The following is a 115,343-nucleotide window of genomic DNA, read 5'->3' as shown; positions in this document are numbered from 1 at the left end:
CTTAAAACTTCTAAAGGTATCTCTAATTCTTTTTGGTTTGTTGTACATATATCGGTCAAGTCAAACTTTAATTCTTTTTTGTGCTTATCATTAATTTCTTCTTCTAGTTTGTTCTTTTCTAAAAGATAAGTAGTTGTATTACCTACTACAATTACTTTCCCTTGTGAAGCTTCTTTAACAGTAATATAAATTGGTACACCCTCTTCGTTTATTCTATTAACTCCCGTTATTGCATAACTATAGGTTTTATCTGGTAAAACACTTAAATCCAGGTAAGTTTGTTGAAAACCATTAGATTTCCTAACGAGTGCCAGAATATTTTTTGCATCATTGATATTGGGTACTTCCTCCCCTTCTACGCGATAGATCACATAATAAGTAGTATTCTCAGGTGTTACATCTTCCCATTTTAATTCAATCCCTGCCTCTTTAGTATTTATTTTTACTTTGATTGGTTGCGAAGGTAAATTAGTAGTCAACCACTCCATTTGTGGTACCAACGCAGGATATTTAAATAATTCTTTTAAATGATCCGTTACCCCTAAAGGATTTTTAAGCAGATTATTTGTTGCAAAAAAGACGCTGCCATATACATTTTCAAAATTTCTATTGTATAACACTTGATTAGGGAGTTGGTCGGGATCCAACCAATTAACATCGTCAGCTCCTACTCGATAAGCAGCATGACCAATATATAGATGTACATTTTTGCCTGCAGTTTGCTGCCTCCACCAATCTACTAGTTTTTCATAAGCTGCTGGAGAATAGTTAAAATACCAATAAATTTGGGGTACTATATAATCAATCCATTCATTTTGAACCCATTTCCTTGTATCAGCGTATAGAGAATCATAACTTTGAAATCCATTCGTCTCTGACCCATTTGGATCAGTGGATTTGTTGCGCCAAATTCCAAAAGGACTAATGCCAAATTTAATATAAGGTTTTGTTGCTTTTATTTTTTGTGATAATTCTGATATCAAGGTATCCACATTGTTTCTACGCCAAGCCTCTTTACTTTCAAATCCTACACCATATTTTTGATACAATTCTTCATCTGGAAAATCCACACCTGTTACAGGATATGGATAAAAGTAATCATCAAAATGAATAGCATCAATATCATAATTTTTAACTACCTCAATAATACTATTTATAATATACTCTTTTACTTCAGGGTTACCTGGATTAAACCATAGCTTCCCACCATATGATACAACCCACTCGGGATGCTGTTTTGCAGGATGATTGTCAACCAGAGCATTTAAATCGTCACCCATACTTACACGGTAAGGATTAATCCAAGCATGAAATTCCAAATTTCTTTTATGAGCTTCTTCAATCATAAAGGCCAAAGGATCATAGCCAGGATATTTACCCTGTATTCCTGTCAACCAATGAGACCACGGAAAATATTTAGAAGGATAGAATGAATCAGCTGTTGGTCTTATTTGAACTATGATTGCATTCATTCCTATATCCTTCAGCTTATCTAATATTTCAATAAAATCCTGCTTCTGTTGTTCCGGATCATAGACTCCCTTCTTAGGCCAATCTATATTATCTACTGTGGCAATCCAAGCAGCCCTAAATTCTCTTTTAGGTGTAATGGGTTCCTTATTGACAACAAGCACATAACTAGCTGTTTTATTTAAATAATTAGCTGTTATTACTGTAACCCCTACTGATTTAGCTTTAACAAGCCCCTGTTGGTTAATTTCTGCTACTTCTGCTCTGCTACTCTTAAAAGTAACACCTTCTTTAATTTCAATTCTTTCATATTCTTCCCCCAATACTGTATAAACACCTATTACTTTTGCTTGGAGCTCAGATTGCACAGTCATTGATTTCAAACCTGTTAATTCAATTTTTGACAATACAGGAGTGGGCTTTGTTACTTTTAATGAATATAAAGCTTCTTTATTTTTATATTTAGCAATAATTGTAGTTTCCCCCTCTGACAATGCTTGGATAATGCCTTCTTTGCTGACAGTAGCAATTTCTGGATTTTGGTTAATAAAATTTACTTCTTTAGTAACTTCAATTTTATTATCGTAACCATTAAATTTGGCAAACACTTGTAAATTTCCTGTCATTCCTGCTTCAATTTTTTCAGGACCATAAATTTCAAGTATATCAACTATCGGTTCACTCTCCGTAATTAAAAGTTCAAAGAAAGCAGGTTCTGCATTACCATATAATGCCACAATTGTGGTTTTACCTGGGCGCAAAGCAATAACATTACCTTCATTGTCAATCGAAGCAACATTTGGATTACTACTGAGGTATGTAATACCACTATTAACTATTTCTGGGGATGTGCTGTTTTTAAGTGTAATAGCTACCTTTGCTTGTTTAGTCTCTCCTACTTGCATAGGAGTAAGCCCAATAATATCAACACCAAAAACATCAGTATCAGTATAGAACACACTTAAGCGATCGTAGTAGACAAAACCGCTATCTTTGTTTGTATCTTTTGTCTCTACAATATACAAATCCATGAATTTAAAAGGTCCTTTTTGATCAGAAGGAATATTTGCTGTAACATATTTCCATCCTGTCCAATTAAAATTAGCCGTTGTCGTTAAATCCACAGGGAACATTTTTCCGTCGCTATTTCTTAACCTTGCACGTAACCAATGATTATTTTGATTACCATAAACCCAAACACCAATTTTTTTAGGAATACCAGGAATAGGTCTATCTAAACTACCAGTAGAAATATCTCTTAAACTAAGATAAGTTGCCGTTGTCCTGGTAGTTCCTCTCATATCGTACATAAATTTTGCAGAATGTTCCCCATAAAGTACAGGTTCCGGTCGTTTTGCCAACTGAACTGTTGCGGTCGCTGGCAAACTACCAGCCTGTGTAATTGTCCCTGTACTCAATATAACTTTTCCATTCAACTCTATATTTTCAAAGTCTTCAATGACTTCTGCAATTTTGCTACTAACTATAACCAAGGCCTTTGCTACCATTCCATTATATTCTGCTTCTACATAGCCATATTTTAACCCTTCAACTACTTGAGGCACCATTTTGGAAATTGTACCAATATCCCTCTCAGCACGCCAAATGACTTGTTCTAAAGGAACAGCAATTTCTTCTCCTTTTTCATTATAAGCTTTTATTGAAAATTGTTTTTCTTCTCCTGGTAAAAGCCTAACAGGGTTTGGTACTATTTCTATTAAAACACAATTGGCAATGACAAAGAAGAATCTTGTGAAAATACCTTTAAAGACACCACAGGACTCATAGTGAAGACAAACATAAAAACCAGAAATATAGCAAAACTCCTTCCTAACATGATTCCCCTTTCCCCCTTTAGAAGCTTTTCCTCTACTTTTAAAAGCTAAACCTCATCACATGAAACTTCCTCGTCACTTTAAAACCCGTCTTTTTATATAAATGCCCTGCTGTACTTTCTTCTCCAGTCCATAAAAACCATACATTATGGAGCCCTTTACATCGCATCTCAAATAAGCATTGATTTAAAAGTATTTTCCCTAAACCCAATCCCTGCATTGAAGGGTCAACACCAAATGGGCCAAACCTTTCGCGAATTCCTTCATATGCACCATATAAGCAAAATCCAACAATTTTATTATCTTTTTCAGCTACAAGTATTTGTTCCATTGGTAACCCTCGTAAAATTCCTTCACGTATTGCCCGTCCCCAATCTGGGTTAAAAACTGTGTTGGCAAGTTCAATTAACTCAAACAAATGCCTGTCTTCTGCCAGCAAAAACCTAAATCCCTCTTTTCCCCTCCTTTCTCTCAATTGTTTTACTTCTTCTGGAATTGTAAAATCTAATAATGACCTATCCATCGCAACAGGAGAATATAATTTGACAAACCCTTGTTTAAGTAAAAAATTGTATCCTTCCGGATAAGTCTTTTCATCAATTCCAGGTAAAAAGTAATTTGGAGCATATGAAGAGAAAAATATATATTTGCGGCCTTTCTTATATACAAACTCTTTTGCCTTTTCAAACATCTTACTTCCAATTCCTTGTTTTCTGTAATTGGGCTGTACAAAAAACACTGTAATCCAACCATTTTCTAATTCTAAATCATCTTTATACATTGGTAACCGTCGAACTAAAGCAAGTGTAAAACCGATTACTTGATTATTATCATTTACTGCCACAATTGCTCCCTCTGGATCAAAATTGGGATCTAATAACACTTTAGATCGAAATAGTTCTAAATTGATAGGGTCATAAGGTAGACTCTCTTGCCAAGCAGCTACTATACCCTTTTCATCTCCACCCTGATAAGTTCTTACAATATAGCTCATTTTTTCAACACCTTCTATTCTAAAGTAAATCCCGGTAAAGATCCTCCACGCCTTTTGTTAGCACCCTCTGGCATCATGAATGCTTGGGCATATTTAACTCCCATTAAACAACCTCTTACAACAGCTAAATGTGTATAATAATCTAAGTAACGGAAAGAAGATATACCTCCTGTAACAAACTGATACTGCTTTATTGCCTCCACCCATATATCATATGTGGAAGTAATATCCACATAAACATCAGGCTCATACCCATAGGGGTCTTCCCAATTTTCTCCGTAAAAAACTCCTCTAACTGAATGGGCAGGATTTTTTAGCTCAAAAGCTGGCAAGGCAGCAATCAATATGGCTCCATCCACAATTAAATGGGTATTGGCATGGTCTGGATGCATACTATTTTTCCAGTGGGTAATTATTACATCAGGCTTCTTTTCTCGTATAACTTCTGCTAAACGAAATTTAACTTCGTCGTTTACAGGTAGTTCAGCATCTCTATAAGGTAAGAAAATAGGCTCTGCTCCTAAAATTTCAGCTGCTCGTTTTGCTTCCTCAATCTTCTGCTTTGCATATTCTTCTGGACTTAAACGTGGATGGCCTTTTTCTCCAGGAGTAAGATGTACAATGCTAGCTTCATGCCCTGCTTTAGTATATTTTGCAATTACTCCTCCTGCAACTAACTCCATATCGCCACAATGTGCTCCTACTGCCATAATGTGCAATTTTTTAGCCATTTTCAATCTCCTCTCTTTTGCCATATCTAGGTTTTTAATTATTTAATTCTTTTTTATACTTGATATATTTTTTCCAAACTTTACAACCTAACTTTCCATAGAAATCTACCAAACCAGTCCAATCTATCACAAGGTTTTTGATCCCTCTTTTATATAAGAAGTACATTCCGGCTTGCACAATCGCTAAGCCATAACCATGACCTCTTTCATTGCCATACCCAGAGGCCCAATACCTCCCAATTCTTCATTTCCAAATAATGGAGCCCAATACACATTTTGTGCAATAAGAGGAGATCTACTATCATTGATCCTGCAAAAACCTATTATTTGACCCTTTTTCTCCGCAACTACAAACTCACGTCCTGTGCCACCCCGCTGGAAATAATGGATTGCTTCGTATTCCCATCGCCCTGGAAAACATCTATTTAAAAATGCAAGGAAATCCTCCTTTTCTTCTTTGTCTAGCATTCTAAATTTAACATCTGGAAAACTAGGTAATTCTAAAGGTTTTGTAGCTGCTAAGTTACAATACATGTCGTATTCTTCGCCATATTTAACATAACCACGCTTTTTAAACCATTTTTCCGTTAGTTCAAATTCAGAAGGGATACCAGGGAAATAATGCCAAGGATCCTGCCCTAACAATATCGTCTTAACTCTTGCTTCTCTAAGAGAATTTTCACTTCTTTTAAGTAATTCACTACCTATCCCTTTATTTCTGTACTCAGAAGCAACCAGCAGAACTTGAATATGCCCTATATCTTTTTTTGACTTTATGCATTCCATATCTTCTTTCCATACTTTTGATATCACAAATCCTGCCGCATTCTGATTTTTTTCATCTACAGCAATCCATGAACCTTCTAAAAGCACGTTTACGTTCTCAAAACTATTTTGGTAAAATAGTTCTTCTCGAAGAGGAAAACTACCACCTATTTCTTTATTCCATAAATTTGTTAATTCTAAAGCTTTATCCTTTGTTAAATTGATATAAACAATGCTCATAATTTACCTTCTCCTATAAACAAATCTTTCCCATTATTACCGGATGTCTAGCACCAGTTGCTCTCGGTACATTATTAAAATTGCCATTTATAGCTTCGTTCGCAAGGATAGCAAAGGCTATTGCTTCCTTAGCATCACTATTAAATCCTATCTCTTCTTGAGTAACCACTTCAATATTTGGTAAACCTTCTTTTATCATTCTGACAAGGGTTTTATTATAGCTTCCTCCTCCACCAATGATTACTTTATCAATTTGGTATTTAGGCATTATAAAGTCTTTATAACTTTTTACTATAGACTTCGCCGTTAAAGCAGTTACTGTAGCAATTAAATCATAATTATCTACTTTTAACTGAAAAGCTCTTTCCATCAACTTATCCACATAATTTTTCCCAAAGTATTCTCTACCTGTAGTTTTAGGAGGCTTTTTTTCAAAATACTCATCTTTCAAAAGTTCTTCTAACAATTTTTCATTAATATTGCCTTTACTAGCTAAGGCACCTTCTTCGTCATACTTTAACTGTCCCTGTGTCAACCTTTTTACTACTTCATCAATGACCATATTGCCTGGACCTGTATCAAAAGCAATTATGTCTTCAAGGTCACATGCCGCTGGCAATATAGTAACATTTGCGATACCGCCAATATTCTGTAATGTTATTGTCTTTAACGGATGACGATATAATATATACTCAGTATAAGGTACTAAAGGAGCTCCATCTCCTCCTGCAGCTACATCTCTTACTCTAAAGTCAGCCACTGTCACAATACCTGTTCTTTCTGCAATAACTGCTGGCTCACCAATTTGCAAAGTAGATTTTATTTGATAACCCAAGTCCTCAATTGATTTAGGAATATGATATATCGTCTGACCATGAGAACCTATTAAATCAATTTTTTCTGGTGTCAAGTGGGCTTTTTCAATAATTTTTAAAGCTGCCTCTGCAAACAACTCCCCTAACAGAAAATTCATATGGCAAATCTTTTCTACGGTACTCGTTTGAGGGTCAAAAAGTTCAAATATTTTATTTCTGACCTCTTTTCTGTAGGAGAAATTCTCAAATTCCAAAAGTTCAACTTTTGTCTGTATTCCCTTCCCATCAATTTTTACAAGAGCAGCATCAATTCCATCAGCAGAAGTACCTGACATCAAACCTATTACTAATCTTTCTTCTTTATGATAAATCTTAAAGAGTCTATCCATCTCTTTTACCCTTCCCTATATTGTATAATTTATCTAATAGACTTTAAAGCTATTGCTACAGCCCCTCTTGAAGCATCACCTTTTAACTTTTCGATAGTTGCCTTTGGATATTTCTTGGTAAGTAATTTAACAAATTCTTCATAGACAAATACGTTATTTATAAAAACACTGCCACTTGCAACAACTGTTATACTGTCTTTTTCAGCTCTTATGCCTTTTATCGCTGTTTTTGCGAGAACGAAAAGTTCTTCCGCTGCCTTTAAAAGAATTTCCTTAGCCTTTTTGTCTCCCTTTTTATATGCTTCATCAACTACTTTAGCCAATGAAGCAATTTCACTTTTTATGATATCTTTTCTATATACAAACTTTACAAACTCTTCCGGATTTTTTATATTAATTTCTTTCATTGTCATCGGCAGTAATTCCGTGTAAGATTCTCTCCCATCGTAACACCTCAAAGCAGCTTTGATTGCTTCAATACCGATGTAGTATGCACTTCCTTCATCCCCGACAATATGACCCCAGCCACCAATCCTCACTTTTTCTCCATTTTTACCTATTCCATATGCAATCGAGCCTGTGCCTGCAATTACAGCTATGCCTGCTTTCCCCTTTGTTACTTCAGCTATAACTATTTCTGCATCATTGGTTATTATAATATTTCTCTTTATTCCCATAGCTTGTATATATTGTTTTATGATCCTTTGTTCTTCTTCTCTTCCTGCTCCTGCTGTGCCAATACAAATAGCTTCGCATTTCTCTATCTTCAAATTAGCTTTTTTTACTGTACTTTCAATTAAATACCTCAAAGTATTGTATACTTGAGACTCTCCTTCAGACCTGATGTTTGTAGGGCCTCCCTGTTCAGTAACAATAATGTTACCTTGCAGGTCTGCTATAGAAATTACACTTTTTGTGCCGCCACCATCAATTCCAATGACATATTTCATATGACTTTCATCCTCTCACAGGGAAACAGGTAGCCTACCCTGTGGCACATAATTTCCACTTAAAATCTCCAAAACACTTTCTATAGCAAGTGGAGTGTATTCATAAGTGCAAAGATATGTAGGAACTTCTTTAAACTTTAGTAAATCATAAGGGTTTCTTAAGGCAACAACGATAATATTTTTATTAACCTCTAATAATAACCTTACAAGTCTTACTTGCCCCTCATTTAAACTAGCATTGTAAGTGCCTATTACAACAATTTCTTTGTCTTTTGCTTCTTCTATTAAGAGGGTTATAAGATTTTCATCAGGATTTACGAGAATAGTCTTTTCTACTCCTCCAAACCTTTTTACAAATTCTTTTGCAAAAGAGAGCTTTTCCATCAATGCATCGTCAACACCTGAAATTGGCACTGTTTCAGGAGAAATGGCTAATACTTTCTGGGTTTTTATTGGTAAAAGCTTATTTTCATCTTTAACAACAGTAATGCTGTTTAAACTTATACTTTTTGCAATCTCCTTATGTTCTGCGTTTCCTACTAGAGTCTTAATTTTATTTTCATCTGGATATGGGTTTTCGAAGAGCTTGTATTTTTCCTTTAACTTAATTATTCTTTCAACAGACTCATTTATTCTTTCAATTGGTATTTCTCCACGCAAAACTGCTTCTTTTATTTCATTAAAAGCTTCTATCTGCAATTTCTTTGTGTGTGAAACTAAAACTATATCAGCTCCAGCCTTCACTGCTATTGAAGCTGCTTTAGCGGTACCAAAATATTTCGCAATTGCATTCATTTCCATGCAGTCTGTTATGATTATCCCCTTAAATCTAAACTCCTTCCTTAAAATATTGGTGAGAATATTATATGATAAAGTAGCAGGTAATTTATTATCTTCAAAAGCCGTAAAAAGAATGTGGGCTGTCATTATTGCATCTACGCCATTTTCTACTGCTTTTTTAAATGGATATAACTCTACTTTATAAAGCCTTTCTTTCTCATGCTCCACTAAAGGTAAATCCAGATGAGAATCCACAGAGGTATCCCCATGACCCGGAAAATGCTTTGCTGTAGCTATAACTCCTTCTTTTTGCAATCCTTTTATATAGTTAACTCCAAACTCAGCTACTTTTTCGAGATTTTCTCCATAAGACCTAACCCCTATTACAGGATTAGAAGGATTATTATTAACATCAAGTACTGGTGCAAAATTAATGTTTATACCCAATGCCCTGAGCTCTTTCCCTGCTAATTCTCCTATTTTATACGCATTTTCAGGATTGTCTGTTGCTGCTATAGCCATATTGCCTGGTAAATAAGTGGCATCTTTATAAATTCTTGTTACCATTCCGCCTTCTTGGTCAATTGAAATAAGAGCAGGAATGCGTGTGTTTTTGATTACATCTTTCTGAATATCATTGCACAAATTTTTAAGTTGCTTTCCATCCTTGACATTTCGAGAAAATAGTATAATATTGCCAATTTTATATTCCCTAACTAATTCTTTAATATGGTCATCATAAGTAGGAGAAGGGAAACCAACCATTAGCATCTGACCTATCTTTTCTTCTAAAGTCATCTCATCAATTCTCATAACTTTCAATCCTTTCTTCATTGATAAAGATGGTATTTCTGCTTTATCGTTTCAAACTTTTTGCTATCCTTTCTCCATTTTTCAATAAGTTCATCTTCTTCATATTTCATAAGCCTTAGTTCATCTGTTCCGGCAAGATAATCTATAAAATAGTTTTTGCTATTTCCGAAAGGAGGCAACCATTCAAAATTTTCACCACTAATTTTGATTATTTCATATAAAAGTCTAATACCAACCTCTACAGCATCAACAGATTTTTTATCTTTTATGTGAATTTGAACACCTTTACATATCTCATTTTTATGTTTTGAAAAAGAAGGAATAAAGTAAACTGGTCTAAATATAACTCCCTTAAGCCCTTTTTCATTCATTGCATTTGAAAGCTCATAAGGATCAAGCCAAGGTGCTCCAATAATTTCAAAAGGCCTTGTAGTTCCTCTCCCTTCTGAAATGTTTGTACCTTCAAAAAGGCAAGTGCCGCTATATAAAACTGCAGCATCAAGTGAGGAAATATTTGGTGAAGGATTAAGCCATAAAAGCCCTGTTTCGTCATAATACATATCCCTTTGCCAACCTTCAAGCTTTATTACATGCAGCTCACAATTGATGCCAAATTCTGTGTTAAAAAGTTGTGCCAATTCACCTATTGTAAGTCCATAACGTTGAGTGATAGGATACCATCCCACAAAAGATCGAAAATTAGTATCTAATATATTTCCCTCTACTTTTACACCACCAACAGGATTAGGTCTATCTAATACCACAAATTCTTTCCCGTTTTCTTTGCAAGCCTCCATAGCATAAGCCATAGTGTACAAGTAAGTATAATATCTCGAACCAACATCCTGAACATCTATAACCATTATGTCTATGTTCTCAAACATCTCTGGGGTTGGTTTTTTATTTTTCCCATATAAACTGTAAACTTTTATACCTGTTCTTTCATCTATGTATTCTTTCACTTCTTCTCCTGCTTGAAATTCACCTCTTATTCCATGTTCAGGAGAATATAAAGCAGTGAGATTAAAATTTTTATAAAACACATCAATAGTCGATTTTAAATCTTTAGTTACTCCAGATGGAGCTGTAATAAGTCCAATCCTTTTATTTTCAAATAATTTTGCATATTTTTCTATCACATCAATACCACATTTAACCACTAATAATTCCTCCAATCCAAAGACGCCATTACGGCATTATGAAATAATCGGCGAAATCTAATTATCTTAACATTTTCTCTAGTTGGATGCACTCTGTTAGTTAATAATATTACATAAATTCCATATTCAGGGTCAACCCAAAGAGAGGTACCTGTAAATCCTGTATGCCCAAAGGCTCTTTCCGTAAACAAGTCCCCTCCTGCCGAAGTGTTATCTTTTATTGCCCAACCCCACCCTCTGCTTTCTCCCAAATTTTCTGTGTAATTTGTTATCATACGTTTAAACAGAGTATAAGACAAAAATATCTCATCTTTTACCTTTCCATAATTGACAAGCATATTAGCAAATTTTACAAGGTCATCTATAGTAGAAAACAGCCCTGCATGACCGGAAATGCCTCCGAAAAACCTAGCATTTTCATCATGGCATACACCGCATATTATCTCTCCTGTATTTTCGTCTCTTTCCGTTGGAACAACATCCTCTTTTTGGGGATTAAACAAAGTGTTCTTCATATCAAGGGGATCAAAAATTTCTTTTTTGCAAAGTTTGTCGAGTTTACCCCCTCCAACCGTTTCAAGTATTTTTCCTAACAAGATAAAATTAAGGTCACTATACTCTACCTCTTGCGTTTCTCTCAGTTCTACTTCCTTGCATATATAATCAATGGCATCATTGTAATCCCTGCATTTTTCATAAAAAGGTATATAAACCGGTAACCTCGAAGTATGTGTAAGAAGTTGAAAAATAGTTATTTTATCTTTCCCTTTTTCATTAAAAGAAGGTATATATTCACACACTTTATCATATACAGAGATAAGACCTTTTTCTATCATAAGCATTAGTAACGTAGTTGTAGCCACAACTTTTGTAAGAGATGCAAGGTCAAACAAAGAAGTTCTATTTAACTTATCTTTATACGGGACAACCCTTTTATTGCCACTAATTTCAATCTTCAAAAAGCCATTCTTGTCACCAACAGCTACAGCAGCACAAGGAAAAACTCCATTTTCTATGCCTTTATCTATCATTTTAAATGCTTCTTCTAACCGATTGCTATCAAAAATCATAAGTTTCATTCCCTCCATAAATTTTAAAACCTTCTGTTAGATGATGAACAAATGTATAATCATTAGGAATTTAAATTATTTATTTCCTCTTGATTCATATATTTAAGCAAAAGATTATCATAAAGATTTATTAAAAAAATTGATACCATTCCAGCCCATAATAATGGTACGCCAACTATTGTTACCAAAAGTAATATGCTAACCGAAATAATTTGAATTAAAGATCCAAACGTATACATTCCATTGTCAAGAAATAACTTAATAGACATATTTATTGCGCTAATAAGATTTTTATTCTCACTAACAAGGAGTGGTAAAAAATAAACCTGAGATAAAATGATAAATATAAACAAATAAGTTTGTATAACAGCAATAATAAATGTAAACATTGTCTTGGTCTGAAAATAGTACCACCACGAGGACACTGGAATCATCACAAAAATGGAAAAAAGCATACTGTATATAAAAGTTCTTATGTAAAATTTTTTCAATCCTGTGAAAAATAATTTATAGCTAAAAGATTTTCTGTCTATTCTTTGTCTTGTTAAATAAAGGATTGCAGTAAATGCAGGTATTGATGTAAAAATAAAGTATATAACTCCGGCATATGGAGTTAACACGAAAATACCAGGAAATATAAAGATAAACCAAATAATACTTATTATTACTACATAAACTATGTTTTCGTAAATATCATGACCACTTTTAATAAGTACTTTGCTCAAACTATTCATAGATTTCTAATTCCCCCTAATATATCGCCATCCCAGTTTCTTTCTCAAATAAATATATTTTGTCTATATTAAATGCTACTTTTGCATGATCGCCTGCAGCAATCCTACTTTGGGGATTAACTCTTGCTGTAATAGTCGTGCCATATTTATCAAAATACAGGAGGTTCTCAGAGCCTAATTTTTCAACAACTTTCACATATGCGTCAATATAAAGTTTATTTTCAATATTTTGGGAAAAATTAGAATCACAAATGTCTTCAGGTCTTATCCCCATCACCATTTCTTTACCATTTATATTTGCTATAACTTTTTTAAATTTTTGAGGTATATCAAACACCGTATTAGAATTACCATCGTTTAACACTACTTTATCCCCTTCAACTTTACAATTTATAAAGTTCATAGAAGGAGCACCGATAAAACCTGCTACAAACATATTAACAGGTCTATTATAAAGTTCGTCAGGAGTAGCAATTTGTTGGATTACTCCGTGATTCATCACAATAATTCTTTGTCCCAATGTCATTGCTTCTACTTGATCATGGGTAACATATACTATCGTAGTTTCTAGCTTTTTATGAAGTTCTGCAAGTTCTACTCTCATCTGAACTCTCAACTTTGCATCAAGATTTGATAAAGGCTCATCAAATAGAAAAACTTTAGGATTTCTAACAATTGCTCTACCCACAGCGACTCTCTGTCTCTGTCCTCCTGATAATTCCCTCGGCTTTCGATCTAATAATTCACTTATCCCAAGTATCTCCGCTGCTCTTTTCACTTTTTGTTCGATTTCTGTTCTAGGAACCTTAAGATTTCTTAAGCCGAAGGAAAGATTTTCATAAACGGTCATATGTGGATATAATGCATAATCTTGAAATACCATAGCAATATCTCTATCTTTAGGTGGGAGATAATTAACTAACTTCTCGCCAATATATATATTGCCTTTTGTTTGTCTTTCAAGACCAGCAATCATTCTTAAAGTTGTTGTTTTACCACATCCAGAAGGTCCAACCAACACTACAAATTCTTTATCTTCTATCGTAAAATTTGCATCATTTACCGCTATTACTCTCCCCCTTTTTTCATCGATAAATTCCTTGGTAACATGTTCGAAAACTATTTTTGCCATTTATGATTGTCCTCCTTATCCTTTTATTGCACCTATAGTAATACCCTGTAAAAAATATTTCTGCAAAGAAAAGAATAGTATAAACATAGGAATCGAAGCAATTACTGCACCTGCCATCATTGGACCATATAATGTACTGTCAGCAAATTTAAACGATGCTAAACCCACTTGAATTGTTCGCATCGCACTTGTTTTTGTTACTAAAAAAGGCCAAAAGAAATCATTCCATTGACTTACGAACGTAAATATTGCCATCACAGCTATCCCAGGTTTGGCAAGTGGAAATATTACCTTCCAGAATATTCCAAATTCACTACATGCATCTATTCTTGCTGCATCTATCAAAGTCGATGGAATAGATGTCATATATTGTTTCATTAAAAATATGTTGTAAACAGATACTAATTGCGGCAATATTATTGCAAAATAAGTATCAGCTAAATTAAATACATTAATCACTAAAACATATAGGGGGATCAAAGTTACTTGTCCAGGTATCATTATTGTACTAATTAATATCCAAAATATTGTATTTCCTCCTGGAAATTTAAGTTTAGCAAAAGCGTATCCTGCCATAGAAGCAAATAATACATTTGATAAAGTTATAACTGTCGCAATAAATAATGAATTGATTAACCATCTTAATACATATTTGTTAAATGTAAAGAAAAATCTATAAGAAGCAAAAGTAAACTCCCGAGGAATCAAATTAAAATGCATAGTAGCAGATAAATTTGGATCTGTGAAAGAAGTGGTTAACATCCAATATAATGGAAATATTGTGAATATAGACCACAAAAATAGTAATGAATATATTAATATCCTTTTAACATAAAATGTAACTCCTTTTTTTTCTCTGTAAACTGGTATTTCTTCTTCTCGGACTGCCTCAATAGTTGTATTCATATAAAATCCTCCTTAATACTCTACATCAGAACCTAAATACTTAAATTGTAATACAGATAATCCTACTATAATAAGGGCCAGCACAAAAGACTCTGCTGCAGCAACACCAAAATCAAAATATTCAAAAGCGTCTTGCCATATAAGATAAGCAATCGTAGTAGTTGCATGATTCGGTCCACCACTTGTCATAAGATATGCCGTCATAAACGCCTGTGATGAACCTATTATACCAGTAATCAACATATATAGTGTTATGGGTTTTAATAAAGGCCATGTAATATTTCTAAATTTAGACCATGTCCCAGCTGCATCTATTTCAGCGGCTTCGTAAATTGTCTTTGGAATACCCCCAAGTGATGCTAAATATAAAATTATTCCGCTTCCATGTCCGCCTATATATGTCATAAGCATAAGAGAAAATAAAGCTGTATCCATTCTGCCAAGCCAATTTATATTTGGAAAACCAAATAAACTCAAAAATTTATTCAGCAATCCGTCTGGCGTAGGGTCATACATTATAAACCAAACTAAAGATAACGTAACTCCAGACGCTACAGCAGGTAGATAAAAGGTAGTTTTGAAAAAAGTTTGTGACTTTTTATCAAGCTGAAATATCAAAAGTGCTAAACCTAATGATATCAATATATTAACAGGAACTGTTCCTAGAGTATATACTAGAGTAGTATAAAGCGCTTTCCAAAATAACTTTCGCCTAAATATGTAGGAATAATTTTCGATGCCAACCCATCGAGACCCCATGACTTGATATTCCTGAAAACTCATCATAAAAGCTTTTATTAAAGGATACAAAGTAAAAGACAAAAATATTATTACTGGAAGTGCAATAAAAATATAACTCCATCCATAGTCTCGTAAAAACTGTTTTATCTTTTCAGATTTTCGGTTATATATCATCATTTCCTGCATAGTATCTCTCCTTTATTTATTAAGCCTAAGGGCATACGCCCTTAAGCTTAATATACATTATCTCCAAATATTTCTTGTGCTGCCTTTTTCACATCTTCATACATTTTTTCAGGTGTAATGTCTCCACCAAGTAAAGCAGGATATTCAGCCTTAATAACTTCATCGTAAAGTTTTTGTGCTTTTTGAGATAGAGCGGGATCTACTTGGACTGGAGGCAATACATTTTTGAATAATCTATCTACTTCTTCTTTATTCTCTGGTTTCATAGTATATTTATCTTTCCATATTTGATCGCCGGATTTTGTAACCTGAGGTAAGCACAAAATTTTTGCTGAAATACCTGCGTATCCTGAAGTCAATGCTACAAGGACTTTCGCCACGTTTCTCAAATGCTCTTCCTGACTTACAGGACCATTATAATTCTTTTGCTTGAACATCGAATATCCATCAACACCACCTGGTGTAATCGCTTTTTGCCCCGCAGCATGCGGCTCAGGGAGTAAGACAAAATCAACAACTTTCTGATCCGGCGGAGCTGTTTTTTCTTGAACTTTTTTGTTATTATCACCAATAACAACCTCATAATATGGCATTGCTTTTCCAATAATCATTGCTTGTTCTGTATAAAAAAGTTCCATTCTTTTTTGTGGTGTTATCTGATTTGATTCTTTAGGCATTATTCCTTCATCTATCAATGACCTTATAAATTTCAATGTTTCTAAAAACTTAGGATCTGTATACGTAAATTTCCCCTTTTCATCAACCATGTATGGAAGGCCATTATTCATTAACATGTGATTAAGCAATTCTGTAATATCAACTCCCGCTCCATGAAAAACAAAGCCATATTGCTGTTTACCTTCCGCATTTATTTTGGTACCTTTTTTAGTAAGTTCCTTAAACTCGTCCCATGTCCACCCATTTTCTTGGATTTTTTTCCAATCTATACCTGCCTCTTCCATTAACTTTTTATTCCCTGCTATAGTATGTATCTTCATATATAACGGCAAGCCATATAATTTACCACCTACTTTCATATATTCGAGCGCAACAGGATAATAATCACTCAATGTTTCTTTATCAATATAATCTTCAATAGGTACTGCAAGTCCCGTTTGTACGTATTTTGCTGATGGAACAATAAACATTAAATCCGGTGGGTCACCAGCATTTATAGCTGTATCAAATTTTTTAACTCCTTCTGCCCATGACAACACTTCTACTTGAATTTCTATATTTGGATTTTTGCTTTCAAAGTCCTCTTTTATTTTTGCAAAGTTTTGTTCATAATCTTTTTCAACAGGAAATGTCCATACCTTTACAATATCTTTTTTTGCTGAAGAAGCTTCTCCATTTGGTTGATTAGTAGTCTTTGAACATCCTGACAACATTGAAGTAATAAAAATTATTGTCAAAAGAATACTAATTAATTTTTTGGCTTTCATTTTTTTACCCCCTATTTTTTTATTTTTTAACCGGATTCCCGGTTAATCACATATCTAATTTCTATCCTCCTTTAATTTTATCGCTTCTGCAATATAGCCGCCGGCCACATCAAGAAGTTGTTTGGCTCTATCTTTGTCTAAATTTGTTACAATCATTAAAATTGTTAGTTTCACATTGTAATTAGTTTCATTAAGTATGCTTTCAATTATCCTTTCCTCGGCACCTGTTGCTAATTTTACAATACGTTTTGCTCTTCCCATTAATTTTTCATTATTAGCTTGCAAATCAACCATCAGATTACTATATACTTTTCCCATCTTTATCATTACACTTGTTGATATCATATTTAATACCAATTTTTGTGCAGTTCCTGCCTTCATCCGCGTTGACCCCATTATAACTTCTGGTCCTACCACCGGTGTAATCAGTATATCTATTATATTTGAAAGGTTTTCATTGGGGTTACAAAACAAACCAATTGTAAGAGCTCCTACTTGTTTTGCATATTCCAATGCACCTATTACATATGGTGTTCGTCCACTTGCCGAAATACCTACAACACTATCATTAACTGTTAAATTTACATTGATTAGATCCTGTCTCCCAGCTTCCACATCGTCTTCTACGTTTTCCATTGCATTCCTTATTGCTTTATCTCCTCCCGCAATTATCCCAAGCACAAGCCTCGGATCAGTACCAAATGTAGGAGGACACTCAGATGCATCAAGAATACCTATTCTCCCACTGGTACCTGCCCCTATGTATATCAATCTCCCCCCTTTTTTCATTTTCTCTGCAATGCTATCAACAGCTTTAGCTATAGAAGGTATAACCTTTTCAACGGCTACAGCAACTTTCTTATCTTCATTGTTGATTTTTTTTAGCATTTCAATTGTGTCCAGTCTGTCTATATCCATTGTTTCAGGGTTTCTACCTTCAGTGATTAATTCATCTAATATCATAGTACCAAATCCTTTCTATAAACTGTTTTTTCGTTTATTTATATATTTTTCGTATTGATAACGCTTCTGTTGTATTTTCAAGAAACTTAACAACATCGTTGTATTTTCTTTTTGCTACAAGAATAAAAAGTATATCAATAACATTTAATTGTGCTATTCTGGAAGCTGTTGCACCAGATCTAAACAAAGGCTCTTCTGATGATACAAAAAGATTTATATCAGCTACTTTTACCAGCGGGAATTGTCCAAATTTAGTTAAACTTATCGTAGTAGCACCCGCTTCTTTAGCTACTTCTAAAGCCTCTACAATTTCTCTTGTACAACCTGAATATGATATCCCAAAGGCAACATCTCCTTTCTTTAAATTTGCTGCTGACGTCAATTGAAGATGGGTATCCTGATAGGCAGTACAAGGTATATTTATCCTTGAAAATTTCAACATCGCATCATATGCCACAGTTCCTGAAGCAGCAACTCCATAAAAATCGATTTTGTTCGCATTTGATAAAGCGTCAACAGCTTTTATTATGCTCTTTACGTCAAGTAAAGAAATTGTGTTATCTATTGCTTGCTTATTAAAATTTGCAATTTTTTGAATAACATCTGATACATCGTCATCATCAGTAATACCGCCATCAAGTTTTTTAGTTTGTTTTGATAAAGATACAGCAATTTTAATTTTTAATTCCTGAAATCCTTTTAACCCAATAGTTCTGCAAAATCTCACAATACTGGCTTCACTCGTATCACAAGCCTTTGCAAGCTCATTAATAGATAATTCTGTAACAACATCAGCATTATCTAGTATATATTTTGCGATTTTAGCTTCTGATGGTTTAAAAGTTATTTGCAATTCTTTTATTACTGCCAAAATATCCGTCATAAAAACCGTCCTTTACCTCTATAAATTTTTCTTTGTTATTATATATATTCGACGTAAGTTGTAAAATTCCTTCTTAAATTTTAAAAAAATATGTAATTTTACTTCTCGAAATTTTTATAAAAAAGGCGGATATAATTTCCGCCTATTCCATATCATCACTTCGTTATAAGTTTAAGCTCAGCTGGTATAAATTTTTCTACCTTTTCACCTTTTAGATATTTGTCAGCCATTTCTACTCCAAGAGAACCTATTAAAGCTGGTTGCTGAGCAATCGTTGCAGCCATTTTGCCATTTTTTATAGCTTTCAACGCATCATCTGTCCCATCGAATCCAACTACTAAAATTCCTTGCCTATTTGCACTCTCTATTGCTTTTATTGCACCTAATGCCATTTCATCATTTTGGGCAAATACTGCATCAATTTTAGGTTGGGCTTGAAGGATATTTTCCATTACTGATAAACCTTTTGAACGATCAAAATCAGCAGCTTGTTTTGCTACAATTTTTATATCTGGATACTTAGCAATAGCTTCGTCAAATCCTTTGCCTCTATCTCTGGCAGCAGAAGTACCTGGTATACCTTCAAGTTCCACCACATTTCCTTTACCATGAAGTGCCTTTGCAATAAACTCTGCTGCCATTTCTCCACCTTTTACGTTATCTGAAGCTATGTGACAAATAACATCTCCACCATTTGCAGACCTGTCCAAAGTAATAACCGGTATATTTTTGCTATTTGCTTCTTTTATCGCATTAACTACAGCATCGCTATCTACAGGATTTATAAGCAAAACGTCTACTTTTTGTTGAATTAAATCTTCTACATTAGAAAGTTCTTTTGAAGAGTCATTTTGTGAATCTTCTACTATCAATTTATAACCTAATTCTTTTGCTTTGGCTTCTGCACCATTTTTTAATGTTACAAAAAACGGGTTATTAAGCGTCGATATAACTAAACCTATTGTCTTTTCTCCTTTAGCATTTGAAGTATTGTTGGTATTACCTGTACTGCATCCAGCAATTAACACAACAGTTAAAATAAATGTTAATAAAAGGAACAAAATTTTTGATTTTCTCATAATTAAACTCTCCCCTCTTAATTAAATTTTTAATTTTTAAAATTTTTTGTTTTTAAATTAATTAAAGTCTTTCTAAAACACCCCCTTTATTTACTTTCTTTCTTGTCTAATGCTATAGCAAGTAATATTACTGCACCTTTAGCTATAAGCTGATAAAAAGGCGAAACGTTAAGTAAATTTAAGCCATTATTTAAAATGCCTATTATCAAAGCACCTATCAGAGTACCTATTACTCCCCCTTCGCCACCTGATAAACTTGTACCTCCAAGTACAACCGCAGCTATGGCATCAAGTTCAGCACCCTGCCCTGCTGTTGGAGCTGCAGAATTTAACCTTGAAGTAATTATTAAACCACTTATTGCTGCTAAAAAGCCACTTAAAGAATACACAAATAGAATTATATTGTTAGTATTAATACCAGCCAATTTAGCAGCCTGTATATTGCCCCCTGTAGCATAGACATATCTTCCAAGTCTATTATTCTTTAAAATGTAATAACCTACCACAAAGATAAGAACCGTAAGAATTATTGGTACAGGTATTGGCCCAATATAACCGTTGCCAATATAACCAAAAGCCCCACCTAAACCCGTTATTGGTTGTCCATTGGTATATACAAGTGTTAGACCTCTTGCTATTGTCATCATGGCAAATGTCGCAATAAAGGGTGGTATATTCCATCTAATTATGACAAAACCATTAAAAAATCCTAAACCGGTACCTATTATTAAACCTGCTAATACCGCTATAATTAATGGAGAACCGTCTTTTAACATGCCAGCTGTAATTGCACTTGAAAAGGCTAATATAGAACCTACAGATAAGTCTATTCCACCTGTTAATATTACAAACGTCATACCCACAGCCATTATTGCATTTAGGGAAGTCTGTCTTAAAACATTTGTAAGATTATAATAATCTAAAAATCTTGGTGATAATATTGAAAATACAACGATTAACCCTACTAAGCCTATCAAAGATTTTGCTTTGAGTAAAAATTCACTAATATTTATTTTTGTTACTTTTTCTTCCGGTAAATTCAACTCATTCCCCTCCTACAGCTTTTAACATTACCTTTTCTTCTGTCGCTTCTTCATGAAGTATTTCGCCTGTTATCCTTCCTTCATGCATTACAATAATTCTATCGCTAATATTCAAAACCTCTGGCAATTCTGAAGATATTAAAATTATACCAATACCTTGCTTTTTTAAATTATTAATCAATTTATATATTTCATTTTTTGCTCCAACATCAATGCCTCGAGTTGGTTCATCAAGAATAATTAATTTAGGATTTGTCAATAAACATTTGGCAATAGCAATTTTTTGTTGGTTCCCTCCACTCAGTTTAGATATTTTTTGATTTATTGAAGAGGTCTTAATGTTTAATTTTTCAATCATTTGGTTTACTAAATATTTTTCTTTAGAATGGTAAATAGTGCCCATATAATCAGAAATACTTTTTAATGCCGAAAGCGTCATATTTTCTTTTAAAGTATGCTTTAATATCAAACCGTCATTTTTTCTATCTTCAGATAAATATATTATTCCATTATCAATAGCATCTTTTGGATTATTTATCTTTAGCTCCTCATTTTCAAGATAAATTTTACCTGAGGTTTTCTTATAAAAACCAAATATTGTTTTGGCCACTTCAGTTCTTCCTGCACCTATCAAACCAGCAAACCCTACTACTTCACCTTTTCTGACTGTGAAATTAATATTTTCAAATAAACCCTTCACACTAAGATTTTCTACTCGCAATATTTCCTCTCCCAGCGGAACAGATTCACGAGGATATTGTTCTTTTAGTTCTCTTCCAACCATCATTGTAACTAACTCATCACGTGTAACTTCGTTAATTTTGCCTTGAGAAATAAAGCGTCCATCTCTTAAAACAATATAGTCATCACAAATTTCAAAAATTTCATTCATTCTGTGAGATATATAAATAATAGTTCGTCCTTCTGATTTAAGCGATCTTATGACTTCAAATAATTTTTTTGTCTCTGCCTCTGTTAAAGCAGCAGTTGGTTCATCCATTACTAATATCTCAGCATCCATCAATAAACTTCTAGCTATTTCAACCATTTGTTGTTCTCCAACACTCAAGTGCTTTACCAGTCTATTAACGTTTATATTCATACCCAATTCACTAAGCTTTTTAGCAGCTTCTTGCTTTATTTTTTTCCAATCTATAGCGTTAAATGATTTTAGATATTCCCTGCCTAAAAAAATATTTTCAGCAACACTAAGTGATGGTATAAGATTGAGCTCCTGATGAATCATAGCAATGCCATATTTTTCAGCATCTTTGACATTTCTTATATTTACTTCTTCCCCTTTTATATAAATACTTCCTTCATCTTTCTCATAAATGCCGCAGAGAATTTTCATCAGAGTTGACTTTCCTGCCCCATTTTCACCTAATAAAGCTAAAACATGACCTTTATAAAGGGTTAAGCTTACATTATCCAGAACTTTAACATTGCCAAACTTTTTCGTTATATTCCTCATCTCTAAAACGGGTTCCAAAAATTATTCCCCCTTTGAATTGTTAAAATTCCACACCTGACTCTAAAATAATATTTGCATATGGCTTATATTCACCAGTCCTAATAATAGCTCTAGCGTTTTTTGACATTGCCTTTAAATCTTCATGGCTAATAAGTATTAGCTTTTCTCCAAATAGCTCGAGAAGGTATAGGTATAAATCGTTATTTTTATCTATCATTTCTTTCGCAATATATGCTTTTTCTACTCCCAACTCAGTAAGTACCGTATTTAATGTATCTTTAAAACTCGGTATCCCTTTTGTTAAAGCAATATCAATTCTTTTAACACCATCTGGTATAGGTAATCCACTATCAGCAATCACCAACAAATCTGTATGCCCTAATCTTGCAACAACTTCTGAAATTTCACTATTCAGCAAATATGTCTTTTTCATTTGTTATAACCCCTTTCTTTAATAAATTTTTCTACCTCATCTCTATAAGGCAAGGATGACTGAGCGCCTTCTTTAGTAACCGTTAATGCTGCTACGTATGTAGCAAATTCTATTGCACTTTCAATGTTCTTCCCTTCACTTAATGCCACTGCTAATGCTCCTGTAAATGAATCACCTGCTGCTGTTGTATCAACAGCAGTAACTTTGATCGCATCAAATAGTTTTTCTGTATCCTTATTGATAAAAAAGCTTCCTTTTTCTCCAATAGTTGTTATAACGTTTTGAACTCCTTTGTCCAGCAAATATTTTGAGGCCTTTTTTATATCTGCAATTGTTTCTATTTTACTTTTGGATAAAAAAGCCAGTTCTGTTTCATTTGGAGTTAAAATGTAAACTTTTTCTAAGAGCGTATCAGGCAATTCACATGCTGGTGCAGGATTTAATATGACTTTTATACCTTTCCGGTAGCATAAATCCACTACAAATTCTACTGTCTCAACTGGTATTTCTAACTGAATTACACACATTTTCGCTTCATCAAAAATATCTTCGTGTTTTTCTATTTGCTCTATATTAAGCCTTTTATTTGCTCCCTGATAAACAACTATGTTGTTTTCTCCTCTTTCACTCACATTAATATAAGCTGTACCCGTCGGTATTTCGTAATCAAATTCTATCCCTTTAACATCTATGCTATCAATTTTTAAGCCCTCATATAATTTCTTACCATATTCATCATTTCCCACTCTACCGATCATAAAGACCGTTCCACCCAACCTTGCAATTGATACCGCTTGATTTGCGCCTTTACCACCGCCGTAATTTTTCAAATCATAAGCAATAACTGTCTCACCAACTACAGGAATATGCGGAACTCGTATCACAACGTCCATATTAATACTTCCAACAACAACTATCTTCTCCATCTTTTTACCACCTTTAGCCAATATTTTTTGTGCTTTGGCGTATTATCAACTGGGGTCTAAAATTAATAATTTTTTTCTTTAACTTTTTCCCTTCTACAAGTTTTATTAGCATTCGAGCAGCAGTCAGTCCCATATCATATGCAGGTTGCTTTATAGTAGTTAATTGTGGTTCTAGTATTTGAGAAAGCTGTATATCATCAAACCCTACTATTGAAATATCATCTGGTATCTTGTACCCATATGAACGTATTGTTTTGTACGCTCCATATGCCATTAAATCATTGCATGCAAAAATAGCTGTAACATTTTCATTATTACCTAACAACTTTTCAGTTCCAATTATTCCACTGTTTATCTTATAATCTCCTTCAAATATCAACCTTTCATCCACATCCATACCATTTTCTATTAATGCTTTTTTGTATCCTTCTAGTCTTTCTTTGGCACTTTTTGTATAAAGTGGTCCTGTTATACAACCAATTTTTTTATGCCCTAAATCTATGAGATGTTTTGTCGCAATGTAACCACCTTCATAGTTATCAAGAAAAACTCCGTAAATGTCTTCAGAATCAACACGTCTATCCATTATGACAATAGGAATACCACTCTTGACAAGTTCCATAATGTGTTCATGTTTAGGAATAGAACTGCTGGTAAATATTATACCATCGACATATTTTTCTTTTAGTGCATTTATATACTCGCTTTCTTTCTCCAAATTGTCATCTGTATTGCACAAGAAGACGTTGTAACCGTAAATGTGAGCACTATCCTCTACACCACGGGCAATATCAGGAAAGAATGGGTTGGAAATATCGGGAATTATAAGACCGATAGTCTTAGTTTTTTTAGTAACTAATCCTCGTGCTATTGCATTAGGTTGATAACCCAATTCTTTTACTAATTGAAGAATCCTATTTCTAGTTTCTTCACTAACTCCTTCACTTTTATTGTTTATAACTCTCGATACTGTTGTAATTGATACATTCGCTAGTTTTGCAATATCTTTTATTGTTACAGCCATAAATTCATCACCTATTAAATTTTAGTTTAACGTTTTAGTAAAACGCTTAACTATATAATAAAATAAAAATGACATTTTGTCAATAATAAAAATAAAAATTTTTTATAACTTTTCACGTGATTTAATTATTATAAAATCAGGGCTTTTTGTGCCCTGATTTTATACTGCCTTTTTTAATATTTCCTCTATAATCTCGTGAGATTTTAAAGTACATTTTAATTCGTCATTTGCATAATTCCCTTCTAATACGTCCTTTAAAAAGCTTTTTACAGCAGTCTCAAAACCTCTTCTATAAGATATAGTATCCCAGCTTTCAAAATTATGCACATATATTTTGCCATTTTCCATTATTCTTATACTTTCCATGTCTTCCACAACTGCACTTTTGCCATGCCCGTGTATCTCTAACCTTTCATAATCTTTTCCACCATTTCTATGCATGACTCCTATCGCTGTAAAACTATTAGATTTTAATACTACTTCTATGGATTTTAATGAATCTCTTTCTTTTGAAATATTTACATCTATATCATCAACATCTTTAACTATATAGCATAAAGTGTCTATTACATGAATGAAATCGTCATAAAGTGTAAACTTAACACTATTTTTGATGTCATTATTCCTGTTTTTCACCATAATGCACAATTCAGGTTTTAAGCCATCAAACAAAGCTAAGGCTTTTTGATACATAGGCGCATATCTTCTGTTAAAACCTACCTTCAAAATAAGAGATTTGTCCATAGCCAAATCTATAAGTTCTTTTGTCTTATCTATCTCTTCAGTTATAGGCTTATCAACATATACGTGAATACCGCTTTTTAGTAGTTCTTTTACTATTTCATAATGGCTATCTGTGGTTGCATGTACAAAAGCACAATCTGGCTTTTGTTTTATCGCAACGTCTATTTCTGTGTAAACATCACAACCATATCTTTCTTTATATTTTTGGAGCTTTTCTTTGTTTCTTCCAACAATACCTAATATATTTAGTTCATCTAAATTAAATATGAAAGGCAAATAGGCTTTATTAAAAATATTCCCTGGTCCTATAATAATTGCTTTTAATTTTTCCATGTCAACACCCCATATAATTAAAGTCCAGGATACGCAAACAGCTCTGAAATAACAAGAGATACTGCTCCAATTGCCCCCGCATGGAATTGAAGTTTGGAAGTTTTTATTTTTACTTTATAATATCTATAAACAAGACTTTTTTCCTCTACTTCTTTTAAAACTTCATTTAAAATTAAGTCATCAGCTAAAGACAAAGTATTTCCAATAATTATAAGTTCAGGATTAAAAGTATTTATAATATTGACTACACCTACTCCTAATTTTCTTCCTATTTCTTTTAAAGCTTCTACCGCTATTTTGCTCCCTTTTCGCGCATAATCGATAATATCAATAGCACTCAGTGTATAAAAGTTATTTTTGTTTATATACTCATCAGACTTTCCCATCAGCAATTGTGTATTTATGTATTCAAGCAATGCTTTTTCTGAAGCATAATTTTCCCAACATCCTGTATTGCCACACCTACACTGATGGTCATGAATATCAATTGTCATATGTCCCATTTCTCCAGCAAGACCTACTGTGCCTCTGTATAACTCTCCATTAATTATTATTCCTGTACCAATACCAATTCCAGCACTCACATAAACAAGATTGTTATATTTAATCCCTGCTCCAAACCACTTTTCTCCTATAGCTCCTACATTTGCTTCATTATCTATGTGTACCTTAATTTTGAATTTATCTTCTATAATTTGTTTAAGAGGTACATTTTCCCATTTTAAATTTGGCGCTAATAATATACTGCCTTTCTTGTAATCCACAATGCCAGGAACACCAATCCCAATTCCTAAAATTCCTCTTATTGTTTCAGGAGCATTTGAGATTGCTTCATCAATCAATTCTATCAAACGTTCAATAATCGTTTGCTGGTTCTCGCCAATTTTTATATCTATTTTCTTTTCCCAAATAACATTTGCCATCAAATCGGTCAAGACAATTAGTATATAATTTACATCTAAATCAATGCCTATTATGCATCCAGCTCTCTCATTTATGCTTAATATGATTGGCTTCCTGCCACCTTTTGATTCTCCTGGCCCCTCTTCTTTCACAAACCCTTCGTTTATAAGTTCATCAACAAGGAAAGATACAGTTGACTTGTTTAAACCTGTAATGTGTGCAATATCCGCTCTTGAAACATTCCCCTTTTTTCTTATGGTATTGAGCACTATTGATTTATTTATTTGCTTAACTAATAATTGATCCGCTGTTATCATTTGTTCACCCTTCTATTTATATTGTTGTTTCTAGTGTGAATTATAACATATTAAATCTTAAAAGAAAATTGAAATAATTTTTTATTTTGTAGTTACCTTTTAATTATACAGCTAAGTTAGATATAAAGAGAGAACATTTCAACATTACTATGAAAAATGCTTTATTCCAATGTGTCCCATATGGAAGGGGTCCTTCCGTCTTCATTTACCGCTCCTTCTATTTGGTATGATGATGTGGCTGTCCCCCAAACGAAATCTCTTGGAAATTTTGCCAATTTTATCACTCCTATCTCTATTATTTGGCTTTCTATTTATTCTCTACCCTTACTTCCGTAATAAATTTTTTAGCTACTTTCTCTTTTTCTCCTACAATTTCAAAATAATCCCTTAGCCTTATATCTTCAGAAGAGCTCCCTATCATTACATCTACACGTCCTGGTTCTACCACATACTCCATATTCTCATCATAAAAACCCAGTTGTTCAATAGAAAGTTTGAAAATAACTGTCTTTTCTTCACCAGCATCTAAAGTAATGCGTTTAAACCCTTTAAGCTCTTTAACAGGCCTTGTAACACTTAAAGCTTCTTGATGTATATAAAGTTGAACAACTTCATCTCCCTTTAATGTACCTGTATTTTTTATATCAACAGAGATTTCAACCATTCTGTCCCTTAAAGAAACCTTTCTATTAGAAATATTAAGATTAGTGTATGAAAACTCTGTATAGCTAAGACCATAACCAAAGGGATATAAAGGCTTTGTGCTTAATTCTACATAGTCCCCCTTCCAGTGACTGCGGCCTCCAGAAGGTTTATGGTAATAATATACTGGTAACTGCCCTACTGATTGAGGAATAGAAATTGGTAGTTTACCTCCAGGATTATAGTCACCAAAAATCACATCTGCAACAGCTCTTCCACCCTCTTCACCAGGTAACCAAGCTTCAATAATTGCTGGAATTTTTTCAGCTATCCAAGAAATAGACATTGGTCTTCCATTTATAAGTACCACTATTACTGGTGTACCAGTTTCATAAACCGCTTTTATCAGCTCTTCTTGTACACCTGGCAAATTAAGGTCTGCCCGATCTCTTGATTCACCAGAAGTACAGCCATCTGTTAACCCTGATTTATCTCCTACTACCACAACAGCAACATCAGCCTGTTTTGCAATCTCAACCGCTTCTTTAAAACCATCCTTACTATTGTTAAGAACATCGCAGCCTTTTGCATATAAAACTTCTGTATTAGAAGAAGCTTTTGCCTTAATTCCCTGTAGCACAGTTACAATAGGTACATAAATATCTTTTGCTTCTAAGCTTTCTGGCAAAGGTGTATTAAAAACATTGTCGGTCTCTCTCATTTCAAGTAATGATTCAATATGACAAGGATATGCATAATCACCAATCATATTGCGAATACTGTCAGCATTGGGGCCAATAACTGCAATAGATTTCAAATCTTTCTTTAAAGGCAGCAAATTATTTTCATTTTTCAACAATACTATAGACTCCTGCGCTATTTTATAAGCTAGTTCTCGTTGTTCATTTGTATCAAAAATCTCAACAGCCTTTTCTTCATTTATATAAGGATTCTCAAATAACCCTAATTCAAATTTTATTTTTAAAACTCTCTTTACAGCTTCATTTACAAAATCTATATCAATCTCACCACTTTCAATTAACTCTCTAAGCGGCAAGCCATAATAGTCGGTGCTTGGTAATTCCACATCAACACCAGCCTCTAAAGCCAATTTTGCAGCTCCCTTTTTATCTGATGTCACATGATGGTACTCGTAAAGCTGGCTTATAGCAAAGTAATCAGATACTACAATTCCCTCGAAACCCCAATCTTTACGTAAAATATCGTTTAACAATTTTTTTGATTTGTGACACGGTACCCCATCAAGTTCGTGGTATCCCGGCATAATCGAACTTAATTTCGCCTCTTTTACCGCCGCCTCAAAAGGATAAAGAAAAACTTCTCTAAGCTCCCTTTCAGGAATATGAGCAGGAGCCCAATTCATACCTCCTTCTGAATTTCCATATCCCACAAAATGTTTTCCTGTAGCTACAATGCCTTCCCTTAAACTTTCAGTTTGAAGCCCACGAATATATGAAACACCCATACGCATTACTAAATAAGGGTCTTCTCCAAAAGTTTCTTCTGTTCTTCCCCAACGTGGATCTCTTGTAATATCCAATAAAGGCGCAAGAGCTTGCCTTGCTCCAACAGCTTTCATCTGTTCCCTTATTACAGAAGCCATTTTTTCAACAATTTCATTATTCCACGTACTCGCAACTCCTATAGTTTGTGGAAAAATAGTTGCCCCTTTTGCCATATATCCACTACAAGACTCCTCATGAATCAAAGCAGGTATGCCAAGCCTTGTATTTTCAATCAAAAATTTTTGAATCTGATTTGCTATTCTCACTGTTTCCCGTGGTGATAAATTACTTGCTCCACCAAGGCGGGTAATCTGACTTATTCCATATGACATCAATCTTTTAGCTTTATCAAAAGAAAATTTCATATCATCTAATATTTCGTATACCCAAATACTGTTTAATTGTGCTACTTTTTCTTCTATAGTCATTTGCTGTAATAAATCTTCTACTCTTTTTTCCACTGATTGAGTGGAATCTAAATATAATGGCTTCATTTAAAAATCCCCCTTTTGCTTTTATTTTTTTACTCTTTTATAGCACCCATTGCAATTCCGCTTACAATATATTTTGAAAATATAGCATAAACTATTATAATAGGAATCATCGTGATTGCAAGACCAAGGTATATTGCTCCATATTCTGTTCTATACATATCCCCACGTAATAATTTAACAATCATTGGAAGCGTATATTTTTCTATTTTTGAAATTAACATAAATGGAGTAAAAAAGTTATTCCAAGAAGCAACAAAAGATAAAATTCCCATTGTAAATGCACCAGGTTTTGCTATAGGTAAAATAATTTTATGAAAAATTCCAAGTTCTCCACTTCCTTCGATACGGGCAGCTTCTATTAAATCCTTTACTATCGTAGATTCCAAATATTGTAGTGCAAAAAATACCATTGGAGGCGAAGCAATAGCTGGAACAATTAGCGGAATATAACTATTTAATAATTTTAGAGATGCCATATATTTATAAAATCCTATTATTGGTACTAATTGAGTTGGAACAATTGTCAAAAGTACCACAGTATTATATAGCATTTTTTTCCATTTAAAATCATATACATGAATTGCATAAGCCGTCATCATTGAAAAATAAACAGTTAAAAAAGTAACTGGAACAGATATAATAAGGCTGTTTAAAAAGCCTCGCCATATGTTTACTCCCATCCCTGTAAGATGATTCCAATTTACCCACAGATTACTGCTTGGCAACAAACTAACTCCTTGCTGTATTTCAGGTGTGGAACGTGTAGCATTAACAAGCAAAAGCCATATAGGTAAAATAGCAAGTAAGAAAAGTATAATTAAAAAGATATATACTCCTATCTTCATAAATTTTATACGAAGTTTATAATTCATAATCCCATCCTTTCTTAGCCTAATTTTTGTCTTTATTCCCTCTCTTTTAGCAGGTTTATTATAATAAATGCTGCAATAGCAGTTATAAGAAAAATCATAACACCAACAGAAGCAGCAGCACCAATATAACCATCGCCACTTGAAAATTTCATATACATTAAAACGCTCATTGTTCTTATAGCTCCGTCAGGAGATCCTGTCCCATCAGTTAATAAATAGGGTATATCAAACATCTGCATTCCGCCTGATAACGAAGTCACAAGTACATATATTAGAACCGGTTTTAAAAGAGGAAGAGTAATTTTAGTAAACATTTGCCATGAATTAGCACCATCCACTAAAGCTGATTCATAATATGAAGGTGAAATTGAAGATAGCCCTGCCATTAAAAAGATTATTGTTACTCCATACCACATCCACCATTGAATAAACGCCACAATAAGTTGTGTCCAAGTAGTACTCCTAAAAAAGTCAAAAGCTTCTTTTAAAATTCCTGTACGAACTGCTATCTGATTTACAGGACCATATAGGGAGAAAAAATTATAAAAAAGTGCAGCTACTGCAACTGGCATAAGTATATTTGGTAAATAATAAATCGTTCTCCATAACCCAATAAATTTAATTTTCAATCTGTTATTGACAAACCAAATAGCTAAAAGCATAGCAATAGTTAATTGGGGAATAAAATTAATAAGCCAAATTTTCCACGTATTTATTACTGATTTTAAAAAATAGTTATCAGAAAATAATTGTTTGAAATTCGCAAATCCAACAAAATGATAAGACGAATTCATCAGAGTCATATCTGTTAAACTTAAGTAAAATGTATAAATAAGTGGATATAGATTAAAAACTAAAAATATAACTATAAATGGCAAAGTAAAGATATAACCATAATAGTTCTTATTAATCTTGCTTTTCGATTTTAAATTAAAAGCTTCCATATTTGTATTCCCTCACTTTTATAAAATTACTAAGAAGCCTAGAGAAAATGCCAACAAAACGTTAGCATTTTCTCTAGCTAATATATTAATTAACTTGAACATTGGGAAGAGCATTTTTAACATTGTCTTTAAATTGCTTTACCGCTTCCTCTTTACTTACTTTACCAGAAGCGTAAGCATCCAATGGATCCCATAATGCACGTTGAATCACATCATCCGTGCCCTGAATATTTTTGAGAGTATTAGCAAGATCAATGCGTTTTGCTGCTTCTGCAAATACTTCATAAGGATTTTGTCCTCCAACAAATTTACTTGCAGGAGTATCTTTCATCTGTGGTATTAGTTCTTCTACTACTTTTTTGCTCGATACAAAGTCTCCAGCTGGTTGTTTTAAATCGTTCCCAACACTGGGATCTATCTTTTTTAGATATTCATTCGTATAAACACCTAGTGCCCAATTTTTTAATGTTTCCTCATTTAAAGTAGCAAATTTTATAAATTCTTTTGCTAATTCTATATTCTTACTATCTTTTGGCACTCCGAACCATGTACCACCCCATTGATATGGTAATGGACCTGGAATAAGAGCCCAATCGCCTGATGTATCATGACCTACCGTTTTACCTTCTTTGTTTTGTTTTGCTACAGCATTAGGTTGCAATACGTACGACAATCCCCATGTTGGCAGGAAATATGCAAAAACTTGTTTTGGATTACCTTTTGCATCCACTAACGAATCGTTCATGCCAGCAAACCAGCTTTCTGACCATTGTTGTGTTTGTGCTTCATATCCGTTTTGCCTAAATAATTTTGCAATATCAAATAATTTATCAATTTGTGGATCTATAACCAATTTATTGTTCACTATCCACGGTTGTGACCTATTTGCAAAAAACAAATTTCCAAAATCAGCTGTAGAAGCTACCATATAGGTATTGCCATTAGATTTTTCCTTTATTATTTTTGCTGCTTCTGCAAATTTGTCAATGTCGGACATTAACTCTTGGATTTTTGCCGGATCATCAGTTCCAAAATATAGTTTTGCAAGACTTCTACGATAATACATAACGCCAGGAGTAGCCTGATAAGAATAAGCTTTTATCACACCATTTTGATCTGTTCCCATATCTATAGTAAATTGATAAGTCTCTAATTCTTTTGCTGCAGGAAGTAAATCAGATATGTCAGCTAAATAATTACTTTCCACAAAACTTCTAACAAAACTTGCTTCTAAAGCAACAACATCCGGAACATCTCCTGACTGTAATGCTGATTTAAGTTTTAATTGATATTCTCCTTCTGTCATTGGAATCATAGTATACTCTATTTTTACATCTGGATGTTTCTCTTTAAAAGCTGTTGCGAAAACCTTTGCTTCATTTGTAAAAGACCAAATCTTTAATACTTTTTCTTTTGGCTGAGTTGACTCAGATTGCCCTGTTTGACTATTTTGTCCGCATCCTGATAACAACCCAACCACCATAATCACAATTGTAATCAAAGCAATAATTCTCCTCATTCTTTTCACCCTCCTAATTTGTGCTGTGAAAATTTTACTAGTAAAATTAAATTTTTAATTTAACAATTTTGTGATTTTATCTCACCCCCTTTAACATTCCCCTTTAATATTGTGTTTTTACTTTTACAAGTATATTTTTCGAAATTAATTTATACTGGCTATTTCCCCAAACCTATCTTTAAGGGCCTTATACAAACCTCTATAAATCTGATATATTTCATTATATTTACTTACAATTTCTCCTATTGGGTAAACACTATCAGTCACTTTGATGAGTGTACTACATGCCTCCTCAACATCTTTAAATATTCCATATCCCACTGCTGCCATTATTGCTGCGCCAAAAGCTGGCCCTTCAGTCGCATTTACCATGTCTACTCTGACACCAAAAATGTCTGCAAGTATTTGCCTCCACAATTTGCTCTTTGCACCGCCGCCGCTTACTCTAACTTCATTTACTGGTATCTCAAGTTCTTTTATTATCTCAAGCGAGTCTCTAAGTCCAAATGCTACCCCTTCAAGTATTGCTCTTGTCATATGTCCTCTATTGTGAGTCATATTAAGCCCTATAAAGCATCCTCTCGCGTAAGGGTCACTATGAGGAGTCCTTTCCCCCATGAGATAAGGGAGAAATATTAACCCACCGCTTCCTGGTGTTACTTTTTCTGCTTCTTCTAAAAGCTTTTCATATGTTATAGAAGAACCATTAAAGTTGATTATGTTATCTATCCACCATTTTAAACAAGCGGCTGCTGAGAGCATTACTCCCATTACATGCCATTTGCCATTAGCATGACAGAAAGAGTGTAATCTGTTTTCTTCATCTACTACATATTTGTCTTGACTTGCAAATACAACTCCTGAAGTGCCAAGTGCAACTGATACTATGCCACTCTTTACTGTACCAGTCCCTACTGCTCCACTTGCTTGATCTCCTCCTCCGCCTACAACTATTGTCCCTTCTTTTAATCCTGTCAAATCCGCTGCCTCTTTTGTGACATATCCAGTTACCTCCGTAGATTCATAACATTTTGGCATCCAATTATAGGGTATGTCCAATATATCTAACATCTCTTTTGACCATTTCCTGTTTTCTACATCAAACAACAATGTACCTGATGCATCTGACACATCTGTGGCATATTCCCCTGTAAGTTTGAATCTGATGTAATCTTTAGGTAAAAGTATATGATGAATCTTTTTATATATATCAGTGCGATGTTTTTTTACCCATAATATCTTTGGCGCTGTAAATCCTGTTAATGCTTTGTTCCCTGTATATTTTGTCAATCTTTCTTTGCCTAATGTTTGGGTAATATAACCACACTCCTCTTGCGTCCTTTGGTCATTCCAAAGTATAGCAGGCATTAGTACATTGTTGTTCTCATCTAAAAGTACAAGCCCATGCATTTGGCCACTTAAACCTATGCCTTTTATATCATCATTTTTTACACCAGTTTTAATTATTAACTCACGTATGCCATCTTTTGTGGCATTCCACCAGTCTTCAGGATTTTGTTCTGACCAGCCTGGCTGAGGGTAATATACTGGATATTCTTTTGATGTGCTTCCTATTACATTTCCCTTTTCCTCTATTAAAATTATCTTTACAGCTGATGTACCCAAATCTATCCCAAGAAAATACATATTTTAGCCCTCCGTCATTCACTAAATAAATACTGATTTAATATTGACTCTAACAACTCTTGCTTGCCTGATTTGTTCTCAATCTTTGGATTGTTTAATGCATATTCTTCAAGAGTTTTAAAGTTCGCTTTTCCACTTACTATCTCTGCTCCTATGCCTTCTCGATAACTTTTGTATCTTTCTTCTATAAATCTATCAAATACACCATCTTTAACAAGCTTATACGCTACTTTAAATCCTTTTGCAAAAGCATCCATTCCTGCAATATGCCCTAAAAATAGGTCTTCTGGTTCAAATGAAGCACGTCTTACTTTCGCATCAAAATTAAGCCCACCTTTGTCAAAACCACCCATCTTAATGACTTCATACATTGCAAGGGTTGTCATTCGTATGTCTGTCGGAAATTGGTCTGTATCCCATCCTAAAAGCATATCTCCCATATTTGCATCTATAGAGCCTAACATATTGTTAATTCTTGCATATCTTAATTCATGTTGAAAGTCATGTCCTGCAAGTGTGGCATGGTTTGCTTCTATGTTTAATTTGAAGTATTTATCAAGGTCATATTTCTTCAAAAATGCATATACGTTCGCTGCGTCAAAATCATATTGGTGTTTTGTCGGTTCCTTTGGTTTTGGCTCAATTAAAAGCTGCCCTTCAAATCCTATCTCTTTTGCATATTCTACTGCCATGTGCAAAAATCTTGCGAGATTATCAAGTTCCAATTCCATATCTGTATTGAGTAGTGTTTCATATCCTTCTCTTCCGCCCCAAAATACATAGTTCTGTCCTCCAAGTTCTTTTGTTATTTCAAGTGCTTTTTTTACTTGGGCTGCTGCATATGCAAATACATCTGCATTACAGGAAGTTGCTGCTCCATGTACAAATCTCGGATTTGAAAAAAGATTTGCTGTCCCCCATAATACTTTTGTTTTGCTCGTCTTTAAATAATCTTTAATCATTGCAACTATTGTATCTAAATTTTTGTTCGTCTCTCTTAAATTCTCCCCTTCTGGAGCTATATCTCTGTCATGAAAACAGAAAAACGGTACGTCAAGCTTTTCAAAAAATTCAAAAGCTGCCTCTACCCTCGCCTTAGCAATATCCATAGGATCACTTAGATGATTCCATGGTCTTTGCATTGTAGGTGCTCCAAATGGATCTGTCCCATTGGCTGTAAATGTATGCCAGTACGCTACTGAAAAACGCAAGTGTTCTTTTAAAGGTTTTCCATCTATTATTTCATCAGGATTGTAAAATTTAAATGCATATGGGTTGTTTGACTTTGGTCCTTCGTATTTTATTTGTGGTACATTTTTGAAGTATTCCATGTCATTTTCCTCCTTTTTGAAAATATAATTATTTAAAACTTTGCTCCAAGTGCTTTATATACTTCTTTATAAGCTTTCACAGCATCTTTACTTTTTTTAGCTTCATATAGGTGTTCAGTATCTATTTTGGAAGCTAAATCATATATAAATTCCCAATGAATCACACTCTCTTTAACAGCTTCTATTGCATCTTCTGTATAGGGTAAAAGGTCAAAGCCTATCCTTTCGCCATTTTTGCCATAACCAATAAGTTGTAATTCTTTTGCTAATTCCAGTGTTTCTATGAAACGCAGGGCTCCAACCATACTATCATCATCAAAAGTGCCCCAACCGCTGTTTGCATGCTGATGACCTAATTTATTTTCCATTGCTAATAGCCTTGCATATTCGGCTAAATTTTCGCCATTCATGATAAGATGTTGCCAATCCATGTTGACTTTTAAATTACTCGTATCTACTCCCCTTTCTTTAACTTTATTGATAACGTATAGTGTCATGCCTATGCTTCTCATAGCTACTTTCATGGCAGGTTCACTGTTTTTATGCTCAAGAAATATAGTAACTCCTTTTTTATTTGCATGTTCTGTAAGAGTAGCAATTGCGTCTATAAAATCATTCCACATTTTTTCATAATCTGTCTGAAAAGGATAATTATATCCCTCACCTCCTGGCCAAATTATAAAATTGGCACCAACTGAAGATGCTAAGTCTATACCATCTTTAGCAATGCTTATAGCTTCCTTGCGTATTTCAGGAAAAGGATTTACTAAAGAACCTAAGGAATATTTAGGATTTGTATGATGACCAAGCGCTATACAATATATGTCCTTTCCTTCACTAGCTAATATTTCTCTTATACTGCTTACATTATCTTCATTTATTTCATTGGGGTAATGGTATTCATATCCGTCAATAAAATCCCCTAATCCCTTGAGAACTCTTTCTGTCCTTGCTTCCATTGTCTCATTTGAAAGCTCCGTGTGGTATCCTGCAGGAACGAATCTTGTAGCAGCAGGGCCAAATGCCCATATTCCAACACTGTTTTTTAATTTTCTTTTCATTTATATAACCACTCCTATAGTTTATTGGCTCAACAAACTTATATTATATATATTCTACACTGATTCAAAAAATCCTTCTTTTTTGACCAAAAAATTTTAAAAAAATAATTGGTAATTTATTGAGCTATTGTAAAAAATAAAGCCATGGAGTGTTATATAAATCTCCAATGGCTTTATTCATCTCACTTTCTTAGAATCTACATTTTTATCTCGAATTTCTTAATGTCTGTATTTTTGCCGCAAACAGCCAATACATCACCTTCATCAACCACATAGTCCGGTCCTGGTGATAGTATAATCTCATCATTCAACTTTTTTGCCGCTATGACATTTAATCCATATTTTTCTCTCATGTTTATATCCCTTAATGTTTTATGAAACCACTCTTCAATTGGAAGAATTTCTGCTATGCTGTATTCCTTAGAAAACTCAATAAGATCTAATAAATTGCTTGAAAAAACATTTCTGGCGACCCTTATACCCATATCTTTTTCGGGCATAACAACCCTGTCTGCTCCAACCTTGTAAAGAACCCTCGCGTGTAATTCATTGTGAGCTTTTGCTATTACGTATTTTACCCCCAATTCTTTCACAAGCATTGTTACCATAATACTTGATTCCATATTCTTTCCTATAGCGACTATGGCCACATCAAAATTTTTCACACCTAGAGACTTAAGTACATTTTCATCAGTAGCATCAGCACGCACTGCATGTGTTACCAAGCCATTCATAGATTGCACCAATTCTTCATCTTCATCTATAACCAGTACGTCATTGCCCATTTCATATAAAGTCTTAGCCAAACTTATGCCAAAGCTTCCTAATCCGATAACAATAAACTGTTTCACATTCTCACCTCTGTTTTAGCCTACCATAATTTTTTCTTCAGCATATTTTATTATAGGTTTAGGCCTTCTCTGCCTTTTTGCCAATGCCAACGCCAATGTTAAAGGACCAACTCTGCCAGTATACGTTGTAAATATTATAATAATTCTGCCAACTGTAGTCAATTCAGGGGTAAGCCCGAGTGATAGTCCTACAGTTCCAAAAGCTGAGATTGTCTCGTACAATATAGTCAAAAAGTCGGATGTTTCAGTAATAGATAAAACCATAGTCACGGAGAAAATAATAAAAACGCTTATAAAAGATATAGCTACAGCTTTATAGACTATGTTTCTGCTAATAGTGCGCTTATAAAGTACTGTCTCTTCTTCACCTTTTATAACTGATAACACAGTATATAGTATAACCGCAAAAGTAGTTGTCTTGATACCTCCACCTGTTCCAGCTGGAGAAGCTCCAATAAACATAAGTATTATTGTCAAAAATTCAGACGCTATAGTCATGTCAGAAAGCGATAACGTATTAAAACCAGCTGTTCTGGGTGTCACAGCTTGAAATAATGCTGCAAGTATCTTTGTAGGAAAATCCAGTGGTTTTAATGTTTTTGGATTATTGTATTCAAATAAAAATATAAGCAGTGTGCCGATAGCAATTAAAAACAATGTAATAGTTATAACAATTTTTGAATGCAGTGTAAATTTGTTAAAATGTCTATGTTCGTATATATCAAGCAAAACGTAAAATCCTAACCCGCCAAATATTATCAAACCCATTATGACCAGGTTTACCACCCAGTCAGAAACATAACCCGTTAGACTCCTAAAATTACCCATAAGATCAAAGCCAGCATTATTAAATGCAGAAATAGAATGGAACAAGCCGTAATACACTGCTTTTTTTAATCCCATCTGCGGTAAAAATCTCAAAGTCAATATAATTGCGCCAATGCTTTCAAATAAAAAAGAAACCATTAGTATATACTTGGCAAATTTCACAATGCCTCCAAGACTATTTGTATTGAAAGCTTCTTGCATCACCAATCTCTCTTTAAAGGTAATTCTCCTACCAAGGATCAATGCGAAAAGCGTTGACATGGTCATAATACCTAGACCACCAACTTGTATCAGCAACATTATCACTATTTGCCCAAAAGTAGACCAATATGTTTTTGTGTCAACAACCACAAGGCCAGTAACACATGTAGCTGAGGTAGCCGTAAAAAGCGCAGTTAAAAAATCTGCCCCTTCTCCACTTTTAGTTGCCACAGGTAGCATCAGTAATAAAGTCCCAATTAATATAATAGCCGCAAATCCTAAAGCAAGTACTTGAGTAGGTGTCAGTTTTATTTTTATTATAAAAAATCACCTTCCTATGGAGAAAAGGCCTTTTAAGGCCTTTATCGGTTTTTACTGATAAAATGTTTAAAGCAAAAAGATTTAACGTTTAAATTATAACAAATTACTGTCATCGAGTCAATCATTCTACTTTCCTTGAGAGAGTATTCCTTTCAGTTATAAAGCCATGGAGAAGTTACTCCATGGCTCAGTTTGTTGACAAAGTTAAAAAATATTCAAAGGAGATATTTTGCATCGTCGCTCCGATGTTCCAAAGCGACAAAACTAAAGCTCGACCTTCAGGTTCCGGCAGGGTACCGGGCACAATCGGCATCCATGCCTTAAGGTGCCCGCCTTCGCCATCCATGGCTTCGGCCCTGCCTCCACCCTCGGTCTTGCTAAGTTTTGTTACCGCTTTGTAACAAGTCGCTCCTTATGCAAAATATCTCCTTTACGAAAGTTTGTCTACAGTCTGAGCCATGGAGAAGTTACTCCATGGCTTTAATAAAATTTTATATTAAACATATTCATAAATTATTACACCTTTAACAACTCTATTTACTCTTCCTTCAGGGTTTGGATTGTCAGGTGTTATTCCTAAATTCAAAGATTTATAAAAAGCTAGCATTTGTGCATAAATAATGTACAAAGGCGTTAAAAAAGCTTCTTCTACATTGGTAAAATCTTGTCTCAATTTGAATATATAATCTATTCCATCTATTTGTAAATCTTCCGGCAGAAAAGCCATTAATTTTCTTTGTCCTGCTTCGTTTGCTATCTCTTTTATGAGGTCTAAATCGTATTTTTGTGTATAAGGATTGTTTGATACAAAAAATCCTAAAAGTGTTTTATCATTTATCACAGATTTAGGGCCATGTCTAAATCCTAAAGGGGTGTTAAAATTAGTATTGACTTCTCCTCGTGATAATTCTAAAGATTTTAATGCAGCTTCTGCAGCACATCCTTTTAAGTTGCCACTGCCCAAGTATATCAATCTGTCATAGTCATTTTTTGATATTTCTTCTATTATCCTCGTCTCTTCTTCTATTATTCTCTCTGCTTCTTTTGCTAATTTTTCAAAGAGGTCTTTTTTGCTCTCAATTTGTTCTATGTGTGGCAGCATTAAATCTGTTAAAAGCATACATGTGAAACTACTTGTCATTGCAAAACCTTCATCATTTGCTTCTTCAGGCATAAATATGTTTAAACAATTTTTCTTGTCAATTGTGCTTTTTGCCATTTTGCCATCTTTATTGCAGGTGATGTTTAAAAAATAAACATCTTTTATAATTTTTTCTGCTAACTCTATTGTAGCTAAACTTTCTGGACTGTCACCAGACCTTCCATGGGAAATTAAAAGAGTAGGTTTGTCTTTAAAGAAAAAGTTCTCTGGTGATGCAACAATATCTGTAGTATCAATTGCTTCAACGTCTAAGCCAAGCATTCTCCTCAAATAGCCTTCACTGCTATAGCCTACAAAAGCAGATGTTCCTGCACCAGTTAGTATAATTTTTAAATCTTTTATTTGGAATATTGGATTTAAAAACTCAGTGATTTCTCTTTTTTGATGTAAAAGAATATTAAAAAGTTCTCTCCATAATCGCGGCTGCTGATTTATTTCTTTCGCTGTAGCATAGCCTTTCTTTTCTTTTAATTGTTCTTCACTGTAACCTAATATCATATTTTTATACCTCCTTGTTTTTTTAAAGTTTTTCGACCTTTACATTATTTTTTAAATGCTCAACATCCTCTAATGTAACATATCCTGTCTTGTAATACATGGCATTTGCCGTTCCACATGCAGTTGCTAATATCGCAGCATCAACAATATCAAATCCTCTTTTTATGCCTACTGCCATACCTGCAACATATGAGTCCCCTGAGCCCACAGGACTTGCTACTTTTATTTGAGGTGGTATAAGTCTAAATACTCCCTCCTCACATGCAACGATAGAACCTTCACTGCCTAAAGATATTGACACAATAGTTATTCCAAACTGTTTGAGCTCTAAAGCCGCTTTTTTGATTTCTTCAGTATTTTTCAGTTCTTTATTAAGCAGTTTTTCTACTTCTTCTCTGTTAGGTTTGATCATGAATGGTTTTGCCCTAACAGCTTTTGAGAGGTATTCACCGCTTGTATCTAAAATTAGTTTGGCACCGTTTTGCTTTGAGATATTTATTAGTTCTACATAGATATCTTCAGGAACACCAGAAGGTGCACTTCCAGAGGCTGTTATGATATGACAGCTCTTTGATAGTTCATTAAAACTGTCCAAAAACTTTTCTATATAGTCTTGAGACACATAAGGTCCCTTTTCCAAGATTTCCGTCTGAGTTTTTGATACAGGGTCTAAAATTGCTATACATGTACGAGTCTCTCCCTCTATTTTGATAAAGCTACATTTGACACCTATTTTGTTAAGCTCTTCTTCTATGAATTCTCCCGATTTACCGCCTAAAAATCCTGTTGCTGTTACATCTTCCCCTAAGGTTTTTATAACCTTTGTTACATTGATTCCCTTGCCACCTGCCACGCTGTTTTCTTCCTGGGCTCTGAAAATTTTGCCCACTTGAAAATTGTCTACTCTGTAACTTCTGTCAACTGAGGGATTTAAAGTGACTGTCAATATCATGCTCTTTCACCACAGCCAAAAAGTTTTATTTTTTCTTTTACGACTTCTTCTATTGCTCTTTCTCCAGGTGCAAGGAATTTTCTTGGATCGCTCTCATCTGGGTTATTTTTAAATACTTCTTTTATTGCATTTGCAAAAGGAATTTTTAATTCTGTAGCAATGTTTAATTTGCATATACCCAGTGCTATAGCTTTTTTTACCAACTCATCAGGAACTCCTGATGCACCATGAAGTACCAATGGAATGTCTACTAAGCTCGCTATTTCTTTTAGCCTTTCAAAGTCAAGTTTTACTTCTCCTTTGTACATCCCATGGGCCGTGCCAATTGCTATAGCTAATGAGTCAACTCCTGTCTTCTCTACAAAATCCGCTGCCATTTCAGGATCTGTAAATGCACTTTTATCTTCTTTTACGTACATATCGTCTTCAACGCCTACTATACTCCCAAGTTCTGCTTCTACAGTCACCCCTGCTGCATGAGCTACTTCTACAACTTTTTTTGTCAGTTCGACATTTTGTTCATAGGAAAGCATTGAGCCGTCAATCATTACTGAAGTGTAACCTGCTCTTATGCATTTTACAACGAGGTCAAAGGAATTTCCGTGGTCTAAATGTAGTGCTATTGGTATGTCATATTTTTCTGATGCGACTTTTGCCATTGCAGCTATATAGTCTTCTCCCGCATGTTTTATTGTACCCGGTGTTGTCTGTAAAATTAAAGGTGATTCCATCTCAGCTGCAGCTTTTACAACCGCTTTTAAAGTTTCAAGGTTGTGTACGTTGAAAGCTCCTACAGCATATTTGTTTTTTTTAGCATCTTCCAGAATCTTTTTTGTATTGACTAATGGCATTTTGTTCACCACCTATTCAAACTCAGTATAAAACCACTAAATATATTTTAAATATTGAACTATTAACTGTTTTAAAAACTATTCTGCACCAGGCATTTAAAGCACCCCAGTGCAGAATTATAATCTCTCTTAAATACCCTCCCTCATTTTTTCTGTTCCTTCATCATTTTTATAATGCTCATTATACTGTGTAAAATTTAATACACTATTTTTAGTAGTTTTAACAGCAAGCTTAGCCAACTCAGTAATTGACAATTTATCCTTTTGCAAAACTATTTCTAATAAAGCGCTTAAATTACACCCTGCTACCAATTCTATTTTTTTATCACCCGAAACAGCAAATTCAGCAGCTACTTTAAAAGGTGTTCCTCCAACAATATCACATATGATTAAAACTGGTGAATTAGGATATTTGTCCAATATTTCCTTGATCTTATATTTCAAACTTATATCCGAATCATTTTCCTTAAAATCTATTGCATACACACCATCAATAATCCCAGCTATAAGCTGAATTGAACTTTTTAGCCCAGTTGCATAATTCCCATGTCCTGTAATAATGATCACAGTATCATGCATATTACAAAACCCCTAAATACGAGAAGAATATCGCCATAAAGAATGTTATTAATATCAATATAACTGGGCTTACTTTTTTCTTCTTTAATAGGTAAAACATCAATAAAGTATACCCTAAAGGTAAAATATTAGGGAAAATTTTGTCAAAAAATTCTGTCTGCAATGAGATAACATGGTCTTTATTTATTGGAATCTTAGTTAATACTTCAATATGCACATATGTGGCTATTAATCCTCCAATAACAGTAACACCAAGTATAGAAGCTGCTTTAGAAAATATTTTTGATTGCTCTTTAATGAGGTCTATAGCGTTTACACCTAAAGTATAGCCAAGATGAGTTAAAGGAATACGTAATAACCAGATGCTTAGATACACTGCAAAAAACAAAATTGGTCCAATTAAGCTTCCTTGCATAGCAAAAGAAGCACTAATACCTACCATTATCGGAAGTAAAGTAAACCAAAAAATAGCATCGCCAATACCCGCTAAAGGACCAAACAAGGCTACTTTTAATCCTCTAATTACTCCTCTATCCTCATGATTTTCTTCCAAAGAAAGCAACAGTCCCATTAAAAATCCTACTAAATTAGGATGAGTGTTTATAAATTCTAAGTTGTCCTTCATAGCCTCTGAAAGGCCTTTTTTATCATCTTTATATATCTTTCTTAAAAATGGTAATTGTGCTAAAGTAAACCCTCCTGCCTGCATTCTTTCATAGTTAAAACTGGCTTGTAAAAGTGAAGAAAAAATTGCTAGTTTTGTTATATCTTTTTTTGTCAACACTTTTTTATTAGATTCCGTCACTATAATCATCTCCCTTCGTTGCTACTACATTATTTAAAACAGGCTGATCTTTTGTACGGAAATACTCGTAAAGTGCTAAAGCTGCGCCTATTACCGCAACAGGTAATAAATTTGAAAAAGGTAGGAAAGAAGCTACAAAAAACCCTATTATAAAATATGGCGTGTATTCTGCTTTCATCATAACTCTAAGCAACATACCAAATCCTACCGCTGGTAATATTCCGCCTGCTATTTGGAATCCATGAGCCAACCAAGCTGGCATTGATTGCACAACTGTTTTCATCAAATCCTGTGCAACATATACACTTAAAAAGACGATTATTCCATAGCTTAGAGCAACAATAGAAGTAGTTAAAATATTTATTTTGGCAAGTCCTTTTACGTTTGCTTCTTCTGCATACTTATCAGCTTTTGCCATGAAAAACGAAAAGCTAGAGTAATAGAATAAAATAATATACTGCATTAGAAAACTAAAAGGTAATGCTAATCCTATTGCTGTCTTAGGATCTGCACCTGTTGTAAAAGCAATAACTGTTGTCATTAATCCTGCTAAAATTGGATTGGGTGGTTGCGTTCCTCCAGCGGGTGTTAATCCTGCAAATGCCAATTCGGTTAACCCACCAGCAATTAAGCCTGTGTGTACGTCACCAAGTATCAATCCTGTTAAAGTTCCAACAATTATCGGTCTAAAAAGGAAAAATGCTTCAAGCCAAAAATCCACACCTACTATTATCGCCATTAAAGTTAAAAGCAAAGCTTGCGTCAATGTAATGCTATGCATTCAATCAAACCTCCTCATTGTAAATATTCTTTTTTATCGTCAGGAGTATCTTGTATATACACTTCCACCCCTTTCGAACTAATATAGTGCAAATCTTCTAAATCATTGTCATCTACATATACTTTTTTACTTAGCTGTTTTTTACCTGGTGAAAAATGCATGTTACCAACATTCACTTCTTTTATAGGTACTCCCCCATCTACTAATTTTCTAACAACTTGCGGAGTTTTGCACACTATAAAAATTTTCTGAGATGGAGAAGCTTTATGAATTATATTTATAGTGTGTTCTATGGTAAAAAAGCGAATCCCTACACCTGCCATTTCTGCTGTCATCTTCATCAGCTGCTGCTGTAAAGGATCATTAGCTACTTCATCATCTACAACAACGATCAAATTTGCTCCTAAAGATTTTACCCAAGTAACTCCTACTTGCCCATGAACTAAACGATTATCTATACGTGTTAATAAAATATTAGGAACTGACAATAACTCCCCTCCTTTCAGTTTGAATTTGTTTTCACTATATTTCTTTAGCAAAAAGCATGCCAAAGAGTGTAATTAATTTTAACAGCATTGATATACAAAAAAGCATTCCTATCGAAGGAATGCCTAGAAATCAAATATAATTTTGTTTATTTTAAAAGTTATTGCAAGGTTATTTTATACTGGTAAATCTTTTATTTTTGTAACTATCAAGTCATATATAAACCCTATTTCCGTCGTCGGTATATCCACTTTATAAGTTTCTTCTATGACACTAAAAGAAGCTTTAACAAAATCTATGAACTGTCTATGACACTGTTCAAATTCCTCCAAATTACTGTAAGATGTTATGGGTTCTTTCATAACTAATCTTTCAATCATTACACTGACGTGTATATACAAACTTATTTTTAAATCATTAGAAAATCTAACTCCGATAAACCTTTCTAGATCCGATATGGCTTTTTCAACCTGGGCAATTATTTTATCAGGGTTTAATATAGTCAAGTGCTGTAATACATTTTGCAAGGAGAAAAGCCGGACTATCGTTTGATTGATTTGCTGTATAGTTTCATCGTCGACAATACCTTTTAATATTTTACTTAACAACACATCCCCTTTGCCAGCGATCAAATCTTCCAAAGACAAATAGGGTATCTCTTTTATTCCAGGGTCTGCTGTCCCAATAATCAACTTAACGTTGTAATTTTTGAATATCTCATCTTTTATTCCATTCCCTTTTAACCTACTGTAATCATATGGAATAATCTCAATATTTTCATTTGTAAAACATTCTTTTAAAAGGTCTTTTATTTTCACTGCTGTGCCGATTCCTGTTACACAAGTTGTTAGAATAGCATTTTCTCTATTTTTTTGAGATTTAATAAATCTATAACTGCTGCTGTTTTTCTGTATTGCCTCTGTTACAATTTGCTCTAGTGGCTGATTTTGCAATATTCTATTCCCAACGTCTAAAGCCAATTGAGTAGTAATATTATTAATAATTGCTATGTCTCCTTCGACAATGTCAGTCAAAGACTTGTATATTTCCTCTAAAGAACCCATATCAACCAATATAATGATTCCTTTGGAGGTATCTATATTCTTTAAATAATCTTGAACTTTTAGCATAATTTCTTGTGTTGACATCTCAATTGGCATATCAAAAGCTTCAAAAACAAACTGTCCTAAAAGCCTATTGGCGACACTAGCTATGCTACTGGCAGTTGAATAACCATGGGCTATTATTATAGAATTTATGAGATTTGTATTGTCACTTTTATTTAAGCTTTTAATATAAAGTGTAAAATAAATTATAACTATTTGGTTAAATTTTACATCGAGATTTACTTCAATAAGTTCTACCATTTTATTAGCTATTATAAACTCTTTGGGAAAAACATTTTTCAAAACTCCTAATACCACTTTTATATTCTCAGAATACTTCTCGTAAGTTACATCGCTTAATAAATAATTAATAAAATGCGTCAATACTAAAACCGAATTACCATAATATTTAATTCCGTACATATTTTGTATTATATTTAACACATTTTCCACTACACTTTTGATAGCATTGAAAACTATCGAATCTATATAAGTATTGTCATTTTTAAAAATTATTTTATCTGTAAATTCATTCAAATAAATTAAAGCGTCTTTTTTAAAAGTATCCTCACTTATTTCTTTGCAGCTATATCTCTCAAATAGTTCAAATAGCTTGTTTACTATATCATAAACCTCTTTATCGTCTTCTTTATCCCATGTTAAATCTTCATCTTTTCTGCTGTGAGAAATTAACATGCCGTTAAAGTGAAAATTACTTTTTATTATATCTAAATCAGCCTGCATTTCTCTCGGCAAGTCATATAGATGGATTCGCAATATATTAGTCTTCTCTCTTATGACATGGTTATAGGCTTGAGCACAGCTGTATTTTATGACATTCATAAGCTGGCCAATGTTGCCGGATATTTTGGTCTTAAGGAGAACATTCAATACTTGCTTGCTTATTAAAATATCCATTCCCAGATTTTTGGCCTCATTTTTGTAAAAGTTATAGATAAGTTGTAACCTTTCATGTAAAGGTCTGTCATAAAGGGAAGGAATATTTACAACTAATGGGATTCTTCTTAAAAAAGTCTTTGTCAGAGTTTGCTCAGGGTCTTCTGTTGTAGCAAAAATAAACCTCACTTTCGCCGTTCTCCAGTTGCCCGTCTCACCAAGTCTTCTAAATATTCCCTTGTCCAAAAATAGAAACAGTTTTTCCTGCCCTTCTGGCGACAATCTGTGAACTTCATCCAAAAACAAATATCCTCCATCCGCTTCTTCTAAAAGGCCGGGTTTGTCTTTATCAGCACCTGTAAATGCTCCTCTTACATAGCCAAAAAGGTTTGCGGAAAGTAGTTCAGGATTGTTAGCATACTCAGCGCAATTAAATATCACATATGGAGCATTTTCATCTATGGCATTGATCGATTTTGCATATTCGTAAATAAGTTGAGCAATGAAGCTTTTACCTACTCCTGTATTTCCAATAAGCAAAATAGGTAGTCCATTGGGAGGATAAGAAGCAGCAGATTTGCATAATTTCACTTGTGTTTTAAGACTGCCGTTATATCCTATAAGCTTTGTAAAAGGGTCATCGTTTGAAATCTTTACAGTTGAATCAAAGGTTTTAGCCGTTTCTTTGAATTCTTTTGCCTTCTTTTCATAAACTTCTTTGTCTAAAAAATAGACAGGCCTTGTGTTTATTTTTATTATTTTGCCTTCTTTATAAAGTTCATTTAATAAATGGCTTGCTACATTCCTTCTCAAATTCAACTTTTTTGCAATTTCTTGAGCAGTCAATCCCTTCTTTTCTTTAATATTTATATCTTTTGACAAATCCTTTATTAAATTAAAAACCCTCTCTTTGTTTGTCAAGGATGGTCTCCCCTTTAAGGCGAATTAGTAAACTATCGCACACCTCCATACTGTATTTATAAAAAGTATACCACAGAAAAGTAAAAATTTTTAGAGGAAAGTTAAGCTAGTTTGTAAATCAGACTTTCTCTAAATCATCAGTTGTTTCTGTTTTCGCTAAAATTAAAGACATAAATACGACTAAAATCATAAATATCAATATAGCTGAAAATCCAATAAAAACTCCAAAAATGTCGTTTAATCTTCCAATTAAAAAATTTGCCAACATATTTATTGTTGAACTTATTGTCAAAATAATGGCGATTATAATAGTTACATGTTGTTTAAATTCTTTCATGACTATAGCAATTGTCGTTGGGAAAATTATTGAATAAAAAAATCCTGCTACTGAAATTAAAAATGCAAAATTTCTTCCGGCCATTCCAGATGCAATAAGTATTGAAGAAACCAAAGAAAATATAAACAAACTTTTTATATAACCAATTCTTTCAACAATAAACCCCCCAACTAATCTGCCAAAAGTGAATGCCGCAAAGAAAAGCCCAAGATAGAGAGAACTTATTGTATTGTCCATTTTATATTGTGCGCTAAAAAATGTGACAACCCAATTGCCTACGCCAAGTTCAGAGGCAATGTAAAATCCAAGCATACTTGCAAAAAGCCACATGCGTTTGTCACTTAGGATTTGTATGTAATCTATTTTATCTCCCGCAATATGTTTTTTCTCTCCATGTATCTTAATCTCAAGTGCGGCTAACATTAGTATAAAAGCTATTGCTCCAACAGTTAAATAAACTTGTTGCCACGAAAAATTGATATGTAACAGTTTTGCTGTCATATTTGGGGAAATAATAGCTCCAACTCCGTAAAAAAAGTGAAGCAAATTCATCATAAGTGCTTGGTTTACTATAAAAACTATTGAAGCAACTGCATTTATGCCAATCTCCAATAGTCCCATCCCCATGTTCATCACAAAAGCAAAAATAAGAAATACAATAAATTTACGAGCTGCAAAAATTCCAAGTATTCCGGCTATTATAAGGATTAGACCACTTATTAATACTGACTTACGGCCTATTTTATCGGCTAAAAATCCTCCTAGAAAAGTCGATAAAATAAATCCAAAACTTCCAACTGACAAAAATAAGCCCATCATAGTATAGTCAACACCATAAAAAGTCTTGATATTTATTATCAGCGGTCCTTTGACATTTTCTACTATTCCTATTAACATCATTAAAAGGTAAATTATTACAATTGTATACGCGTTTTTTCTCAACAAAATATCCTCCCCTGTCTTGTTTATCCTGCACATTAATTATACCGAAACAGGGGAGGAAAAACAAATTTGGTTATTTACCATTAACTTCTTTAAATGCATTTACGAATGCTGCAGCTCTCTTTGTTATTTCATCAAACTTTCCTTCCTCGACAAGCTTATTATTTACAAGCTCACTGCCTATTCCTACAGAACATGCTCCAGCTTTTATAAAATCTTTAAAATTGTCAAGATTTACTGCCCCAACTGCCATCATTTCTATTTGCGATAAAGGTCCTTTTAACTGTTTTATATAGTTTGGCCCAAAGACTCCAGCAGGAAACACTTTAACAATCTGCGCTCCATTTTCCCACGCTGTTACTGCTTCTGTAGGTGTCGAAATGCCCGGAACAGGTAGTACATTGTACCTTTGGCATATTTTTATCATTTCTAGATTTAAAGAAGGTGATAATATAAATGATGCTCCTGACAGTATAGCAATTCTCGCAGTTTCAGCATCTAAGACAGTACCTGCACCTACTAATACCTGATCACTATATTTTTCAACAAGTTTTTCTATCATCTTAGCAGCACCAGGGGTATTAAATGCAACTTCAATAGCTTTTATTCCCCCTGCAATCAGTGAATCTGCAATTCTATATAATGAATCAACGGATGTACCCCTTACAATTGCACAAATTCCTACTTCCTTAATCTTATTTAATACCTCATAGCTTTTCATAATCATTCCCTCCTAAAAATTATTCGCCATTAACTATGTGTGCGCCTTCCTTTTTATTTAACACTAGTACAACATTTTTTGCAGCCACAATTCCCATATTAGTAATGGCCTCACATGTGTATCCTCCAATATGGGATGTTATTACAACATTGTCAAGCTGAAGAAGTGGGCTATTAATGGGTGGCTCTTGTTCCATAACGTCAAGTGCAGCCCCTGCTATTTTCTTATTCGCTAAAGCATTGTATAGTGCGCGTTCATCTACAATACCACCTCTTGATGTATTTATCAAGAAAGCAGTTGGTTTCATCATGCCAAGTTCTCTTTCGCCAATAAGACCTTTTGTCTCCGGTGTCAATGGAACATGGATAGTTACAATATCTGACTGCTTCAAAAGTTCCTCAAATGAGCAATAAGTTACTCCATATTCTTCTGAAAATTTTAGATCTGGATAAACATCATAGCAAAGTACATTCATATCAAAACCCTTAGCTCTCTTTGCAACACCTTTCCCTATCTTTCCTAAGCCAATTATGCCCAGAGTCTTTCCGTAGATTTCAGTACCCATTATTCTCTTCCATCCGCCAGATTTCACAATTCTATCTACAGCAAGTAAATTCCTTGCAAGCACGAGCATGAGCCCAATTACCAAATCAGCCACGGAGTTATTATTAGCGTTTGGAGTATTTGTTACAACAATTCCTTTTTTCTTTGCAGCATTCAAATCAACATTATCATATCCAACCCCGTATCGAGAAATAACCTTCAACTTCTTGCCTGCATTAATTACATCTTCAGTTACTTTATCGTTACCTACTATCAGTGCATCAGCATCTTTCACTAAAGGTATAAGTTCTTCTGCACTTAAAGGCCTATCAACAGGAATCTTAACCACTTCACAGTCATTCCCTTTTAATATATTGAACGGCTCATCACTGCTCTCACCAAACGATCTAGCAGTAATCACAACTTTATACTTAGACATTGTATCACCCCTTGAAAATCCAATGTTATTTACTGTTTAAATTGCTTTTTAATTATCCGATATATGCGTTATTTACTGCTTAATAATATTACCACTCAGCTACCGTTCCATCGTAATTCCTCCACTTTGGGTTAGTCCAATGTAATCCTTCCATATCAACTTTTTTGACTAATTCTTCATCGATTTCAATACCAAGTCCTGGGCCCGTTGGAATATCGACAAAGCCATCCTTATACGCAAAGATTTCTTTATTCTTTACAAAATCAAGTAAATCAAAACCTTGATTATAGTGTATGCCTAAGCTTTGTTCTTGTATAAACACATTAGGTGTACAGATATCTAATTGTAATGTAGCAGCAAGTGCAATTGGACCATACGGAGCATGTGGAGCTACAGCTACATCAAACGCTTCTGCCATAGCAGATATTTTTTTAGCTTCAAGAATACCCCCTGTTAATGCTACATCGGGTTGAATTATATCTACAACACCGCTTTTTAATACATCTTTGAATCCCCACCTAGTATATAATCTTTCACCTGTCGCAATAGGTATGGATGTATAACTTGCTATTTCCTTCAGTGCTTCATTGTTTTCGGGTAATACAGGTTCTTCTATAAACATCGGCCTGTATTTTTCCAATTCTTTAGCTAAAACTTTAGCCATTGCCTTATGAACACGTCCGTGGAAATCTATCCCTATCTCCATTTCATAACCAACAGCATCTCTTATTGATGCCACTCTTTCAATAACAGCTTCAATTTTTTTATATGAATCAATATAATGAAGTTCCTCTGTGGCGTTCATTTTTATTGCCTTGAAACCTTTATTCTTCCTATCCAAAGCTGCTTCCACTACATCTGAGGGTCTGTCTCCACCAATCCATGAGTAAACCATTATTTTGTCTCTTGCTTTTCCGCCCAAAAATTCATATACTGGCACATTATAATATTTGCCTTTTATGTCCCATAATGCCATTTCTATGCCTGATAAAATTGTCATATTTATAGGACCGCCTCTAAAAAAGGACCTATATATTACTTGCCACATATCCTCAATTTGTCTCGGGTCTTTATCAATAAGATACTCTCCCATTTCATATGCGCCTGCAACAACTGTTTCTGTTTTAGTACCCGAAATCAATTCACCCCATCCACTAATCCCTTCATCTGTATCTATCTTTAAAAATATCCATCTTGGTTTTACCTTATATACCTTTAATGATGTAATCTTCATCTTTATTTCTCCCCTCCTCATTTTAATGTCTTACTTGTGTTGAACCTTTTTTACTCTCAGCTTCTTATAATCTAAGGAATGTTTTATTACCTTACCACGAACACCAAATCTCTTGATTTCTATATATACACGTTTCTGAAAATCCATATATCTCTGCTTTTGTTAATTTACCATTACATACATCTATTATCTCTTGTAAAAGCATTTCACCACATTCTTTAATGTCTTTTTTACCTTCAATTATATCCGAAACATCTAAATCAATATTATCCGACATGTTTTCATACGTTTGTTTATTTCCCGTTATTTTAATTAAAGGTATAATAGGATTACCAATAGGAGTACCTCTCCCTGTGGTAAATACACATATCTGCGCTCCTCCAGCTACCATCCCCGTAACAGATTCAATATCATAACCTGGTGTATCCATTATAATGAGACCTTTTTCTTTCGGAATTTCTCCATAACGTACAACTTCATTAATAATACTTGTTCCACCTTTCATAATCGAACCTAATGATTTTTCTTCTAAAGTACTCAATCCTCCTCGTATAATTAATTTTAAAGACAATAAATTTGTCTCACTTCTTAAAAATTTAATAAAGCGCATTCATAACTGGAAATCTTTAATATTCTCATCTTGTCTAAAATCTTATCTATTGCCATGAATCCGTAATATTGCGCAATATGCAGGATTCATGGCGCGGCCGTCTCATCTTTTTTCGGCCTTATTATTTACTTTTGAGATAACTTGTAGCATTATTATACTGTAAAGTTAATGTGGGACAGGCTTTCGTCCTCCATGCGGCTTGACCGCTCTTTAAAGTGTGGTCCCTACACCAGATTTGCCTTTTCTTACGCGAAATCTGCTTTGTCATATATAAGCCCCTGGCAGCAGAGGATTCAGGCTTATATATTAAGAGCTAATTGCGAGGTTGCTACATAATCTGGTTGCTAGGGTTATCTCAAATTAACTTTTACTTACTTTATCAATTTTGAAAGGAGGTGTAACAATCTTGAATAAGCTTTTTGTTGGTATGGATGTAAGCCTGAATGATGTCAAGGTTCATATTCTCGACCAGGAGGGTAATGATGCTTCCTCTCGTTTTTCTGTAGAAAATAACCCTCATGGTTGTGATGTTATAGTTTCCCGTATCTTGGAGTGTTGTAATAAATACAATATCCAAAAGGTCTTTATTGGTTTGGAATCTACTTCAGTCTATGGCTGGCACCTCCAGTATTATTTGGCTGATCATTCTGCTCTTAAGCCTTATCAACCTTCTATTACTACTTTTAATGCTAATATTATTAATGCTTTTAAAAAGTCTCTCGGCAATTTACCTAAAAATGACTGGATTGATGCCTTTGCTATTGCTGAAAAACTGAGATTCGGTAGACTCCCCAAATCTTGTTCTGTAGATTTTAGATATCTTGCTCTCCAGAGGCTTACTCGCCATCGCTTTCACATTGTTAATAGTATTGTTAGAGAAAAAAATTATTTCCTCAGCAATTTGTTCCTTAAGTTTAGCGGTTTGTGCCAAAATAAAGTCTTTAGTAATAATTTTGGAGCAACTGCTACTGAAATATTTAATGAGTTTTTCACCCTTGATGATATTGCGGCTCGACCGCTTGATGAGCTTGCCGGCTTTTTGGTTGACAAGAGTAAAGATCGCTTTGATGATCCAGAAGCTACAGCTAAATTGCTTCAAGAGGCTGTTCACAAGTCTTATAGAATTAATGCTACTGTAGATGATTCTTTAAACTTTGTTATCAAGTCTTGCTTTGATAATCTACAGTCCCTTGAAAAACAGAAGAAAGCTGTAGAAAAAGCCATTATTAATGAGGTAAAAGGATTTAACAATGAATTCCTTTGTCTTACATCAGTAAAAGGTATTGGCCCAACCATCGCAGCCGGCTTAATATCTGAGATAGGCGGAATTTCAAGGTTTGATAATGATAATGCCCTTGCAAAGTTTTCCGGCCTTTATTGGTCAGAGTACCAGTCTGCTGATTTTAAAGCGGAGGACACATATCTCAAGCGTACTGGTAATGAGTATCTCAGATATTATTTTATTCAAGCAGCTGACCAGCTCAGGAAGTATTTACCTGAGTTCTCACAATACTATGCCCGCAAATTTAAAGAAAGCAAAACTCACAAGCATAAACGTGCTCTTGTATTGACTGCACGTAAAACTGTAAGGTTAGTCTTCGCTCTGCTGCGCGAAGAAAAACTTTATAAATCCCCAATAATGAAAGGAGATGATTGTATAAGTTAACATATTATCCCATAACCATATTTTACATTAATTTCCATCAGCTTATTGCGTGATGGTTAGCTTTGCTATGCCCTTTTTTAGGTTATTTTATTAAATTTTTTTTTGAATTTTTTTTATCACCCTCTTGACATATTACCGAAATACTTTAATATTTCCCGGTGAAGGATTCGCGCCCCTAACATCTATTCCTAATCTAATAAACTCGTTTTCTAAATTTTTAACTATTGTTAATAAGTTATTCCTAACTTTTTCATTTTTTGCTCTTCTGGCTAATATATGTTCCGCTCCAATGAATTCTGTAGTCTCACCCAAAAATACTGTAGCCCCTTCTTTTATTAAAATATCACTGCAATATCCTAATGTTGGATTAGCAGCTATTCCAGAAGTAGCATCAGAACCTCCACAATTAGTTGCTAATGTTATATTAGAAATGTCAACTTCTTCACGCTCTATTTTTGACATCTCTTCTACCATTTTTCGTGCTAATTTAATTCCCTTCTGTATGGTTTTTAGTGTTCCTCCCTCTCTTTGTATACTTATGACTTCTACTGGTTTATTACTCCTTTTTTTAACTTCTTCATATAAATCATAAGCTTGAATAGTTTCACATCCCAATCCAACTATAATGGTTCCATATACGTTAGGATTTAAAGTCAACCCTATTAAAGTCCTGTGCATAAGTTCCACGCTACTTCCAATTTGCCCGCATCCCTTTGGATTAGTTATATATGTCGTACCTTGAACTTGTTCTGATATTAATCTCGCTGTTTCATTTGCACATCCTACAGAAGGTAAAATTAAAACTTTATTTCTTATTCCATATTTACCATCTGGTCTTTTGTATGCCTTAATTTTCATCTCTTACCCCTCACGCTCTCTATATTATCTATATGAACACACTGGCCAATTTCTATAGATTTAATAGCTTTACCTATAACCTCCCCATATTTATAAACGTTATTTCCGGATTGAATAGGTACTACTGCGATTTTGTGGTATATTTCTATATCATCTAATGCAATGAGTCTATTAACTGTTTCATTATTATAGATAATATCTACAACATCACCCTTTTGAATCTGTGACAATGCCGTTGCAACACTATCCGCTTTATTTAAAAGAATTGCTTTTTTTATACTAGGCATTTAATATCTCCCCTCATTTACTTTAGCTTAGCTCTAATCAACCAAAACAATATTAGGAGGAGTTTCGCCTTTTAAAACTGCAATTACATTATCAACAGCAGTATTACCCATTCGTTTATTTGATTCAACAGTTGTTCCACCAATATGAGGTGTTAATATAACATTAGGTAAATCAAAAAGAGGCAAATGCATTGGAGGTTCAAAATCATATACATCAGTAGCATACCCCTTTAAAGTTCCATCTATCAAAGAGTTGTAAAGAGCTTCATTATCAATAAGTTGACTCCTAGCAGTATTAATCATAATAGCACCTTTTTTTATTAATTTAAATTTATCTGCATTAAGAATATTTAATGTATCGTTGGTTAATGGTAAATGCAAACTTATAAAATCTGCTTCTGATAAAAGTTCATCTAGCCCCACATACTTTACTCCTAGCTCCAAGGCTAATGGATTTTTCTTGATATCATATCCTAAAATATTCATATCATATCCAGTAGCTCGTTTTGCCACTGCAGTACCTATTGTACCAACTCCGATAATTCCAATAGTTTTTTTGCTTAAACTTATACCAACTGGCTTAATCCACTTGCCATTTTTTGTATCAGTATTTGCTTGATAAAGCCCACGAGCAAGCATATGAAGTAATCCAAAAGCTAAATCAGCAACTTCTTCGCTGTTAGTGCCAGGGGCATTAGTAACAACAATGCCTAATTGATTCGCAGTTTTAACGTCGATGCTATCTACTCCTACTCCATGTTTTGCAATAATCTTGAGTTTCTTACATTTTTTGATAACATCCCCTGGAACTTTATCATTTCCTACTATCAGTGCATCCGCATCAGAAGCATATCTTATTATTTCTTCATTTGTAAAAGGTCTTCCAAAAGGATTAAGTACAACTTCACAACCAAATTCTTCGAGACGTTTTACTGGTTCTTTATTAATTTTTCCAAATGTAACTGCTGTACTAACAACTTTCCATTTTTTCATTTAAATATTCCTCCCTCGTCTCACAAACAGATCTGCCTATATTCATTATTATGATTCACATCAACAAATTATAGTACCAAACAAGAATAAACTATCAACTATTCTTGTTTGGTACAACTAATTGCATTTTATTATAATATGTTTAAATTTTTGCTTTGCTTTCGTTGCCTTTATAACCAAATGCTTTATACCATACTTCAGGACTTCTCTTAAAGAAAAATAGCATCGCAAAAATACCTATAAATGCTACAACAAGTCCTATAGGTGATTGCCCCAGTAACCAAAACAATCCATGTAAAGGTCTCATATCAGCGCCAACAATGGCTTTACCAGTATCAGGTAACTGGGTTCCTATCAAAGTTACTATATGGGCAAAAAGTGGAGATGCTGCACTGGCAAAGTATAATGTTATAATTACAGCAATAACTGTAGTGATATAAGAAGCAATAATATTTCCTCCCATTATTGCTGTTACAGCTGAAGCTAAGAAAAAGGGTGTTACTCCTAAATCTGCTAACATGATAAATTTATTACCTGGTAGCAAAAATATAAGAGGTACAGTAGTCAACATAGTCAGAAGCCCTGTAGTAAGAACATCCGGATGTCCAATAGTAAGAGCTGAATCCATCCCAAAATTTAATTTTCTATTAACGCCTCTCTTAGAAAGTACCTCTCTTACTCTCTCATTAAGAGATACAAATCCTTCCAAGAGAGCTCCGGTTGCTTTGGGATATAAGTAGATAAAAGCACCTGTTCCTATGCCTAATGCCAATATCCCAGACCAAGTTTGCATATCACCTAATTTATTTCTCCATGCAATAAACCCTATAATTGTAGCTATTATAAAGCCCACAACAACAGAATCTCCTAAAATACCAAATTTTTCTCTTATAGTTCGTGAACTAATTTGTATCTTGGTTAATCCAATTTTATCAAAGAACCATTTCAAAGGAACAGCTATTAATGTTCCTCCTTGACCACTTGCATGCGGAAAAGCAAGCCCTGGTAAATTAAAGAATGTTTGCATGGTAGGAGCAGTTATATCGGCAAGTATAAGAAGGAACATTTCAACTGCTACCGCAGTTAATAACCCATATACCAGATTATTAGTCGCATAATAAACCATGCTGCCTATAAAAGCCCAATGCCAGAAATTCCATACGTCCAAGTCTAAAGTATCTGTCCAGTGTAATAAAAGCATTATAATGTTAACAATTATACCAATAGGAATAATCAGTGCCCCAATTTGTGTTGAATAACCCACTGCTGCTAAAAGAGCCCAACCAGTATCAACATATGGTAAATGCACTCCTCCCGTAGTTATCATATCCGAAACTGCTTTCCCAATTAATCCCATGAAATACGGATTTAAGACTGATACTAAACCATTAAGACCTACACCTATGTAAAGTGCTGATCTGAGAGCTTTAGAAAACTTTACTCCAAGAATTAATTCAAAAATTAGTATTACAATAGGAAGTAGAACAGCAGCCCCAAAGGTTTTCACAATCATCGTAAACATTTTTACTTACCCCCTCTTTCTTTATTGTTAATAATATCTTGAATTTGAGTAAAAACTTGGTCTTTTCCTATGCCAGTTAAGAACGGAACTCCACTAATAACAGGAATATTTACATCTAAATCTGTTCCAGCAGTAGAAATCACAAAGTCAAAATCTCCATTTTTTACCATATTATCAACATCTACTACTCTTCCTTGTACAAATTCTGCGTGAATACCTTTTTCCTCCAAAGCTTCTCTTAAAGATACCAGCGCAATTGTAGAAGTAGCAACACCATCTGCGCACACAACAAGTACACGCACATTCTTGTAATTCTTTCCTGTCATCATATTTTATCTCCCTCCTATCTCTAAAGTTATGTTTCAGGAACACCCTAGCTACAGTCAACAATCTTAGCTTTTTTCTTCACTTTCTCATAATACTTCAGGTGCTGATTCCATTATCCCTTTGAGGTAATTTTTTATCCTAAAGCTACTAATGCTTCGTGTATCAGGTTTGATACGATACTGTTAGTATGACTTTGATCACGGCTATTGAAAATATTATAATTTCTTTAGTTTCCAGTTTAAAAAGTCGGATAAAGAAATCCCAAAACATCTTAACGCATTCGCCAAGAATTTGCTTGCCTTGTGTGAAATAAATTATCAATCTGGCAGCTTTAGTGCTGAAGACGCCTCTTTAGCTAAGTGTAGTAATCAACTCTTTAATTTTCAAGATTCCAATAATTACTAGTTGACATTACACCTCTAAGCCTAAATTTATAAAGCTTACTATTTTGCTTCATTTACTAAAATTTAATTCAATGTAAATGAAGCATTTTTTATTATATCAATGATTTTATCACCTCCATTTGCTTCAATTATTTTCTCAAGTAATGTGTCATTCTGTATTAATTGAACCATTTGTTGAAGCATCTCCACCTGGCTATGTGCTTCATTTAGTGCCATCATAAATACAATGCTAACATTTACTTCTTCCAACGGATTTGCCATGTTTTTAAATATAACAGGTTTTGACAATGTTGCAATAGCTATTGCAGGTTTTATTACATGTTCTGGATCTGTATGAGGAATTGCAACATTATACGTATTTAATTGCAAACCTGTTGGAAAAGTTTTTTCACGTTTAATAATTGCATCTAAAAAACTCTCTTTTACAAAACCGTTATCATATAGTTTTTTAAATAGTACTTTAAATATTTCTTCTTTACTTTTAACATCTAAATTTGTAACAATTAATTCTTTATTGAAATACTCTGATATTCTCATCAACAATTACCTCCTCATCTACTGCCCTTCTATATAGTGCAAATATCGTGCCAATTAATTGGCCGGTAGTGTATTTTTTAATATTATTTCTTTTATTTGAACCGGACTTTTAGCTCCCTTCAAAGCATTTACAATCTTTTCGTCTGTCATTACTTTATATAAATCAAGCATATAATCCTTCGAATCTTCTTTTAACGCTATCATAAAAACTAAATCCGCTTTAAGCTCTCCTTCCCAAAAAATAGGTTTTTTTAATTTTGCAATTGCTATGGCAGATTTCGTAACGTTTTTCGTGTATCCATGTGGTATAGCTATACCGCCTTTCATCCAGGTGGCTCCCATTGATTCTCTTTTGTATACACTTAGCAAAAACTTATCATCTACATAACCTTTATCTTGAAGCAATTCTACTAATTTATCTATGACATCACTTTTCATAGAAATATCCACATCACATAAGATAAGGTTTTCATCAATGATTTCTTTCAATGGATTTTCAACCTTTAAATTGAGGATTTTTTTAAGCTTTTCAATCCCTGTGCCATGTAAAATATCTTCAACAGATATAAAAGGTATACTTTTTATGCCGGGATTTATTGTACCAACAAAAGCTACCACTTCATTTTCTTCTCTTATTTTTGAAATTTCTTTTTCAATATCTTCCTGCCTGAGCATTCCAACAGGTATTATTTTGTAATCATCTTTTAGTTGTGGTAAGACATCTTCAATATATTTCTTTATTTTTAACGCTGTTCCCTCTCCTGTAATACATACAGTTACAATTGCTTTTGGAAGCTTATCTTTACTCTTTATACCTTCAACTCTTCCTATATATGTTTTATCTACGTCTAACGCATCTGCTATTTCATCTAAATTAGTATCCGGTATAATAGCTCTTCTGACAGCTTCCAACACCATAACCGTATCTACTCTTCCTACCACTCTTGTAGGTATCCCTGTCCTTTTGGTTATAATTTCACCAAAGGTAATTAATGAACCCATGTCAACCAAAATAATGCAGCCTTTGCCTTCGTCTATTCTTTTCACTACTTCAATTGTCCTCTCAAGAACAGATTCTGGGCTTTCATCAAGAGCCATATCTATACCGACTGCATGATTTACCCCTAAGAGTTTATTTGCCACCTCTGCCATGCCACTTGCAACATGGCCGTGCGTAAGCACAACTACGCCCACTCTGCCTTTAGTTATTTCTTTGTCCCCTGAGAATGTCCTTAGATACATAGCAATAAAGCCCACTTCTTCATCAGGCAGCTGTATTTCTAATTCTTTGTTAATTTGTTTTGCCATAATTTTAGCAATAGAATACTCAACAGGATATTCTTTCACTATGTTTTCAAGTTGAGGATTAATTATTGGTTTGCCGCTTAATATTCTTTCATAAGCAGCACTTAAGTGTATAGCAAGGGAATAAAAGAGATTATCCTCTAAGTTTTTAAAACTTTTTTTAGCAATCTCGTATGCTTTTTCAACAGCATTTACAATTTTTTCTCCTACTATGTTTGTCAATTCTTTTTTTGAAATTGTTATGTTAGATTTTACATTTACAGCAAATTTCTTCAGCTCCGCCTCTATCTCTTTCCCGAGAATTTTATCTATCTCCTCTTTTGTAAGTCCTTGTCTTTTTAAGTCAATAAACCTTTCTTCTATAAATTGATATATTTCATCAGGCAGCATATATCTATCTTCTTTTGGATATAACTTAATTTCCTTGTCAGGATACACCATAATGTCTTCATTTGAATATCTTTCTATTTCGGGATCTCTTTTATTTACTCTGATTATCCCCATTTTTACGTGGTTAGGTAAATCTGAAAGGTCTATTGTCAATGAAGAGCTTTTACTCCCTAATGAATTTAAAAAGCTCCTCGCACAGGCAACTTGAATATCGCTCCTTAGCTGCCCTATATTCCCCGGACAGTCATAAAGCATAAGAGCTCTTACTGCCTCTTTTTTTACAATAATCGATTTATTAATTCTAAAAGACTCTTTTGAGAAAAAATGATGTATAATTTCATATCTTTCTTGGGGAGGTCTTTCTGAAAGAGAAGGAAGTTCTATCACCATAGGAATTCTTCTCCTAAAAGTAAGTAATAGCGAAGATTCAGGATTTTCAGTAGTAGCAGCAATAAGCATAATTTGTGCCTCTCTAGTACTTTCTGTTTCCCCTAATCGTCTGAATTTTCCTTTGTCCAACAAATAAAAGAGTATCTCTTGTCCTTCACTTGGAAGCCTGTGGACTTCGTCCAAAAACAAAATTCCACCATCAGCTTTTTCTACCAATCCCGCTTTTGCAGTATCAGCCCCTGTGAAAGCGCCTTTTACATAACCAAAAAGTTGCGCCATGAGTAGTTGTGGATTATCCGCATAATCAGCACAGTTAAAAACTACAAAAGGCGCATTTTCATTAAATCTTCCAGACTCTATTGCATAGTTGTACATTGCTTCAGCCAACTGGCTTTTTCCAGATCCTGATGGTCCTACTATTAAAGTATGCAATCCATGGGGAGGATAAAGTACTGCAGCTTTTGCAAGGCTTATCTGCACTTTAAGGCTTCCTTCGCTTCCAATAATCTCTTTAAATGAGAGTAAGCTTTTAGCTGTTTTAGGAGTTTCAAAATTTACATTATCGTTTTTAATAGTACTTTGTTGCACTAAATTATCTGCAATTTTATCTTTTAAAATTTCCTTTTTTATTTGTGTAGCTACAAAACGAGAAATATTATATCCTAAATTATTTAATTGTTTTGTCAAATTTCTATCTGAAATATTTGGGTCCTTTGAAATTATTTTTTTTGCATCTTCTAAAATGTAAGGTTTTCTTCTTTCTCTTGAGTCAGGAATATTATTTTTCAGTCTAAATTGTGTCACATCTTCTCTTTTAATATTGAGAATTGCGGCTATTTGGTCATCTGTTAAAGGATTCTTTTTATCCTCTTTTTGTATAATTTCAAAAATCCTTTCAATCATAGTGACAAGCCTCCCTTCAATGTATATTATGCAAAAAATATACCATAAATATGGCAGGAATTGTAGCGGAATATTTAGTAAATTGCATAAGTTGTGAACAAAAGTTTTTAGATAAAATAAAAAAGACCCTGAATAGGTCTTATGGCATAAAAAGTATGGTAGCATTTGTATTAGTTTTTAATTTAAGCTCTCATTGGATAAAAAATCTTTTGGTGATATTGCTTTATTAGTTATTTTTTTAAATTTCTCATCTCTTGTAATAATCAAATCACCCTTTAACTTTTTCAAACATTGCATTTGTAAAGCATCTTCTAAATCTCTAAACTCCTTAAAATTCATTGCTTTCTTTATATCATGTTTTGTTATACTCACTACTTCTACTATACTTAACAAAGCTTCTAATGCTTTTATGCTTTCATTGTGAGAAAGGTTTTTATTTATGAAATAATATATATCCGTAATTGAAAAAGCAGCTAAATAAGCATTTATCTTTTTTTCTTCCGCTAATTTTAATATGTTATAAGCATCTACGTCAAAGGGAGTTCTTTTTAATAAAACATCAAGAATAACGTTAGTATCAATTAACACTTTCATCATTTAACCTATTATACCCATATTGTTATTTAACGGGTAATCTTCCCTCCCCTTTAATTGTATTTATTTCTTATTCTTTCTTCCCGTATTTGCTCAGCAGATATATTTTTGTTAGGATAGTCAGATAAAATTCCATACAAAAAATCTGCATTTGGAGTACCTTCTTTTTTTGCTGGAATAAGTTTTGCAACTTCACGTCCATTTTTCGTTATAATAATTTCTTCTTTATCAACTAATTCTAAATATTTACCAACTCTTGTTTTGAATTCTGTAGCATTTACTCTCATTCTTACCACCTCTTTCACTATTTTTATTTACTATATTATCATATTATTCAATTTGATTATATTATCCAATATAGAAATAGTCAATATGCAAAAAACATAAATAACCATTTCTTTAACTTATATATTAGAACAAATATCATAAAAGAAAAACTACTTAAGTTCCATAAAAGCTGCCATACTGCCTGTCATGCCTTTGTCTCTTCTATAGGAATAAAATTCACTATTGCAATGGGTGCACATTTGGCTTACTGTAATGTTTTCATCTGGTATGCCAGTATTTATAAGTTCAATGTAGTTGGTAAGCTGTAAATCCAGCATCCATTTGCCCCCCGCCTTTTTCACAAGAACTTTTTCCCATTCATCAATAACATCTTTAATTTTATTCGCAACATCATCACCTACTTCATAGCAGCATTTGTATATAGAAGGGCCTATCCCTACAAGTATATCTTTGGGATTTGAGCCGTATTCTTCTTTCATGGCATTAACTATTTTAGGCCCAATGTAAGCTACTGTGCCTCTCCATCCTGCGTGTGCAAGGGCAATAACTTTTTTGACAGGGTCTAAGAAAAACAAAGGCACACAGTCGGCATAAAATGTAACAAGAGGAATGCCTCTTTCATTAGTCATAAGGGCATCTACACCAGAGATATCACTTCCACCAAAGTTTTTGCCTTTATCTTCGTAAGTCACCTTTTTTATAACATCACCATGAACTTGGTCTGAAAAAACCATATCTTCATATGAAAAACCGCCAATATCACATATTATTTTAAAATTTTCATAGACTTCCTCTTTAGTGTCATATCTTTTTAAGCTTAAATTCAAGAAAGCGTATTTGCCTTTGCTTACACCGCCAATTCTAGTAGTAAAAAGGTGTTTGACTAGCCCTGTCTTTTCAAAAGAAGGTATTGTGTAAAAAACTACTCCTTTTACCTCATTCCTTTTAAAACCTATTTCCAAAGTATCAGCTCCTTTTTATGCCATATTAATTATTTTTTTCTTTTTTATCTTTGTCATTTTTCCCTTTTTTCTCATTTTCAATTCCAAAAATTCTATCCGTCCATTTAACAAAAGCTATCAGAACTAATAAAAGCAATATTAGTGTTACCACCGAAATTATGGAAATTATAACAAAATACTTTTCCATTAAATTTCTCTCCTTTATCTCCCGTTGATTTCTCTAATAATATAATACTATAAACGTTGTCAAAAATCATTAAAAATTTTAAAAAAAATAGCAGGATTAACCTGCTATTTTAGTTCAATAAGTTCATAATCTCTTGTACCCAAGCCAATTTCTTCGCCGTATTTTAATTGTAGTTCTCCTTTTGTTTCAGGGTGCAAAGCTTTAAATTTGTCTTCTCCAGGATTCATGCCATATCCCGCTTCTTCTAAAGCTGTGCCTTTGTGGCCAAATTGCTGATTCACAAGGTCATAGCTTGCCTGATCTATGGCAACAGGGTCAAAGGAAGCCAATATTCCTATGTCAGGGACAATCGGCGCATCGCTCCAAGGCGTACAATCGCAAAGTGGTGTAACATTCATGACAAAATTTATAAACGCAATTTTGCCTTTTTTTGTAGAATAAGCGCCATATGCGTATTCCGTCATTCTCTCTACAAAAGCATCCATATCAGTTCCCCATTGAGGCTTTATGACACCATATTGACAAATAGACACGCATTCTCCACACCCTATACATATAGAAGGGTCAATATAAGCTGAACCATTGACCAAAGATATCGCATTTACGGGGCAATTCCTGATGCACATTTGACATGCGGTACATCCCTTTCCTACGACAGGCTGCACTGTTGAATGCTGCTGTTGTTTTCCTGCTGCAGGTGCACACCCCATAGCTAAGTTTTTGATAGCTCCTCCAAAGCCAGCCAATTCATGACCTTTAAAGTGTGACATCACAATCATTGAGTTTGCAAAGAAAATATTTGAAGCAATCTTTACAGTGTCAAAATGCTTTTTATCAATTTTCACTTCTACAGAATCTTTGCTTAAAATACCGTCAGCAATTATTATTGGTGCGTTCACAACAGCATATGCGAAACCATTTTCAATCGCTGTCACCAAATGGTCAACTGCATTTGAACGACTGCCTTTGTAAAGAGTATTTGTATCTGTTAAAAAAGGCTTTCCCCCATAACTTTTAATTTTGTCAACCACTTTTCTTACATATATAGGGTTTATGTAGGCGTTGTTTCCCTTTTCTCCAAAGTGAATTTTAATAGCTACCAAATCATTTTTATCAATAATGTTTTTAAAACCCGCTACATCAAAAATTCTCGCTACTTTGGAGGACAAACTACTGCTAGCTTTGTTTGCCCTAAGATTGTAAAAATATACTTTTGATTTCATAATACCAGCTCTGTAAAACCTATAAAGATCTAAAATTATCTACAATATTTATAGGTTTTACTCATACACTCAAGCCTTTATGGCTTAGTGTACATAATGGCATCTCTCTACAATGCCATACCGTGAGCCAACGGTACTTTTGTTCACTCCTTTCTTTAAGTCAAGCAACTAATTTCCCATATCGGAAATGTAAAGTAGTTACTTGACTTATTTCTTTGTAGTTTAGCTCTTTATGCCCTTTATATCTGTTGAATATATTTATGCTTGAGTTTATATCTCTATCTAATTCCATACCACATTGGCACTTATATACTCTTTTGGATAAATTCATATCTTGTTTCCTACCACAATTTGAGCATGTTTTAGAAGTATAGGCTTCATCGATATAGACAATATTAACACCATGCAATTTTGCCTTGTATGTTAATACTGTCTTAAATTTACCCACTCCCCAATTTTCCTTTACACTTCTGTTTAGAGCTTTCATTTCAGATTTTTTTACCATCTGTCCTTGAGACAGATTGCCTAATATTATTTCTTTATTGTTTAATACTAAATACTTTGTTATTGCATGAATGAAATGTTCCTGCTGTTTTCTTCTCTTTTCATACAACCTGTTTAATGTTTTTGTAAGTTTTTTATATCTTCTACTTCCTTTTTTCTTTTTATCTCTCATTGACCTTACTTTATCTATCTTCTTGTTCCAGTATTTATCGTATCTTGGATTTATAATCTCAATAACTTTACCATCTTGGCTTATTCCTGTTATAAATTTAGAAATACCTAAATCAACTGCTAAAATATTGTTTGAATTGTTTTCTATTTTCTCTACTTCATAGGTTATTGAAAGCATATACTTATTTCTTGACTTTATTATCCATACTTCACCATAATTTTTAGGTATTTCATTAATATCTATATCAAACTCATAAAAACCCAACTTAATTTTATTGTCATTTATTTTTACATATTCTTTCGGTGTTTTTAATGGGTAAAAGTAATCTTTATTTTTATATCTTGGAAGTTTGGATTTTTTACCATTTGCTCTTTTCTTTAAACAATTCTTATAATCTGTATCTAAATCTATGCAAACTGCGTGTAAATGTTTTGCATATATTTTAGCATACTCTGTATTTTGCTCTCTTAATAATTTAATCTGACTTCTTTGCTCTGACATTGTTATAGTTTTACCATAACAGTTATAATATTCAATCCTCTGGCGTAGATAGGTGTTGTAAAGTATTTTACATAAGTTACTATCCCTTTCTATACACTCTATTTGTTCTTTTGTTGGGTGTATAGCTATCTTTTTGCATAGTATAATTTTTTCTTCATTCTTCTTGAATCTCACGCTCAAGCACTTCCTTTGCCACTTTTTTTAACTTTTTTTGTTTATAACTTCTACTACCATATAATCTAGCTGAAAATACATGAATAATTGTCATTAAATCTTCAACCATTTCTTGTTCATAAGTTTTGTCTTCTGCATTGTTCATTACTATTATTTCTACATTATATCTTTTGCATATGCTTTCAAAAAAGTCATATCCAAATCTAACAAACCTATCTTTATATGCTATTATCACTCTTTCAACTTGATTGGATAATATTAAGTCGAACAATTTTTGAAATTTGGGCCTATTATAATTTAAAGCACTTCCTATATCTGATAATATTTCATCTACGACAATACCTCTTGCTATACAAAATTGTTTTAAACTTTCTATTTGATGTTCAAGTTCTTTTTTCTGTTTATTAGATGATACTCTTGCATATATAATAGTTCTTCGTGGTAAAGGTTTGTGCAATAAATTACTTGCTATTACAAAATGCTCATCTGTATATCTTCTATGTCCGCTTTTTAATTTAATAGGTTTTAATTTACCTTCCTTATCCCAATTTCTCAAAGTTTGTATTGATACTCCTAATTTTTTAGAAAATTCACCTATTGAATATATTACAATCACCTTAATCATATTATATCTCAAATATACAACGTATCCAATAAGTTTTTATATATTTTTACATGTTTTTGTCAACTGTTTTAACCACCTCATTTACAAAATTAATTTCGTACAAGTTTAGAATTTAGAAATTTTATGCCTTTTTTGAGATAAGAAAAAGCAGACTTATCAGTAACCAATACAATAGTAGAGTAAATTATAGCCCCCACTAATATAGTTATAAACAGGACTATAACCTCATAAATTCTTTTATCTGACGGCATCTTAACAATTAAATTATTATACATAAAATGCACTATCACCCCCATTACAATTGCTGCAAACATTGCCTTTATAAAACTCATAAACATGTATTTCCCGCCTATTTTCCCAAGTTTTCTTTTTAAAGAAGTAAATAAAAGAAAAGTAGTAAATATGGCTGCAATAGAAGTAGAAAGTGCAAGTCCACCTAATTTTAAATATCTAACCAAAATTAAATTAAGTGCAATATTTAGTAATACAGCCATAGCACCATTTATCATAGGAGTTTTTGTATCTTTCATAGAGTAAAAACTTCTACTTAAAACATCTCTAAGGCCATACGCAGTCATTCCTATGGCAAAATAAAAAAGGGCAATTGAGGTAAGATATGTCGACCTCTCATCAAAAGCTCCTCTTTCGAATAATACTTTTATTATAGGCACTCGGAGTACCATTGCACCAACTGATACAGGTATTAATACGTATAAAATACCACTTACCGCAAAATTTAAACTCTTTAGAAAGCCTTCTTTGTCGTCAGCTACTGAATGTTTCGATAAAACAGGGTATATAACAGTTGCAATTGCTGTTGAAAAAATCCCCAATGCAAACATGTTAAGCCTATTGGCATAATTCAATGCTGCAATACTCCCATCAGGCAAAAAAGAAGCTATCACTCTATCCACATAAACATTTATAGTCTGTATCCCTGTCCCCATAAGTACAGGCATTGCCAATAAAATGACTCTTTTTACTCCTTCATCTTTAAAATTCACTCTCAACTTGAATTTGTAACCTAATTTGTATAAAACAGGCAATTGCATTAATGCTTGTATGAAAGTAGCAATAATTATAGAATAAGCTACTATCGTAATCCCAAATTTGCTCCCATATAAAATTGCTACTGTTATTACGATAATATTGTAAGGTATACCTATCATAGCAGGAACAGTAAAATGTTCCATCGCCTGAAGAGCACCAGTGAAAATATTAGATGCAGCTATTAACACCATTGTAGGTAATAATATAGTCGTAAGTTTTACTGTCAACTCAAATTTTTCCCCTGTAAAAGCTGGCGCTACAAATTTTACAAGATAAGGTGCAAATATAAAACCCAAGAAAGTTAAAACTACTGTCGCAATTAATACCACACCTAAAAGGTTATTTATAAAATCAAAAGCCTTTTGTTTCCCCTCTTTTTGTAAATATTCGGTAAATATTGGCACAACAGTAGTAGCTATTGAAGCAGTTACTGCTGCAAAAAGTATCATAGGTATGACAGTCGCCATATTATATGCATCCATGGAAACAGATGTACCAAATTGGGAAGCTAAAGCCATATCTCTCAAAAATCCAAATACTTTACTCAGTAGAGTTATTATCATTATGACGCTAGCCGCTTTTACAGTTTTTTTAGCCGTCGACATACATACAACTCCTTAATTTTCTTCAGTCATTATAAACATAAGCTCTGCAGTAGCTACAACTTCATCTCCAACTTTTGCAGCACCTTTAGCTTTTACAAGCCCCATCTTTATAGAATCTATTAAAACTTCTAAAACAAGTTGGTCACCAGGCCTTACCACTTTTTTGAAGCGACATTTATCAATACCTGTAAAAAGCCCTAATTTACCTTTAAACTCTTCTATATTCATAACAGCAATCCCGGCTACTTGTGCCAATGCCTCAACAATAAGAACTCCTGGCATTATAGGATTGTCTGGAAAATGCCCTTGAAAAAAAGGTTCATTAGCGGTCACATTTTTTATTCCAACAGCTTTTTTACCTTCTTCAATTTCTATTATTCTATCCACTAATAAAAAAGGATATCTATGAGGAAGAATTTTTCTTATGTCTTTATTTTCCACCCTATGTTTCACCTCTTTTTAGCGGAATTAGAAGATATGACAAAACAGTGGCTTATCATTGATTATATCACAAAAAAATGAAAAATAAAAAGGGCAAGCGCCCTTTCACACTTTCTTAGAAAGTTGATTATATATTTGGTCAGCCAGTCCAAAAGAACCATTTTGCGCCAATATTTCAGCATATTTATCGTACAGCATAGAAGTAAAAACATCATTTGCTAGGCTATCTCCCGTCAATGTGTCTTCTGGAATTGTCTTTATCATCTCATTTAACATAAGCCCTATAAAAGTTGCCTCTAATTGCTGACATGCTTCTTTAAGCTTTTTACTGTCTTTGTCTTTTATCGCCTGTTGTATTATTCGTTCAAAATCACTTCCATCTTTTTGCAAATCAATTTGAAATTTATTTATGTCACTGTTATTTATAGGATTTATTTCCATGCAAGGTCATCCCTTTCAATAAATTATCTTCTCAGATTATTTGCAATTCCCAGCATTTCATCAGCTGCTTGTATAGCTTTTGAATTTATTTCATAAGCTCTTTGTGCGGCAATCATGTCCACCATTTCCTTTACAACTTGGACATTTGAGGTTTCTAAAAATCCTTGCATGACTTTGCCCATTCTTCCTTGAAAGTCATCTCTTGTACCAGGCTGCCCTGAGGCTTCTGTTGGCTCATAGAGATTACTACCCACACTTAAAAGTCCCTGAGGATTGACAAAATTATAGATTCCTAAAGTAGCTACTTCTTGAGTAGTTCCATCAGGATTTTTTACGCTTATTACACCCATTGGCGATACTGATATATCTTTTTCAGTGCTGTCAAAAACTATGGGATTACCGCTGTCATCTAATACAGGATAGCCGTCAGCAGTTACAAGCATTAAAGTGTTACCGTCAGCACTTAATTTAAAACTTCCATCCCTCGTGTAATAAACTTTGTCATCCGGTCCTAACACAGCAAAAAAGCCTTCTCCATCCAATGCCAAATCCAAAGGATTCTCTGTCTGCTGGAGGCTTCCTTCCGTAAAATCTTTTACAATTGCTGAAGGTCTCACGCCTACCCCTACTTGCATATTGACAGGTTTACCTTGTCCACCATATACGTTTTCTCTTTGTAAAGTTTGATATATTAAATCTTTAAATTCGGCCCTATCTCTTTTAAAAGCAGTAGTATTTACATTCGCAAGATTATTCGCGATAACATCTACGTTAAGTTGCTGAGCAGTCATGCCAGTTGCTGCAGACCACAATGCCCTCATCATAATTTTCATCCTCCTTATACTTTTCCAACTTCGTTGACAGCTTTTCCAAGAGTCTCATCAAAAGCAATTACAACCTTCTGATTTGATTCATAATTTCTCATCACGCTTATCATATTTACCATTTCTTTAACGGAATTCACATTTGACTGTTCTAAAAAACCTTGCTTTATTTTCCCTGTTGCAGGAATAACTTGTACATTGGCACTGTTATCTATAAAAAATAAATTATTGCCCTCTTTTCTTAAACCATCATAATTATCAAAATCCACAATTCTAAGCCTGTCCACCAATTGACCATTGTTTATAATATTGCCCATCTCATCAACAGAAATGTCTCCTTGTGACAACTGTATAGGCCCATTTTCCCCTTCTACAATATATCCCTCTTGTGTGACTAAATACCCATCTTTGGATAAAGTAAAAGAGCCATCCCTTGTATACCTTTGACCATTAGGGGTATTTACCACAAAAAACCCATTGCCATCTATCGCAAAGTCTAACTTACCATTTGTTTGAGAAAAAGCACCTTCTTCAAAATTTGTATGAAAAGTGTCAACTAACACGCCGTAATCCATTCTTCCAATTTTCCCGTTAGGCGGTGTGTTATCGCCACCATGTCTTGTTACTTCAAAATTTGGGAAAGAGGAAGTAACTACCACATCTCTTTTATATCCTACTGTATTAACATTTGCAAGATTATTCACCAAAACATCCATTATCTTAGTTTGGGTAATCATCCCCGAAGAGGCAGTGTAAAGCCCTCTTAACATAAAATCACCTTCTTACTTATTGATTTTGTATACGTCTATTACAGTTTCTGATTTTTCTAATAATTCAAGAGAATCCAATGCTTTCCCTGCACCTAAAGCCACACAACTTATAGGGTCATTTGCAAGATATACAGGTGTATTCATCCTTTCCCTTAAAAGCCTGTCCATTCCTTTTAGCAATGCTCCACCCCCCGTGAGTACTATCCCTTTGTCACTTATGTCCGCCGCTAATTCAGGAGGTGTTCTTTCTAATACACTGTGGACAGCTTCAACAATTTCTTCAAGAGGCTCTTTTAATGCTTCACATATTTCACTGGAAGTCACTTCTACATTCTGAGGCAAACCTGACATTAAACTTCTCCCTTTTACTAGCATTTTCTCTTCTTTACCGTCAAAGTAGGCAGTACCTATATTTATTTTTATTTCTTCTGCCATTCTTTCTCCTATTATTATATGATGTTTTTTTCTCATATGCCTTATAATTGCCTCATCAAAATTGTCCCCCGCTACTTTAATATTTTTAGACACCACTGAACTCCCCAAAGAAATTACGGCTATGTCAGTGGTGCCTCCCCCAATATCTACAATCATATTTCCACTAGGCTGTGATATATCTAATCCTGCTCCTATGGCTGCCGCAATAGGTTCTTCGATGAGATAAGCTTTTCGCGCTCCTGCTTGTAATGCTGCATCAATGACAGCTCTTTTTTCTACCTGTGTTACGCCACTTGGAATACAAATCATTATTTTGGGTCTTAATAAAAACCTTCCCCCACAGGCTTTGTTTATAAAATACCTAAGCATTTTCTCTGTAACGTCGTAGTCAGAAATTACTCCCGCCCTCATAGGCTTCATGGCTAATATATTCCCTGGCGTCCTGCCTACCATTCTTTGTGCTTCTTCGCCAACTGCAAGAATTTTATTAGTATTTCTATCAATTGCTACAACTGATGGTTCTTTTAAAACAATTCCTTCCCCTTTGATGTAGACCAGGACAGATGCCGTGCCAAGGTCAATTCCGATATCCTTAGAGATCGCAAACATCCAAACACACCTTTCTTATGTATTTCGACAAAAATGGCATCCACTTAAATTATCGACATTGATGCCGAAATGTTTAATTTATTATCAATTTATTAATTCGCTACAAATTTACAAAATCCTCTTTTATTTTCTTAAAATTTATTGTTCGTTTTTTGATATTTTATTTTAGTTGCTTTTCCTCCTCTTATATGCCTTTCCGCTTTATTTTTGCTTAGAATCTCTCTCACTTCTTTATATAATTCAAAGTTTATATCTGGAAGCCTTTCTGTCACATCTTTGTGAACTGTGCTTTTGCTAACTCCAAAAACCTTCGCAGCTTCTCTTACAGTTGCTTTGTGTTCTACTATATATTTTGATATTTCTAGTGTTCTCTCTTCTATGTAATCTTTCAAACCCAAAACCCCCTTTAAATTTTTCAAATCTCATTAATATGTATATGCCAAAACAAAGCCATTAGAATATTTATAAAAACAAAAAAGACTTGAATACGGGAAGTATCCAAGTCTTTTTAAGCAGGTGTTCTTATTTAAAATATGCTATTGGATCAACAGGTATTCCATTTTCTAAAAGTTCAAAATGTAAGTGGGGTCCTTCCCCAACTTCAAACTTTGCTGATTCTCCTATTTTCCCTATTTGCTGTCCTCTTACTATTTTTTCTTGTTCCTTTGCTAAAATCTCATCGTCTAAATTTGCATACCGTGTTTCCCATTTTCCATTTTTTATAACAACAGTATTCCCTAATTTTGGATCTTTATATACCTTTGTCACAATTCCATCCATAGCTGACAATACAGGTTCTCCTAAGTTTGATCCAATATCTACACCTTTATGAGTTGTCCATTCTTGAAGGGTTTTTGAAAATACAAGCTTATCTTTAGCAAATTCTAATATTATGTCTCCATTTACAGGCTTCAATAAAACTAACATCGTAGAAGATAAATTACTATCTTTTTTTATTGTGGATGTAGTACTTGCCATAACAGTTGCTACTTTGCTGTTTGTTAAACTATCATTTTTCCCTGAACTTTTAACCTCGTCACTATTTTTTGTTACCGGTTGAGGATTTTCTTTTTTGTCAGATACGTTATTTTCTTGTTGTTGGCTGATAACAGCTGTAGAATTATTTTGCTGTTCTTTTTCTTCCTGAGCTTGCACTAGTTCTTCTTCATAACCCCAATCACTTTCAATAGCTGAATTAATTTCTTCTTGCTGTGCTTTTCTGAGTTCTTCTAATTTTTTTAAATTATTATTAGTAACATAAACTGATGTAGCGGCTATCACTACTACGGATAAAAATAATACTATGTAAAAACCCTTTCTATCGAAAAATCTTATCAAATTTTCCCTGTTTATTCTCACATTTTTCACCTCCAAATGGTATTTTAACCATTAACTTAATTATTTATACAAAAAATACAGCACTTTATCAGTGCTGTATTTTCAATAAATCTTCAATTTTTACTATTTCTATCCCTGTATAATAATATTTCAATATTTCGTCAAACTTTTTCCCTTGTTTCGCCATTGCATTTGCTCCATATTGACTCATTCCCACTCCGTGACCATAACCTATGACGGTTATTACAATGTTATTTCCTTGTGCCTCAAAGCTAAAATTTGTAGAATTTAAATTAAAAATTTCTTTTATATCTTTACCATTAAAAGTTATATTCCCTATTTTTAAAGTTTTAACGTGCCCAACTTGTGTTCTTTCTACATCTTTTATTTGATTTAAAATATTGCTATTATCCAATTTCAAAGAAGGCTCTTTTTGCTTTAATTTATTTATAAATTCTTCTTTTGACACTATAACAGTAGTTTTATATTTTGATGCTGCCTCTTCTCCAGGAGAAACCACACTTCTTAAATAGGGAATTTTGCTCTGCCATACGTCCTCAGAATTCTCTGTTTTTCCTCCACTTATAGCATGATAAGCTGGCACAATTAAAGCATCATCGTAAACTAATACAAGCCCTTTTGTATCTTCTACTGCTTGAGATATTTTTGCATAGTATTTATCAAAATTTTCTCCCCATTTTTCCTTCAGCTCCCCCTCAGATTGCCATGCTTGGCAATGTTCCGAATCAGTGCACACATCAGCCCCCGGATGTAAATCACAGCCTTTTCCTCCCAAAGCTATTTCTTTTGAGAGCACATAAGTCCTCGCTGCAACAGCTTGTGCCTTTAAAGCTTCCATTTCAAATTCTGCAGGCATTTCTGCAGCAACTACTCCTTTTACATACCCTTCTAAATCCATTTTCTGGATTTTGTTTTGATTTGTTATAAAAACATTCACTGTATGGTACAAATCTGTATTATCTAAATTGTCTAATTTTACTAGCTTCCCTCCATCAATAAGCTTGACCTCACTCGTAGGCGTTGAGGAAGTTTTGTGAGGATTAAAACCAAAAACTATTACAGAAGGTAAAATTATTAAACTAAAAAATATTAAAGAAATTCCATAAATGGCATATTTCATTTTTCCCCTCCGATTGTGAACTACTAAATAAAATATATGTCCTTATGTATATATTTATTCTATCTAATTAAGCCTCTTATCACCCCTACAAACTAAAAAATCTCTGTCTACAAAAAAACAAGGGATTTCTCCCTTGTACAGTTTGTTGACAAAGTTAAAAAATATTCAAAGGAGATATTTTGCATCGTCGCTCCGATGCTCCAAAGCGACAAAACTAAAGCTCGGCCTTCAGGTTCCGGCGGGGTTCCGACCACATTCGACATCCCTGTCTCAGGTGGCAGCTTCCGCCATCCGTGGCTCCAGCCCCGCCTCCGTCATCACACTTGCTAAGTTTCCCGGCACTCAAGTAAGTATGATTGTTTTTCTATTTTTGCTTTATAAACTTTCTTACTTGAGTGCCGGGCTGCTTTGTCGCGAGTCGCATTACTTTACAAAATGCCAATCTTACAAAATAGTTTGTCTACAGTCTGAACAATAGACTTCTCCCTTGTCTTAATTATGATAATTTAATATCCTCATTACATAATCAAAAGTAAGGTCGTTCATCATAAAATTTATCATCCTCGAAATCATTGAAGCAGCTTCTTCTCGCGTAACATAGCCATCAGGGTTAAACCTTCCATATTCATCGCCTGATATAAGTCCTATCTCCCGCGCCACGTAAATACTCCTTTTTGCCCACAATGGTATAGCGTAGTCATCTAAAAAACCGGTATCAGAATTTCCTGAAGGAGCGAGGTTCTCAAGCCCCAAAGCTCTTATAAATATCACTGCCGCTTGAGCACGAGTAAGAGACCTTGAAGGACTGAACTGATTTGGAGCAGTACCTGAGATAAGCCCTGCATCACTGGCTGCTTTTATATATCCATAATTCGGATCAGTAGTAGATATATCAATAAAAGGTGAAATTTCTATAGCGCTTTTGTTTCTTGCTGAATAAAGCGTACTCTTGGGCGGTTCATACGGTTTTAATCCAATTGCTTTTGCAACTGCAACGGTAAAGTCTGAGCGCAATATGGGAAGTTTAGGACCAAAGTATTCTGAGTCATTAGGAAATACTTCCATGCTCATCAATTTTTTAATATCCTCTTTTCCCCATGTTCCATTTATGTCTTTAGCCTGTGGGACCACCAATCTATCTTCGAATGACACACCATCAAGTTTCAAACTTCCATTTCCTATGTTTCTTCCTATTTCGTTGCCGTTATCATCTAGTTTTGGGAGATTATAAGAGTAATTCATCATGTCACCGCTATTTCGCCTTAAAAGATATCCACCCCTAAAGCTTATATATTGAGGGTCATTTTCTACATATTCAATACTGGATTTATCAGTAAAAGATACATTTACATGAGCCTCTCCAACCCATTTTTTTACTTCTCCATTTGACCCCATTGTGCTTTCGATTAAATAATTTATTTGATGTGTATCAGCACTTCCGTATTTATGAGTAAATCCTACTGTTTTGTCATCTATAGTCACTTTTACAGTCCCTTTATTGCCATTGACCCTGTATAATTTTACGCCTGAATAGTTACCAGCATAGTAAGTTACACCAGGGTTTATGCTTTTTACTTCAGAGCCTGAGTATATATATCCATTATTTCTGTCTAAAGTGTAAGTATTTCCCCCTATTTTTATGTTTTCAGTATATGTCTTAAGAGTAGTCTGACTAATCACTTGGTTGTATTCAGGTTTTTTTGTTTCTTGGGTAACAAAAGTAAGAGAACGTGTGAGTTTGTCTCCTGAATCGGAAGCAAGGTCATACCTATATGTTGTTGTAGTAGTATCACCTCTTACAGATTGATTAATTTTAAGAACACCACTAAATATAATAGGTTGTCCCGTTATAAATACAACTTCTTTGTATTCTTGCTCATTGGCAATACCACCTTCAAAACCTGCATCATTGGCAAAAACCTGAACAGGAAAAGGAATCAAAAGGGTGAATATTATAACTAACCCTATAATTTTTTTCATTGCAATTCCCCCAATGTTTTTCTTACTTCACCGTTACAATAACAGCAGATGACCCATTTCTTATAATATAGAGTGAATCTCCCGGATTTATAGAACTTATATTGACTGCCTGTCCATTTTTAATTATTACCGTTTTTGATACATCTACTGTATCAAGAGAAGTATTCAGATTCCAAACCCCATTTAATTCATTCCAATCATTTACATTATTTAGAGTTAACTTGGTACCATCAATAGATACAACATCAGCAGTAGACACTCTTTCTTGCCCCGTTGAATTCATAATGTTTATTGCAATAGCATTGTCTCCTTGTGATACCACATACACATGGGCAGAGGTGTATTTAGATTTTCCATATTTTACATCCAAAAGCTCTGTGTAGGGAATAACTTTTGAATCTTTATCTCTATTGTCAACTATATAAGTTTTATCTCCCACATAGAAAGTTTTTGTGCCTCCTACAATATTCCATTGATTGTTTTGTATAGCATAATACCCATATGCTTGATACCACCAACTTGTATATAAGTTACCAATAGTGATAGAATTTGATGTTGCACTGGTTATAAAACCTTTCGCATAGTAATACTCTGGATATACACTATCAATTACTGAGATGAAATTAGCATATAAGCTTCTATCCGTCTGGGAAAAAGATACATATACTTGTTTATTTCCTATAAGTGAAGTATAGGGTATCTTCATTCCATCTTTTAAAATAATTGTGCCGTCGTTTACAGTTACTTTTCTGCCATCATTTAATGTAAGAATCATCGATTGAGTATCAAAACTTGCAATGCCACTGTAACTCATTGTAAAACTTGGGGTTATGTTTATAAACGTAATCGAATCTGTTCCAAAGTGCTTCTCAACTGTAGCATATATTTGATTTCCTTTGTAATTTTTAAGGTCTTCTTTGCTGACCTCAAAGCCATTGTAATATATTTTAGCTTCATCTAAAGGATAATAAGCAAAATTATTTGCACTTTGCCATGTACCTTGATAATACTTTTCCACATTGTTTATTGAAATAGAATTGTTGGAAGCCAATAAACTTCCGAGATTTCCTCTTATGATATAGTAGACTTTGTGATATCCATTTTCTACTAATACCTTGATGGGTGCATTTGTATAAGGGTCATCAAAATACAAATTTACATAGTCTCCCTCTTTTATTGAAGACAAAGACACAGTATTTCCATCTTTTATGATAGGCACATCATAAGCAATAGAATAAAATTGTCCATTGTCTAATTTAATATTTATGCCATTATCTTGTTTATCTATAGCCATTATGCTTCCTGTTACTTGTCTTGAGCCTGTATCGATTTTCCCACTTCCCAAATCTTCATAATCAACATTTATTGCATAAGCCGTGTTACCATTAAGGTACACTGTAGCTATTTGACCATATCGTAAATCTTTTATAGAAGCAGGATAATCATTTATATAGATTTTTGTATTAGGGTTATAAGAAAATACATATTCAACTCCTGATTCAGATGTAAGTGTTATGTTAGAAGCTGATATGTCTTTTATCTCTCCGTACAAAGTGCTCTGAAATACAGGGTTTTTTTCAGCAAATATCACATTTTGACCGCTTATATAAAAATTCACATTATCCCCTTTTTCAATAGAATCAGAAAAAGAAGGAACTCCATTGCTAATAGTCAAAAAATCTGAATTATGAACTATTCCTTTTGAAGAATATGTTCGTTGAACCACAATATACTCATTTTGCCCTTTATTATTGAGAAGAACAAAAGTTTTCTTTATACTATTTTTCCCAGCAACCTCTTCGTAAAGTATATCCTGCACTGTAGCATTTATTATTGAATAGCCCATTAAATTATACCCTAAGTTAAAAGCTCTACTCAAAACTGACGCCATCTGCTCTCTGGTTATGTTGTCTTTAGGTCCAAATTTACTATCATAGTAACCTGTCATTATTCCACTTTTTAAAACTGCTTCAATATATGGCATATAATCAGTATTAAAACTTTTAGCATCCGAAAAAGCATAAACTTTTTGTAAATCTTTTCCGTAAATCGGCGCAAGATTCAATCCTTTTGCTATCCAATAAGCAACTTCCTCTCTTGTTGCATTTGCTGTAAAATCCAAAGCCATATCCTCTTTCCTCAAAAGATTATTTTTCGCTGCCACATCAATTATTCCTTGTGCCCACGAATCTACTTTGGGACCTGATTGAGAAGAAGCATTATTTTGCCCAGTCTGATTAGAATTAGCAGTAGGAGGGTTACTCCCCCCTACTGCAGTAGAGGAGGATATAGGTGTTTTTTGTACTTGTTCTTCCAGTCCCATTAGTCTTACAATATATGCTATTGCCTCTTCTCTTTTTAAATAGCTTTTAGGATAAAATTTTTGACTTCCTCCACCTCTAATAACTGAAAGAGCAGTCATTTTCATTATGTCATTTTTAGCAAAACTATCTTTTATATCTTTGAAGGACATATTGTAATAGATGCTTTGCACATTGTCCGTACCGTAATATACAGGATTGTCCGAAGCATAAGTATAAACACTATTTAAAACAAATAGAATTATTGTAAGTAAAATTGTAAATATCTTTTTCAACTTTCTCACTCCTCAATAAATAACAGCTAACCTGCCTGGATAAGATATATCACCTAATACATTATTCGATGCGCTATCTACCATCATATTTGATATGCCATTATTGCTTATTGACAGCCTCGTACATGGTACACTACTCATGCAAGCCGTTATATACATGAGCTTTGAAAAGCTTATATTTCTATTGCCAAGTCTATTTTTGTCAACATTTAATGCTACATTCACTTTGTTGTAAAAATATGGATAACTGCTTGTTTTATCGCCGTCAATTTTTTCATAAGTCATGTCATAAATGTCAGATAATATCTTATACCCTTTTGGCATATTTCTTGATATTTCGTCATAAGTCTTATCCGATAGCTTATTTATTGTTATTCTGTCATAATCTCCTGATAGGTAGAGGCTGTTAAGGGTAAATTTTATATTAAATCCAGGCATTATAACCCATATAGTGGTAAAAGTCTTATTTTTATTTTTAGATGGTATGTTTATAACCCATTTGCTTATATTTTTATATTGGTTGCCTGTCAAATCAATTTTATAAGTAGTCGTATTTAAAATATCATCTCCTAATGTAATGACCAGCGAGCCGTTTGCTGTTGCATAAGTAGTGTCATTTTTTACTCCTGTAACAGAAGTGTCATATTTGCTGTTAGAAGAAGTATCAGTAGTAGCATAAGTGTATACAAAATCACTGGGGCCCAAATCATTTACAGCTCTCATGGCAAAGGAGTAAGTAGTATTTGGCAAAAGATTTGTCACGTAATACTCCAATTTATCTGTTGCAGCGATGAATTTGTAATCTGCCGAATTAGCTGTCTTACCATAGATTTCATAGTATTTTGCTCCTTTTGCCTCTGACCAATGTAAATATAATGTATGGTCGTTACCGGCTATTGATTCGGCCCAAAAGCCTACTGGATTATCCGGTACTGTTTGCACATAGGTAAAACCTTGAGGCAAAACAGCATTTGCATAATCGGGATTTCTCACAATTACATCTACTTTTCCCTCTGCATGCCCTGGGGTTGTCACGACAATCGTGTTATAACTTTTCACAATTACATTATAAGCTTCTACATCTCCAAAAAACACCCTTGCTCCTTGTCTAAAGTCATTACCTGTTATGGTTACTGTTTCTCCTCCTTTTGTAGACCCTGTATTAGGAGTAATAGAAGTTATCTTCGGGTTGGACTCTGTAGCGATATACATAAATGCTTCCTTTAAAGTATAACTTCCTCCGTCATCAATATTAAACACTGTCACATCCACAAGACGGTCTAAGTCTTTCTGCGGGTCTGCGGCAGGAGTGATTACAGTAATAGTATCAGAGGTATTCGCAACTACTTTCGCTTCATAAGCATCAAAATATACTTTAACTTTTTCTCTAAAGTCTTGTCCCTTGATAGTTACATAATTGCCCCCATTAATACTGCCTTTATTTGGAGTTATAGAAGTTATTAAAGGATGTGAGTTTGGAGATACATACTCTATTTTAAATACAGCAGTCCCTCCATCTGGATTTACCACCTTTAATTCCTTCATGCCTACTTTGTCCACTGGAGGAGCAGTAAATTTTATCATTGTACTGTCTACAACTTTTACATCATGCACTTTAGCTCCATCAATATAAACAGAAGAACCCGGTACTACTAATTTGCCGTTATCATATACAGGAACTGCAAAATCACTTCCTATGATAATACTATAAGTTCCTCCAGCCTTGTCAAACTTTGGAGGTATAACTTCTTTAATCTGAGGTTTAGATTGAATATAGGTATATCCATTCTCAAGGTAGCCAAGTCCTGCATCATAGTTTACAACGGTTACTCTGACTTTTCCAGGCGCGTTAGGAGGTGTAATAACTTTTAAAGTTCCATAATCAATATAAGTGACCTTCTCCGCTTTGACATTTCCAAAATACACTTCGGGGCCTATTGGATTGCCGTTTTCATCTTTTAGTATATTTCCATTTTCGTCTTTAGAAATTCTAAAGTCTTGACCACATATGGTCACTTCTTGTCCTCCATAAGTAGAGCCGCTATTAGGTTCTATCTTTGTAATGACAGGCTGGCTGTTGGGCACAACATATGTAAACCCGCTTTCCCCCTCATGAAGTCCATAAGTGTAATTGCCACCATCATAGTTTACAACAGTTACATAAGTTTTACCTGGAACTCCTGGAGGAGTAGTAGCAGTTATCGTCTTTCCATCAGGACTTACAGTTACGTTTGTGGCTTTGTTGCCTCCTATAAATACTTCTGCACCCCTTCTAAAATCACTTCCTTCAATCAAGATAGAAGTACCACCCTTTACTGTACCAAAGTTCGGATATACAGAAGTTATTATTGGGCTACTTTCTGGTACAAGGAAATGAAACTTTTCGGGAGCCACAGCTTGAGCAGTATCAGGATTTACAACTTTTATATCGTAAAGGCCAGAGTACCTCATGTCAGGTATTATTCCTGTAATTGTCGTGTCATTTATTACATACACATTTTCAAGAACAGTATCTCCTATATAAGCTTTTGCCCCTTCGCTATCCCCAGCTTTCAGTGAAAAGTCGCTTCCAAAAATGTATATAAGCGTCCCTTTGCCGCCGTAATTAGGAACAACTTTAGTTATCTGGGGCTTTGTTTCAATCAAAAGATACTCAAATCCATCTACTAATGTCGCTGTACCGCCATCAGAAGGATTTACAACTTGAACTATTTTTTTGCCCAATGTCCCCGGTGGAGTAGTCGCATCTATTTCAGTATTGCCACTTAAGACTTTTGTGACGGTTGCCTGCACTCCATCTATTGTAACTATGCTTCCCTTTTCAAAATTGCTTCCCAAAATTTTGATAGGTGTGCCACCTTTTGTGGGCCCTTTATTAGGGTCAACGGAGGTAATAGTCGGATTCTTTTGAGTATCTTTTATCTCAAAAGCATTTTGCAAAGTCACACTTCCGCCTACAGTACCACTTATGCCATCGTAATTTTGAATTGTCATATCTTGCCATCCAACTGTATAAGGCACTTGTGTTTCAGGTACTATAGCTTTAATCTTTGTACCAATGTTAAGTTTCTTTCCATCTATTATATTGCCATCTTTGTCTTCAACAGAAATTACTTTTAATTGAATATTTCCAATTCTTACATCAGGATATTTAGGCATATACACCCCATCTATGACTGTCTGCCCTACATAAAAATCACTACCTGTTATTGTAATAAAGTTACCACCATATTTTGAACCAAAATTTGTAAAAATATTGCTTATAGAAGGAGCAGTATAGTAATAATAGCCTTTTGAGTAAATTGCAAAGCCTCTATTGGCATCCGCATCCTTATTTACAACTTTCACGTCTACATAACCCAAAGCAGTAGATGGTGGCGAAATAACTGTAAGCACTGACTTATTGTCTCCACCAGTTGTTAAATCTTTAACAGTAGCTAATTTATCCCCAAAGTACACTTTTACACCTGGCCTTATATCAAATCCCTGAATAATCACTGTATCTCCACCGGCACGGCTTCCCGAACTGGGTGATATGCTTAAAATTTGGGGATTTGAAGGCAATGGATTGTAAGTAAATTTTGTAGGTGGAGAACTCTGTTCAGAGTAGCGCATGACTACATTTCCATTAGCATCTTTTATAGTCGTTTCCACTGTAACAACCACATCTACTGGCATATCTTGTCCAGGGGGATTAAGTGTCACACTAGGAGACAACACATTCAAAGTTTGTTGTCCTGTTCCAGGATTGAATATGCTTTTTATCTGGGCTTTGTTACCGCCAAAAGTGACATAAAGTTTTCTTTCTCTGGAACCTTCTACTAAATTTCCTGTTGCAGGGTCTTTGTAAGTGTAATTTGTATTGGTATAAGTTATCTCTGTGTTGTCAGAATTAGCAGTGTAAATGGACGGGTCATCGCTTCTTTGAAAATTAAATCCCCATAGTGTTACATCTGTGTTTCCGTTTTCATATCCGTGGTCGGGATTCATATCAACAACTACCATAGTATCTTCAACAGCAAGGTAGAAAAATCCATTTTGTTTGGTTACAGTATACCCTGTAATAGGGTCAACTAAACTCACATCCACAGGACCGGACTTACTGTAAGGAGGCGTAGTAACTTGTATAGCACGCTGATTTGCTGTAAGACCAGGCAAAGTGATGCTTTGTACACTTTTTGCTACAACCCCACCGAATTTTACTATTAAATCTTCTCTCAAATTTTGTCCTACAATTATAACTTTTGTTCCTCCTGATACAGAACCTGCATTTGGAGTAATATTATCTATGGTAATTACAGCAGGTGTAGGTATTATTTTTAAAGCATCAACTAAAGTAGCAGTAGAACCGTCAGCTGCGACAATATCAATATTTTGATACTCAAGTGTCGTATCTTTAGGAGCAGGAACCTTTACAGTCATTTCAGTATCGCTTACTATATTTACATCTGAAGAATTTACAAGATTCGCTCCTACATACACTTTAAATCCGCTACCAAGAGTGGAAAAACCATGACCATATATAGTAATTGTATCTCCTACAATGACAGTATACTGAGATAATCCTGTTATGTCTTGATTTACAGCATAAATATTCGTTTGCACTGTATTAGAACGCCCACGGTATATATTTGTGACATTTACAGTGTATAAAGTTGTAGGGTCTATGTTAATGTTTTGAGGAATAGTCGTAATAAGCACAGAACCGCTTTGCGAAACAACTGAAGCTGTTTCTCCGTTGATCTGAGCTAATCCTATGTCATTTAAATAACTTCCTTCCATTCTTATATATGACTTTGTAGTTCTGCTTATAATATTGCCATTGGAATCTTTGACAAGTGTAATAAAGTTATCAAGAGCTACTTTTGAAATATATGGGTTATTTATATATGTAAAGCCATTAAATATAGCTGCACTCTGTCCGTCACTTCGCTGAACTATTATAGTATAAGGAGTATCTGGGCTAAGACCAATTTTAGACGCTGGGGGAACTTTTGCATAAATTGTATTTTCATTTGCACTTAGTATTGTGAGCTTATTGGAATCTATGGGTGAATCAATGTAAACTGCACTGACAGAAGAGACTACATTGCCATTTGTGTCGTATGTAACAAAACCGCTTCCTGTAATTTTTATGTCAGTGTATTGGTCAACAGGACCTTTAGCAGGAGATGCCATTGTCCCATCTAATCTCAAAGAAGCTACCGATGTTATATTTGGAGAATATGCTCCATATGCTTTCGACATATTTCCCGGGAAAAGTGACAATATCATGCTTACAGCAATAACCAATGACAAAAATCTCTTCATTCGACATGCTCCTCTCAGATTTATGAATAAATGGTAAAATGTTCTATGTGAAACAATTCTCAAAACACCCCTCTAACCTTATTTATCGGCATTTTAAAGGCTAAACTTTAGCAAAAACAAAAAAATAGCTGCTTTAAAGCAGCCTATATGGGTTGGGGGTGCAGAATATATTAAATTTTATGGGGAAAAGGGGAATCATTCTTACAGTTTAAATTATATTACATTATTTTGGTACTTTAAATAGGACTTAAGTCTCATTTTTTGTTATTTTTATATCTTTTTATACATAAATCGACTTTTTTATTTTTCTTGTGCTATCACATATCCTATCATTTTATCTCCATCTAAATAGGCGTCGAACCGTCCTTCAAAAATTTTTACTCCTGTGTCGATATATGCCCCTTTTTTAAACCATTCTTCGTTAAAAATGTTATTTTCATATCCATCAAAAACTGGCATATACAAAATATTGTCTACATCTAAATCAGCAAAAAAGTGTGTACCATAAGAAAGTTCCGGCATAAAATCGCCATTTTTTATTCCAAGTTCTACAATCATAGCGGCATTAGATATCTCGTTGTATATAACAGGTACCCCTAAATAGGGATTGGAGGACCCCCATCTTCCCGGACCTACAAGAATGTATTTGTCTCCTATACTTTTATTGAGTCTACCTATTATTCTCGCAATTTCATGTTTATCTTTATATTGGCTATAAACTTCATGGTCTACGTATACTATATATCTTATGTTTTTCAAGATGCCATTTGTAAGCATCCTATCCCCTTTCAACAAGACACATTTTTTTTCAATATCCTTAGGAATGTGGACTTTTCTGAAACTTTCGTAAGAACTCAATGGTCGTGTTTGAAGAAGATAAAATTCGCCTTTTTTTAAGTCATAAGTGAATTCAATATCAACCGCCATTTCCATCTCTTCTTCGAGATACTTAAATAGTTTAGAAATTATATTAAAAAATCCTTTATGCCTTCTGGAAAAATTTTCAAATGTAAAGATATATTTATTAGAGGCATCACTGCTATTTAGCATATTTATGTCAAAAATCGCATTTTCTCTTTTTGAATATATTTGAACAATATCACCTATTTTTTCATGATAAGCTAAAAATTGAGGTGTTTCATTGATGTTATAAGTATCTACTTCTCCTGTGATTAAATTTAATACATCAAAAGCTTCTTGTGAATTTTTGGCAATTTCTTTAGGATTATTGCCTTCGGGTCGTAAGCGCAAATTAGTTAGAGAAAAAATTCTCGCATATCCTCTACCTGTACACTTTGTCCCTAAGCCAAAAACTAATCTCACAACTCCATCTTCTATTTTAATTCTGTCAGTCCACCGTCTGTAGTTTCGAGAGAAGCCTACTCCAGAAACCTCTGGATAAAAGTACATGCCTTTTTGTGAACCTATCAGTTGTTGCACAATTACCCCCATTAATTCTTTTTGATCAGGAGCATGTTTTCTCCTATATGCGACAGCATCTGGGCCATATACGCTTACATAAATCTCTTTAATAGCTTTTTCTAATTGTTTAAGCCTTTCTCTATCTGTACCTTTGTTAGGAATAAAAGTGGTATAATACTTGCCAGCGAAAGAATATTTTACATTATCTTCTAATAAAGAAGAAGACCTCACAGCTAAAGGATAATACATTTTATTTAAAATCTCTGTCAGCATTTTTTTATATTCTGGAGGAAATTTAGCTTCTCTAAATCTCATTTCTACTTCCTCATAAGGAGTATCTTCCGTTATATCACTCAAATTATTATAATCTAAAAACATTTGATAATAATCAGTAGCTATAAAAAAGCTTTCAGGTATTTTTACACTTTGCTTAAAAACATCGTTATATTTTTCTAATACTTCTTCTGCAAAACAAAGTCCCGAAGCTTTCCCTCCAATATGCCCTTCTCCAAAAATTCTCTCATTATTTTTTTTATTCAAGCGAGGATCATAATCTTTATATAATAAAGTCCCAGCCATTTTTTCACCGCCTATTGACATTTTAACTTTACACAAATTATAACATGAGATTTTTTAGTAAACAACAAAAAACCTCCCACAAAATTTCTTTGTGAGAGGTAGATATTTTCATTCAGAAAATCTTACTCTTTATCTAAAGCTTCAACAGGATCGACATACTCTAAACCTTGAGCATCTGCAACAGGTTTGTATGTTACCATTCCTTTATAAACATTTAATCCTTTTAATAAAGCTTTATTCTCAAGTAGAGCCTTCTTATATCCTTTATTTGCTATTTCTAAAGCATAAGGCAATGTTACGTTAGTTAAAGCAAAAGTAGAGGTTCTCGGAACAGCTCCTGGAATGTTAGGCACAGAATAATGTACTACTCCATGTTTTATAAAGTACGGGTCTTTGTGAGAAGTCGTTCTATCACAGGTCTCTATACAACCACCTTGGTCTATTGCAACATCCACTATTACTGCACCTTTCTTCATCGTCTTTACCATTTCTTCTGTCACAAGCTTTGGTGCTTTTGCTCCAGGTATCAAAACTGCTCCTATCAACAAGTCAGCTTTTTTCACACTCTGAGCAATATTAAAACTATTTGACATCAAAGTTGTAACTCGTCCTCCAAATATGTCATCAAGATATGCAAGTCTTGCAGGATTTACATCCAATATTGTAACTCTTGCTCCCATCCCCACAGCTACCTTGGCTGCATTTGTACCTACTGTTCCCCCACCTATTATTACCACTTCTGCTGGCTCCACTCCTGGGACTCCCCCCATTACAATTCCTCTTCCTTCATTTATGTTGGTGAGAAGATAAGCTCCTATTGTCACCGACATCCTTCCAGCTACTTCACTCATGGGAGTCAAAAGAGGAAGAGCTCCATTATCTAGTTGTACTGTCTCATAAGCAATTCCTACCACTTTTTTCCTCAATAGAGCTTCTGTTTGTTGTTTATCAGGAGCTAAATGAAGATAAGTAAAAAGAACCTGTTCTTCTTTGAAATAGTCATATTCGCTTGGCTGCGGTTCTTTTACTTTCATTATCATATCTGCTACATCAAATACTTCTTTTGCAGTAGAAAGTATTTTAGCGCCAGCCTTTGCATATTCTTCATCAGTTATGCCACTTCCCATTCCTGCACTTTTTTCAATATATACTTCATGTCCATTTTTTATAAAAGCTTCCACTCCCGCAGGAGTAATAGCCACACGAGCTTCTGCAGTTTTTATCTCTTTGGGAACACCAATTTTCATATTCTATCTCCCCTTTATCAATCTTTTGCCAAAACCTTTTCAATATATTAATTCTACAAAAATACTAAAAATCCTTCAACAAAAAATAGAAATCATAAAAATTTTTAAGCAAACAACATACTATCTTTTTATTTAGAATGTCCACTCCTTGAAAAATATATCCATCCTCTTCTGTTAAGATATCTTATAAACATTATCAACCTTTCATAAAGAGGCTCAACTTCATCTCCAAATTTTTCTTTTAGTTTTTGCCCTATTTCATAAACATTCCTCTCACCATCTATTAAATTCCATACAGCACTTCCTATTTCATCTAACTCTAAAGTAGTGGTCTTTGGCCTTTTAACAAAAAGCCTCACTGTTTTTTCAATCAATTTGTTATGATGAAATATAAACACTACTTTTCCTTTCCTATTTTCCCATTCTACCTTATCACTACGATGAGGTACATAAAGCAAGAAATTGTCGCTCTTTTTTCCTTTGCTTTTCATCTCTTCCACCCTTTACAATCAACACTCCCACTTTAGATGGGAGTGTTGATTTTTTAAGCCTCTTCTTTATCATTCTTACAAGTGTATAAATATAGGAACAATCCAACTAACAAGAACATTATTAATGAAAACCACGGTGCAAACGATGAGGTATTTGTAATCCAATTAGAAGCAAAATCTATATTTATCTTTAAAGCCACAAAAGCAGCAATAATAAGTCCCATTAAGGCATCTCCAGCAACAAGTCCTGAGGCAATGAGAATACCTTTTTCCACTTTTTCTTTTTGCAATTTTTCGTTTTTCCTGTAACGTTGATCAACTATCCATCTTATTATACCACCAACTGCAATAGCGGCACTTAATTCAAAAGGCAAATAAAGTCCTAATGCAAATGGCAGTACAGGAACGTGCATCATCTCCGCCATTATCCCCATAAAAACACCTGCTATTATAAAGGTCCAAGGCAAGTCACCTGTCATAATGCCTTTTACAACCATTGACATGATGGTAGCTTGAGGCGCTGGAATATCTTTTGAGCCGAAACCGTAGGCATTATTTAAAAGTATTAAAATTAATCCAGCAAATACTGAGGCGGCTATTATACCAACATAGGTAAATATCTCAACATATTTGGGAGTTCCACCTATAATAAAAGTAGTCTTCAGAGATTGTGCATTTGCTCCAGCTATAGCAGTAGCAACACATACTATACCCCCAATGGTAATAGCTATTACCATCCCTTCGTTTCCAACAACCCCAATAAGTTTCAAAGCAGATGTTACAATGAGCAATGTAGCTATTGTCATACCAGACACAGGATTGTTAGAAACTCCTACCAGTCCTGTAATTCTTGCGGATACAACTGCAAAGAAGAAGGCAAACAATATTGCTAACAAACTTCCTAATGCAGTAACACCAAGAGAAGGTGCTAACCATGCTACAAAAAATACAAAGGCCGCTCCAAATATTACCCACGTTAAGGAAACATCAATATCTGTCCTTTTAACATCTTTGCCTTTCATTCCTAACCCTACCATTGATTCTCTAAAAGCTTTTACTATCGTAGGAAGAGCTTTTATTAAACTTATGAAACCTCCTGCTAAAACGCCACCTGCACCTATATACCTAATATATTTACTCCATATGGCACCCGCAGACATATCTTTAATAAGGTCCGTAGCAGGGTATACTGGGGTGGTAAGTCCTGCCCCAAAGAATTTTATAAGAGGTATTAACCCTAACCAAGCAAGAACACTACCAGCCAACATGTAAAGTGCTACATCCAAACCAACAATAAAGCCAACACCCATTAAAGAAGCAAGTACATTTACACCTACTTCCGTACTTTCAAACCTCTTTATAACCCAAGAAGGGTTTTCTGACCATATTCCAAAGCCACCAGATAAAAGCTTGTAAATTCCACCTACTAACATGCCTGATAAAACTGTCATAAAGCCTGTTCCACCCTGATTGCTGGTCACAAGTACTTCAGCAGCAGCCATTCCTTCAGGATAGATAAGTTTGCCATGTTCTTCAACTGTCAAATATCTTCTTAAAGGAATTACAAATAAAGCACCTAAAAGTCCACCTACTAAAACGACAAAAACAATTCTAATTAAAGTAAATTGGTCCTCGAATCCCCACAAAATAATAGCAGGAAGAGTAAATATGATGCCACCCGCCAGGCTTTCACCTGTTGCAGCAATAGCCATCACTAAGTTTGACTCTAATATGCTATCTCGCTTAAAAACACCTTTTAATAAAGCCGTTGCTAATACTGCAGCCGGGATAGCGGCACTAATTGTCATCCCAGCTTTTAAACCTAAGTAGGCATTTGCAGCAGCAAAAAGTATAGCAAATAAGCTGCCAACTATGACTGCCACAGCTGTAAGTTCTGGAAGTGCTTTATCTGCCGGTATAAAGGGAATATATTCACTACCATGCACTCCACCGTAAGCATCATGAGACAATTTTCTCTTTTCTGAACCTTGTGCTTTGGCCATTTTAATCCTCCTATTCAAAATGATTTTGAACAAAATTTAACAAATTTTGTCCTTTTATGTCATCCCCCCTCTATTTGTGTCTAATTAAACATTTACATTTAAAAACTATACACAATTTATACTACACTATATTATTCTTCAAAATATAAAAAAATCCTTCTATTTCTTAAAAATTTTTTGTATACAAAAAAGACGCCAATATGACGCTTCCAGTTTGTTGACAAAGTCAAAAATTTTTAAAATAGGATATTTTGCATCGTCACTCCGATGTTCCAAAGCGACAAAACTAAACTCGACCTTCGGGTTCCGGCAGGGTACCGGGCACATTCGACATCCTTGTCTTAGTGCCCGCCTCCGCCTTCCTTGGCTTCGGCCCTGCCTCCACCCTTGGTCTTGTTAAGTTTTGTTGCCGCTTTGTCACAAGTCGTTCCTTATGCAAAATATCCTATTTTCGAAAGTTTGTCTACAGTCTGAATGCGTCAATATGACGCCTCTATTTCCTATATATTATTGCTCCAAGATTTTTTAACTTTTCTTCCATTTTTACATAGCCTCTGTCAATATGATAAATATCATTTATTTCAGTTTTACCTTCTGCAATAAGTCCAGCCAATACTAAGGCTGCTCCCGCCCTTAAATCCGTTGCTTTAACTTCTGCACCTGTCAAATGTTCTACTCCTGTAACAACAGCACTTCTTCCTTCTATCTTTATATTTGCCCCCATACGCTTTAGCTCATCCACATGCATAAATCTATTTTCAAAAACTGTTTCTATTATAACGCTTGTCCCTTTTGCCACTGTCATCATAGCCATCATTTGAGCTTGCATATCTGTAGGAAAGCCTGGATAAGGAAGAGTTTTTATGTCCACCGCTTTATAATTTTTAATTCCTTTGACTCGCAGTCCTTTAGGTTCTTCTGTTATCTTAATTCCGCATTCTGTTAATTTCGCAATTATAGACCTGACGTGATCCACTATGACATTTTCTATAAGAACATTTCCTCCAGTCATTGCAGCTGCTACCATAAAGGTCCCCGCTTCAATTCTATCTGGTATGACAGTATGCTCAGCCCCTTTTAGCTCTTTTACTCCTTCAATTCTTATTGTATCTGTACCAGCACCCTTAATATTCGCTCCCATCTTGTTGAGAAAATTGGCAAGGTCAACAATTTCCGGCTCTTCCGCAGCATTTTCTATTATAGTAACTCCTTCTGCAAAAACTGCCGCCATCATGATGTTTTCTGTAGCTCCAACACTTGGAAAATCTAAATAAATTTTTTTGCCTGTCAATTTTTTAGCTCGTGCTTCTACATAACCATGTCCTATAGTAATATCTGCTCCCAAAGTTTGAAATCCTTTCAAATGCAAATCTATTGGGCGAGAACCAATAGCACACCCACCTGGCATAGAAATTTTAGCATGCCCAAGCCTAGCAAGTATAGGTCCCATCACCAAAAACGATGCTCTCATTTTCTTCACCAAATCATATGGGGCTTCTACATCTTTAATATCCACTTTTATCTTTAATTTCTCATTTTCAAATTCACATATAGCACCAAAATGCTTAATTAACTCTATCATGACATTGACATCCTCTAAAGTAGGTATGTCGTCTAGCACTATTTCTCCTGATGATAATAAAGAAGCGGCAATTATAGGTAATACAGAATTTTTAGCTCCACTTATTTTTACACTTCCTTTAAGGGGTGGACTTTTTTCAACAATAAATTTCGTTTTTATCACCTTCTTTTAATATTCTATAGCTATAATAGGTGTTGCAACCCACAAATAAGTCTTATCATCAAAAGAACTATATCTTATTGCTACGTTTAAATTTATTTTTTCACTTCCTAATTTAATATATTCTTTTAATTTGCTCGAATAAGCAGAAACACTTATTATGTTTTCATCTTCCATTCCTTCTACTTTTTGTGCATGTAATTTGTCAAGTACTAATTTAACTATACTACTATTTTTTTCTTTATTCAACTTACCTTTAAAAGTTCCGACAAAACATACTGTTACCTTAGGTTTTATCTTGAATATTTTAAAAGTATTATTTATAAGTGCCTTCTCTTTTAAAGCATTGTCATAACCGTTAATAAGATATTCGTCTATTAACATATAAGTTTCGCTCTTTGAACCATTTTTTAAACTTTGAACTGCTATGTTTATATGTCTAGTGTTTTCCGTATATTCCACTTCCACTTGTCTAAAATTGTTTTCTTCAATGCGAGATATTTTGGTTTTTTGCTTATTGATATTCATGTTTTTTATCGCTATTTCGACATATTCATTTATTTTGTAAAAAGATGTAAAATCATTGTTAATCTTTGCCCATGCGTTTATATTTGCATATTCATATTTTGCACCCGTATTTAAGAAAGTCATCTTTACAAGTTCTACATTATCATCAAAAGAAAGAAAAGCTTGTCTTTGGACACTCAATGAAAATAAAACTGTAAAAATTATTATTCCTATAATTATCCTCTTAACCATACCTCATACCTCCATATATACTTTCTTAAAGAGAAAAGGCGGTAAAATATCAGCGAATCCACAAGGGGGAGAATGGATCCGCCGATTTTTACCGCCCTTCTATTTTTAATTATTAACGGAAATAACAAGATTTATTCATCAATCTAAAAAATTTCATTATTTACATAATAGGAAAAACGGACATCTATTAGAAATAATTAGATAAAAAGAGAATAAGTCAGAAAAGGTCAGATATGTGTAGATAAATTTTCCTGGTGAACTTTTTTAGTCAAATAAGGTCAAAAATCAAATTTGTTTTATAATTTTTATAAAGTAAAATTATAAGTGGAAGGAAAAATCTCTCAAAAAGGAGGCGTAGTATATGTTCTGGGTAACACTTATTGTAGTAGGACTTATATCTAGTCTTGTATTTCATCCTTTGTTCAATTCCAAAGCTGGAGAATCTTACGGCGAAAAGCTAAATAAAATCTACGGAACATATTGGGCAGCACTAGTTGCACATCTAATAGGAGCATGGCTTGGCGGCGCTTATCTTGGCAAATGGGGCTGGATAGTCGCTGATTACAACGTAATAGGTGGATTCATTGGAGCAATAGTAATTGGTTATTTGTGGTACCTAATCGCTAAAAGTCAAACAAAAGCAGAAGCTAATAAATAAAATAAATTCATAAAAGCGGGGTTTACTCCCCGCTTTTATATTCCTCTGGCTTTGTGTCACTCAAGTTAAACGCATATTTTATCGCCTGAATTATTCTCAAAGAGGCTTTACCATCACCATAGGGATTTACCGCATTAGCCATTTTATCATATTCTTCCTTGTTTTCAAGAAGCAATGTTCCTTCATTGTATACAACTTCCTGTTCTGTTCCAATTACTTTTACTGTCCCTGCTTCAACAGCCTCCGGTCTTTCTGTAACATCTCTCAAAACAAGCACGGGTTTGCCCAGAGAAGGTACTTCTTCCTGTAAGCCCCCCGAATCAGTCATCACCATATGGCATTTTGCCATGAGATTGTGCATTTCGTCTGTATCAAGAGGGTCCAAAAGAAGCACATTGCCAAGTTCCCCCAACATGCTAAATACAGTTTCTCTCACTACAGGGTTTTTATGGACAGGATATACTATATAAACATCCTTGTAATTTTGAGCAATCCTTTTGAGGGCATTGCATATATTTTCAAGAGGTTTACCCCAATTTTCTCTTCTATGAGCTGTAACTACAATAACTTTTTTATCATGGTAATCAATTTGGTTGAGCCGTTCATCCCTAAAAACATAATCTTTCTTTACAGTATATGCCATTGCATCTATGACAGTATTGCCTGTAACAAAAATGCTTTCTTCACTTACTCCTTCTTTTAAAAGATTCAATTTTGCCCTGCTTGTAGGAGCAAAGTGTAAATCTGTCAAAACTCCTGTAAGCTTTCTGTTTATCTCTTCGGGATATGGAAACCATTTGTTAAAAGACCTCAGCCCTGCTTCTACATGTCCCACCTTAATTTTGTGATAAAAAGCTGCTAATGCAGCAGCAAAAGTTGTTGTAGTATCTCCGTGTACAAGTACAAGGTCCGGCTTTTCGCTATTAAAGACTCTTTCAAGCCCTATAAGGGCAGAAGTAGTAATTTCAGATAATGTCTGTTTTTCTTTCATGATGTTCAAATCATAATGCGGAGTAATATTAAAAAGCCTCAGCACCTGATCGAGCATCTCCCGGTGCTGGGCTGTAACGCAAACTTTTGATTCAAAATCTTTTTCTCTTTCCAAAGCTTTAATAAGAGGTGCCATTTTAATAGCTTCAGGTCTTGTCCCAAAAACAGATATGATTTTTAATGTCATAATTTTACACTCCTTAATATGTTGCAATTATCAACGAGCTTGTGTACCTTTTTTTTGCCTTTCTAAAAGCTCAAGTTTATCTGCACCCCACATTACAAGCAAAATTGAAATTAAAAGGATTATCAGTCCTTTTAATTCGCTACTGAAAGATATCAATATAGCACTTATTCCTAGCAACAGACTTACGCCGTACATTATAAGCACAGCCTGTTTTTGTGTAAGGCCTTTTTCTAAAAGCCTGTGGTGCAAATGTCCTTTATCTGCTTCCATAATTGGTTTGCCGTTTATTAATCTTCTAATAATTGCAAAGGCTGTGTCAAATATCGGAACTCCTAAGGCAAGAATTGGCACTGCAATGGCGATTGCCGCTGCTGATTTTACTGCTCCTTGTATGGATATAGCTGCCAGCACAAATCCTAAAAACATAGACCCTGTATCTCCCATAAAAATTTTTGCAGGATTAAAATTGTAAGGCAAAAAACCTAAAGCAGCACCAGCAATAGCGATTGAAATAACAGCGGTTGCAAATCTGCCATTTAAAAGAGAGACTATAAAAAGAGAACCCGATGATATGACTGCTATTCCTGCTGCCAGTCCATCAAGGCCATCGATGAGATTCATAGTATTTGTAATCCCTACTACCCAAAAAAGCGTAAGAGGAATGGCTACCCAGCTTTTCAGATATATCATTCCATCTCCCAAAGGATTAGAAAGCCAATCTATTCTCACACCACTTATTATTAGTACTACGGCTGCTACAACTTGTCCTAAAAGTTTAATTTTTGCACTAAGACTGTACTTATCGTCAAACAATCCCAAGACTGCAATTATTGTGGCTCCTAAGACTATACCAATGGTTTCAGAAGTTTTGGGCAAAAAGAGTAATATGCTTATTATCGTACCAGAAAATATAGCCAATCCACCTAATCTGGGTATAGGTTTTGTATGGATGCGTCTTTCTTCATCAGGTATATCAATGGCTCCAATCGCAAAAGCCAATTTTTTCGCTATGGGAGTAGCAATAAGTGACACTATAAATGCCACAATAAAAGATAGGAGGTATACCTTCATTTTTTAACACTCCTTGAGAGTTTTTCACTCTATCTTATTCATTTGATTTAATATACACCACTATTATTTTATCTCTCAATTTTTACTAAGTCAACATTTGCTTCTTTTAGAAGCTTAAAAGCTAACTCATCGGGGTACTCCTCTTCATATACAATCCGCTTAACTCCTGCATTGATTAGCATTTTAGCGCATATAACACAGGGGCTAGCGCTTACATATAAAGTAGCCCCCTTGGTACTTACTCCATGCAATGCTGCTTGTATAATCGCATTTTGCTCTGCATGTACTCCTCTGCAAAGTTCTGGCCTTTCTCCCGACGGTATTCCTAATTGCTCCCTCAAACAGCCTGTCTCTTCACAATGGGCAAGCCCTGTAGGAGGACCATTATATCCTGTTGAAATTATGTGTTTGTCCACCACCAAAATAGCCCCTACTTGTCTTCTAAGACAAGTAGAGCGAGTTTTTACAACATCTACAATTTGCATAAAATATTCATCCCATGAGGGTCTCATTTGTACATCCCTCGCTATCACTTTGTGCCGAAAAGCCTATCTCCTGCATCTCCTAAACCCGGTACAATATAACCATGTTCATTTAAACCTTGGTCTATGCTGGCTACGTAAATTGGAACCTCTGGATGGTCTCTGTGAACTGCCTCAATCCCTTCTGGAGCAGCTATTAAATTCACCAGTTTTATATTTTGTGCGCCTCTTTCTTTGAGAAAATGTATAGCAGCACAAGCAGAACCTCCTGTCGCAAGCATAGGGTCTACCACAATGAGGTCTCTTTCTGCTATGTCGGAAGGCAGTTTACAGTAATATTCTACAGGTTTTAAAGTTTCAGGGTCCCTGTAAATTCCTATATGTCCTACTTTAGCAGCTGGAATGAGTTTTAACATTCCATCCACCATTCCTAATCCTGCCCTTAATATAGGGATTATTCCTAATTTTTTCCCTGCAATCACTTTTGTCTTTGCCACTGCCACTGGAGTTTTTACCTCTATCTCTTCAAGAGGCAAATCCCTTGTTACCTCATATGCCATAAGCATAGCAATTTCTTCTACTAATTCTCTAAATTCTTTAGAACCTGTATTTTCATCTCTTATAAGGCTTATTTTATGTTGAATAAGTGGATGGTCAATGACAAATACATTTTTATACATTTTTTACCTCCTGTAAGTTTAAAATTTCTTTTCTAATCACAAATTAATATCATTTGCTATACTTTTTCTCAATTTCCGCTATTTTGTCAATCCTTCTCTGATGACGTCCTCCTTGGAAAGTTGCATTTAACCATTCTTCCACCATCATCACAGCAAGTCCTGGTCCTGTAATGCGTCCTCCCAAGCACAAAATATTAGCATTGTTGTGTTCCTTAGCGGCTTTTGCTGAAAAAACATCTTCTGCATGAGCAGCTCTAATTCCTGGTACTTTATTTGCCGCTATTGACATACCAATGCCTGTCCCACAGACTAAAATTCCTTCGCTGCACTCATGAGATGCAACAGCCTCTGCTACTTTGAGGGCATAATCTGGATAATCGACAGATTCTGTACTAAAAGTTCCAAAATCTTTATAGGCTATTCCTTTTTCATCTAAATACTTTTTTATAGCTTCTTTAAGTTCATAGCCACCATGGTCAGCTCCTAATGCAATCACCATTTTACCCTTCCTTTCTTGTGAAATTTTTGTTATGATCTTTGAAATTAAATCCTCTAACTCTCGAGCTGTCTCTCTATACACCTCTATAGGCATGCCGTAAGGGTCCTCAACCTCTCCCTCTAGCCCTACAAATTCTTTTATAGTAAAAACTTTATTGGAATATTCTGGGTACTTAGAAAGTATGCTCTGTTTATGAGAATTCGACATAGCTAAAATTAAATCAGCCTCTTCTAAATCTTGACGTCTTAAACTTTTTGACCTGTGGTTTGAAATATCTATATTATAATCCTGTTTTAATACTTCTATTGCTTCTTGTGAAGCTGGAAAACCTTCTGGAGCAAATACTCCAGCAGATTTTGCTTCAAAGTCCTTACCGAAAGCTTTCGCTTTGTCATTAAAAAGTCCCTCTGCCATAGGGCTTCTACAGGTATTCCCAGTGCACACAAATAATACTTTCATGGCAATTCTCCTTCAGCACTTATTTCTTTATAACCGGCAGCTTTTTCTAATCTATTCATAATAGCAAGTCCAATGTTGTCATATTCAAAACTTTCAGCAAAAATGACATCTACTCCCTTTTTGTCAAATTGTCGTAAGACTGCAAAAAGATTCTTCGCTATCGTCTCTGGTCTATTTCTATCCCCTACGACAATAATTTCTCCTTTTTCATATTGTGTCGAAGTTTGTACCGTTGCCATTATACCAACTTTTTTACCATATTTCAATTGTTCTTCTGTCAATTCTTGAATTTTTTTTACAACTTTCTCGAGGTCTCCTGTCACTATATAGACCTCCGCGTTAGGAGAATAATGCTTGTACTTCATGCCAGGAGACTTAGGCTTTAAATCTTCCTTTGGCTTTTTTAAAAGTGAAGGATCCACTTCAACATTTCCTATCACTTCTTTAAGCATTTCCAAAGTAACTGCTCCCGGTCTTAAAATGACCGGCACCTTTTCTGTCAAATCCAAAACAGTAGATTCTACGCCAACATCACATTTTCCTCCATCTATTATTACATCTACTTTTCCATACAAATCTTCAATAACGTGAGAAGCATCAGTAGGACTAGGCTTACCTGAAACATTAGCGCTGGGAGCAGATATAGGTACTTCTGCCCTTTTGATTAAAAGATGAGCAATCGGATTTGAAGGCATCCTTATAGCTACAGTATCCATGCCAGCCGTATTAACATAGGGTACTTTTTCTGATTTTTTAAAAATAAGTGTTAAAGGGCCTGGCCAAAATTTCTTCATAAGAGTTTTAGCTTTTTGAGGTACATCTTCGACAAGGTCATAAATCTGCTTTAGTTCTGCGATATGAACAATAAGAGGGTTATCTTGAGGCCTTCCCTTTGCTATAAATATTTTTTTTACAGCCTCTTCATTAAAAGAATTAGCTCCAATTCCATAAACTGTCTCTGTAGGAAAAGCCACAAGTCCCCCTTCTCTTATCACATTTGCTGCAAAATCAATAAGCTCAATTTCTGGATCATTTTTATTAATGCGTACTATTTTTGTCATTTAAGGCACTCCTTGTAGAATTAAAACTTACAAATGCTTTGTTATTATTATACCACCTATAATACCTAATATCATCCCCAAAATAGAAATTTCTCCTTTATAAATATTTCTGGCTTCAGGAATTATATCACCACAGGTCACATACAACATAGCCCCTCCTGCTATACCTAAATTAAGTCCAATAAAATAAGGGGATATACCACCCGTCAAAACTCCAATTAAAGCCCCTATTCCTGTAGGAATCCCAGCTAATACGGTGTATATTACATTTTTATAAGGAGGTATGCCGCCTGCAGAAAATGGCGTTGCCATTGCTAAACCCTCAGGAAAATCGTGCAAAGCAATAACCAATGCGATGTTAATACCTAATGACTGAGATACCATAAAACCAGAGCCCACTGCAAGTCCCTCAGGAAAATTATGTAAAGCAATTGCAATTCCTAATAATACACCTTCTTTTATGAAGCCTCCAGCGATATCCATATTTTCTATTATCATGTCAAAAAAAGAAATCAAAATAGCTCCTATTAATATCCCAATTGTCCCCAATGTAAGACCTGCTATATCAAAAGCATGAGGCAACAGGTCAAAAACTACAATAGAGAGCATCAAGCCCGCAGTAATCCCCATAATTCCACTAAAAAATCTAGCAGAAGGGTTTTTGAAAAAATATGTAGCTGCTCCCCCCAGCCCTGTGCCAATCACTCCAACCAAAGAGCCTATTATCATAGCATTGAAGGTAGACATAAAAACATCCCCTTAATTTTTAAATCTACTTCAAATGTATTAAATCGTTATTGAACTTATGCTTAGCACAAAAAAATTCGCTCGAAGGTAGGAGGACCATCGAGCGAATAAAGCGTCCTCTATAGAGGACAGCTGGGGGGCAATGTTAAATTGTATGTATTTTGTCACATACTGCTATTTCTTAGTTTAACTTAATAAAGTGTTTTTTTATAATTATAATTTATAACGATTATTTAGTCAAGCACAAAAATTTAAATTATACCTATATTTTTTGATAATACACACTTCATATCCTTTTAAGGAATAAAAAAGAACAGGTTTCCCTGTTCCTTTAATTTAAATTCATATTCTTGAGTTTTTCTGCCTGGTCATTTAAAATTAAAGCATCTATAATTTCATCCAAGTCCCCATCAAGAACTTCCTGTAATCTATATAAAGTTAAACCTATTCTGTGGTCAGTGACTCTACCTTGTGGAAAATTGTAAGTTCTTATCCTCTCGCTCCTTTCCCCAGTACCTACTTGGGATTTCCGTGTCTCAGCAATTTCTCTTTGTTGTTCTTGTAGAGCCATTTCATAAAGCTTTGCTCGCAAAATTTTAAGAGCTCTTTCTCTATTTTGAATCTGTGACCTTTCATCTTGGCAAGTTACGACAATTCCTGTTGGAATATGGGTAACTCTGACTGCGGAATCAGTCGTATTTACACTCTGCCCTCCATGACCGCCTGACCTAAATACATCTACCTTTATATCATTTGGATTTATCTCTACATCAACTTCCTCGACTTCAGGCAAAACTGCCACTGTAGCGGTAGAAGTGTGAATCCTTCCCCCGGCTTCAGTGGTTGGAACCCTTTGAACCCTATGAACACCACTTTCGTATTTTAACCTGCTGTAAGCCCCTTTTCCAGAAATATTCAAAATTACTTCTTTAAATCCTCCGATATCTGTTTCATTGGAGCTCATTATTTCTACTTTCCAACCTTTTTTCTCTGCATACATGGAATACATCCTAAAAAGGTCATGGGCAAAAAGAGCTGCCTCTTCTCCTCCTGCTCCTGCCCTAATCTCCATTATGACGTTTTTCTCATCATTTGGGTCTTTTGGTATTAAAAGAATTTTTATCTCCTCTAATAATTTTTCTTTTTTTTCTTCTAATTGAGAAAGTTCTTCCTCTGCCATCTCTTTAAGTTCTTCATCATTTGAAGACAACAACTCTTTTGTAGCCTCTATATCTTCCAAAACTTTTTTGTATTCTCTGTATTTTAACACAATATCTTCAATAGCCGCATGCTCTTTTACATACTTTCTCCATTCATTTACATTTGAAATAATATTAGGGTCACTTATTTTTTGACTTAATTCTACATATCTATCTTCTATTGCTTGCAATTTATCAATCATTATCTCACCTCAAAGATTGATTATACCACATATTATCTTTTGTGAAAACTATAACTTATACTTCGCTATTATCACTCTGTCAATACCCGCCAAATCTTTAATTATTTCAATATCCTTAAATCCATCTTTTTCTAAAAAATTAGTTATTTCTTCTTTTTGGCCATATCCTATTTCAAAGCCAATTTTTCCGCCTGATTTCATATAAAAAGGAGCTTCTTTTATAATTTTTTTGTAGAAGAAAAGTCCGTCTTCTCCTCCATCTAACGCGACAATAGGCTCTTTTTTTACTTCTTCCTGCAGTAGCTCAATTTCATTTCTTTTAATGTAGGGAGGATTTGACACAATAAAGTCAAACTTTAAATTTGGCGGAAGATTACGAAAGAGGTCACTTTCTATAAAGAATATCCTATCTAAAACTCCTTGCTTTTCAGCATTGTACTTTGCAACTTCAATAGCTTTTTTGCTGATGTCAACTGCGTACACAGTACAATCTGCAAAATATTTAGATATGCTTACAGCTATAGCACCGCTACCAGTACCTATATCCAAAATTACATTTCCTCTTTCCACCCTTTTTAACACTTCTTCTACAAGAATCTCTGTCTCTGGCCTAGGAATTAACACGTTCTCATCTACAAAAAACTCTAATCCCATAAAATGCTGCTTTTTTACAATGTACTGATAAGGAATGTGAGATTTTCTCATATTTAAAAGTCCTAAAAACTTTGCTAACTCCCCTTCCTCCACTTCATCTTCTCTTTTAATTATTAGATTTATCCTATCCATCCCCAAACAGTAAGCAAGGAGCAGTTCCGCTTCAAGTTTAGGATTTTCGCAAATATTTTTAAGTTCTTTTGCCCCCAAATTTATTGCCTCATATATTTTCAAATTCACGTCCTCCCTCATCTTCTAAAACACTTTTTAGTGATGCAATAGCAACTTCTAATTGACTGTCATCAGGCTCCCTTGTGGTAAGCTTTTGTAATAGCAAGCCAGGATATACAAAAGCCGTTATTATTTTATTGTCACTTCGCCCCGCTAATTTTATTATTTCATAAGATATACCAGCAACTACAGGAAGCAAAAGAATTCTACTAAGTATCCTTATATAAAGAGTAGGCCATTTTAAAAAAGAAAAAACTATTATAGAAACTATCATGACTATGAAGAGGAAATTTGTCCCACATCGAGGGTGTAAAGTAGTATATTTGCGAGCATTTTCCACTGTCAATTCCTCTTCATGCTCAAGGCAATGAATAGCTTTATGCTCTGCCCCATGATATTCGAATATTCTTCTTATATCTTTCATCTGTGATATTAATACAAGATACAAAATAAAAATAGCAACTCTTAACAATCCTTCGACAAAATTTATAACTACAGTATTTTTTGTAAATAATTTGATATAATCGGCTACATATGTCGGCCCGATAAAAAATATGATAATTGATAAAATTAAAGATATTGCGACAGAAAAATACATCAAAACATCATCTAACTTATCTCCAAAAATTTTTTGTAAAAATGAATCAAATTTTGAAATATTTTCCTCATCTTCTTCTTCAAAAAGTTCTGCAGAATAAGTAAGGCTTTTTATACCTATGATAAGAGAATCAAAAAGAGCAAAAGTACCTCTTATAAAAGGCAATGAAAAAAATTTATTCCTTTTAGTCAAGGGTTTTACATACTCTTTATTTATAATTATTTCATCTCCTTTTCGTACAGCTGTCGCTACGCTATTGTGTCCTCTCATCATAACTCCTTCAATTACTGCTTGACCACCTATATCGGTTTTCTTCATCTCTACACCTCTTTTCTATGTACGAGGAACTTCATGGCATTTTCGACACCTTGCTTCATAGGTTTCATGGGCCCCTACTAAAATGATTGGGTCATCGTATTTTGCAGGTTTCCCATTGATAAGCCTTTGAGTGCGAGTAGCAGGATTGCCACATTTCACACATATAGCCGTCAGTTTATCTACAGACTCCGCAATTGCCATTATATCAGGAGTAGGGCCAAAAGGTTCCCCCCTAAAGTCCATATCTAAGCCAGCACAAATGACTCTTTTGCCTAGATCTGCAATTTCTCTTACAACATCCACAATCGAATGGTCAAAAAACTGAATTTCATCAATTGCGATAACCTCTGTGTCTTCTTCTAAAAGCTCAATTATTTCAGAAGCCTTTACTACACTAATAGCATTTATATTAGTGCCATTGTGAGATACCACCTTGTCAATAGAATATCTATCGTCAATAGCCGGTTTAAAGACTTGTACTTTTTGTTTGGCAATTTGGGCTCTTTTAATCCTTCTTATGAGTTCTTCACTTTTACCGCTAAACATAGGACCAACTATAGCCTCTATAAAACCATGATCCAAAGAACCGTATATCATAAAAACCACCTTTCTTAATGTCAAATTAAAAACAAAAGGTTAGAGTCTTCACCACTCTAACCCCCAAATTATTTTTCTTCTAAATTAAATCTCTTTCTAAATCTCTCGACTCTTCCACCTGTATCTACAATCTTCTGCTGGCCTGTAAAGAAGGGATGGCATTTGGAACATATTTCTACTCTAATTTCTTTCTTTGTAGAACCTGTTATAAAAGTATTTCCACATGCACACCTTACAACCGCATCATGATAATAGGTAGGATGTATATTCGGTTTCACAGCTTTCACCTCTTTCAACCAAAACTCATACGGAGAAATTATAACACAAGTTATACACAATATCAAGATTTATATAATTGTGCCCTTATCATATTTATAAACTCCGCATTAGATTTAGTTCGTATTAATTTTTCAATTAACATCTCTGTAACCTCTGTAGGCGGTAAATTTGACATAGCTTTCCTTAATATCCACATGGCCTCCAATTCTTCTTTTGTAAGCAGCAATTCTTCTTTTCTTGTACCCGATTTGTATATATCAATAGCAGGGAATATCCTTCGTTCTTGTAATTTTCTGTCAAGATGAAGTTCCATATTGCCTGTTCCTTTAAATTCTTCAAATATAACTTCATCCATACGGCTTCCCGTTTCAATCAAAGCAGTAGCAAGGATAGTTAAACTTCCACCCTCTTCTATATTCCTAGCTGCTCCAAAAAATCTTTTCGGAGGATGTAATGCAGAAGGGTCAATGCCACCAGAAAGAGTTCTTCCTGAAGGAGGTGTAATAAGGTTATAAGCTCTTGCCAGCCTGGTAATACTATCTAAAAGAATTACCACATCCTTTTTATACTCCACAAGTCTTTTAGCGTGCTCTAATACCATTTCAGCCACTTTAGTATGGTGTTCTGGGAGTTCATCAAAAGTAGAATATACTACTTCTCCTTTTATAGAACGTTTCATGTCAGTTACTTCTTCAGGGCGTTCATCAATTAAAAGCACAATGAGAATAACTTCTGGATGGTTTTGTGAAATGCTATTGGCAATTTGCTTAAGTAAAGTGGTTTTTCCTGCTTTTGGCGGTGCAACAATCATACCCCTTTGCCCTTTACCTATAGGAGCAATGATATCTACCAATCTCATGGAAAATTCTGTAGGTGAAGTCTCTAATCTCAATTTTTCATTTGGGAAAATAGGAGTTAATTCATCAAAGGGAATCCTTTTTTTGGCATTTTCGGGATCTTCACCATTTATAGATTCCACATAAAGAATTGCAGAATATTTTTCCCCTTCTCTAGGAATCCTTGTAATACCTCTTACTTTGTCGCCAACTTTTAAGCCAAAGCGCCTTATTTGCGATTGAGAAATATATATATCTTTGGGCCCTTGGACAAAGTTTTCCACTCTTAAAAATCCGTAACCATCTGGCAAAATATCAAGAATGCCTTCTGCCACTACATCTCCTTGTGTCTGTATAAGTTCTTTCAACGGATCGGAAAGTTCTTTAGCAATTGGCAAGTTCCCTTTTGAAGAAGTTGATTGAGCTTGTAAACCATTTGCGCTATTTTCAGTAACAATAGACTTTGCATAACCATTTTTCGATATGTTAGAATTAGTATTTGAAGTATCATCTGTACTTTTCTCTATCGTACTTTCTTGTAATCCTTCTGTTTGCCCTTCATTTAAACCTTCCTCTTTTTTGTTATCCTCTTGAATTAAATTTTCTCCATTTAATTGACTAGCTTTTTCCAAAATTTTTTCTCTCAGTTCTTGTTTTCTGTATTTCGTAATACTTTTAATGCCTAGCTCTTTTGCAATTTCTCTTAGTTCCATCAAACTCAAATTTTCCAAAGTATTAATATCAAAACGCAAAGGTACACCTCCCAAAAGTAGAATTTTAACAAACTAAGTCCTCATTACCTCATTTTTAAAAAAGTATAAGAGGGAACTTACCTGGAGGATAAAAATGAGAATTTCTGCACAACACACTTCTCGCAAAGGATACTATTAAAAAGCACAAAAAGAAAATGCTAAAAGAAATGAATACGTATAATCTTACTCTATTTTATTTATATTTTTTTGGAATGTCAAGTAGTTATTTTCAGTCCCAAAATTTATAATTGACAATTTATAGAAAATTTATACATAAAATATAAAAAGCGGGTGAAACCCCGCTTTAACTTATGCTTTTCCTGCTGCTCCAAATAAAATCATCTTTTGTTTAATTACTTCTTTCATCGCATCTTTGCAAGGACCTAAAATTTTTCTTGGGTCGTATACTTCTCTATCTTTTTCTAACAAATCTCTTAGCCTTCGTGCAAAAGCTTGTCTTATATCTGTATCTATGTTTATCTTATTTATGCCAAGGCTTACAGCTTTTTTTATAGCCTCTTCAGGAACTCCTGAAGCTCCATGTAAAACTAAAGGAATATTGAGCATTTCTTTTATCTTTTTAAGTCTATCAAAGTCCAGCTTAGGTTCCCCTTTGTAAGGTCCATGAGCCGTCCCGATAGCTATAGCTAAATAATCTACTCCTGTTTCTTTTGCGAATTTTAAAGCTTCTTCTGGATCTGTCATGGCCGCTTCTCTTTCATCTACTGTGATATTATCCTCCGTACCACCGATTTTTCCGATTTCAGCTTCAACAGAAACTCCCATTCCGTGAGCAATTTGCACCACAGTTTTCGTCACTTTTATATTTTCTTCGAGAGGCAATTTAGAAGCATCCATCATTACAGAAGTCCAGCCATTTCTCAAGCATTTCATGACTGTATTGAAATCTGTACCATGGTCAAGGTGTAGAGCAATTGGAACTGATGCCTTTTCAGCCATTGTCCTGACGATCGCAGAAATCGTCTCAATACCAGCGTATTTCAATCCTCCCTCACTAACTTGTATTATGACTGGTGATTTAGTTTCTTCTGCCGCCTCCACAATGGCTTGGGTAATCTCTAAATTACTGGTGTTAAAAGCTCCAACTGCATATCCTTCTTTGTGGGCTTTTTCTAATATCTCTATACCTGTTACTAACATTGCCAACAACTCCTTTATTATAACTGGTTTTCAAAATACTACCTATATTATGTAACTTTTCTTTTTCATTATAACATTTGTTTAAAGTTAGCTCAAGGAAATTATAAAAAAAGGTACAAACGTACCTTTCAGTTTGTTGACAAAGCAAAATTTAAGCCCCTGTTTTCCTATTTCCGAAAACAGGGGCTGTATGTATCTGGATAAAATTTTCTTTAAAACTCCAAATAATGGATAAAAATTCAAAGTACCCAAAGGGCTCTTGCCCCTCCTCCATAACCATGTTGCCATTTTCTTTAAATTCATGGCAGCAAAAACAAGCATCGCTTGCATGGACAGTTTTTCTTTTCCTCTTAATGTTGTCCATCGCAAACCATGCTTCTCTTTCATATCAGCAAATACTCTCTCTATTGTCTCTTTCCTTCTTTCATATACTTCCTTACAATAAGGTGTATGCCTTAGGTGTTCTGCTTCTTCTACATATCCTTCCCATATGTGCCTGAATATCCTCTTTGTGTAGTCTTTACTTTGGGTACACTTTTCTCTTAAAGGACAATTTTTACATTTTTCTGGATTTGATTTGTACTCTCTATATCCTTCTCTATTGGTTGTAACATATGTTAATATTTCATTTTGTGGGCATATGTAACAGTCATAATATTCATCGTATACGTACTGCTGCTTTTTCATGAAACCATCTTTTGTCATTGGTCTTGTATACGGCACTGCTGGTATTATTTCTTTATCAAATATTGTCTTTAATATGTACGGATTTTTATAGCCTGCGTCCACTGCTATTGCTTTCGGTTTTCCTACTCTCTTTTCAACTTCTTCTAATACTTCTTGAAACATTACACTGTCGTGGACATTTGCAGCTGTTACTTTTACTCCTAATACAAATCCATTTTTATCGCAGGCTGTATGAAAAGAATATGCAAAACATTTTTCTTTTCCGTTTTTGTTTAACATTCCGCTATCTGGGTCTGTTTTGCTTACTTTCACTTCTTTCGTCTTTATTTTCTTGATTTTCTTTAATGGCTTTTTGCCATGAGCTTCTCTATCTTTGTTTATTTCTTCTTCTAGTTTTTCTTGATAAGTCCTGGCTTCTTGTTCTACTATTTCTTTGGTGTATTTCTTCTTGTTGGCACTTGCTTTTACATGGGTTGAATCTATGAATACTTCCTCCGCATTTACTAGCCCATGCCTTATTGCTTCTTCTAAAATCTTCGTAAATATTTTCTCAAATATGTCTGTCCCTTTGAATCTTCTTATGTAGTTCTGGCTAAATGTTGAAAAATGAGGTATTTCTTCTGTTAGCCCATACCCTAAAAACCACCTATATGCCACATTTGTTTTTATCTCTGATATTGTCCTCCTTATTGAGGGTATGCCAAAAAGATACTGAATAAACAGGATTTTTATTAATACTACTGGATCTATGCTTGGTCTGCCGTGATCTTCGGAATATTTGTCTTTTACTAAATCATATATGAAACTAAAATCTATAACTCTTTCTATCTTCCTTAAAAGGTGATCTTTTGGAACTAACTGATCTATGCTTACAAATTCTATTTGATGTCTGGCATCCTGTTTCTTTGATAACATCTTTCTTCTCCTCTCCTCTTTTGCTTCATAAAAAAACAAGGAACCCTTCTCATAATAACGGGTTCCCGATATTTTGTCAACAGTCTGAAAGGTACAAACGTACCTTTTTACACAGCCATTTCTTGCCTTAGATTATCATAAACTAAATTTTTTAGCGCTGTTATGTCAAAAGGTTTAGATATAAAAGGAAATTCCGTAAAAGGCTCTTGTGGCTCTTCCGCTGACATTATAATACTCTTCATATTGGGATAAATTTTTTTAATCTTTCTGATAATTTTTAACATATCGCTTGCCATGTGTAAATCAAACAAGCCTATATCAGGTCTAAATTTTTCTATCTCTTTGTCAAAATGGCTAATATCACTGTAAGTTCTCACTTCATGTCCATCCATCGTGAAAATTTCTTCTATTAAATTACAGATTCCCTTATTATCATCTAAAACTAAAATTCTACTCATTTTATGCCACCTTTTACACCCATAAATCTTTCTTTAGCACACACAATAATTAATATTCTACAAAAAAATAAATATTCCTCTTTTTAAATTAAAAATTTATTAAAAAATTTATGAATTAGTTTCCCCACTTACTTTAAATTCCTGTCTATCTCCTTCCATATTTCTCATCAAATTCCTCTTTTAATATGCTCATTATATACTCGTCGTAATATTTGCCATCTCTAAAAAGTCTCTGCCTCAACACACCTTATATCTCCTGTCCTACAAGCAGTTTAGCATATCCTAGGAAGCAGTTCCCCTATAGGTCTATCTATAATTCTCGAAGTTCCATAAACTGTATTGATTGTGACAAGTTTTGAATCATTCACTTCACCTATTATCGCTGCATTTTTTCCATATTTGTCTGATTTCATGATTTCTAGAGCTTCCTCCGCATATTTCCTGTCAACAACCGCAATTAACTTTCCTTCATTTGCTAAGTGCAAAAAGTCAAATCCCATCAAATCACAAGCAGATTTTACACTTTCTTTTACAGGCAACTTATCTTCGTATATTTTAATACCAACACCACTCATTTTTGATATCTCATAAAGAACTTCCGCAACGCCACCTCTTGTAGGGTCCCGCAATACCTTAACGGCTTTCCCCAAAGTCATGAGCTTTTCTATCAACTTGTTAAGAGGTGAAACGTCCGACAAAATAGGAGGGTCAAATTGCAATTCCTCTCTCGCACTCATAATAGCCATCCCGTGGTCTCCTATTGTTCCAGAAATTAACACTACATCTCCAGGTCTGGCATTTTTAATTGACACATCTACATTTTCATACACTACACCTATACCAGAAGTGTTTATAAATACGCCGTCGACTCCGCCTTTTTCTACGACTTTAGTATCTCCCGCGACTATTTTCACACCTGCTTCTTCTGCTGTTTCAGCCATAGATTTTACTATTCTCTTCAAATTTTCTATTGGATAACCTTCCTCAATTATAAAGGCTGAGGTTAAATATAAAGGTTTAGCTCCTCTCATAGACGCATCATTTACTGTCCCGCACACTGCAAGTCTTCCTATGTCTCCTCCAGGGAAAAAGATAGGTTTTACTGTGAAACTGTCAGTGGTAAGAGTGATATTCCCAAAAAGCAATGCCGCATCTTCCATCCCTTTTATATATTCATTGTCAAAAGCCTTTGAAAAAACTTCTTCAATTAAATTTTCCATCATGGTTCCGCCGCCACCATGAGACAGCAAAACTTTATCCATACTTCTCATCCTTTCTTAAGCCCCGTACTTATAAAAAGCTGCGCAAGAACCTTCTGAAGAGACCATGCAAGGCCCCACAGGATTTTCAGGTGTACATGCTCTTCCAAACAGAGGACATTCATTAGGATAAATACTTCCCTTTAAAACATCTCCACATCGGCAACCTTTTATCTTGATTTCTTCTCCAATTGGTTTTATATCAAATTTTACCGCCGCATCAAAGTCTTTATACTTGTCTTTTATCCTTAGTCCTGAACCTTTGATCTTTCCAAGACCTCTCCAAGTACTATCACAAGGTTCAAAAATTTCATCAATTATCTTTTGTGCTTCAAGATTTCCTTCTTTTCTTACCACTCTTTTATACTGAATTTCAATAGCAGGATTTTTATAATTTTTAAGAAGCATTATAATGCTCATCAGAATATCCATTGCTTCAAAGCCAGAAATTACACCACCAACGCCAAATTCTTTAGGCAAAAATTCATATATTTTACTGCCCGTTATTGCACTCACATGTCCTGGAAGCAAAAATCCTTGAACATTTGAACCCCCTTCAAGAAGTGCTCTTAAAGCTTCAGGCATTGTCTTATGAAGGCAGTATACACTGTAATTTTTTATATTTTTCTCCTTCGCCTCCTTTATAGTAACAGCAACAGTCGGAACAGTTGTTTCAAATCCTATTCCTATAAAAACTACCTCTTTGCTCGGATTTCCCTCAGCGTAATTTAAAGCATCAAGAGGTGAATAAAACACTTTTACCTCTTTGCCTGCTGCTCTCTCTAACTGCAATGATGACTTGCTACCTGGTACCCTTATAAGGTCCCCGAAAGTAGCAATTACAACATTTCTATTAGCAAGTTCTACTACACTATCTATTTCGTTCTGAGCTGTCACGCACACAGGACATCCTGGGCCTGATATAAGCCTTATATTTTTAGGCAAAAGCTGTCTTAATCCAAATTTTGAGATAGCCATTGTATGGGAACCACATACCTCCATGATATTAAAAAGACCACCCGGATTTAAAGCTTCAATTGCTCTTTTTGCCTTTTCAATCATTTCTGTCTGCTGCATCATTTAAAACCTCCATAAGTTCTTCCCAAAGCTCCCTTTCCATTTCTGCTTCTTCTTTATCCACAATGCTTATAGCAAGCCCTGCATGAACCATTACATAATCTCCCACTTTAACCTCTGGCACCATCTCTATCGATACTCTTCTTATTACACCGCCTAATTCTGTTTCTGCAACTTTTCCTTCAATTTTTAACACTTTTGATGGAACTGCAATGCACATGTTTATCCCTCCAATTTTTTATTCGCAATAACAGCCTGACCTAATGAAATTCCTCCATCATTGCAGGGAACTTTGCTGTTAGAATAGGCTTCGAACCCTGAAGCAGTAAGCTTAGCCAGTAGTTTCTTTAATAAATACCTGTTTTGAAAACTTCCACCGCTTAACACCACTTTATTTATACCAAACTCTTTTCTCAACTCCAATGCTAAATAGTGAGTAAACTCTACAATGGAGTTGTGAAATTTTGTCGCAATTATTCTTTTGTCAATTCCATTTTTATAGTCCTCATAGAGTTGGTGTAATATCATTTCTGGATTTATTATATATTCTTCATCGCGATAAACATCAAAATCATAAAAATCATCATTTTCAATTATTAAACTCTCAAGCTCCATTGCACCCTGCCCCTCAAAAAGTACTTGGTCTCTCACGCCAAGTAAAGAAGCTGCTGCATCAAAAAGTCTTCCCATACTGGATACATACGGAGTATTAATCCTTTTCTCAATTTGCTTTAAAATTAAATCAACCTCTCTAGAATCAAATCTTTCCACAAAATCTTTATAAAAATTTATATCCTCTGAAATAAAACCTAAAGCTACCCTGTAAATCTTTCTTATCGCCAACTCTCCACCTGGAAGTGGCTTGTATTTCAAATGTCCTACTCTTAAAAAATCCTTTAAATCGCATATCAAAAATTCTGCACCCCATATATTACCATCTGTACCATATCCAGTGCCGTCATAGGCTATCCCTATCACTTTATCTGTAATATTATACTCTGCCATACAGCTAGCAATATGGGCATGATGGTGCTGAACCTCAATGCGAGGCAAGTCACAGGACAAGGCGTACTGAGTAGAAAGATAGCCTTTATGCATGTCATGAGCTATTACCTGAGGGGTCACTCTAAAAAGTCCTTTATACCTTTCTATCTGCTCTTTATAATATTCAAAAGTCTTTTCATTGTCCAAATCTCCTATGTGATGACTTATAAAAGCATATTGACCGCGAGTCATGCAAAAGGTATTTTTGTAAAAGCCACCAACCGCCAGCACATTTGCTTTGACATCTTTTTTCAATAAAAGTGGCTGAGGGGCATATCCTCTTGCCCTTCTTATAATCCTCTCAGCACCTCCATTAAAGGAAGTTACTGAATCATCTATTTTATTGACTATATCCCTATTGTTTAAAAGAAAAACATCAGCTATATCCTTTAATTTTTCTAAAGCCTCTTCATTGTCTTTGCAAAGAGGTTCTTCACTGACATTTCCGCTTGTCATCACAATAGGAAAATCAATCTCTTCCATCAAAAGATAATGTATAGGAGCGTATGGAAGCATTACTCCTAACGTATCTAATCCGTCAGCAACACCTCTTGCAAGTTTTTCTCCTTTTTTCTTTAAAAGTACAATCGGCTTTCTCTGACTTAAAAGAAGTTTTTTTTCTTCTTCACTTAAAATGCAATACTCCTTTACCTGCTTTATGTCTTTCATCATAACTGCAAAAGGCTTTCCATATCTCTTTTTTCGACTTCTCAAAGTAGAAACAGCTTCATCGTCAAGAGCATTTACTGCCAAGTGAAAACCGCCTATACCTTTAATAGCGAGAATTTTACCCCTTTTAAGAGCATCTACAGCACATTTTATTTCATCTTCCTGACAATTATCTCCTACAAATTCAAGCTTAGGACCGCAGTCAAAACAGGCTACCGGTTGCGCGTGAAATCTCCTGTCATTGGGGTTATTGTATTCTTGTTCACATTTTCCACACATTGGGAATACTTTCATGGAAGTTTTAGGTCTGTCATAAGGAATATCCTCTATTATGGAAAACCTTGGCCCACAATTTGTACAATTTATAAAAGGATACCTGTATCTTCTGTCATTTGGGTCGTTCATTTCCTTTAAACAGTCGTCGCAAACTCCCATATCAGGGGACACAGGGACAAATCCGTCATCTTCTTTACTTTCCATAATTTTGAATTCCCTGTAATTTTTAACTTCTGACTCTTTTATTTTTATCTCGTCTATAACAGCTAAAGAAGGAGGATTTTCTTTTATTTCTTTTATGAAACATTCTACGTTTTCTTTTTCTCCTTCAACCTCTATATACACTCCAGAGGAATTGTTATATATCATTCCCTTTAGATTGTATTTTTGTGCAATATTAAAGACAAAAGGGCGAAAACCAACGCCCTGTACAATGCCATAAATATTTATTTGTCTTGCCTGAATTTGTGATACTCTTCTTCTAACCATTTTGCAAACTCACCAAATCCTTCTCCTGTCCTTGCAGAAACTTCAAAAATTGGTGCATCCGGATTTAAAGCTCTTATCCCATCATAGAAGAATTTCTTATTAAATTCAAAAAAGGGAAGCATATCAATCTTATTCAAAACTACAGCTTTTGCTTTGGTAAAAAGTGCTGGATATTTATAAGGTTTATCATCACCTTCTGGAACATTAGCCATTGCCAATTTAAAGTCTTCACCTAATTCAAAGGCAGAAGGGCATATGAGATTTCCTACATTCTCAATAAATACAATACCATCATCAAAAGATAAAGCCTTAAGCGCTTTGTTTACTGAACCAGCATTTAAATGACAAGACCCTCCTGTATTTATCTGCACAACAGGTATATTTCTTTCAGCCATTTTCCTAGCATCAATGTCTGAAGTGACATCCCCCTCAATTACAGCACAAGGCACTTTGAGATTTTCAATTGCCCGTAAAATAAAAGTTGTTTTTCCAGCTCCAGGTGAGCCTATTAGGTTTACCATCAAGATGTTTTTTTCATCTTTTATGACTTTGTTTTCATGAGCTACATTATTATTAACCTCGAGTACATCTCTTATAATTACAATTTCCTCCATACTATTCCACCTCTATACTTTCAATGTAAAATTCTTTCCCTTTGTTCACCAAAACTCCTACTCCTCCACATACAGGACAGTTAAAAGTAAAATTAGACCTTTCAAAAATGGTACCACACTGCCTGCACTTAAACTGTGCTTTTATAATTTTAAACGTTAGCTCTGCTCCTTCTGCTACCGTATTTTCTGATAATATGTCAAAATAAAACTTTATACTTTC

At 34.3% G+C, this 115,343-nt stretch carries 102 protein-coding genes and 3 pseudogenes (2 of these 105 cut by a window edge); 2 read left to right on the top strand and 103 right to left on the bottom strand.

Features of this window, described 5'->3' with window-relative positions:
- The 48 genes and pseudogenes from EB239_RS03285 to EB239_RS03055 form a co-directional block, all read right to left on the bottom strand.
- Positions 1-3,038: the 5' portion of a family 10 glycosylhydrolase gene (locus EB239_RS03285; protein WP_003869042.1), read on the bottom strand. The gene continues 433 nt to the left of window position 1, outside the view; only the first 3,038 of its 3,471 coding nucleotides appear in the window; its start codon is at positions 3,036-3,038; its stop codon lies beyond the left edge, outside the window.
- A gap of 307 nt (positions 3,039-3,345) precedes the next feature.
- Entirely contained in the window at positions 3,346-4,299 is a 954-nt protein-coding gene (locus EB239_RS03280) for a GNAT family N-acetyltransferase (RefSeq protein ID WP_003869041.1), read from the bottom strand.
- 14 nt (positions 4,300-4,313) lie between these two features.
- Positions 4,314-5,030 carry a PIG-L deacetylase family protein gene (locus EB239_RS03275; protein WP_003869040.1) on the bottom strand — a complete coding sequence of 239 codons (717 nt, stop codon included), beginning with the start codon at positions 5,028-5,030 and terminating at the stop codon, positions 4,314-4,316.
- A 183-nt stretch (positions 5,031-5,213) separates the two neighbouring features.
- The gene (locus tag EB239_RS03270) at positions 5,214-6,035 is read right to left on the bottom strand and encodes a GNAT family N-acetyltransferase (RefSeq protein ID WP_003869039.1); all 822 of its coding nucleotides are present in this window, start codon (positions 6,033-6,035) and stop codon (positions 5,214-5,216) included.
- A gap of 13 nt (positions 6,036-6,048) precedes the next feature.
- Positions 6,049-7,239: an anhydro-N-acetylmuramic acid kinase gene (locus EB239_RS03265; RefSeq protein WP_003869038.1), complete on the bottom strand. Its 1,191-nt coding sequence runs from the start codon at positions 7,237-7,239 to the stop codon at positions 6,049-6,051.
- A gap of 29 nt (positions 7,240-7,268) precedes the next feature.
- Positions 7,269-8,189: a BadF/BadG/BcrA/BcrD ATPase family protein gene (locus EB239_RS03260; protein ID WP_003869037.1), complete on the bottom strand. Its 921-nt coding sequence runs from the start codon at positions 8,187-8,189 to the stop codon at positions 7,269-7,271.
- 15 nt (positions 8,190-8,204) lie between these two features.
- Positions 8,205-9,803 carry a beta-N-acetylhexosaminidase gene (nagZ, locus tag EB239_RS03255; protein ID WP_003869036.1) on the bottom strand — a complete coding sequence of 533 codons (1,599 nt, stop codon included), beginning with the start codon at positions 9,801-9,803 and terminating at the stop codon, positions 8,205-8,207.
- Entirely contained in the window at positions 9,800-10,942 is a 1,143-nt protein-coding gene (locus EB239_RS03250) for an exo-beta-N-acetylmuramidase NamZ family protein (protein ID WP_003869035.1), read from the bottom strand. The genes nagZ and EB239_RS03250 overlap by 4 nt, the downstream gene beginning before the upstream one ends.
- Complete coding sequence (locus tag EB239_RS03245; RefSeq protein WP_318261428.1) at positions 10,942-12,021, bottom strand: serine hydrolase domain-containing protein; 1,080 nt, start codon at positions 12,019-12,021, stop codon at positions 10,942-10,944. Before EB239_RS03245 ends, EB239_RS03250 begins: the two co-directional genes overlap by 1 nt.
- 53 nt (positions 12,022-12,074) lie before the next feature.
- Positions 12,075-12,746 (bottom strand): hypothetical protein, encoded by a 672-nt coding sequence (locus tag EB239_RS03240; RefSeq protein WP_003869033.1) that lies wholly within the window; start codon positions 12,744-12,746, stop codon positions 12,075-12,077.
- A gap of 16 nt (positions 12,747-12,762) precedes the next feature.
- Positions 12,763-13,878 carry an ABC transporter ATP-binding protein gene (locus EB239_RS03235; RefSeq protein WP_003869032.1) on the bottom strand — a complete coding sequence of 372 codons (1,116 nt, stop codon included), beginning with the start codon at positions 13,876-13,878 and terminating at the stop codon, positions 12,763-12,765.
- 15 nt (positions 13,879-13,893) lie between these two features.
- Positions 13,894-14,784 (bottom strand): carbohydrate ABC transporter permease, encoded by an 891-nt coding sequence (locus tag EB239_RS03230; RefSeq protein WP_003869031.1) that lies wholly within the window; start codon positions 14,782-14,784, stop codon positions 13,894-13,896.
- A 12-nt stretch (positions 14,785-14,796) separates the two neighbouring features.
- A complete protein-coding gene (locus tag EB239_RS03225) occupies positions 14,797-15,711 on the bottom strand; it encodes a carbohydrate ABC transporter permease (RefSeq protein ID WP_003869030.1) in 915 nt (304 codons plus the stop codon).
- Between the two features lie 47 nt (positions 15,712-15,758).
- A complete protein-coding gene (locus EB239_RS03220; protein WP_003869029.1) occupies positions 15,759-17,156 on the bottom strand; it encodes an ABC transporter substrate-binding protein in 1,398 nt (465 codons plus the stop codon).
- Between the two features lie 54 nt (positions 17,157-17,210).
- Positions 17,211-18,119: an N-acetylmuramic acid 6-phosphate etherase gene (gene murQ, locus EB239_RS03215; RefSeq protein ID WP_003869028.1), complete on the bottom strand. Its 909-nt coding sequence runs from the start codon at positions 18,117-18,119 to the stop codon at positions 17,211-17,213.
- A 34-nt stretch (positions 18,120-18,153) separates the two neighbouring features.
- Positions 18,154-19,002, bottom strand: coding sequence for a MurR/RpiR family transcriptional regulator (locus tag EB239_RS03210; RefSeq protein WP_003869027.1), 849 nt, complete (start codon positions 19,000-19,002; stop codon positions 18,154-18,156).
- A 155-nt stretch (positions 19,003-19,157) separates the two neighbouring features.
- Positions 19,158-20,081 (bottom strand): ribose ABC transporter substrate-binding protein RbsB, encoded by a 924-nt coding sequence (rbsB, locus tag EB239_RS03205; protein WP_003869026.1) that lies wholly within the window; start codon positions 20,079-20,081, stop codon positions 19,158-19,160.
- 86 nt (positions 20,082-20,167) lie between these two features.
- A complete protein-coding gene (locus EB239_RS03200) occupies positions 20,168-21,124 on the bottom strand; it encodes an ABC transporter permease (RefSeq protein ID WP_003869025.1) in 957 nt (318 codons plus the stop codon).
- A 1-nt stretch (position 21,125) separates the two neighbouring features.
- On the bottom strand, positions 21,126-22,616 hold the full coding sequence (locus EB239_RS03195) for a sugar ABC transporter ATP-binding protein (RefSeq protein WP_003869024.1): 1,491 nt from the start codon (positions 22,614-22,616) through the stop codon (positions 21,126-21,128).
- 22 nt (positions 22,617-22,638) lie between these two features.
- Positions 22,639-23,031: a D-ribose pyranase gene (gene rbsD / locus EB239_RS03190; RefSeq protein ID WP_003869023.1), complete on the bottom strand. Its 393-nt coding sequence runs from the start codon at positions 23,029-23,031 to the stop codon at positions 22,639-22,641.
- Positions 23,028-23,957 (bottom strand): ribokinase, encoded by a 930-nt coding sequence (gene rbsK / locus EB239_RS03185; protein WP_003869022.1) that lies wholly within the window; start codon positions 23,955-23,957, stop codon positions 23,028-23,030. The genes rbsD and rbsK overlap by 4 nt, the downstream gene beginning before the upstream one ends.
- A gap of 13 nt (positions 23,958-23,970) precedes the next feature.
- Positions 23,971-24,981: a LacI family DNA-binding transcriptional regulator gene (locus EB239_RS03180; RefSeq protein WP_003869021.1), complete on the bottom strand. Its 1,011-nt coding sequence runs from the start codon at positions 24,979-24,981 to the stop codon at positions 23,971-23,973.
- 159 nt (positions 24,982-25,140) lie between these two features.
- Positions 25,141-26,058, bottom strand: coding sequence for a Gfo/Idh/MocA family protein (locus EB239_RS03175; protein WP_003869020.1), 918 nt, complete (start codon positions 26,056-26,058; stop codon positions 25,141-25,143).
- A 17-nt stretch (positions 26,059-26,075) separates the two neighbouring features.
- Positions 26,076-27,278 carry an ROK family transcriptional regulator gene (locus tag EB239_RS03170; RefSeq protein WP_003869019.1) on the bottom strand — a complete coding sequence of 401 codons (1,203 nt, stop codon included), beginning with the start codon at positions 27,276-27,278 and terminating at the stop codon, positions 26,076-26,078.
- 170 nt (positions 27,279-27,448) lie between these two features.
- Positions 27,449-27,553: pseudogene (locus tag EB239_RS03165) on the bottom strand (family 1 glycosylhydrolase); the annotation flags it as partial.
- Positions 27,554-27,585: 32 nt separating this feature from the next.
- Positions 27,586-29,940: a glycoside hydrolase family 3 N-terminal domain-containing protein gene (locus EB239_RS03160; protein ID WP_003869018.1), complete on the bottom strand. Its 2,355-nt coding sequence runs from the start codon at positions 29,938-29,940 to the stop codon at positions 27,586-27,588.
- A gap of 29 nt (positions 29,941-29,969) precedes the next feature.
- Positions 29,970-30,812, bottom strand: a complete 843-nt coding sequence (locus EB239_RS03155; RefSeq protein ID WP_003869017.1) for a carbohydrate ABC transporter permease — start codon at positions 30,810-30,812, stop codon at positions 29,970-29,972.
- A 32-nt stretch (positions 30,813-30,844) separates the two neighbouring features.
- A complete protein-coding gene (locus EB239_RS03150; protein WP_003869016.1) occupies positions 30,845-31,756 on the bottom strand; it encodes a carbohydrate ABC transporter permease in 912 nt (303 codons plus the stop codon).
- Between the two features lie 85 nt (positions 31,757-31,841).
- Positions 31,842-33,275 (bottom strand): ABC transporter substrate-binding protein, encoded by a 1,434-nt coding sequence (locus EB239_RS03145; RefSeq protein WP_003869015.1) that lies wholly within the window; start codon positions 33,273-33,275, stop codon positions 31,842-31,844.
- Positions 33,276-33,419: 144 nt separating this feature from the next.
- Positions 33,420-34,922 carry a xylulokinase gene (xylB, locus tag EB239_RS03140; RefSeq protein WP_003869014.1) on the bottom strand — a complete coding sequence of 501 codons (1,503 nt, stop codon included), beginning with the start codon at positions 34,920-34,922 and terminating at the stop codon, positions 33,420-33,422.
- A gap of 14 nt (positions 34,923-34,936) precedes the next feature.
- Entirely contained in the window at positions 34,937-36,253 is a 1,317-nt protein-coding gene (gene xylA, locus EB239_RS03135) for a xylose isomerase (protein ID WP_003869013.1), read from the bottom strand.
- Positions 36,254-36,285: 32 nt separating this feature from the next.
- A complete protein-coding gene (locus EB239_RS03130) occupies positions 36,286-37,314 on the bottom strand; it encodes a sugar phosphate isomerase/epimerase family protein (protein ID WP_003869012.1) in 1,029 nt (342 codons plus the stop codon).
- Between the two features lie 197 nt (positions 37,315-37,511).
- Entirely contained in the window at positions 37,512-38,165 is a 654-nt protein-coding gene (locus tag EB239_RS03125) for a potassium channel family protein (protein ID WP_003869011.1), read from the bottom strand.
- A gap of 15 nt (positions 38,166-38,180) precedes the next feature.
- Complete coding sequence (locus tag EB239_RS03120; protein ID WP_042835373.1) at positions 38,181-39,515, bottom strand: TrkH family potassium uptake protein; 1,335 nt, start codon at positions 39,513-39,515, stop codon at positions 38,181-38,183.
- 187 nt (positions 39,516-39,702) lie between these two features.
- Positions 39,703-39,861, bottom strand: coding sequence for a hypothetical protein (locus EB239_RS14590; protein ID WP_003869009.1), 159 nt, complete (start codon positions 39,859-39,861; stop codon positions 39,703-39,705).
- 150 nt (positions 39,862-40,011) lie between these two features.
- Positions 40,012-41,175 carry an SIS domain-containing protein gene (locus EB239_RS03115; RefSeq protein WP_003869008.1) on the bottom strand — a complete coding sequence of 388 codons (1,164 nt, stop codon included), beginning with the start codon at positions 41,173-41,175 and terminating at the stop codon, positions 40,012-40,014.
- A 22-nt stretch (positions 41,176-41,197) separates the two neighbouring features.
- The gene (gene pfkB, locus EB239_RS03110) at positions 41,198-42,127 is read right to left on the bottom strand and encodes a 1-phosphofructokinase (protein WP_003869007.1); all 930 of its coding nucleotides are present in this window, start codon (positions 42,125-42,127) and stop codon (positions 41,198-41,200) included.
- Complete coding sequence (fba, locus tag EB239_RS03105) at positions 42,124-42,978, bottom strand: class II fructose-1,6-bisphosphate aldolase (RefSeq protein WP_003869006.1); 855 nt, start codon at positions 42,976-42,978, stop codon at positions 42,124-42,126. Before fba ends, pfkB begins: the two co-directional genes overlap by 4 nt.
- Before the next feature lie 129 nt (positions 42,979-43,107).
- A complete protein-coding gene (locus EB239_RS03100; RefSeq protein ID WP_003869005.1) occupies positions 43,108-43,557 on the bottom strand; it encodes a PTS sugar transporter subunit IIA in 450 nt (149 codons plus the stop codon).
- Position 43,558: 1 nt separating this feature from the next.
- Positions 43,559-44,341 carry a PTS galactosamine transporter subunit IID gene (gene agaD, locus EB239_RS03095; protein WP_244262342.1) on the bottom strand — a complete coding sequence of 261 codons (783 nt, stop codon included), beginning with the start codon at positions 44,339-44,341 and terminating at the stop codon, positions 43,559-43,561.
- A gap of 7 nt (positions 44,342-44,348) precedes the next feature.
- Positions 44,349-45,143, bottom strand: a complete 795-nt coding sequence (agaC, locus tag EB239_RS03090; protein WP_003869003.1) for a PTS galactosamine transporter subunit IIC — start codon at positions 45,141-45,143, stop codon at positions 44,349-44,351.
- Between the two features lie 14 nt (positions 45,144-45,157).
- On the bottom strand, positions 45,158-45,631 hold the full coding sequence (gene agaB / locus EB239_RS03085) for a PTS galactosamine transporter subunit IIB (RefSeq protein WP_003869002.1): 474 nt from the start codon (positions 45,629-45,631) through the stop codon (positions 45,158-45,160).
- 174 nt (positions 45,632-45,805) lie between these two features.
- Positions 45,806-48,553 (bottom strand): sigma 54-interacting transcriptional regulator, encoded by a 2,748-nt coding sequence (locus tag EB239_RS03080; protein ID WP_003869001.1) that lies wholly within the window; start codon positions 48,551-48,553, stop codon positions 45,806-45,808.
- A gap of 118 nt (positions 48,554-48,671) precedes the next feature.
- The gene (locus EB239_RS03075; RefSeq protein ID WP_042835372.1) at positions 48,672-49,832 is read right to left on the bottom strand and encodes an MFS transporter; all 1,161 of its coding nucleotides are present in this window, start codon (positions 49,830-49,832) and stop codon (positions 48,672-48,674) included.
- 73 nt (positions 49,833-49,905) lie between these two features.
- The gene (locus tag EB239_RS03070; RefSeq protein ID WP_003868263.1) at positions 49,906-50,553 is read right to left on the bottom strand and encodes a bifunctional 4-hydroxy-2-oxoglutarate aldolase/2-dehydro-3-deoxy-phosphogluconate aldolase; all 648 of its coding nucleotides are present in this window, start codon (positions 50,551-50,553) and stop codon (positions 49,906-49,908) included.
- 19 nt (positions 50,554-50,572) lie between these two features.
- The gene (locus EB239_RS03065) at positions 50,573-51,535 is read right to left on the bottom strand and encodes a phosphoglycerate dehydrogenase (RefSeq protein ID WP_003868999.1); all 963 of its coding nucleotides are present in this window, start codon (positions 51,533-51,535) and stop codon (positions 50,573-50,575) included.
- 88 nt (positions 51,536-51,623) lie between these two features.
- Complete coding sequence (dgoD, locus tag EB239_RS03060; RefSeq protein ID WP_003868998.1) at positions 51,624-52,769, bottom strand: galactonate dehydratase; 1,146 nt, start codon at positions 52,767-52,769, stop codon at positions 51,624-51,626.
- A 91-nt stretch (positions 52,770-52,860) separates the two neighbouring features.
- Positions 52,861-53,322: pseudogene (locus EB239_RS03055) on the bottom strand (UxaA family hydrolase); the annotation flags it as partial.
- A 484-nt stretch (positions 53,323-53,806) separates the two neighbouring features.
- Here EB239_RS03055 and EB239_RS03050 point away from each other — a divergent pair.
- Positions 53,807-55,045, top strand: coding sequence for an IS110 family RNA-guided transposase (locus tag EB239_RS03050; RefSeq protein ID WP_201035670.1), 1,239 nt, complete (start codon positions 53,807-53,809; stop codon positions 55,043-55,045).
- Between the two features lie 132 nt (positions 55,046-55,177).
- On the opposite strand, the gene EB239_RS03045 is transcribed toward EB239_RS03050, so the two are convergent.
- The 32 genes from EB239_RS03045 to EB239_RS02895 form a co-directional block, all read right to left on the bottom strand.
- Positions 55,178-55,903, bottom strand: a complete 726-nt coding sequence (locus EB239_RS03045) for a UxaA family hydrolase (protein ID WP_003868995.1) — start codon at positions 55,901-55,903, stop codon at positions 55,178-55,180.
- Positions 55,900-56,190 (bottom strand): UxaA family hydrolase, encoded by a 291-nt coding sequence (locus EB239_RS03040; protein ID WP_003868994.1) that lies wholly within the window; start codon positions 56,188-56,190, stop codon positions 55,900-55,902. Before EB239_RS03040 ends, EB239_RS03045 begins: the two co-directional genes overlap by 4 nt.
- 33 nt (positions 56,191-56,223) lie before the next feature.
- Positions 56,224-57,183 carry a phosphoglycerate dehydrogenase gene (locus EB239_RS03035; RefSeq protein ID WP_003868993.1) on the bottom strand — a complete coding sequence of 320 codons (960 nt, stop codon included), beginning with the start codon at positions 57,181-57,183 and terminating at the stop codon, positions 56,224-56,226.
- Positions 57,184-57,325: 142 nt separating this feature from the next.
- A complete protein-coding gene (locus EB239_RS03030; protein WP_003868992.1) occupies positions 57,326-58,705 on the bottom strand; it encodes a PTS transporter subunit IIC in 1,380 nt (459 codons plus the stop codon).
- A gap of 2 nt (positions 58,706-58,707) precedes the next feature.
- Complete coding sequence (locus EB239_RS03025; protein WP_003868991.1) at positions 58,708-59,034, bottom strand: PTS sugar transporter subunit IIB; 327 nt, start codon at positions 59,032-59,034, stop codon at positions 58,708-58,710.
- Between the two features lie 465 nt (positions 59,035-59,499).
- Positions 59,500-59,973, bottom strand: a complete 474-nt coding sequence (locus EB239_RS03020) for a PTS sugar transporter subunit IIA (protein ID WP_003868990.1) — start codon at positions 59,971-59,973, stop codon at positions 59,500-59,502.
- Positions 59,974-60,027: 54 nt separating this feature from the next.
- The gene (locus tag EB239_RS03015) at positions 60,028-62,961 is read right to left on the bottom strand and encodes a sigma 54-interacting transcriptional regulator (RefSeq protein WP_003868989.1); all 2,934 of its coding nucleotides are present in this window, start codon (positions 62,959-62,961) and stop codon (positions 60,028-60,030) included.
- 177 nt (positions 62,962-63,138) lie between these two features.
- Positions 63,139-63,555: a type II toxin-antitoxin system VapC family toxin gene (locus EB239_RS03010; RefSeq protein WP_003868988.1), complete on the bottom strand. Its 417-nt coding sequence runs from the start codon at positions 63,553-63,555 to the stop codon at positions 63,139-63,141.
- A 53-nt stretch (positions 63,556-63,608) separates the two neighbouring features.
- Entirely contained in the window at positions 63,609-63,842 is a 234-nt protein-coding gene (locus EB239_RS03005) for a type II toxin-antitoxin system Phd/YefM family antitoxin (protein ID WP_003867285.1), read from the bottom strand.
- 150 nt (positions 63,843-63,992) lie between these two features.
- Complete coding sequence (pgeF, locus tag EB239_RS03000; RefSeq protein ID WP_003868987.1) at positions 63,993-64,805, bottom strand: peptidoglycan editing factor PgeF; 813 nt, start codon at positions 64,803-64,805, stop codon at positions 63,993-63,995.
- Between the two features lie 25 nt (positions 64,806-64,830).
- A complete protein-coding gene (locus EB239_RS14585; protein WP_003868986.1) occupies positions 64,831-64,992 on the bottom strand; it encodes a hypothetical protein in 162 nt (53 codons plus the stop codon).
- A gap of 104 nt (positions 64,993-65,096) precedes the next feature.
- Positions 65,097-66,215: a DUF362 domain-containing protein gene (locus tag EB239_RS02995; RefSeq protein WP_003868985.1), complete on the bottom strand. Its 1,119-nt coding sequence runs from the start codon at positions 66,213-66,215 to the stop codon at positions 65,097-65,099.
- A 160-nt stretch (positions 66,216-66,375) separates the two neighbouring features.
- On the bottom strand, positions 66,376-67,566 hold the full coding sequence (locus tag EB239_RS02990; protein WP_003868984.1) for an RNA-guided endonuclease InsQ/TnpB family protein: 1,191 nt from the start codon (positions 67,564-67,566) through the stop codon (positions 66,376-66,378).
- Positions 67,547-68,191, bottom strand: a complete 645-nt coding sequence (locus tag EB239_RS02985) for an IS607 family transposase (RefSeq protein WP_003868983.1) — start codon at positions 68,189-68,191, stop codon at positions 67,547-67,549. Before EB239_RS02985 ends, EB239_RS02990 begins: the two co-directional genes overlap by 20 nt.
- 89 nt (positions 68,192-68,280) lie before the next feature.
- Positions 68,281-69,846 (bottom strand): murein biosynthesis integral membrane protein MurJ, encoded by a 1,566-nt coding sequence (gene murJ / locus EB239_RS02980; protein WP_003868982.1) that lies wholly within the window; start codon positions 69,844-69,846, stop codon positions 68,281-68,283.
- A 12-nt stretch (positions 69,847-69,858) separates the two neighbouring features.
- On the bottom strand, positions 69,859-70,287 hold the full coding sequence (fabZ, locus tag EB239_RS02975) for a 3-hydroxyacyl-ACP dehydratase FabZ (protein WP_003868981.1): 429 nt from the start codon (positions 70,285-70,287) through the stop codon (positions 69,859-69,861).
- A gap of 105 nt (positions 70,288-70,392) precedes the next feature.
- A complete protein-coding gene (locus tag EB239_RS02970) occupies positions 70,393-70,728 on the bottom strand; it encodes a rod-binding protein (protein WP_003868980.1) in 336 nt (111 codons plus the stop codon).
- Positions 70,729-70,751: 23 nt separating this feature from the next.
- Entirely contained in the window at positions 70,752-71,552 is an 801-nt protein-coding gene (gene flgG, locus EB239_RS02965) for a flagellar basal-body rod protein FlgG (RefSeq protein WP_003868979.1), read from the bottom strand.
- A 14-nt stretch (positions 71,553-71,566) separates the two neighbouring features.
- Entirely contained in the window at positions 71,567-72,322 is a 756-nt protein-coding gene (flgF, locus tag EB239_RS02960; protein WP_003868978.1) for a flagellar basal-body rod protein FlgF, read from the bottom strand.
- A gap of 12 nt (positions 72,323-72,334) precedes the next feature.
- Positions 72,335-73,366: a rod shape-determining protein gene (mreB, locus tag EB239_RS02955; protein WP_003868977.1), complete on the bottom strand. Its 1,032-nt coding sequence runs from the start codon at positions 73,364-73,366 to the stop codon at positions 72,335-72,337.
- Between the two features lie 131 nt (positions 73,367-73,497).
- A complete protein-coding gene (gene spoIIID / locus EB239_RS02950) occupies positions 73,498-73,758 on the bottom strand; it encodes a sporulation transcriptional regulator SpoIIID (protein ID WP_003868976.1) in 261 nt (86 codons plus the stop codon).
- 130 nt (positions 73,759-73,888) lie between these two features.
- Complete coding sequence (locus EB239_RS02945) at positions 73,889-74,725, bottom strand: M23 family metallopeptidase (protein WP_003868975.1); 837 nt, start codon at positions 74,723-74,725, stop codon at positions 73,889-73,891.
- Between the two features lie 67 nt (positions 74,726-74,792).
- Positions 74,793-75,845, bottom strand: coding sequence for a stage II sporulation protein D (gene spoIID / locus EB239_RS02940; protein WP_003868974.1), 1,053 nt, complete (start codon positions 75,843-75,845; stop codon positions 74,793-74,795).
- A 492-nt stretch (positions 75,846-76,337) separates the two neighbouring features.
- Complete coding sequence (locus EB239_RS02935; RefSeq protein ID WP_003868973.1) at positions 76,338-77,825, bottom strand: S-layer homology domain-containing protein; 1,488 nt, start codon at positions 77,823-77,825, stop codon at positions 76,338-76,340.
- A 22-nt stretch (positions 77,826-77,847) separates the two neighbouring features.
- Complete coding sequence (locus EB239_RS02930) at positions 77,848-80,421, bottom strand: S-layer homology domain-containing protein (protein ID WP_003868972.1); 2,574 nt, start codon at positions 80,419-80,421, stop codon at positions 77,848-77,850.
- A 12-nt stretch (positions 80,422-80,433) separates the two neighbouring features.
- Positions 80,434-85,731: an IPT/TIG domain-containing protein gene (locus EB239_RS02925; RefSeq protein WP_003868971.1), complete on the bottom strand. Its 5,298-nt coding sequence runs from the start codon at positions 85,729-85,731 to the stop codon at positions 80,434-80,436.
- A gap of 300 nt (positions 85,732-86,031) precedes the next feature.
- Complete coding sequence (locus EB239_RS02920) at positions 86,032-87,732, bottom strand: PEP/pyruvate-binding domain-containing protein (RefSeq protein WP_003868970.1); 1,701 nt, start codon at positions 87,730-87,732, stop codon at positions 86,032-86,034.
- 122 nt (positions 87,733-87,854) lie between these two features.
- On the bottom strand, positions 87,855-88,979 hold the full coding sequence (gene ald, locus EB239_RS02915) for an alanine dehydrogenase (RefSeq protein WP_003868969.1): 1,125 nt from the start codon (positions 88,977-88,979) through the stop codon (positions 87,855-87,857).
- A 128-nt stretch (positions 88,980-89,107) separates the two neighbouring features.
- Positions 89,108-89,470 (bottom strand): PqqD family protein, encoded by a 363-nt coding sequence (locus tag EB239_RS02910; protein WP_003868968.1) that lies wholly within the window; start codon positions 89,468-89,470, stop codon positions 89,108-89,110.
- A gap of 53 nt (positions 89,471-89,523) precedes the next feature.
- Positions 89,524-91,473 carry an OPT family oligopeptide transporter gene (locus EB239_RS02905; RefSeq protein WP_003868967.1) on the bottom strand — a complete coding sequence of 650 codons (1,950 nt, stop codon included), beginning with the start codon at positions 91,471-91,473 and terminating at the stop codon, positions 89,524-89,526.
- A 493-nt stretch (positions 91,474-91,966) separates the two neighbouring features.
- Positions 91,967-93,217, bottom strand: a complete 1,251-nt coding sequence (gene murA, locus EB239_RS02900; protein ID WP_003868966.1) for a UDP-N-acetylglucosamine 1-carboxyvinyltransferase — start codon at positions 93,215-93,217, stop codon at positions 91,967-91,969.
- Between the two features lie 6 nt (positions 93,218-93,223).
- Positions 93,224-93,973: a YwmB family TATA-box binding protein gene (locus tag EB239_RS02895; RefSeq protein WP_003868965.1), complete on the bottom strand. Its 750-nt coding sequence runs from the start codon at positions 93,971-93,973 to the stop codon at positions 93,224-93,226.
- A gap of 361 nt (positions 93,974-94,334) precedes the next feature.
- Here EB239_RS02895 and EB239_RS02890 point away from each other — a divergent pair, with 361 nt between their 5' ends.
- Positions 94,335-94,631 (top strand): hypothetical protein, encoded by a 297-nt coding sequence (locus EB239_RS02890; RefSeq protein ID WP_003868964.1) that lies wholly within the window; start codon positions 94,335-94,337, stop codon positions 94,629-94,631.
- Between the two features lie 22 nt (positions 94,632-94,653).
- On the opposite strand, the gene wecB is transcribed toward EB239_RS02890, so the two are convergent.
- The 23 genes and pseudogenes from wecB to hypA all read right to left on the bottom strand — a co-directional run.
- Positions 94,654-95,808, bottom strand: coding sequence for a non-hydrolyzing UDP-N-acetylglucosamine 2-epimerase (gene wecB / locus EB239_RS02885; protein WP_003868963.1), 1,155 nt, complete (start codon positions 95,806-95,808; stop codon positions 94,654-94,656).
- 30 nt (positions 95,809-95,838) lie between these two features.
- Entirely contained in the window at positions 95,839-96,879 is a 1,041-nt protein-coding gene (locus EB239_RS02880) for a glycosyltransferase family 4 protein (protein WP_003868962.1), read from the bottom strand.
- A gap of 68 nt (positions 96,880-96,947) precedes the next feature.
- On the bottom strand, positions 96,948-97,391 hold the full coding sequence (locus EB239_RS02875; protein ID WP_003868961.1) for a deoxycytidylate deaminase: 444 nt from the start codon (positions 97,389-97,391) through the stop codon (positions 96,948-96,950).
- Positions 97,392-97,408: 17 nt separating this feature from the next.
- A complete protein-coding gene (gene upp / locus EB239_RS02870) occupies positions 97,409-98,041 on the bottom strand; it encodes a uracil phosphoribosyltransferase (RefSeq protein WP_003867307.1) in 633 nt (210 codons plus the stop codon).
- A 49-nt stretch (positions 98,042-98,090) separates the two neighbouring features.
- The gene (gene rpiB / locus EB239_RS15345) at positions 98,091-98,537 is read right to left on the bottom strand and encodes a ribose 5-phosphate isomerase B (RefSeq protein ID WP_028986146.1); all 447 of its coding nucleotides are present in this window, start codon (positions 98,535-98,537) and stop codon (positions 98,091-98,093) included.
- Between the two features lie 51 nt (positions 98,538-98,588).
- Positions 98,589-98,999: pseudogene (locus tag EB239_RS15340) on the bottom strand (low molecular weight protein arginine phosphatase); the annotation flags it as partial.
- A complete protein-coding gene (locus EB239_RS02860) occupies positions 98,996-100,060 on the bottom strand; it encodes an L-threonylcarbamoyladenylate synthase (RefSeq protein WP_003868959.1) in 1,065 nt (354 codons plus the stop codon). The gene EB239_RS02860 and the pseudogene EB239_RS15340, both read right to left, overlap by 4 nt.
- 27 nt (positions 100,061-100,087) lie before the next feature.
- Entirely contained in the window at positions 100,088-100,807 is a 720-nt protein-coding gene (locus tag EB239_RS02855) for a ZIP family metal transporter (RefSeq protein ID WP_003868958.1), read from the bottom strand.
- 331 nt (positions 100,808-101,138) lie between these two features.
- Positions 101,139-102,209 carry a peptide chain release factor 1 gene (gene prfA / locus EB239_RS02850; protein ID WP_003868957.1) on the bottom strand — a complete coding sequence of 357 codons (1,071 nt, stop codon included), beginning with the start codon at positions 102,207-102,209 and terminating at the stop codon, positions 101,139-101,141.
- Positions 102,210-102,257: 48 nt separating this feature from the next.
- Positions 102,258-103,097 (bottom strand): peptide chain release factor N(5)-glutamine methyltransferase, encoded by an 840-nt coding sequence (gene prmC, locus EB239_RS02845; RefSeq protein WP_003868956.1) that lies wholly within the window; start codon positions 103,095-103,097, stop codon positions 102,258-102,260.
- Positions 103,084-104,010: a DUF1385 domain-containing protein gene (locus EB239_RS02840; RefSeq protein WP_003868955.1), complete on the bottom strand. Its 927-nt coding sequence runs from the start codon at positions 104,008-104,010 to the stop codon at positions 103,084-103,086. The genes prmC and EB239_RS02840 overlap by 14 nt, the downstream gene beginning before the upstream one ends.
- A 15-nt stretch (positions 104,011-104,025) precedes the next feature.
- Positions 104,026-104,607, bottom strand: a complete 582-nt coding sequence (locus tag EB239_RS02835) for a thymidine kinase (protein ID WP_003868954.1) — start codon at positions 104,605-104,607, stop codon at positions 104,026-104,028.
- A gap of 68 nt (positions 104,608-104,675) precedes the next feature.
- Positions 104,676-104,885 carry a 50S ribosomal protein L31 gene (rpmE, locus tag EB239_RS02830; RefSeq protein ID WP_003867319.1) on the bottom strand — a complete coding sequence of 70 codons (210 nt, stop codon included), beginning with the start codon at positions 104,883-104,885 and terminating at the stop codon, positions 104,676-104,678.
- A gap of 62 nt (positions 104,886-104,947) precedes the next feature.
- Positions 104,948-106,474: a transcription termination factor Rho gene (gene rho, locus EB239_RS02825; protein WP_003868952.1), complete on the bottom strand. Its 1,527-nt coding sequence runs from the start codon at positions 106,472-106,474 to the stop codon at positions 104,948-104,950.
- 309 nt (positions 106,475-106,783) lie between these two features.
- Complete coding sequence (locus tag EB239_RS02820; protein ID WP_003868951.1) at positions 106,784-107,635, bottom strand: class II fructose-1,6-bisphosphate aldolase; 852 nt, start codon at positions 107,633-107,635, stop codon at positions 106,784-106,786.
- Positions 107,636-107,722: 87 nt separating this feature from the next.
- Positions 107,723-109,237: an IS1182 family transposase gene (locus EB239_RS02815; protein ID WP_003868950.1), complete on the bottom strand. Its 1,515-nt coding sequence runs from the start codon at positions 109,235-109,237 to the stop codon at positions 107,723-107,725.
- A 107-nt stretch (positions 109,238-109,344) separates the two neighbouring features.
- Positions 109,345-109,695 (bottom strand): response regulator, encoded by a 351-nt coding sequence (locus EB239_RS02810; protein WP_003868949.1) that lies wholly within the window; start codon positions 109,693-109,695, stop codon positions 109,345-109,347.
- Positions 109,696-109,967: 272 nt separating this feature from the next.
- A complete protein-coding gene (gene hypE / locus EB239_RS02805; RefSeq protein WP_003868948.1) occupies positions 109,968-110,957 on the bottom strand; it encodes a hydrogenase expression/formation protein HypE in 990 nt (329 codons plus the stop codon).
- A gap of 15 nt (positions 110,958-110,972) precedes the next feature.
- A complete protein-coding gene (gene hypD, locus EB239_RS02800; RefSeq protein ID WP_003868947.1) occupies positions 110,973-112,034 on the bottom strand; it encodes a hydrogenase formation protein HypD in 1,062 nt (353 codons plus the stop codon).
- Positions 112,009-112,251 carry a HypC/HybG/HupF family hydrogenase formation chaperone gene (locus EB239_RS02795; protein ID WP_003868946.1) on the bottom strand — a complete coding sequence of 81 codons (243 nt, stop codon included), beginning with the start codon at positions 112,249-112,251 and terminating at the stop codon, positions 112,009-112,011. Before EB239_RS02795 ends, hypD begins: the two co-directional genes overlap by 26 nt.
- A 2-nt stretch (positions 112,252-112,253) precedes the next feature.
- Positions 112,254-114,509 (bottom strand): carbamoyltransferase HypF, encoded by a 2,256-nt coding sequence (gene hypF / locus EB239_RS02790; protein WP_003868945.1) that lies wholly within the window; start codon positions 114,507-114,509, stop codon positions 112,254-112,256.
- Entirely contained in the window at positions 114,467-115,123 is a 657-nt protein-coding gene (gene hypB / locus EB239_RS02785) for a hydrogenase nickel incorporation protein HypB (RefSeq protein ID WP_003868944.1), read from the bottom strand. Before hypB ends, hypF begins: the two co-directional genes overlap by 43 nt.
- 1 nt (position 115,124) lies before the next feature.
- Positions 115,125-115,343 carry the 3' portion of a hydrogenase maturation nickel metallochaperone HypA gene (gene hypA, locus EB239_RS02780; protein ID WP_003868943.1) on the bottom strand. It continues 123 nt past the right edge of the window, so only the last 219 of its 342 coding nucleotides appear in the window; its start codon lies beyond the right edge, outside the window; its stop codon occupies positions 115,125-115,127.

The organism is Thermoanaerobacter ethanolicus JW 200, from assembly GCF_003722315.1.
In the GTDB taxonomy this organism is placed as follows: domain Bacteria; phylum Bacillota; class Thermoanaerobacteria; order Thermoanaerobacterales; family Thermoanaerobacteraceae; genus Thermoanaerobacter; species Thermoanaerobacter ethanolicus.
This window is presented reverse-complemented; position numbering and strand designations above follow the sequence as displayed.

Excerpts from the sequence above, each read along its gene's own strand:
- EB239_RS14585 (WP_003868986.1), bottom strand. The coding sequence starts at position 64,992 with ATGGAAAAGTATTTTGTTATAATTTCCATAATTTCGGTGGTAACACTA.
- EB239_RS02970 (WP_003868980.1), bottom strand. The coding sequence starts at position 70,728 with ATGGAAATAAATCCTATAAATAACAGTGACATAAATAAATTTCAAATT.
- nagZ (WP_003869036.1), bottom strand. The coding sequence starts at position 9,803 with ATGAAGAAAGGATTGAAAGTTATGAGAATTGATGAGATGACTTTAGAA.
- hypB (WP_003868944.1), bottom strand. The coding sequence starts at position 115,123 with ATGGAGGAAATTGTAATTATAAGAGATGTACTCGAGGTTAATAATAAT.
- EB239_RS03230 (WP_003869031.1), bottom strand. The coding sequence starts at position 14,784 with ATGAATACAACTATTGAGGCAGTCCGAGAAGAAGAAATACCAGTTTAC.
- EB239_RS02935 (WP_003868973.1), bottom strand. The coding sequence starts at position 77,825 with ATGAAAAAAATTATAGGGTTAGTTATAATATTCACCCTTTTGATTCCT.
- hypE (WP_003868948.1), bottom strand. The coding sequence starts at position 110,957 with ATGGATAAAGTTTTGCTGTCTCATGGTGGCGGCGGAACCATGATGGAA.
- EB239_RS03025 (WP_003868991.1), bottom strand. The coding sequence starts at position 59,034 with ATGATGACAGGAAAGAATTACAAGAATGTGCGTGTACTTGTTGTGTGC.
- EB239_RS03245 (WP_318261428.1), bottom strand. The coding sequence starts at position 12,021 with ATGAAACTTATGATTTTTGATAGCAATCGGTTAGAAGAAGCATTTAAA.
- EB239_RS03020 (WP_003868990.1), bottom strand. The coding sequence starts at position 59,973 with ATGAGAATATCAGAGTATTTCAATAAAGAATTAATTGTTACAAATTTA.
- EB239_RS03180 (WP_003869021.1), bottom strand. The coding sequence starts at position 24,981 with ATGGCTGTAACAATAAAAGATATTGCAAAACTAGCGAATGTATCAATT.
- EB239_RS02910 (WP_003868968.1), bottom strand. The coding sequence starts at position 89,470 with ATGAAAAGCAAAGGAAAAAAGAGCGACAATTTCTTGCTTTATGTACCT.
- EB239_RS02835 (WP_003868954.1), bottom strand. The coding sequence starts at position 104,607 with ATGATATACGGTTCTTTGGATCATGGTTTTATAGAGGCTATAGTTGGT.
- fba (WP_003869006.1), bottom strand. The coding sequence starts at position 42,978 with ATGCCATTAGTCAATACAAAAAAGATTCTGGAAGATGCTAAAAAAAAC.
- rbsD (WP_003869023.1), bottom strand. The coding sequence starts at position 23,031 with ATGAAAAAGACATATTTGCTGAATAGTGAAATTTCAGAAGTTGTTGCA.
- EB239_RS03010 (WP_003868988.1), bottom strand. The coding sequence starts at position 63,555 with ATGAAAGTGTTAATTGATACTAACGTTATTCTTGATGTTTTATTAAAA.
- EB239_RS03170 (WP_003869019.1), bottom strand. The coding sequence starts at position 27,278 with ATGATAACAGCGGATCAATTATTAGTTAAGCAAATAAATAAATCAATA.
- EB239_RS03160 (WP_003869018.1), bottom strand. The coding sequence starts at position 29,940 with ATGAAGCCATTATATTTAGATTCCACTCAATCAGTGGAAAAAAGAGTA.
- EB239_RS03050 (WP_201035670.1), top strand. The coding sequence starts at position 53,807 with ATGGATGTAAGCCTGAATGATGTCAAGGTTCATATTCTCGACCAGGAG.
- flgG (WP_003868979.1), bottom strand. The coding sequence starts at position 71,552 with ATGATGAGGGCATTGTGGTCTGCAGCAACTGGCATGACTGCTCAGCAA.
- EB239_RS02905 (WP_003868967.1), bottom strand. The coding sequence starts at position 91,473 with ATGGCCAAAGCACAAGGTTCAGAAAAGAGAAAATTGTCTCATGATGCT.
- dgoD (WP_003868998.1), bottom strand. The coding sequence starts at position 52,769 with ATGAAGATTACATCATTAAAGGTATATAAGGTAAAACCAAGATGGATA.
- murJ (WP_003868982.1), bottom strand. The coding sequence starts at position 69,846 with ATGTCGACGGCTAAAAAAACTGTAAAAGCGGCTAGCGTCATAATGATA.
- EB239_RS03030 (WP_003868992.1), bottom strand. The coding sequence starts at position 58,705 with ATGTTTACGATGATTGTGAAAACCTTTGGGGCTGCTGTTCTACTTCCT.
- EB239_RS03260 (WP_003869037.1), bottom strand. The coding sequence starts at position 8,189 with ATGAAATATGTCATTGGAATTGATGGTGGCGGCACAAAAAGTGTAATT.
- EB239_RS03265 (WP_003869038.1), bottom strand. The coding sequence starts at position 7,239 with ATGGATAGACTCTTTAAGATTTATCATAAAGAAGAAAGATTAGTAATA.
- EB239_RS03280 (WP_003869041.1), bottom strand. The coding sequence starts at position 4,299 with ATGAGCTATATTGTAAGAACTTATCAGGGTGGAGATGAAAAGGGTATA.
- prfA (WP_003868957.1), bottom strand. The coding sequence starts at position 102,209 with ATGATTGATAAATTGCAAGCAATAGAAGATAGATATGTAGAATTAAGT.
- hypD (WP_003868947.1), bottom strand. The coding sequence starts at position 112,034 with ATGATGCAGCAGACAGAAATGATTGAAAAGGCAAAAAGAGCAATTGAA.
- EB239_RS03220 (WP_003869029.1), bottom strand. The coding sequence starts at position 17,156 with ATGAAAGCCAAAAAATTAATTAGTATTCTTTTGACAATAATTTTTATT.
- murQ (WP_003869028.1), bottom strand. The coding sequence starts at position 18,119 with ATGATATTAGATGAATTAATCACTGAAGGTAGAAACCCTGAAACAATG.
- EB239_RS02840 (WP_003868955.1), bottom strand. The coding sequence starts at position 104,010 with ATGAAGAAAACCGATATAGGTGGTCAAGCAGTAATTGAAGGAGTTATG.
- hypF (WP_003868945.1), bottom strand. The coding sequence starts at position 114,509 with ATGGTTAGAAGAAGAGTATCACAAATTCAGGCAAGACAAATAAATATT.
- EB239_RS02995 (WP_003868985.1), bottom strand. The coding sequence starts at position 66,215 with ATGAAATCAAAAGTATATTTTTACAATCTTAGGGCAAACAAAGCTAGC.
- EB239_RS03130 (WP_003869012.1), bottom strand. The coding sequence starts at position 37,314 with ATGAAAAGAAAATTAAAAAACAGTGTTGGAATATGGGCATTTGGCCCT.
- EB239_RS03040 (WP_003868994.1), bottom strand. The coding sequence starts at position 56,190 with ATGCCTAGTATAAAAAAAGCAATTCTTTTAAATAAAGCGGATAGTGTT.
- agaC (WP_003869003.1), bottom strand. The coding sequence starts at position 45,143 with ATGCATAGCATTACATTGACGCAAGCTTTGCTTTTAACTTTAATGGCG.
- EB239_RS02985 (WP_003868983.1), bottom strand. The coding sequence starts at position 68,191 with ATGATTAAGGTGATTGTAATATATTCAATAGGTGAATTTTCTAAAAAA.
- EB239_RS03150 (WP_003869016.1), bottom strand. The coding sequence starts at position 31,756 with ATGGAAGCTTTTAATTTAAAATCGAAAAGCAAGATTAATAAGAACTAT.
- EB239_RS02855 (WP_003868958.1), bottom strand. The coding sequence starts at position 100,807 with ATGTCTACCTTCAATGCTATGATAATAGGCTCTTTGGTTGGAGTGATT.
- EB239_RS03065 (WP_003868999.1), bottom strand. The coding sequence starts at position 51,535 with ATGTCTAAGTATAAAGTTGTGATTACTGCTAGATCGTTTGGTGAGAGC.
- EB239_RS02890 (WP_003868964.1), top strand. The coding sequence starts at position 94,335 with ATGTTCTGGGTAACACTTATTGTAGTAGGACTTATATCTAGTCTTGTA.
- EB239_RS03270 (WP_003869039.1), bottom strand. The coding sequence starts at position 6,035 with ATGAGCATTGTTTATATCAATTTAACAAAGGATAAAGCTTTAGAATTA.
- EB239_RS02795 (WP_003868946.1), bottom strand. The coding sequence starts at position 112,251 with ATGTGCATTGCAGTTCCATCAAAAGTGTTAAAAATTGAAGGAAAAGTT.
- EB239_RS02875 (WP_003868961.1), bottom strand. The coding sequence starts at position 97,391 with ATGAGACCCTCATGGGATGAATATTTTATGCAAATTGTAGATGTTGTA.
- wecB (WP_003868963.1), bottom strand. The coding sequence starts at position 95,808 with ATGACATTAAAAATCATATCTGTTTTTGGGACAAGACCTGAAGCTATT.
- EB239_RS02810 (WP_003868949.1), bottom strand. The coding sequence starts at position 109,695 with ATGAGTAGAATTTTAGTTTTAGATGATAATAAGGGAATCTGTAATTTA.
- EB239_RS03045 (WP_003868995.1), bottom strand. The coding sequence starts at position 55,903 with ATGAAAATTAAGGCATACAAAAGACCAGATGGTAAATATGGAATAAGA.
- mreB (WP_003868977.1), bottom strand. The coding sequence starts at position 73,366 with ATGTTTGCGATCTCTAAGGATATCGGAATTGACCTTGGCACGGCATCT.
- rbsK (WP_003869022.1), bottom strand. The coding sequence starts at position 23,957 with ATGGAGAAGATAGTTGTTGTTGGAAGTATTAATATGGACGTTGTGATA.
- EB239_RS03155 (WP_003869017.1), bottom strand. The coding sequence starts at position 30,812 with ATGAATTATAAACTTCGTATAAAATTTATGAAGATAGGAGTATATATC.
- EB239_RS03275 (WP_003869040.1), bottom strand. The coding sequence starts at position 5,030 with ATGGCTAAAAAATTGCACATTATGGCAGTAGGAGCACATTGTGGCGAT.
- xylB (WP_003869014.1), bottom strand. The coding sequence starts at position 34,922 with ATGTATTTTCTTGGGATAGATTTGGGTACATCAGCTGTAAAGATAATT.
- EB239_RS02880 (WP_003868962.1), bottom strand. The coding sequence starts at position 96,879 with ATGAAGGTATACCTCCTATCTTTTATTGTGGCATTTATAGTGTCACTT.
- EB239_RS03225 (WP_003869030.1), bottom strand. The coding sequence starts at position 15,711 with ATGCAGGAAATGATGATATATAACCGAAAATCTGAAAAGATAAAACAG.
- spoIID (WP_003868974.1), bottom strand. The coding sequence starts at position 75,845 with ATGAAATATGCCATTTATGGAATTTCTTTAATATTTTTTAGTTTAATA.
- EB239_RS03100 (WP_003869005.1), bottom strand. The coding sequence starts at position 43,557 with ATGCATGATACTGTGATCATTATTACAGGACATGGGAATTATGCAACT.
- EB239_RS03115 (WP_003869008.1), bottom strand. The coding sequence starts at position 41,175 with ATGATATTAGGTTACAGTGAAGAACAATTAAAAGAAAAGAAAGGCTAT.
- EB239_RS03145 (WP_003869015.1), bottom strand. The coding sequence starts at position 33,275 with ATGAGGAGAATTATTGCTTTGATTACAATTGTGATTATGGTGGTTGGG.
- EB239_RS14590 (WP_003869009.1), bottom strand. The coding sequence starts at position 39,861 with ATGGATGGCGAAGGCGGGCACCTTAAGGCATGGATGCCGATTGTGCCC.
- EB239_RS02820 (WP_003868951.1), bottom strand. The coding sequence starts at position 107,635 with ATGTTAGTAACAGGTATAGAGATATTAGAAAAAGCCCACAAAGAAGGA.
- EB239_RS02860 (WP_003868959.1), bottom strand. The coding sequence starts at position 100,060 with ATGACAAAAATAGTACGCATTAATAAAAATGATCCAGAAATTGAGCTT.
- upp (WP_003867307.1), bottom strand. The coding sequence starts at position 98,041 with ATGTATAAAAATGTATTTGTCATTGACCATCCACTTATTCAACATAAA.
- flgF (WP_003868978.1), bottom strand. The coding sequence starts at position 72,322 with ATGTTAAGAGGGCTTTACACTGCCTCTTCGGGGATGATTACCCAAACT.
- pfkB (WP_003869007.1), bottom strand. The coding sequence starts at position 42,127 with ATGATATTGACAGTCACTTTAAATCCCTCAGTTGACAGAAGTTACAGA.
- xylA (WP_003869013.1), bottom strand. The coding sequence starts at position 36,253 with ATGGAATACTTCAAAAATGTACCACAAATAAAATACGAAGGACCAAAG.
- EB239_RS03175 (WP_003869020.1), bottom strand. The coding sequence starts at position 26,058 with ATGGAAAAATTAAAAGCAATTATTATAGGACCAGGGAATATTTTTAAT.
- rbsB (WP_003869026.1), bottom strand. The coding sequence starts at position 20,081 with ATGAGAAAATCAAAAATTTTGTTCCTTTTATTAACATTTATTTTAACT.
- EB239_RS02895 (WP_003868965.1), bottom strand. The coding sequence starts at position 93,973 with ATGGTTAAGAGGATAATTATAGGAATAATAATTTTTACAGTTTTATTT.
- EB239_RS03005 (WP_003867285.1), bottom strand. The coding sequence starts at position 63,842 with ATGAGAGTAAATGCTACAGAATTCAAAACAAGAGTTGGTAAATATTTA.
- EB239_RS03035 (WP_003868993.1), bottom strand. The coding sequence starts at position 57,183 with ATGAAAAAATGGAAAGTTGTTAGTACAGCAGTTACATTTGGAAAAATT.
- EB239_RS02920 (WP_003868970.1), bottom strand. The coding sequence starts at position 87,732 with ATGGCTGGGACTTTATTATATAAAGATTATGATCCTCGCTTGAATAAA.
- ald (WP_003868969.1), bottom strand. The coding sequence starts at position 88,979 with ATGAAAATTGGTGTTCCCAAAGAGATAAAAACTGCAGAAGCTCGTGTG.
- EB239_RS03240 (WP_003869033.1), bottom strand. The coding sequence starts at position 12,746 with ATGAATAGTTTGAGCAAAGTACTTATTAAAAGTGGTCATGATATTTAC.
- EB239_RS03015 (WP_003868989.1), bottom strand. The coding sequence starts at position 62,961 with ATGATTGAAAGGATTTTTGAAATTATACAAAAAGAGGATAAAAAGAAT.
- EB239_RS03210 (WP_003869027.1), bottom strand. The coding sequence starts at position 19,002 with ATGACGGATATTTTGGCAGTAATAAAAGAATTGCAAATAACTTTTAAA.
- EB239_RS02925 (WP_003868971.1), bottom strand. The coding sequence starts at position 85,731 with ATGAAGAGATTTTTGTCATTGGTTATTGCTGTAAGCATGATATTGTCA.
- EB239_RS03235 (WP_003869032.1), bottom strand. The coding sequence starts at position 13,878 with ATGGCAAAAATAGTTTTCGAACATGTTACCAAGGAATTTATCGATGAA.
- EB239_RS02815 (WP_003868950.1), bottom strand. The coding sequence starts at position 109,237 with ATGTTATCAAAGAAACAGGATGCCAGACATCAAATAGAATTTGTAAGC.
- EB239_RS03070 (WP_003868263.1), bottom strand. The coding sequence starts at position 50,553 with ATGAAAAGCTATGAGGTATTAAATAAGATTAAGGAAGTAGGAATTTGT.